The sequence below is a fragment of the Pseudomonas sp. B16120 genome (assembly GCF_044218845.1).
In the GTDB taxonomy this organism is placed as follows: Bacteria; Pseudomonadota; Gammaproteobacteria; order Pseudomonadales; family Pseudomonadaceae; genus Aquipseudomonas; species Aquipseudomonas paracarnis.
The window spans coordinates 3,475,865-3,591,207 of record NZ_CP162588.1; the positions used below are offsets into that span (position 1 = coordinate 3,475,865).

General features: G+C 60.3%; 96 protein-coding genes and 3 pseudogenes (2 of these 99 running past the window's edge). 54 read left to right on the forward strand and 45 right to left on the reverse strand.

Annotated features, from left to right (window positions below):
• The 3 genes from AB4P90_RS16155 to tpx form a co-directional block, all read right to left on the reverse strand.
• Positions 1-1,277, reverse strand: the 5' portion of a protein-coding gene (locus AB4P90_RS16155; protein ID WP_073453633.1) for an MdtB/MuxB family multidrug efflux RND transporter permease subunit. 1,825 nt of this gene lie to the left of the window's left edge; the window shows 1,277 of its 3,102 coding nt (coding positions 1-1,277); its start codon is at positions 1,275-1,277; the stop codon falls past the left edge of the window.
• On the reverse strand, positions 1,274-2,572 hold the full coding sequence (locus AB4P90_RS16160) for an MdtA/MuxA family multidrug efflux RND transporter periplasmic adaptor subunit (RefSeq protein WP_014718695.1): 1,299 nt from the start codon (positions 2,570-2,572) through the stop codon (positions 1,274-1,276). The genes AB4P90_RS16155 and AB4P90_RS16160 overlap by 4 nt, the downstream gene beginning before the upstream one ends.
• Positions 2,573-2,804: 232 nt before the next feature.
• Entirely contained in the window at positions 2,805-3,305 is a 501-nt protein-coding gene (gene tpx / locus AB4P90_RS16165; RefSeq protein WP_014718696.1) for a thiol peroxidase, read from the reverse strand.
• Positions 3,306-3,463: 158 nt separating this feature from the next.
• Between tpx and AB4P90_RS16170 the strand changes: the two genes are divergently transcribed.
• From AB4P90_RS16170 to AB4P90_RS16215, 10 genes are all read left to right on the forward strand, one after another.
• Positions 3,464-4,753 carry a glycosyltransferase gene (locus AB4P90_RS16170; protein WP_395605143.1) on the forward strand — a complete coding sequence of 430 codons (1,290 nt, stop codon included), beginning with the start codon at positions 3,464-3,466 and terminating at the stop codon, positions 4,751-4,753.
• 72 nt (positions 4,754-4,825) lie between these two features.
• A complete protein-coding gene (locus AB4P90_RS16175) occupies positions 4,826-5,731 on the forward strand; it encodes an AraC family transcriptional regulator (protein WP_014718698.1) in 906 nt (301 codons plus the stop codon).
• A 924-nt stretch (positions 5,732-6,655) separates the two neighbouring features.
• Positions 6,656-7,966: a sugar ABC transporter substrate-binding protein gene (locus AB4P90_RS16180; protein WP_019816864.1), complete on the forward strand. Its 1,311-nt coding sequence runs from the start codon at positions 6,656-6,658 to the stop codon at positions 7,964-7,966.
• A gap of 176 nt (positions 7,967-8,142) precedes the next feature.
• Complete coding sequence (locus tag AB4P90_RS16185; RefSeq protein WP_014718700.1) at positions 8,143-9,033, forward strand: carbohydrate ABC transporter permease; 891 nt, start codon at positions 8,143-8,145, stop codon at positions 9,031-9,033.
• Between the two features lie 10 nt (positions 9,034-9,043).
• On the forward strand, positions 9,044-9,874 hold the full coding sequence (locus tag AB4P90_RS16190) for a carbohydrate ABC transporter permease (RefSeq protein ID WP_005788583.1): 831 nt from the start codon (positions 9,044-9,046) through the stop codon (positions 9,872-9,874).
• Between the two features lie 23 nt (positions 9,875-9,897).
• Complete coding sequence (locus AB4P90_RS16195; RefSeq protein ID WP_130175691.1) at positions 9,898-11,001, forward strand: ABC transporter ATP-binding protein; 1,104 nt, start codon at positions 9,898-9,900, stop codon at positions 10,999-11,001.
• An 18-nt stretch (positions 11,002-11,019) separates the two neighbouring features.
• Entirely contained in the window at positions 11,020-12,501 is a 1,482-nt protein-coding gene (locus tag AB4P90_RS16200) for a mannitol dehydrogenase family protein (RefSeq protein ID WP_060767705.1), read from the forward strand.
• Between the two features lie 135 nt (positions 12,502-12,636).
• The gene (gene xylB / locus AB4P90_RS16205; protein WP_014718703.1) at positions 12,637-14,118 is read left to right on the forward strand and encodes a xylulokinase; all 1,482 of its coding nucleotides are present in this window, start codon (positions 12,637-12,639) and stop codon (positions 14,116-14,118) included.
• Positions 14,119-14,130: 12 nt separating this feature from the next.
• The gene (locus AB4P90_RS16210) at positions 14,131-15,069 is read left to right on the forward strand and encodes a carbohydrate kinase (protein ID WP_019816861.1); all 939 of its coding nucleotides are present in this window, start codon (positions 14,131-14,133) and stop codon (positions 15,067-15,069) included.
• Positions 15,070-15,213: 144 nt separating this feature from the next.
• The gene (locus tag AB4P90_RS16215; RefSeq protein ID WP_395605144.1) at positions 15,214-17,808 is read left to right on the forward strand and encodes an autotransporter outer membrane beta-barrel domain-containing protein; all 2,595 of its coding nucleotides are present in this window, start codon (positions 15,214-15,216) and stop codon (positions 17,806-17,808) included.
• Between the two features lie 70 nt (positions 17,809-17,878).
• Here AB4P90_RS16215 and AB4P90_RS16220 read toward each other — a convergent pair whose 3' ends face one another.
• Positions 17,879-18,148, reverse strand: a complete 270-nt coding sequence (locus AB4P90_RS16220; protein WP_014718706.1) for a DUF1652 domain-containing protein — start codon at positions 18,146-18,148, stop codon at positions 17,879-17,881.
• A 369-nt stretch (positions 18,149-18,517) separates the two neighbouring features.
• Here AB4P90_RS16220 and AB4P90_RS16225 point away from each other — a divergent pair, with 369 nt between their 5' ends.
• Positions 18,518-18,718, forward strand: coding sequence for a ParD-like family protein (locus AB4P90_RS16225; protein ID WP_003190946.1), 201 nt, complete (start codon positions 18,518-18,520; stop codon positions 18,716-18,718).
• Positions 18,718-19,473: a type I methionyl aminopeptidase gene (gene map / locus AB4P90_RS16230; RefSeq protein ID WP_032901630.1), complete on the forward strand. Its 756-nt coding sequence runs from the start codon at positions 18,718-18,720 to the stop codon at positions 19,471-19,473. Before AB4P90_RS16225 ends, map begins: the two co-directional genes overlap by 1 nt.
• A gap of 13 nt (positions 19,474-19,486) precedes the next feature.
• Here the strand turns inward: map and AB4P90_RS16235 are convergent, their stop codons facing one another.
• Entirely contained in the window at positions 19,487-21,073 is a 1,587-nt protein-coding gene (locus AB4P90_RS16235; protein WP_395605145.1) for a RimK family protein, read from the reverse strand.
• Positions 21,074-21,167: 94 nt separating this feature from the next.
• Here AB4P90_RS16235 and AB4P90_RS16240 point away from each other — a divergent pair.
• A pseudogene (locus AB4P90_RS16240) lies at positions 21,168-21,611 on the forward strand (GNAT family N-acetyltransferase); the annotation flags it as partial.
• A gap of 47 nt (positions 21,612-21,658) precedes the next feature.
• On the opposite strand, the gene sfnG reads toward AB4P90_RS16240, so the two are convergent.
• Positions 21,659-22,783 (reverse strand): dimethylsulfone monooxygenase SfnG, encoded by a 1,125-nt coding sequence (sfnG, locus tag AB4P90_RS16245; RefSeq protein WP_020301111.1) that lies wholly within the window; start codon positions 22,781-22,783, stop codon positions 21,659-21,661.
• A 380-nt stretch (positions 22,784-23,163) separates the two neighbouring features.
• A complete protein-coding gene (locus tag AB4P90_RS16250) occupies positions 23,164-23,949 on the reverse strand; it encodes a sulfite exporter TauE/SafE family protein (protein ID WP_014718709.1) in 786 nt (261 codons plus the stop codon).
• A gap of 192 nt (positions 23,950-24,141) precedes the next feature.
• Here AB4P90_RS16250 and AB4P90_RS16255 point away from each other — a divergent pair, with 192 nt between their 5' ends.
• From AB4P90_RS16255 to AB4P90_RS16265, 3 genes are all read left to right on the forward strand, one after another.
• Positions 24,142-24,663, forward strand: a complete 522-nt coding sequence (locus tag AB4P90_RS16255) for a DUF3455 domain-containing protein (RefSeq protein ID WP_014718710.1) — start codon at positions 24,142-24,144, stop codon at positions 24,661-24,663.
• Between the two features lie 86 nt (positions 24,664-24,749).
• Positions 24,750-25,280 (forward strand): sigma-70 family RNA polymerase sigma factor, encoded by a 531-nt coding sequence (locus AB4P90_RS16260; RefSeq protein WP_014718711.1) that lies wholly within the window; start codon positions 24,750-24,752, stop codon positions 25,278-25,280.
• Positions 25,277-25,951, forward strand: coding sequence for an anti-sigma factor domain-containing protein (locus AB4P90_RS16265; RefSeq protein ID WP_102666979.1), 675 nt, complete (start codon positions 25,277-25,279; stop codon positions 25,949-25,951). The genes AB4P90_RS16260 and AB4P90_RS16265 overlap by 4 nt, the downstream gene beginning before the upstream one ends.
• Here AB4P90_RS16265 and AB4P90_RS16270 read toward each other — a convergent pair whose 3' ends face one another.
• Positions 25,952-27,253 carry an ATP-binding protein gene (locus AB4P90_RS16270; RefSeq protein WP_019816856.1) on the reverse strand — a complete coding sequence of 434 codons (1,302 nt, stop codon included), beginning with the start codon at positions 27,251-27,253 and terminating at the stop codon, positions 25,952-25,954.
• A 3-nt stretch (positions 27,254-27,256) separates the two neighbouring features.
• On the reverse strand, positions 27,257-27,958 hold the full coding sequence (locus AB4P90_RS16275; protein WP_003190934.1) for a response regulator transcription factor: 702 nt from the start codon (positions 27,956-27,958) through the stop codon (positions 27,257-27,259).
• 171 nt (positions 27,959-28,129) lie between these two features.
• Between AB4P90_RS16275 and AB4P90_RS16280 the strand changes: the two genes are divergently transcribed.
• The 5 genes from AB4P90_RS16280 (at position 28,130) to AB4P90_RS16300 (ending at position 34,700) form a co-directional block, all read left to right on the forward strand.
• Positions 28,130-29,272: an efflux RND transporter periplasmic adaptor subunit gene (locus AB4P90_RS16280; RefSeq protein ID WP_395605146.1), complete on the forward strand. Its 1,143-nt coding sequence runs from the start codon at positions 28,130-28,132 to the stop codon at positions 29,270-29,272.
• Positions 29,273-29,278: 6 nt separating this feature from the next.
• Complete coding sequence (locus tag AB4P90_RS16285; RefSeq protein WP_020301110.1) at positions 29,279-32,377, forward strand: efflux RND transporter permease subunit; 3,099 nt, start codon at positions 29,279-29,281, stop codon at positions 32,375-32,377.
• 121 nt (positions 32,378-32,498) lie between these two features.
• Positions 32,499-33,140, forward strand: coding sequence for a DUF1345 domain-containing protein (locus AB4P90_RS16290; RefSeq protein ID WP_060767814.1), 642 nt, complete (start codon positions 32,499-32,501; stop codon positions 33,138-33,140).
• Between the two features lie 72 nt (positions 33,141-33,212).
• Complete coding sequence (locus AB4P90_RS16295; RefSeq protein WP_014718717.1) at positions 33,213-34,052, forward strand: AraC family transcriptional regulator; 840 nt, start codon at positions 33,213-33,215, stop codon at positions 34,050-34,052.
• Between the two features lie 54 nt (positions 34,053-34,106).
• Positions 34,107-34,700, forward strand: coding sequence for a LysE family translocator (locus tag AB4P90_RS16300; RefSeq protein ID WP_014718718.1), 594 nt, complete (start codon positions 34,107-34,109; stop codon positions 34,698-34,700).
• Between the two features lie 52 nt (positions 34,701-34,752).
• On the opposite strand, the gene AB4P90_RS16305 is transcribed toward AB4P90_RS16300, so the two are convergent.
• Together AB4P90_RS16305 and AB4P90_RS16310 are read right to left on the reverse strand one after the other, a co-directional pair.
• Entirely contained in the window at positions 34,753-37,017 is a 2,265-nt protein-coding gene (locus tag AB4P90_RS16305) for an autotransporter outer membrane beta-barrel domain-containing protein (protein ID WP_073453622.1), read from the reverse strand.
• Positions 37,018-37,249: 232 nt separating this feature from the next.
• Positions 37,250-39,322, reverse strand: a complete 2,073-nt coding sequence (locus AB4P90_RS16310) for a hypothetical protein (protein WP_259639091.1) — start codon at positions 39,320-39,322, stop codon at positions 37,250-37,252.
• Positions 39,323-39,478: 156 nt separating this feature from the next.
• On the opposite strand from AB4P90_RS16310, the gene AB4P90_RS16315 reads away from it, so the two are divergent.
• Positions 39,479-40,441, forward strand: coding sequence for an IS30-like element ISPpu17 family transposase (locus AB4P90_RS16315; protein WP_004577240.1), 963 nt, complete (start codon positions 39,479-39,481; stop codon positions 40,439-40,441).
• Between the two features lie 90 nt (positions 40,442-40,531).
• Here the strand turns inward: AB4P90_RS16315 and AB4P90_RS16320 are convergent, their stop codons facing one another.
• Positions 40,532-42,508, reverse strand: coding sequence for a hypothetical protein (locus tag AB4P90_RS16320; protein ID WP_073453618.1), 1,977 nt, complete (start codon positions 42,506-42,508; stop codon positions 40,532-40,534).
• A 248-nt stretch (positions 42,509-42,756) separates the two neighbouring features.
• Between AB4P90_RS16320 and AB4P90_RS16325 the strand changes: the two genes are divergently transcribed.
• The 5 genes from AB4P90_RS16325 to AB4P90_RS16345 all read left to right on the forward strand — a co-directional run bounded on the left by AB4P90_RS16325 (position 42,757) and on the right by AB4P90_RS16345 (position 47,931).
• Complete coding sequence (locus AB4P90_RS16325) at positions 42,757-43,818, forward strand: LacI family DNA-binding transcriptional regulator (protein ID WP_019816850.1); 1,062 nt, start codon at positions 42,757-42,759, stop codon at positions 43,816-43,818.
• A gap of 84 nt (positions 43,819-43,902) precedes the next feature.
• Positions 43,903-44,685, forward strand: coding sequence for a sugar phosphate isomerase/epimerase (locus tag AB4P90_RS16330; RefSeq protein WP_072434070.1), 783 nt, complete (start codon positions 43,903-43,905; stop codon positions 44,683-44,685).
• Positions 44,678-45,619: a sugar kinase gene (locus AB4P90_RS16335; RefSeq protein ID WP_014718724.1), complete on the forward strand. Its 942-nt coding sequence runs from the start codon at positions 44,678-44,680 to the stop codon at positions 45,617-45,619. The genes AB4P90_RS16330 and AB4P90_RS16335 overlap by 8 nt, the downstream gene beginning before the upstream one ends.
• 45 nt (positions 45,620-45,664) lie before the next feature.
• A complete protein-coding gene (locus AB4P90_RS16340) occupies positions 45,665-46,957 on the forward strand; it encodes an MFS transporter (protein WP_014718725.1) in 1,293 nt (430 codons plus the stop codon).
• Positions 46,954-47,931, forward strand: a complete 978-nt coding sequence (locus AB4P90_RS16345; RefSeq protein ID WP_020301100.1) for a bifunctional glyoxylate/hydroxypyruvate reductase B — start codon at positions 46,954-46,956, stop codon at positions 47,929-47,931. Before AB4P90_RS16340 ends, AB4P90_RS16345 begins: the two co-directional genes overlap by 4 nt.
• A 651-nt stretch (positions 47,932-48,582) precedes the next feature.
• On the opposite strand, the gene AB4P90_RS16350 is transcribed toward AB4P90_RS16345, so the two are convergent.
• Positions 48,583-50,208 carry a methyl-accepting chemotaxis protein gene (locus tag AB4P90_RS16350; protein ID WP_014718728.1) on the reverse strand — a complete coding sequence of 542 codons (1,626 nt, stop codon included), beginning with the start codon at positions 50,206-50,208 and terminating at the stop codon, positions 48,583-48,585.
• A 233-nt stretch (positions 50,209-50,441) separates the two neighbouring features.
• Between AB4P90_RS16350 and AB4P90_RS16355 the strand changes: the two genes are divergently transcribed.
• On the forward strand, positions 50,442-51,872 hold the full coding sequence (locus tag AB4P90_RS16355) for a nucleobase:cation symporter-2 family protein (RefSeq protein ID WP_003190912.1): 1,431 nt from the start codon (positions 50,442-50,444) through the stop codon (positions 51,870-51,872).
• Positions 51,873-51,884: 12 nt separating this feature from the next.
• Positions 51,885-52,346: an LEA type 2 family protein gene (locus AB4P90_RS16360; RefSeq protein ID WP_014718730.1), complete on the forward strand. Its 462-nt coding sequence runs from the start codon at positions 51,885-51,887 to the stop codon at positions 52,344-52,346.
• Between the two features lie 56 nt (positions 52,347-52,402).
• Here the strand turns inward: AB4P90_RS16360 and AB4P90_RS16365 are convergent, their stop codons facing one another.
• Positions 52,403-53,329: a carbon-nitrogen hydrolase family protein gene (locus tag AB4P90_RS16365; RefSeq protein ID WP_019817808.1), complete on the reverse strand. Its 927-nt coding sequence runs from the start codon at positions 53,327-53,329 to the stop codon at positions 52,403-52,405.
• Between the two features lie 91 nt (positions 53,330-53,420).
• Here AB4P90_RS16365 and AB4P90_RS16370 point away from each other — a divergent pair, with 91 nt between their 5' ends.
• Complete coding sequence (locus tag AB4P90_RS16370; RefSeq protein WP_395605147.1) at positions 53,421-54,341, forward strand: LysR family transcriptional regulator; 921 nt, start codon at positions 53,421-53,423, stop codon at positions 54,339-54,341.
• Here AB4P90_RS16370 and AB4P90_RS16375 read toward each other — a convergent pair.
• Positions 54,313-54,567 carry a hypothetical protein gene (locus AB4P90_RS16375; protein ID WP_003190904.1) on the reverse strand — a complete coding sequence of 85 codons (255 nt, stop codon included), beginning with the start codon at positions 54,565-54,567 and terminating at the stop codon, positions 54,313-54,315. The genes AB4P90_RS16370 and AB4P90_RS16375 overlap by 29 nt on opposite strands.
• 164 nt (positions 54,568-54,731) lie before the next feature.
• Here AB4P90_RS16375 and AB4P90_RS16380 point away from each other — a divergent pair, with 164 nt between their 5' ends.
• A complete protein-coding gene (locus AB4P90_RS16380) occupies positions 54,732-55,052 on the forward strand; it encodes a YqjD family protein (protein ID WP_019817806.1) in 321 nt (106 codons plus the stop codon).
• A gap of 33 nt (positions 55,053-55,085) precedes the next feature.
• Here the strand turns inward: AB4P90_RS16380 and AB4P90_RS16385 are convergent, their stop codons facing one another.
• Positions 55,086-56,123: an Ldh family oxidoreductase gene (locus AB4P90_RS16385; protein WP_020301093.1), complete on the reverse strand. Its 1,038-nt coding sequence runs from the start codon at positions 56,121-56,123 to the stop codon at positions 55,086-55,088.
• A gap of 170 nt (positions 56,124-56,293) precedes the next feature.
• Here AB4P90_RS16385 and AB4P90_RS16390 point away from each other — a divergent pair, with 170 nt between their 5' ends.
• Positions 56,294-61,435 carry a dermonecrotic toxin domain-containing protein gene (locus tag AB4P90_RS16390; RefSeq protein ID WP_395605148.1) on the forward strand — a complete coding sequence of 1,714 codons (5,142 nt, stop codon included), beginning with the start codon at positions 56,294-56,296 and terminating at the stop codon, positions 61,433-61,435.
• A gap of 19 nt (positions 61,436-61,454) precedes the next feature.
• On the opposite strand, the gene AB4P90_RS16395 is transcribed toward AB4P90_RS16390, so the two are convergent.
• On the reverse strand, positions 61,455-61,724 hold the full coding sequence (locus tag AB4P90_RS16395; RefSeq protein ID WP_014718736.1) for a PepSY domain-containing protein: 270 nt from the start codon (positions 61,722-61,724) through the stop codon (positions 61,455-61,457).
• A gap of 148 nt (positions 61,725-61,872) precedes the next feature.
• Between AB4P90_RS16395 and AB4P90_RS16400 the strand changes: the two genes are divergently transcribed.
• From AB4P90_RS16400 to AB4P90_RS16430, 7 genes are all read left to right on the forward strand, one after another.
• Complete coding sequence (locus tag AB4P90_RS16400; protein WP_014718737.1) at positions 61,873-62,871, forward strand: FecR family protein; 999 nt, start codon at positions 61,873-61,875, stop codon at positions 62,869-62,871.
• Between the two features lie 314 nt (positions 62,872-63,185).
• The gene (locus tag AB4P90_RS16405; RefSeq protein ID WP_019817803.1) at positions 63,186-63,644 is read left to right on the forward strand and encodes a hypothetical protein; all 459 of its coding nucleotides are present in this window, start codon (positions 63,186-63,188) and stop codon (positions 63,642-63,644) included.
• Positions 63,644-64,195 (forward strand): hypothetical protein, encoded by a 552-nt coding sequence (locus AB4P90_RS16410; RefSeq protein WP_020301092.1) that lies wholly within the window; start codon positions 63,644-63,646, stop codon positions 64,193-64,195. Before AB4P90_RS16405 ends, AB4P90_RS16410 begins: the two co-directional genes overlap by 1 nt.
• A 68-nt stretch (positions 64,196-64,263) precedes the next feature.
• The gene (locus AB4P90_RS16415; protein ID WP_003190893.1) at positions 64,264-64,998 is read left to right on the forward strand and encodes a hypothetical protein; all 735 of its coding nucleotides are present in this window, start codon (positions 64,264-64,266) and stop codon (positions 64,996-64,998) included.
• Positions 64,999-65,059: 61 nt separating this feature from the next.
• Positions 65,060-65,740, forward strand: a complete 681-nt coding sequence (locus AB4P90_RS16420; protein WP_020301091.1) for a C39 family peptidase — start codon at positions 65,060-65,062, stop codon at positions 65,738-65,740.
• A gap of 37 nt (positions 65,741-65,777) precedes the next feature.
• Positions 65,778-66,521: a hypothetical protein gene (locus AB4P90_RS16425; protein ID WP_014718741.1), complete on the forward strand. Its 744-nt coding sequence runs from the start codon at positions 65,778-65,780 to the stop codon at positions 66,519-66,521.
• Between the two features lie 49 nt (positions 66,522-66,570).
• Complete coding sequence (locus AB4P90_RS16430; protein WP_032901659.1) at positions 66,571-67,878, forward strand: hypothetical protein; 1,308 nt, start codon at positions 66,571-66,573, stop codon at positions 67,876-67,878.
• A 1,031-nt stretch (positions 67,879-68,909) separates the two neighbouring features.
• Here the strand turns inward: AB4P90_RS16430 and AB4P90_RS16435 are convergent.
• Positions 68,910-70,232, reverse strand: coding sequence for a sigma-54 dependent transcriptional regulator (locus AB4P90_RS16435; protein WP_014718743.1), 1,323 nt, complete (start codon positions 70,230-70,232; stop codon positions 68,910-68,912).
• Between the two features lie 344 nt (positions 70,233-70,576).
• On the opposite strand from AB4P90_RS16435, the gene AB4P90_RS16440 reads away from it, so the two are divergent.
• On the forward strand, positions 70,577-70,837 hold the full coding sequence (locus AB4P90_RS16440; protein WP_014718744.1) for a hypothetical protein: 261 nt from the start codon (positions 70,577-70,579) through the stop codon (positions 70,835-70,837).
• 67 nt (positions 70,838-70,904) lie between these two features.
• Here AB4P90_RS16440 and AB4P90_RS16445 read toward each other — a convergent pair whose 3' ends face one another.
• Genes AB4P90_RS16445 through gnd form a run of 3 tightly spaced genes read right to left on the reverse strand, consistent with a single transcriptional unit; the run spans position 70,905 to position 74,229 of the window.
• On the reverse strand, positions 70,905-71,729 hold the full coding sequence (locus AB4P90_RS16445) for a Cof-type HAD-IIB family hydrolase (protein WP_395605149.1): 825 nt from the start codon (positions 71,727-71,729) through the stop codon (positions 70,905-70,907).
• Entirely contained in the window at positions 71,726-73,249 is a 1,524-nt protein-coding gene (gene zwf, locus AB4P90_RS16450) for a glucose-6-phosphate dehydrogenase (protein WP_019817572.1), read from the reverse strand. Before zwf ends, AB4P90_RS16445 begins: the two co-directional genes overlap by 4 nt.
• Positions 73,246-74,229, reverse strand: coding sequence for a phosphogluconate dehydrogenase (NAD(+)-dependent, decarboxylating) (gnd, locus tag AB4P90_RS16455; protein ID WP_019817573.1), 984 nt, complete (start codon positions 74,227-74,229; stop codon positions 73,246-73,248). The genes zwf and gnd overlap by 4 nt, the downstream gene beginning before the upstream one ends.
• Before the next feature lie 274 nt (positions 74,230-74,503).
• On the opposite strand from gnd, the gene AB4P90_RS16460 reads away from it, so the two are divergent.
• The 4 genes from AB4P90_RS16460 (at position 74,504) to AB4P90_RS16475 (ending at position 79,285) form a co-directional block, all read left to right on the forward strand.
• Positions 74,504-74,665, forward strand: a complete 162-nt coding sequence (locus AB4P90_RS16460) for a DUF6026 family protein (RefSeq protein WP_014718748.1) — start codon at positions 74,504-74,506, stop codon at positions 74,663-74,665.
• Between the two features lie 157 nt (positions 74,666-74,822).
• A complete protein-coding gene (locus AB4P90_RS16465) occupies positions 74,823-76,565 on the forward strand; it encodes a phosphoethanolamine transferase CptA (RefSeq protein ID WP_020302095.1) in 1,743 nt (580 codons plus the stop codon).
• Positions 76,566-76,693: 128 nt separating this feature from the next.
• Complete coding sequence (locus AB4P90_RS16470; RefSeq protein WP_395605150.1) at positions 76,694-78,931, forward strand: TonB-dependent siderophore receptor; 2,238 nt, start codon at positions 76,694-76,696, stop codon at positions 78,929-78,931.
• 141 nt (positions 78,932-79,072) lie between these two features.
• Positions 79,073-79,285 (forward strand): hypothetical protein, encoded by a 213-nt coding sequence (locus tag AB4P90_RS16475; protein ID WP_014718750.1) that lies wholly within the window; start codon positions 79,073-79,075, stop codon positions 79,283-79,285.
• A gap of 101 nt (positions 79,286-79,386) precedes the next feature.
• Here the strand turns inward: AB4P90_RS16475 and AB4P90_RS16480 are convergent, their stop codons facing one another.
• Both AB4P90_RS16480 and zapE read right to left on the reverse strand, forming a co-directional pair.
• On the reverse strand, positions 79,387-79,878 hold the full coding sequence (locus AB4P90_RS16480; protein WP_014718751.1) for a GNAT family N-acetyltransferase: 492 nt from the start codon (positions 79,876-79,878) through the stop codon (positions 79,387-79,389).
• Positions 79,879-80,043: 165 nt separating this feature from the next.
• Positions 80,044-81,150 carry a cell division protein ZapE gene (gene zapE / locus AB4P90_RS16485; protein ID WP_058410957.1) on the reverse strand — a complete coding sequence of 369 codons (1,107 nt, stop codon included), beginning with the start codon at positions 81,148-81,150 and terminating at the stop codon, positions 80,044-80,046.
• 473 nt (positions 81,151-81,623) lie between these two features.
• Here zapE and AB4P90_RS16490 point away from each other — a divergent pair.
• A pseudogene (locus tag AB4P90_RS16490) lies at positions 81,624-82,493 on the forward strand (IS4 family transposase); the annotation flags it as partial.
• 36 nt (positions 82,494-82,529) lie between these two features.
• On the opposite strand, the gene AB4P90_RS16495 reads toward AB4P90_RS16490, so the two are convergent.
• Positions 82,530-83,393 (reverse strand): IS3 family transposase, encoded by an 864-nt coding sequence (locus AB4P90_RS16495; RefSeq protein ID WP_020300743.1) that lies wholly within the window; start codon positions 83,391-83,393, stop codon positions 82,530-82,532.
• On the reverse strand, positions 83,390-83,683 hold the full coding sequence (locus AB4P90_RS16500) for a transposase (RefSeq protein WP_020300742.1): 294 nt from the start codon (positions 83,681-83,683) through the stop codon (positions 83,390-83,392). The genes AB4P90_RS16495 and AB4P90_RS16500 overlap by 4 nt, the downstream gene beginning before the upstream one ends.
• Before the next feature lie 56 nt (positions 83,684-83,739).
• On the opposite strand from AB4P90_RS16500, the pseudogene AB4P90_RS16505 reads away from it, so the two are divergent.
• Positions 83,740-84,183, forward strand: a pseudogene (locus AB4P90_RS16505) (IS4 family transposase); the annotation flags it as partial.
• A 195-nt stretch (positions 84,184-84,378) separates the two neighbouring features.
• Here the strand turns inward: AB4P90_RS16505 and AB4P90_RS16510 are convergent.
• The 4 genes from AB4P90_RS16510 to AB4P90_RS16525 all read right to left on the reverse strand — a co-directional run bounded on the left by AB4P90_RS16510 (position 84,379) and on the right by AB4P90_RS16525 (position 90,918).
• A complete protein-coding gene (locus tag AB4P90_RS16510; RefSeq protein ID WP_395605151.1) occupies positions 84,379-85,830 on the reverse strand; it encodes an efflux transporter outer membrane subunit in 1,452 nt (483 codons plus the stop codon).
• Entirely contained in the window at positions 85,827-89,003 is a 3,177-nt protein-coding gene (locus tag AB4P90_RS16515; RefSeq protein WP_019817196.1) for an efflux RND transporter permease subunit, read from the reverse strand. Before AB4P90_RS16515 ends, AB4P90_RS16510 begins: the two co-directional genes overlap by 4 nt.
• Positions 89,000-90,166, reverse strand: coding sequence for an efflux RND transporter periplasmic adaptor subunit (locus AB4P90_RS16520; protein ID WP_014718755.1), 1,167 nt, complete (start codon positions 90,164-90,166; stop codon positions 89,000-89,002). Before AB4P90_RS16520 ends, AB4P90_RS16515 begins: the two co-directional genes overlap by 4 nt.
• A 314-nt stretch (positions 90,167-90,480) precedes the next feature.
• Positions 90,481-90,918, reverse strand: a complete 438-nt coding sequence (locus AB4P90_RS16525) for a DUF3995 domain-containing protein (protein ID WP_014718756.1) — start codon at positions 90,916-90,918, stop codon at positions 90,481-90,483.
• A gap of 93 nt (positions 90,919-91,011) precedes the next feature.
• Between AB4P90_RS16525 and AB4P90_RS16530 the strand changes: the two genes are divergently transcribed.
• Positions 91,012-91,401: a DUF2946 domain-containing protein gene (locus AB4P90_RS16530; protein WP_014718757.1), complete on the forward strand. Its 390-nt coding sequence runs from the start codon at positions 91,012-91,014 to the stop codon at positions 91,399-91,401.
• 92 nt (positions 91,402-91,493) lie between these two features.
• On the forward strand, positions 91,494-93,620 hold the full coding sequence (locus AB4P90_RS16535; RefSeq protein ID WP_395605152.1) for a TonB-dependent receptor: 2,127 nt from the start codon (positions 91,494-91,496) through the stop codon (positions 93,618-93,620).
• A 157-nt stretch (positions 93,621-93,777) separates the two neighbouring features.
• Here the strand turns inward: AB4P90_RS16535 and AB4P90_RS16540 are convergent, their stop codons facing one another.
• Together AB4P90_RS16540 and AB4P90_RS16545 are read right to left on the reverse strand one after the other, a co-directional pair.
• The gene (locus AB4P90_RS16540; protein WP_395605153.1) at positions 93,778-94,785 is read right to left on the reverse strand and encodes an ABC transporter substrate-binding protein; all 1,008 of its coding nucleotides are present in this window, start codon (positions 94,783-94,785) and stop codon (positions 93,778-93,780) included.
• Between the two features lie 131 nt (positions 94,786-94,916).
• Complete coding sequence (locus tag AB4P90_RS16545; protein WP_052199932.1) at positions 94,917-95,366, reverse strand: hypothetical protein; 450 nt, start codon at positions 95,364-95,366, stop codon at positions 94,917-94,919.
• A gap of 394 nt (positions 95,367-95,760) precedes the next feature.
• Here AB4P90_RS16545 and AB4P90_RS16550 point away from each other — a divergent pair, with 394 nt between their 5' ends.
• The 3 genes from AB4P90_RS16550 (at position 95,761) to AB4P90_RS16560 (ending at position 96,688) form a co-directional block, all read left to right on the forward strand.
• Positions 95,761-96,036 (forward strand): hypothetical protein, encoded by a 276-nt coding sequence (locus tag AB4P90_RS16550; protein ID WP_032872432.1) that lies wholly within the window; start codon positions 95,761-95,763, stop codon positions 96,034-96,036.
• 110 nt (positions 96,037-96,146) lie between these two features.
• Positions 96,147-96,377 (forward strand): hypothetical protein, encoded by a 231-nt coding sequence (locus AB4P90_RS16555; protein ID WP_034125688.1) that lies wholly within the window; start codon positions 96,147-96,149, stop codon positions 96,375-96,377.
• Positions 96,378-96,445: 68 nt separating this feature from the next.
• A complete protein-coding gene (locus AB4P90_RS16560) occupies positions 96,446-96,688 on the forward strand; it encodes a DUF2789 domain-containing protein (RefSeq protein WP_034125689.1) in 243 nt (80 codons plus the stop codon).
• Here AB4P90_RS16560 and AB4P90_RS16565 read toward each other — a convergent pair whose 3' ends face one another.
• The 13 genes from AB4P90_RS16565 to iolC form a co-directional block, all read right to left on the reverse strand.
• The gene (locus AB4P90_RS16565) at positions 96,689-96,892 is read right to left on the reverse strand and encodes a hypothetical protein (RefSeq protein ID WP_034125690.1); all 204 of its coding nucleotides are present in this window, start codon (positions 96,890-96,892) and stop codon (positions 96,689-96,691) included.
• Positions 96,893-97,049: 157 nt separating this feature from the next.
• Positions 97,050-97,454, reverse strand: coding sequence for a TraR/DksA C4-type zinc finger protein (locus AB4P90_RS16570; RefSeq protein ID WP_003191666.1), 405 nt, complete (start codon positions 97,452-97,454; stop codon positions 97,050-97,052).
• A gap of 414 nt (positions 97,455-97,868) precedes the next feature.
• Positions 97,869-98,891, reverse strand: a complete 1,023-nt coding sequence (locus AB4P90_RS16575; protein WP_003191668.1) for an ABC transporter permease — start codon at positions 98,889-98,891, stop codon at positions 97,869-97,871.
• Positions 98,892-98,917: 26 nt separating this feature from the next.
• Positions 98,918-100,471, reverse strand: a complete 1,554-nt coding sequence (locus AB4P90_RS16580) for a sugar ABC transporter ATP-binding protein (protein WP_034125691.1) — start codon at positions 100,469-100,471, stop codon at positions 98,918-98,920.
• 64 nt (positions 100,472-100,535) lie between these two features.
• Complete coding sequence (locus AB4P90_RS16585; protein WP_197883295.1) at positions 100,536-101,471, reverse strand: sugar ABC transporter substrate-binding protein; 936 nt, start codon at positions 101,469-101,471, stop codon at positions 100,536-100,538.
• 49 nt (positions 101,472-101,520) lie between these two features.
• Complete coding sequence (locus tag AB4P90_RS16590; RefSeq protein WP_003191673.1) at positions 101,521-101,697, reverse strand: hypothetical protein; 177 nt, start codon at positions 101,695-101,697, stop codon at positions 101,521-101,523.
• Between the two features lie 126 nt (positions 101,698-101,823).
• Positions 101,824-102,852, reverse strand: coding sequence for a Gfo/Idh/MocA family oxidoreductase (locus AB4P90_RS16595; protein WP_395605154.1), 1,029 nt, complete (start codon positions 102,850-102,852; stop codon positions 101,824-101,826).
• 150 nt (positions 102,853-103,002) lie between these two features.
• Positions 103,003-104,013, reverse strand: coding sequence for a Gfo/Idh/MocA family protein (locus AB4P90_RS16600; RefSeq protein ID WP_014718768.1), 1,011 nt, complete (start codon positions 104,011-104,013; stop codon positions 103,003-103,005).
• A gap of 19 nt (positions 104,014-104,032) precedes the next feature.
• Positions 104,033-105,964, reverse strand: coding sequence for a 3D-(3,5/4)-trihydroxycyclohexane-1,2-dione acylhydrolase (decyclizing) (iolD, locus tag AB4P90_RS16605; RefSeq protein WP_395605155.1), 1,932 nt, complete (start codon positions 105,962-105,964; stop codon positions 104,033-104,035).
• Between the two features lie 149 nt (positions 105,965-106,113).
• A complete protein-coding gene (locus tag AB4P90_RS16610) occupies positions 106,114-106,935 on the reverse strand; it encodes a TIM barrel protein (RefSeq protein ID WP_014718770.1) in 822 nt (273 codons plus the stop codon).
• A 23-nt stretch (positions 106,936-106,958) separates the two neighbouring features.
• The gene (gene iolB / locus AB4P90_RS16615) at positions 106,959-107,747 is read right to left on the reverse strand and encodes a 5-deoxy-glucuronate isomerase (RefSeq protein ID WP_395605156.1); all 789 of its coding nucleotides are present in this window, start codon (positions 107,745-107,747) and stop codon (positions 106,959-106,961) included.
• Positions 107,748-107,750: 3 nt separating this feature from the next.
• Positions 107,751-108,638, reverse strand: coding sequence for a myo-inosose-2 dehydratase (gene iolE / locus AB4P90_RS16620; protein WP_395605157.1), 888 nt, complete (start codon positions 108,636-108,638; stop codon positions 107,751-107,753).
• A gap of 148 nt (positions 108,639-108,786) precedes the next feature.
• On the reverse strand, positions 108,787-110,724 hold the full coding sequence (iolC, locus tag AB4P90_RS16625) for a 5-dehydro-2-deoxygluconokinase (protein ID WP_395605158.1): 1,938 nt from the start codon (positions 110,722-110,724) through the stop codon (positions 108,787-108,789).
• 284 nt (positions 110,725-111,008) lie between these two features.
• Between iolC and AB4P90_RS16630 the strand changes: the two genes are divergently transcribed.
• A complete protein-coding gene (locus AB4P90_RS16630; protein ID WP_005787722.1) occupies positions 111,009-111,917 on the forward strand; it encodes a MurR/RpiR family transcriptional regulator in 909 nt (302 codons plus the stop codon).
• Between the two features lie 199 nt (positions 111,918-112,116).
• Here AB4P90_RS16630 and AB4P90_RS16635 read toward each other — a convergent pair whose 3' ends face one another.
• On the reverse strand, positions 112,117-113,022 hold the full coding sequence (locus AB4P90_RS16635) for a hypothetical protein (protein WP_395605159.1): 906 nt from the start codon (positions 113,020-113,022) through the stop codon (positions 112,117-112,119).
• Between the two features lie 375 nt (positions 113,023-113,397).
• Between AB4P90_RS16635 and AB4P90_RS16640 the strand changes: the two genes are divergently transcribed.
• Positions 113,398-114,081, forward strand: coding sequence for a response regulator transcription factor (locus tag AB4P90_RS16640; protein WP_003191687.1), 684 nt, complete (start codon positions 113,398-113,400; stop codon positions 114,079-114,081).
• On the forward strand, positions 114,059-115,343 hold the 5' portion of the coding sequence (locus AB4P90_RS16645; RefSeq protein ID WP_014718775.1) for a HAMP domain-containing sensor histidine kinase. 107 nt of this gene lie beyond the right edge of the window; 1,285 of the gene's 1,392 nt are visible here — the first part of the coding sequence; the start codon lies at positions 114,059-114,061; its stop codon lies off the right edge, out of view. The genes AB4P90_RS16640 and AB4P90_RS16645 overlap by 23 nt, the downstream gene beginning before the upstream one ends.

A 115,343-nucleotide genomic window follows, 5' to 3' on the forward strand; every position in this document is an offset into this window, starting at 1 on the left:
TTGAGCGCGGCCGCCATCGGCGTCTGGCCTTCCTCGATATAGCGCGAGATGTTCTCCAGCATCACGATCGCGTCGTCCACCACAAACCCGGTGGCGATGGTCAGGGCCATCAGCGTCAGGTTATTGATGGAGAATCCGGCCAGGTACATCACACCAAAGGTGCCCACCAGGGACAGCGGCACGGCGATGGACGGAATGATCGTGGCGCTGACCCGGCGCAGGAACAGGAACGTCACCATGACCACCAGGGCAATGGCGATCAGAAGCTCGTGCTGTACGTCTTTGACTGAGGCGCGGATGGTCTGGGTGCGGTCGGTGAGCACCGTCACGTCCAGGCCGGCCGGCAGGTTGTCGGTGATGCTCGGCAGCAGGGCCTTGATGCGGTCCACCACCTCGATCACGTTGGCGCCCGGCTGGCGCTGGATATTGAGCAACACGGCCTGGTTCTCATTGGCCCAGGCGGCGAGGCGTTCGTTTTCGGCACCGTCGACAATCTGCGCGACATCCTTGAGCCGCAGCGGGGCGCCGTTGTTGTAGGCCAGGATCAGTTCGGCATATTGCTCGGGCGAGACCAACTGGTCGTTGGCGTCGAGCATCGACACGCGGGTGGGGCCGTCGAAGTTGCCCTTGGGCTGGTTGACGTTGGAGGCGGCGATCAGGGCGCGCACGTCCGAGAGGTTCAAGCCATTGGCCGCCAGGGCCTCGGGGTTGACCTTGATGCGCACGGCCTGGCGCTGGCCACCGGCGATGCTGACCATGCCGACGCCGCTGATCTGCGCGATTTTCTGCGCCATGCGCGTGTCGACCAAATCATTGAGCTTGGGCAGCAACATGGTCTTGGAGGTAATTGCCAGGGTCAGCACCGGGGTGTCCGCCGGGTTGACCTTGTTGTATACCGGCGGCGCCGGCAAATCCTTGGGCAACAGGTTGGTGGCGGCGTTGATCGCGGCCTGCACCTGTTGCTCGGCGACATCCATATTGATGTCGAGGTTGAAACGCAGGGTCAGCACCGAGGCACCGCCCGAGCTGGTGGACGCCATCTGGGTCAGCCCGGGCATCTGCCCGAACTGACGCTCCAGCGGTGCGGTGACCGCACTGGTCATCACGTCGGGGCTGGCGCCGGGGTACAGGGTCATCACCCGGATAGTCGGGTAATCCACCTGGGGCAACGCCGATACCGGCAGCAGGCGGTACGAAATGATGCCGGCCAGGACAATGGCCAGCATGCTCAGCGTGGTGGCGACCGGGCGAAGGATGAACAGGCGCGACAGGTTCATGAACCGACCTTTTGCGCCTTGCCGGCGTCTGCCCCGGTCTCCCCTTTAGCTGCGGGCTTGCCTTGCAGGTGTTCGGTCGGCGTGGTCGGCACCTCGCTGCTGGCGTTGACCACTTCGATCTCGCTACCGTCCTTGAGGCGGTCGGTGCCTTCCAGCACCACGCGGTCGCCAGCGACCAGGCCCTCTTTGATCACGGTATTTTCGCCATCGGTATCCCCCACCACCAGCGGCTGGACCTTGACCTTCTTGTCACCGTCGAGCTTATAGACAAAGGTGCCATTGTTGCCGAACTGGATCGCCGCAGAGGGTGCCAGCACCACGTTCTTCAAGGTATCGGCCAGCAGGTGCACATTGACGAACTGGTTGGGGAACAGCGCCTGGTCCTTGTTATCGAACCGCGCCTTGAACTTCAGGGTGCCGGTGGTGACATCGATCTGGTTGTCCAGGCTTTGCAGTACACCGACCGCCTGTTTTTTCACGTCGCTACGGTCCCAGGCTTCCACGGGCAACTTGTTACCGGCGTGGTAACGGGCCAGCACGGTTTCCAGGGTATTTTCCGGCAGGGTGAAGGCGACGCTGATTGGCTGGGTCTGGGTGATCACCGCGAGGGCGGTAGTGTCGTTGGCCGCAACCAGGTTGCCGACGTCAAGCTGGCGCAAACCGACGCGGCCGCTGATGGGCGCACGGATCTTGGTGAATTCCAGGTTGAGCTTGGCATCGTCCACCGCGCCCTGGTTGGTCTTGACCGTGCCCTGGTACTGCAACACCAGCGCTTCGGCGGTGTCCAGGGTTTGCTTGGCGATACTGTCCTGGGCATACAGGTCGCGATAACGCTGTACATCGACCTGGGCGTTCTTCAACTGGGCCTGGTTTTGCAGCAAGGTGCCCTGGGCCTGGAGCAAGGCGTTCTGGTAGCTGCGCGGGTCGATTTCTGCCAGCAGGTCGCCGGCCTTGACCATCTGCCCTTCCTCGAAGGCGATCTTGACCAGCTCGCCGCCCACCCGGCTGCGCACATTAATGGTGTTCAGTGCAGTGACCGTCCCCAGGGCCTTGTAGTACACAGGAAACTCCCCCAGCACCGCCGGCGCCACACGCACCGGTACCGGCCCGGTGGAACCACCGAAGCCTGGGCGCGCCATGCCGGTCTTGCCCGTGTGTCCCGCCGGAGCATCTTTATGGGCCGCGCCACTGGGCCAGAATTTCCAGCACAGGCCGGCGATAACCAGCAGCACGAGCAGGCCAAACAGCCAGCGGCGGGAGTTGCGGGAGGAGGATTGCATGGAGTGATCAACCATTGGGGGTGAGAGCTTCTTCTTCGGGAGGCTGAAAGATAAGCACTGGGGTGCGTTTAAAAAAGCACCTTTACCGGCTATTTACCTTAGGCTTACAACGTTTAACTTTTTGATCTTAGTCCACCGGCTATTTCGCTAAGCCGCTGACGCTCAAATAAAAACGGCCTGGACTAGGCCAGGCCGCAATCATGCATCATACGTGTTACTGCCAAACGACAGTCATACGTAGAAACAGTTACTTCAACACAGCCAGGGCGGCGTCGTAGTTTGGCTCTTCAGCGATTTCCTTGACCAACTCGCTGTGCAGCACGTTGTCGTTTTCATCCAGCACCACGACAGCGCGAGCGGTCAGGCCCTGCAGCGGGCCGTCAGCGATGGAAACACCATAGTCGACGGCGAAGTCGGCATTGCGGAAATCCGACAGGTTCTTAACGTTTTCCAGGCCTTCGGAACCACAGAAACGCGCTTGGGCGAATGGCAGGTCGGAGGAGATGCACAGCACCACGGTGTTGGCCACATCGTTGGCCTGGGCGTTGAACTTGCGCACCGAAGTGGCGCAGGTTGGGGTGTCAACGCTTGGGAAGATGTTCAGCACTTTGCGCTTGCCGGCAAAGGTAGCCAGGGTGGCGTTGGACAGATCGCCGGCGGTCAGGGTGAAGTCTGCAGCTTTGGCGCCGACTTTCGGCAATTGGCCTTCAACCTGGACCGGGTTGCCTTTAAGGGTGACTTGAGCCATGAACGGAATCCTTATGCTGGGTTTGGTTAAACGAATTCGAGAGGCGGAAGTTAACCACAAAGTGCCGAAGCTACCTACCGCCAGACACAAATTGTCATGTCCTGAGGTTGTGGTTTAATTGCGCGCTTTGCGCTTGCCCTTCAAGGAAACCTTCGTCGATGAATCAGCCCGCCACCAAAGTCCTGGTCATTGGCTACGTCTGGCCCGAGCCCCGCTCCTCGGCAGCGGGCGGGCATATGATGCAAATCCTTGAGAGCTTTCTTACGCAAGGTTGGGACATTACCTTCAGCAGCCCGGCCACCATTGGCGAGCACAAGGCCGACTTGCCGGCACTCGGGATCGCCGAACGCGCCATCGAACTGAATAACAGCAGTTTCGACGACTTTATTCGCGAACTGGCCCCGGATATCGTGCTGTTCGACCGTTTCATGATGGAGGAGCAATTCGGCTGGCGCGTAGAACAATGCTGCCCCGACGCCCTGCGCGTGCTGGAAACCTCCGACCTGCAAAGCCTGCGCGACGCCCGCCACCAGCGTTTCAAAGAACAAGTAAAAGCCAACCCCGACAGCGACGACTTCAGCGCCCTGTTCGCGCCGGCGCTGGAGGACGAATTCCAGCGCATGGCCGATACCGACCTGGCCAAGCGCGAAATCGCCGCGATTTACCGCTGCGACATCAGCCTGATGATCTCCGACGTGGAAATCCGCCTGCTCACCGAACAGTTCAAGGTGCCTGCCGCCCTGCTCCACTGGTGCCCCTTGATGCTGCAACCGCCCACTGCAGCCTTTGCGCCCTTTGAAGACCGTGCGCATTTCCTCAGCATCGGCAACTTCCGCCACGCGCCAAATTGGGACGCAGTGCTGTGGATGAAGCACAGCCTGTGGCCGCTGATCCGCCAACAGTTGCCGGGCGCGCAGTTGCACATCTACGGCGCCTACACCCCGCCCAAAGCCACCGCCCTGCACAACCCGGCACAGGGTTTTCATGTGATGAACTGGGCCGAAGATGCCTTGCAAGTCATGACGGCGGCGCGTATTTGCCTGGCGCCACTGCGCTTTGGCGCCGGCATCAAGGGCAAGTTAGTCGACGCCATGCTGTGCGGCACACCCAATGTCACCACCCCGATCGGCGCCGAAGCCATGGGCGATGACCAGCCCTGGCCCGGCGAGATCGCACAGGACGCCCCGGCCCTGGCCGCCGCTGCCGTGGCCCTTTACCAGGACCGCGAGCGCTGGACTCAAGCCCAGGAGCATGGGCGCCAACTGCTGGCCCGACGCTATGACCAGGACGTGCACGGGTCCGCCTTGGTGGAATGCCTGGAACGTTGCCGCAGCAACCTCGCGGCCCATCGCCAGGACAACTTCACCGGCAGCATGCTGCGCCATCACGCGCATAAAAGTACCCAATACATGTCCCAGTGGATCGAGGCCAAAAACCGCACCCTATAAACACTGCTGCTGGCGAGGTCGCGCGCGACGGGGCATTATCCTACGCAGCGACCACAATAAAGCGACGGCAGCATGACCCGAGCAACGCGCATCACCGACCCTTCCTACGAACTGATGGACGACCACAACGGCCTGTCCATCATCTATCGTCAGCATGGCTTCCCCTGCCCGTTGGTGCGCTGGCACTTCCACAAGGAATACGAACTGCACCTGATCGTCGCCAGCTCCGGCAAGGTGTTTATCGGCGACTACATCGGCAACTTCTACCCGGAAAGCCTGTTCCTCACCGGCCCCAACCTGCCCCATAACTGGATCAGCCAGGTGGAGGAAGATGAAGTGGTGCCCAAGCGTGACATGCTGGTGAACTTCACCGATGAGTTGTTCGAACACGGCAGCCACATCTTCACCGAACTCAAAAGCCTGGCGCCGCTGCTTGAACGTGCGCAATACGGCATCGAATTTCGCTGCAAAAAAACCATCGCCAACGCCATGACCCTGATGCAACGCATCGAAGACGCCCAAGGCATGGCACGCCTGGGGCACTTCTTTATCTTGCTGGAGGTGTTGAGCGCCTGTGAGGACTACCAGTTACTGTCCGGCGTCACCACGCCACAGCAAGCCGACGAACACAGCATCGACCGCACCAACCGCGCAGTGGACTACATCTTTGCCCACTACGCCCGAGAGCTGCCGTTGGAAGAAGTGGCGGAGTACCTGGGGATGAAGCCGACGTATTTTTCCAGGGTGTTCAAACAGGCGACCGGGCGGACTTTTATTGAATTCGTCAATCGGCTGCGCATCAGCAAATCCTGTGAATTACTGGCCGATGGGGACAAGGCCGTGACTGATGTGTGTTTTGAGTCGGGGTTTAATAATATTTCCAACTTTAATCGGCGGTTTCAACAGCTTAAGGGGATGACGCCGTCTCACTATCGGCGGTTGGCGGTGCAGCGGCTGACTGAGCAGAATTTGGCTTGAGGTTGATCGTTCATCTAGGTGGTGCGAAACAGAAACGTCTTACAAGGCTTTGAGGTTGCCCCTAGGACACTCGATCTCTAGTCTCCGTACACCGCTGCACAGGCAGCGTCGGGCGTCGCGGCCCGGTTTAATCAGATGCAAAGTGCCATTTCCGCTTTTAGTCGGCGTTTTTTTATCGTCTACTGTGCGGCTTCATGGTGGCTGTGCGCGGGATACCTTCGGGTATGCCGGTTTCCTGATTCCGGTCCGCGAACCTGCGTACGGCTACCACCCCATAGCGTCGCGGCGAAAGGGTGGCAGCTCCACTTAAATCAGGAGTTTCACCATGATCAAACCCACCCCAAATCCCCCAATCGATCCAGCACCCAGCGTGCTATTCACCGTTAAAGACGGCATCGATCGTTCCCGCGCTCCGCGTGGGCATGCATTCCGTGACGCTCTGCATCACTCGGGGACGCAGAGCGTCCCAAGCGGCGTTACCACGCGGAGCGTGGGAACGATCAAGCGTTAAGCACTGCACTGAGGATCGTTCCCGCGCTTTGCGTGGGCATGCATTCCGTGACGCTCTGCGTCACCCCGGGACGCAGAGCGTCCCAAGCGGCGTTACCACGCGGAGCGTGGGAACGATCAAGCGTTAAGCACTGCACTGAGGATCGTTCCCGCGCTCTGCGTGGGAATGCATACCGTGACGCTCTGCGTCACCCCGGGACGCAGAGCGTCCCTAGCGACGTTGCCACGCGGAGCGTGGGAACGATCAGGTGGTCGATGAGTGCAAAAAAGTATCAGTGAGCGTGCGCCCAAGGATTTGTCACCGCCGCTTTTGAAGGCTGTAATCAACGCACACTCTTCCTGACTTCTCGTAGGAAGACACAACAACAATAACCGTCCTTCTGTAGCCCTCTGGGCGCGGAAATGGAGTGCGCGATGAAGTTCACAGCAAAAGCATTGCTTGCCTGCACCTGCATGACCCTCAGCGCCGTCAGCCTTGGCGCGCAAACCCTGACCATTGCCACCGTCAACAACAGCGACATGATCCGCATGCAGAAGCTCTCGAAAACCTTCGAGACCGAGCACCCGGAGATCAAGTTGAACTGGGTGGTGCTCGAAGAAAACGTGCTGCGCCAACGCCTGACCACCGACATCGCCACCCAGGGCGGGCAGTTCGATGTGTTGACCATCGGCATGTACGAAGCCGCACTCTGGGGCGCCAAGGGGTGGCTGGAGCCGATGAAGGACTTGCCGGCTTCCTACGACCTCGACGATGTGTTCCCTTCGGTGCGTGACGGTTTGTCGGTCAAGGGCTCGTTGTACGCCCTGCCGTTCTATGCCGAAAGCTCGATCACCTATTACCGCACCGACCTGTTCAAGGACGCCGGGCTGAGCATGCCTGAGCACCCGACCTGGAGCCAGATCGGCGAATTCGCCGTTAAACTCACCGACAAATCCAAAGAGCAATACGGCCTGTGCCTGCGCGGCAAAGCCGGTTGGGGTGAGAACATGGCGCTGATCACCACCCTGGCCAACGGCTTCGGCGCGCGCTGGTTCGATGAGAAGTGGCAGCCAGAGTTCAACGGCCCCGAGTGGAAGAACGCGCTGAACTTCTACGTCGACAACATGAAGAAATCCGGCCCGCCGGGCGCCTCCAGCAACGGTTTCAACGAAAACCTGGCGCTGTTCAACAGCGGCAAATGCGCGATCTGGGTGGATGCCAGCGTGGCCGGCTCGTTTGTTACCGACAAGAGCCAGAGCAAGGTCGCAGACCATGTCGGCTTTACCTTCGCGCCCCATGAGAAAACCGACAAGGGCACGTCGTGGCTGTACTCCTGGAGCCTGGCGATCCCCACCAGTTCCAAGGCCAAGGACGCCGCCAAGGTGTTCACCAGTTGGGCCACCTCCAAGGAATACGGCCAGCTCGTGGCCAAGACCGATGGCATCGCCAACGTGCCGCCGGGTACCCGCCAATCCACCTATAGCGACGAGTACATGAAGGCCGCGCCGTTCGCCAAGGTGACGCTGGAATCGCTGAAAGTGGCCGACCCGACCAAGCCGACCGAGAAGCCGGTGCCGTATATCGGTATCCAGTTGGTGACCATTCCTGAATTCCAGGCGATTGGTACCCAGGTGGGCAAGTTCTTCTCGGGTGCGCTGACCGGTCAGCAAACCGTCGATGCTGCGTTGACCTCCGCGCAGAACACCACCGAGCGGGAAATGAAGCGGGCTGGTTACCCCAAGTAAACCAGCCTCACCACCGCAAATACAGGAGCAGAGCTTTTGTGGGAGCTGGCTTGCCTGCGATGCAAACGACTCGGTCTATCCGTAACACCGAGGCGATACCATCGCAGGCAAGCCAGCTCCCACAGTGACCGCGCTCCGACGCAGATTCTGTAGGCATCTGACTGGTTCTGATCACCATGAATACACCCACCAAAAACCGCCTGGCCAACCCCGGCTGGTTTCTCGTCAGCCCCTCGGTGGCCTTGTTGCTGCTGTGGATGATCGTGCCGCTGGGCATGACCCTGTACTTTTCGCTGATCCGCTACAACCTGCTCTACCCCGGCGAAAACCAATTCGTGGGGCTGGAAAACTTCAGCTACTTCATCACCGATTCGGGGTTCCTGCCCGGCGCCACCAATACCCTGTTGCTGGTGGGCAGCGTCTTGCTGATCAGCGTGGTGTTCGGCGTGTTGATCAGTGCGCTGCTGGAGGCCAGTGAGTTCCTGGGGCGCGGCATCGTCAGGGTGATGCTGATTTCGCCGTTCTTCATCATGCCCACGGTGGGCGCGCTGATCTGGAAGAACCTGATTTTTCACCCGGTGTCGGGGATTCTCGCCGCCGTGTGGAAGTTCTTCGGCGCCGAGCCGGTGGACTGGCTGGCGCATTACCCGCTGCTGTCGATCATCATCATTGTGTCGTGGCAATGGCTGCCCTTCGCGATCCTGCTGCTGATGACCGCCATGCAGTCCCTGGACCAGGAGCAGAAGGAAGCCGCACGCCTGGACGGTGCCGGCGCCATTGCGATCTTCTGGCACCTGACCTTGCCCCACCTGGCCCGCCCGATTGCCGTGGTGGTGATGATCGAAACCATCTTCCTGCTCTCGGTATTCGCCGAAATCTTCACCACCACCAACGGCGGCCCGGGCTACGCCTCGACCAACCTCGCCTACCTGATCTACAACCAGGCACTGGTGCAGTTCGATGTGGGCATGGCCTCGGCCGGCGGCTTGATTGCCGTGGTCATCGCCAATATCGCGGCGATCATCCTGGTGCGGATGATCGGCAAAAACCTGACTGACAAGCCTTGAGGGCCGCGCCATGACGCTTCAACAATCCCGCCGCCTGCAAAGCCTGCTGCTCGGCACATTGGCCTGGGCCATCGCGATCCTGATTTTCTTTCCGATCTTCTGGATGGTGCTGACCAGCTTCAAGACCGAAATCGACGCGTTCGCCACGCCGCCGCAGTTCATCTTCACGCCGACGCTGGAGAACTACCTGCACATCAACGAGCGCAGCAATTACTTCGCCTACGCCTGGAACTCGGTGGTGATTTCCTTCAGCGCCACCGCCCTGTGCCTGCTCATTTCGGTACCGGCCGCCTATTCCATGGCGTTCTACGAAACCCAGCGCACCAAGGGCACGCTGCTGTGGATGCTGTCGACCAAGATGCTGCCGCCGGTGGGCGTGCTGATGCCGATCTACCTGTTGGCCAAGAGCTTTGGCCTGTTGGACACGCGCATTGCGCTGATCATCATCTACACCCTGATCAACCTGCCGATTGTGGTGTGGATGGTGTACACCTACTTCAAGGACATCCCCAAGGACATCCTCGAAGCCGCCCGCCTGGACGGCGCCACCCTGTGGCAGGAAATGGTGCGCGTGCTGCTGCCCATCGCCAAGGGTGGCCTGGCCTCCACGGTACTGCTGTCGTTGATCCTGTGCTGGAACGAGGCCTTCTGGTCGCTGAACCTGACCTCCTCCAGCGCCGCGCCGCTGACCGCCTTGATCGCCTCTTACTCCAGCCCCGAAGGCTTGTTCTGGGCCAAGCTGTCCGCCGTCTCGACCCTCGCCTGCGCGCCGATCCTGATCTTTGGCTGGATCAGCCAGAAGCAGTTGGTACGCGGTTTGTCCTTTGGCGCCGTCAAATAATAATTCCCAGCGGAGGGCCCATCATGGCCAACCTGAAAATCAAGAATCTGCAAAAAGGCTTTGAAGGTTTTTCCATCATCAAGGGCATCGACCTGGAAGTGAACGACAAGGAATTCGTGGTGTTCGTCGGCCCGTCGGGCTGTGGCAAGTCCACCTTACTGCGCCTGATCGCCGGCCTGGAAGAAGTCAGCGACGGCACCATCGAACTCGATGGCCGCGACATTACCGAAGTCACCCCGGCCAAGCGCGACCTGGCCATGGTGTTCCAGACCTATGCGCTGTACCCGCACATGAGCGTGCGCAAGAACATGTCGTTTGCCCTGGACCTGGCGGGCGTCGACAAGAAGCTGGTCGAGAGCAAAGTCAGCGAAGCGGCGCGCATCCTTGAGCTGGGGCCTTTGCTGGAGCGCAAGCCCAAGCAACTTTCGGGTGGCCAGCGCCAGCGCGTGGCGATTGGCCGAGCGATTGTGCGCAACCCGAAGATCTTCCTGTTCGACGAACCGCTGTCCAACCTCGACGCCGCCCTGCGCGTGCAGATGCGCCTGGAGCTGGCGCGCCTGCATAAAGAACTGCAAGCGACCATGATCTACGTGACCCACGACCAGGTCGAAGCCATGACCCTGGCCGACAAGGTGGTGGTGCTCAACAGCGGGCGCATCGAACAGGTCGGTTCGCCGCTGGAGCTGTACCACCAGCCGGCCAACCTGTTTGTGGCAGGCTTTCTCGGCACGCCGAAGATGGGCTTCCTCAAGGGCCAGGTCACCCGCGTCGACAGCCAAGGCTGCGAGGTGCAACTGGACGCCGGCACTCTGATCAGCCTGCCGTTGAGCGGCGCCACCCTGAGCGTGGGCAGCGCGGTGACCCTGGGCATTCGTCCCGAGCACCTGGAAATGGCCACACCCGGGCAAACCACCCTGACCGTCACCGCCGACGTCGGCGAGCGCCTGGGCAGCGACACCTTCTGCCACGTCATCACCCGCAACGGCGAACCGCTGACCATGCGTATCCGTGGCGACATGGCCAGCCAGTACGGCGAGACGCTGCAGCTGCACCTGGACCCGGCGCACTGCCATCTGTTCGACACCGATGGCGTCGCCGTGGCCCGCCCACTGCGCGCTGCCGCCTGATTTCGCGAGTATTTCCAGATGAAATTGAATAAAGCCAACCTGACCCAACTGGCGCCCCAAGTGCAGTTGCCTGCGTATGCGATTGCCGACACCCGCCAGGGCATCGCGCACATTGGCGTCGGCGGTTTCCACCGTGCGCACCAGGCGTTTTACACCGATGCCCTGATGAACACTGGCGAAGGCCTGGACTGGGGCATCTGCGGCGTGGGCCTGCGCAGTGAAGACCGCAAGGCCCGCGACGACCTGGCCGGCCAGGATTACCTGTTCACCCTGTATGAACTGGGCGACACCGACGACACGCAAGTGCGCGTGATCGGCTCGATCAGCGACATGCTGCTGGCCGAAGACGGCGCCCAGGCGCTGATCGATAAGCTCGCCAGCCCACAGATCCGCATCGTCTCGCTGACCATCACCGAGGGCGGCTACTGCATCGACGACAGCAACGGCGAGTTCATGGCCCACCTGCCGCAGATCCAGCATGACCTGGCGCACCCGAGAGCGCCGAAAACCGTGTTCGGCTTTATCTGCGCCGCGCTGACCCAGCGCCGCGCCGCTGGCACCCCGGCCTTCACGGTGATGTCCTGCGATAACCTGCCCCACAACGGCGCCGTCACCCGCAAGGCCCTGCTGGCCTTCGCCGCCCTGCACGACGCGGGCCTGCATGACTGGATCAAGGCCAACGTGAGCTTCCCGAACGCCATGGTTGACCGCATCACGCCCATGACCAGCACCGCCCACCGCCTGCAACTGCATGACCAGCACGGGATCGACGATGCCTGGCCGGTGGTGTGCGAGCCGTTTGTGCAGTGGGTGCTGGAAGACAAATTTGTCAACGGGCGCCCGGCCTGGGAAAAGGTCGGCGTGCAGTTCACCGATGACGTCACGCCTTACGAAGAAATGAAGATCGGCCTGCTCAACGGCAGCCACCTGGCCCTCACGTACCTGGGGTTCCTCAAGGGCTACCGGTTCGTTCACGAGACCATGAACGACCCTGTGTTCGTGGCGTATATGCGCGCCTACATGGACCTGGACGTCACGCCGAACCTGGCGCCGGTACCCGGTATCGACCTGACCGAATACAAGCAGACCCTGGTGCAACGCTTTTCCAACCAGGCGATTGCCGACCAGTTGGAGCGCGTATGCTCCGACGGTTCATCGAAGTTTCCCAAGTTCACCGTGCCGACCATCAACCGCCTGATTGCCGACGGCCGCGAGACGGACCGTGCCGCCCTTGTGGTGGCGGCCTGGGCGCTGTACTTGAAAGGTGTGGATGAAAACGGCGCGCGCTACAGCATCCCGGATCCGCGGGCAGCGTTCTGCCAGGACCTGGTGAGCGATGACGCGCTGATCAGCCAGCGGTTGCTGGGGGTGGAAGAGATTTTTGGCACAGCTATTCCCAAGTCGGCGGCGTTTGTGGCAGCGTTCGAGCGGTGTTATGCAAGCCTGCGCGACAAAGGCGTCACCACCACACTACAAAACCTGCTGAACAAACCGGATTAAACAGGTGGGAGCTGGCTTGCCTGCGATAGCGGTGGTCCAGTAAACCCTGTGATGACTGCCGGACCGCTATCGCAGGCAAGCCAGCTCCCACATCGACCGTATTTTCAACCCAATAATAATGCTGAGCACTCCATCATGACCCAGCAAAACCTGTTCCTCGGAATCGACTGCGGTACCCAAGGCACCAAGGCCATCGTCCTCGACGCCTCCAGCGGCAAGGTGCTGGGCCTGGGCGCCGCCGCGCACACCTTGATCAGCGGCGCCAACGGCCGGCGTGAACAACACACCCAGGAATGGCTGGACGCCTTCACCGAAGCCACCCACCGCGCCCTGCAACAAGCCGGGGTGGACGGCCAGGACATCCTCGGCATCGGCGTATCCGGCCAGCAACATGGCCTGGTGCTGCTGGACGAACAAGGTGAAGTGCTGCGCCCGGCCAAGTTGTGGTGCGACACCGAAACCGCGCCGGAAAACGACCGGCTGCTGCAGCATCTGGGTGGCGAACGCGGGTCCCTAGAGCGCCTGGGCGTGGCCATCGCCCCGGGCTACACCGTGTCCAAGCTGCTCTGGACCCGAGAACAGCACCCCGACGTCTTCGCACGCATTGCCCATATCCTGCTGCCCCACGACTACCTCAACTACTGGCTCACCGGCCGCGCCTGCGCCGAGTACGGCGATGCGTCGGGCACCGGTTACTTCAACGTGCGCCGCCGCGAATGGGATGTGGCGTTGCTCCAGCACATCGACCCCAGCGGCCGCCTGCAAGCCGCGTTGCCGACACTGATCGAAGCCGACCAAGCGGTGGGCACGATCCTGCCGGCCATTGCCGAGCGCCTGGGCATCAACCCCAACGCGGTGGTGTCCAGTGGTGGCGGCGACAATATGATGGGCGCCATTGGCACCGGCAATATCGCCCCCGGCGTGATCACCATGAGCCTGGGTTCATCGGGCACCGTGTATGCCTTTGCCGACCAGCCCAACGTCAGCCCCCAGGCCTCGGTGGCGACCTTCTGCTCCTCTAGCGGCGGCTGGCTGCCGCTGATCTGCACCATGAACCTGACCAACGCCACCGGGGTGATTCGCGAGCTGTTCGACCTGGACCTCGATGCCTTCAACGCGCTGGTCGAACAGGCATCCATCGGGGCCGATGGGGTGAGCATGCTGCCGTTCCTCAACGGCGAACGCGTGCCCGCCCTGCCCCACGCCACCGGCAGCCTGCAGGGCCTGACCATGACCAACCTGACCCGTGCCAACCTGTGCCGCGCGGTGGTCGAAGGCACCACCTTCGGCCTGCGTTATGGCCTCGACCTGCTGCGCCAGACCGGCCTGCAAAGCCAGAGCATCCGTCTGATCGGCGGCGGCTCGAAAAGCCCGCTGTGGCGGCAGATGGTCGCCGATATCATGCACACCGAAGTGGTGTGTACCGAACAGAGCGAGGCGGCCGCCCTGGGCGCGGCGATCCAGGCGGCGTGGTGCCAGAGCGGCGAACCGCTGGCCAGCCTGTGCGACAAATGCGTGAGCATTGACCCGGCCAGCCGCACCTTACCCGTGGCGGCCAATGTCAGCGCTTATCAACAGGCGTATGAGCGTTATCAACAGCACGTGGCAACCCTTTGAGAGCGAGCAACTATGTATCTGGTGTGTGGTGAAGCGCTGTTTGATTTCTTCAGCGAGGAGGATGCCAGCGGGCAGGCCGCCAAGCTCAACTACAAGGCGATTGCCGGTGGCTCGCCGTTCAACGTGGCGGTGGGTTTGCGCCGCCTGGGGATCGAGTCGGGGCTCTTCGCCGGCCTGTCCACCGATTACCTTGGACGGCGCTTGCAGCAGGTCCTGAATGACGAAGGTATCTGCGAACGCTTTCTGGTGGCGTTCGACGCGCCGACCACCCTGGCGATGGTGGCCGTGGGCGCCAATGGCTCGCCGCAGTACAGCTTTCGCGGCGAAGGCTGCGCCGACCGGCAATTGCAACTGACGCACCTGCCGCCCCTGGGCGATGAAATTCGCGGGCTGCATGTGGGCTCGTTTTCGCTGGTGGTGCAACCGATTGGAGACACCCTGCTCAACCTGGTCAAGCGTGAAAGCGGCAAGCGTCTGATCAGCCTCGACCCCAACGTGCGCCTTAACCCGCAGCCCGATATCCACCTGTGGCGCGCCCGTGTCGCAGAGCTGGTGCAACACGCCGACCTGATCAAGGTCAGCGACGAAGACCTGCACCTGCTCTACCCCGACCAGACACCGGAAAGCGTGCTGCAAGGCTGGCTGCAACACCGCTGCCAACTGGTGTTCCTCACCCGTGGTGGCGACGGTGCGTCGGTGTTCAGCCGCCAGCATGGCAGCTGGTCGCAGCCTGCGGTCAAGGTGGTGATGGCCGATACGGTGGGCGCTGGTGATACCTTCCAGGCGGCGTTGATTGCGTGGCTGACGGAACAGCAGTTGGATTCGGTTGACGGGCTGCAACGACTGAGCCGCGAGCAGATCGACGCCATGCTGGGCTTCGCGATTCGGGCTGCCGCCCTGACCTGCGGCAAGACCGGCCCAGACCTGCCCTATCGTCAACAACTGGCTTGAGCTGAGCGGGCAAAAACCCAAAGTGCCATCACGCAGGCCACGTATTCCGTGGCCTGCGCGCCATGCATAAAAAATTGCGCTACTGGAAAACTGTGCTAAACCCAAAAACAGGAGCAGTTATTACAACAAACCTAGGACACACCCATGCAAAAGCCCAGTGGTTTCTCGACCCGGGCCGTTTTAGCTGTCGGCCTCATCTCATTGCAGTACATGAACCCTCAACCCTCCCACGCCGCCTGCGTTCTCACCCCGGGAACCGGCAACGATACCTATACGTGTAACAACGGCAGCAGTGCCGGCCTGACCGATCTTTCCGGGGATAACAGCCTGACGCTCTCCACAGGCGGCGCCATCAATGGCGATGTGACCTTTGGCCCTGGAATAGATACGGTGGAAATCCGCGACGGCCGGGTCACCGGGATCGTGCAGCAAGGCGACGGTGTTGATCGTGTCGTCATGATGGGTGGGCGAATAGGCGGCCTGTTCCAGGGCGACGGCCGCGACGTGCTTGAAATGTATGACGGCATAATCGACGAGGCTTTTGAAGACGGCGATGTGGCCTACCAGCGCGGTGGCAAAATTGGCCGGGTCAATATGAAGTTGGACAAGAACTTCTATGAAATGACCGGGGGGGAAATCCGGGAGAACCTGGTCACCGGTTTCGACACCGACACCATCATCATTTCCGGCGGCACCATCGGCGGCAATATCAGCACCAGCGGCGGCGATGACAGCATCACCGTCAGCGGCGGCGTGATTAATGGTGAGATCCGTGCCAGCGTCGGCAACGATACGTTCAAATGGCTGGGTGAAGGCAGGATCAACTCCCGGGTATTGATGGGTGATGGCGACGACACGGTCCTGCTGCAAGGCTTGAATGAAAGCAAACTGAACCACACGCCCTTTATCGATGGCGGCCTGGGCAACGATCAGCTGATCTTCGACGCGACAACATCCAGCACCGCGGCCCGCTACATCGGCTTGGAGCGCGTCAGCCTCACCAAAAACTCGCGCCTGGACCTGGCCGGGGATTTTTTCCTCGGTGACAGTGGCAGCAATACCGGCATGTTCAACATCGACGGCAGCAGTACCCTAGCCGTGGCGCAAGGCGGCATCCGCCCCTACACCGCCGGGCAACTGGCGACGCTCAATAACGCCGGCACTGTCGACATGACCACCGACAACAGCGCTACCAGCGTGTTGACGGTGCATGGTAACTACGTGGGCAACAACGGCCAGCTGCACCTGCAAACCGTACTCGGCGACGAAAACTCTGCCACCGACAAGCTGGTAGTGTCCGACGGCAACATCAGCGGTCACACCCAACTGAGTGTCAGCAACCTCGGCGGTATCGGCGGGCTGACCCAGAACAACGGCATCGAAGTGGTCCAGGCACTCAACGGCGCCGTCAGCAGCAACGATGCGTTTGCCTTGAAGGGCTCGGTCTCCGCCGGGGCGTATGAATACCTGCTGTTCAAGGGCGGCACCCTTGCCAATACGAAAAACAGCTGGTTCCTTCGCTCCTCAGTGGTGGCCGTGCAACCGCCGGCGGTCCCACCCGTACCGCCGACACCGGCCGTGGTGGTGCCGGTGCCGCCGATCCCCGCCACTCCCCCTGTAGTGGACTCGGATGAACCTTCCGTGGAACCGCCCACTGCGCAACCGCAACCCCCAATCGAGCCTGCCGCGCCACCGCCCAGCCAAGTCGCTGCAGCCACGTCGCCGCAATCGGCGGCGAGTAACCCTGTACTTCCCACCGCCGTGGCGGGTGCCGCGCCGATTCCACTGTATCGCCTGGAAGTTCCGGTCTACTCCGTAGACATCCCCGCTGCGCAACTGATGACGTTGCAGGCGCTGGGCACCTTCCATGAACGCCAGGGCGAGCAAAGCCTGCTGACCGAGACCGGTGCAGTGCCGGCAGGTTGGGGCCGCGCCTATGGCAGTGATTTCAACAAAAGCTGGTCGGGCACCGTGGCGCCGAGTTTTGACGGCACGGTCAAGGGCTATCAGGTTGGCCATGACCTTTACGCCGCCGAAACCAGCGGCGGGCAGACGCAACGCCTTGGCCTCTTTATCGGCCAGAGCCGCCTGCGCGGCGACGTGAAGGGCTTTGCAATGGGCTGGCAGAACCATCGCTCCGGGCGGGTCAAACTCGACGGCGACAACTTCGGCGCCTACTGGACACTCACCGATCCGACCGGCTGGTACGTCGACCTGGTGGCCATGGGTACCCGCCTGGATGGCGACAACAAGTCCGACCGAGGGGTGAAGATGGATACCAAGGGCCACGCCCTGGCGTTATCCGCCGAGGCCGGCTACCCGTTCAGGCTGTCCGAGCATTGGGAGATGGAACCTCAGGCCCAGGTCATCGGCCAGAAGATCGATCTGGATAGTCAGCAAGACGGCATTTCCAAGGTCTCATTCGACTCCCAGGAGTATTGGACCGGCCGCATCGGCGCACGGCTCAAGGGTCGCTATCTGATCAGCAACACACCCGTGGAGCCGTACCTACGGGCGAATGTCTGGCACACCTTCGGCGGTAGCGACACGGTGACGTTCGACGGGGTGGACCGGATCAAGAGCGATCACAAGTCCTCCACGGCTGATATGGGCATCGGTGTTGTGGCTCAATTGTCATCCACGGTCAGTGTTTATATGGAGGGTAACTATGGCACCCAACTGGACGACAACAACTTTGAGGGTGTCAGTGGCAATTTCGGCGTAAGAGCGCGCTGGTAAACAGGAAGGACGTCAACATTGGGCCTGGCAACTACCAGGCCCACGGGGTCAACTTATACTCAAGCATCCGCTAGTGATAACCGCGAGCACCGGCTCGTTGCAGTACCGGTGCGTGGCTTTGCTTGAGGTCTTCACGCAACCCGGTGATCAGGTTGCAAATCGCTCGGCTGCTGTCGAGCTTGTCAGGGTGGATACCTTTGACTTCCAAATCCACCCGATCCCGGTCGCGATCGTCGTAGACCCTGATCGTCAACGAGGCATCTTCGGCTTTGGTGCATTCGCACCGTTTAGGCAGGAAACTTCCTTCAATAATGCTGCGAAGCTCTAGTTCTGAAAGCATGGCTAACCTCTCCTTTTTTGAGACTGCCAACAGTTATATGTATCCGACAGGCACTTGCCTGCCACGTCTTGCCAACCCTGGAAGACGCTTTCAATCAGTAAGCCTACTCGGCAAAAACCGGGGTGGTTGTAACCTTTCCTCATAAGCAAACCGCTTGTTCATATTAAAGAAAACGGCTTGTTTGGCATCCTCGTCGAACTACATCGATTAAACGTTTAACCCGCAGCGTGGGGACCGGCGTTTAGGTGGGAATCCTTTTTTCGGCAACCTATCGCAGCCCATCAACCCATCACCGTTCAGCCGAAGAAGGTTTGCGATCGACATACGAACCATATATGATTCGTATATCAATTAAACACAGTGAACCTTATGGGCATCGTCAAGATCACCGATCAGCTGCACGAACAACTGCGCCTGGCCAGCGCCGCCATGGACCGCTCCATCAACGCCCAAGCCGAGTTCTGGATCAAGATCGGCCTGCTCGCCGAACTCAACCCGCACCTGCCCTACAACGAGCTGATCAACAAGCTGTTGCTGGACAAACCCGACCTGATCCGGGGGCGCAGTTGATGATCAAGACTCCCGCACAGTTGGCCGTGATGCGTGAAGCCGGGCGTCTGTTGGCGCAAGTCTTCGACATGCTCGACGGCTTCGTCGCCGCCGGCCGCTCTACCCTGGAGCTGGACAGCGCCGTCGAAGCCTTCATCCGCAATGACCTCAAGGCCCGCCCTGCCAGCCTGGGGCAGTACGACTACCCCTTCTGCATCAACACCTCGATCAACGAAGTGGTGTGCCACGGCATGCCCAGCGCCAAGCAAATACTCAAGGACGGCGACATCATCAACATCGACATCACCCTGGAAAAAGGCGGCTTCATTGCCGACGCCAGCAAGATGTACATGATCGGCAACGTGACGCCCAAGGCCAGGCGCCTGGTGGACATGACCTTCGAGGCGATGTGGGCCGGCATCCGCCAGGTCAAGCCCGGCGCGCGCCTGGGCGATATCGGCCATGCCATCCAGAGCCACGCGCAAGCCAACGGCTACAGCGTGGTGCGCGAATACTGCGGCCACGGCATCGGCCGGCAAATGCACGAAGAACCGCAAATTCTGCACTTCGGCCGGCCTGGCACCGGCCTGGAACTGCGCGAAGGTATGGTGTTTACCATCGAACCGATGCTTAACCAGGGCAGCGCCAAAACCCGCAGCCTGAAAGACGGCTGGACGGTGGTCACCAAGGACAACAGCCTCTCGGCGCAATGGGAACATACCGTGGCGGTGACGGCGGACGGGTTTGAGGTGTTGACCTTACAAGCCACTGCTTGAGTGGCAGCACGCTCTACCACACCTGACCCCGGCGCTTGAGCTCCAGGCGCCGCACGAACTCCTCCAGCACCAGGCCATACAGGTCGTCCTGCAAGTAGGCATCTTCGATCCCAGCATCCAGGTTGGGGTTGTCGTTGACCTCGATCACCACAACCCTGTCGCCGGACTGTTTGAGGTCCACGCCATAAAGCCCATCACCGATCAGGTTGGCGGTTTTCACCGCCAGCTCCACCACCGCCTTGGGTGCCTCATGGACTGCCAGAGTGCGGCATTCGCCATTGATAGCCTGACCGATGGCCTTGTGGTTGTAGATCTGCCAATGGCCCTTGGACATGAAGTACTGGCAGGCAAAAATCGGCTTGCGATTGAGCACGCCGATGCGCCAGTCGTAGTCGGTGTAGAGGAATTCCTGGGCCAACAACAGCACCGAGTGCTCGAACAACTCAGCCGTGGCCTTGAGCAACGCCGCCTGGCTTTCCACCTTGATCACCCCACGGGAGAAACAGCCGTCGGGGATCTTCAACACCAGCGGGAAGCCCAGGCGTTCGCCGATGCGTTCAAAGTCTTGCGGTCGTTCCTTGTAGAGAATCTCGGTGGCCGGCATGCCCAATTGGCGGCTGTTGAGCAGATCGGTGAGGTATACCTTGTTGGTACAGCGCAGGATCGATGCCGGGTCGTCCATCACCACCAATCCTTCGCTTTCGGCTTTCTTGGCAAAGCGATAGGTATGGTTGTCGAGGCTGGTGGTTTCGCGGATCAACAAGGCATCATATTCGGCCAGACGGTCGTAATCCTTGCGTTCGATCAAGTCCACATCAATGCCCAGGCCCTTGCCGACCCGCACGAAATTTTCCAGTGCGCGAGGATTGGAGGGCGGTAATTGTTCGTGAGGATCGTGCAGGATCGCCAAGTCATAACGGGCCAGACGACGCAAGCGTGGCTGACGCCAGATCTTGCGGCTGAAGTTATCGAGGGCGTGGGCGAATTGATCTTCCTGATCGTCGCGCAACTTGTGCAATACACCACACTTGACCCCGCCGATATGCCAGCCGTTATGGTGACGAAACTCAACTAACAAGATCGGACTGGGAAAGGTTTCAAACAACTGCCGAGCCAATTCCTGCAAGAGCTCTATATCCGTTCGACCGAAATAAAGTGTCAGAGTAAAGCCTTCGGTACTGCGATAGAGTTGATGGTTCAGGGCTTTTTCCAGGGTTTTATCCAAGTCATCCAGGGCCAACCCATACAGGGCTTTTTTGGTCAGCTCGCTGATGGTGCGTACCGAGGGAATCACCTTGTGCCCGCGTGCCTCGGCCAGCAAGGAGCAATAGTACCCGTGCCCCAGGTACTTGTAGCTGCGGCACAGGTTGATCACCTGGACACGCTTGCCCGTGTCGCTATCCCGCGTGTGCTCCAAGTACTCCTGGGCGGTGACGATGTGTTCACAGGGAAAGTAAGAGGCCCAATCTTCCTTGCGTTCGACAATAATGACAACGTGGCTCGAACTTTGAGCCGCAGCAGAAAAATAACCGTTGGATGTTATTGTCGCCGCAACGGTTTGCTCGGATACTTGACGCCAATGACTTTGTACCGCCGACATAATAATTGATCCGTTTTAGAGAACTTGACCTTTTCTATTAAGCACGATCATTTAGAGAAGTCCCGTTTCCTTACGCAACTTTTACGGCGGTCTTATGGCTCTTTTCTTTCGCGTTGCAACCCTTGACGATATGTCCGACTTGGTGGCGTTGGAGCAGCAATGTTTCAGCAGCGACCGGCTGTCACCGCGCAGTGTGCGCTGGATGATAAGCCGGGCCAACGGCCAATTGTGGGTGGCACAACAGCACGGCCAACTGCTTGGCTACGCGCTGGTGCTATTTCGGCGCGGCACCCGGTTTGCGCGCTTGTATTCCCTGGCCATTGCCGAACACGCCCGCGGCCTTGGCCTGGGCAAACAGTTGCTGGCGCATATCGAAACCCGCGCGCTGGAGAAAGGTTGCGCGTACCTGCGCCTGGAAGTGCGCACCGACAACCCCGGCGCCCTCGCCCTGTATGAGCGCAACGGCTATCGACGCTTTGCCGTAGTCGACGATTACTACCAAGACCACAGTGACGCCCTGCGCCTGGAAAAAACCCTGCCCCCTGTGGGAGCGAGCTTGCTCGCGAAGAATGCCCAGGCACAGCGTTAAACCAGGCTACCCACTTTCTCGTTGAGATTATTTACGCGCAAGCCCACGCCGACATCAGCCTTGGCTTCCAACTCACGCACCAGCGGCAATACACGTTTGCCGAAATACTGCACTTCTTCCTGGAAGTGCAGAAAGCCTGCCAGCACCAAGTCCACACCCACGGCCTTGAGTGCCACGATGCGCTCGGCGATCTGCTGCGGCGTGCCGATCAGGTTGGTCTTGAAGCCATCGTTGTATTGCACCAGGTCCTCAAAGCTGGACTTGGCCCAGTTCCCCTCGCCCTCCGGCGACGCCTTGCCCGCTTGCCTGGCTGCGTCACCAAAGGCGTTGACCGCCTCCGGGTCGGCTTGGTCGATGATCTGCGCCAGCACCGCCCGAGCCTCCTCTTCCGTGTCGCGGGCGATCACAAAGGCGTTCACGCCCACCTTCACCGAATGGTGGTTGGCAGCGGCCTTGGCACGAATATCATCGACCTGGGCCTTGACGCCTTCAGGCGTGTTGCCATTGGTGAAATACCAATCAGACACCCGCGCCGCCATGTCCCGAGCCGCCCGCGAACTGCCGCCCTGGAAGATCTCCGGCTGGCCCAGGGGCTTGGGCTTGAGGGTGTATTGGTTGAAACGATAGAAATCGCCCTTGAAGGTGAAATCGTCCTGGGTCCAGATGCCTTTGAGGGCGCGGATAAACTCTTCGGAACGCCGATAGCGCTCATCATGCTCCAACCAATGCTCGCCAATGGCCTGGAACTCGCCCTTGAACCAACCACTGACGATATTCACCGCGATACGGCCATTGGTCAGTTGGTCGATGGTCGCCAATTGCTTGGCCGCCAACGCCGGTTGCCACGGCCCGGGCAGGATCGCCGCGATGACCTTGAGGGTGGTAGTCGCCGCGAGTAACGCATGGCTGAACGCCACGGACTCATGCTGGTTCTCGGCACCGTAACCTGCGGTGAAGCGAATCTGGGTCAAGCCATACTCAAAACCCGCCGCCTCCGCCAGTTGCGCCAGCTTGCGGTTGTACTCGATGCCCCAGTGGGTGCGTTGTTCAATCTTGCTGACGACCAACCCACCGCTGACGTTGGGTACCCAATAGGCAAATTTCACGGCTTGCTGACTCATCGGACGGTACCTCGCACAGGGGATTTACCAGTGCTTAGGCAGCAAGCGTGCCAGGGGCAGGCAAATGCCCGTAGCCTGGGGGCTGCGGAAAAAAAGGGGGATTGAAGCGATGGCTTGCCAGTGTCTGGGATCGCAGCAGTTTGTGGATCTGCTGTTGCTGGAGCAACAGTTGCGACCAGCACCAAGCGTACCCACGATGCGAAGCGAGTAGCTCTTGATCTTGATCTGCTTTTGATCTTGATCTTAGGCGCCCCGTTAAACCACGCTGGCCGGAATCGACAGGGATGGATATGTACTCGGTATAACGGTGTCGACTGTGAGGCCGCCTTCGCAGGCAAGCCGGCTCCCACATTTGGAGCGTGGGGTGTCAGGCCACGTGCTCAGAACGCCAACTTGTACCCCACCGCCATCAACATCACCGCCAGGCACGGCCGCAGTACCCCGTCGGGAATCCTGCCAGTCATATGGCTGCCCATGTAGATCCCCGGCAGCGACCCCATCAGCAAAAAGCCCAGCAGATGCCAGTCCATGTTCCCCATGCTGGCATGGCCCAGGCCCGCCACCAATGTCAGGGGCACGGCATGGGCGATCTCGGTGCCAACCAGGCGCCGCGTGGCCAGGAACGGGTACAGGATAAACAGCGCCACCGTGCCCAGAGCGCCTGCGCCGATCGAGGTCAGGGCCACCATGGTGCCAAGGATCGCACCTGTCACAACAGTGAGCGCATTCAGATTGCGCGGGCGCAGATGGTAGGAATCGCCAGCATGACGCTGGGCAAAGGCCAACAGGCTTTTCTTGAACAGGATCGCCAGGGCCGTCAGCAGCAATACCACGCCAAGGGCCTGCTTGATCACCGCGTTCATCGCACTGGGGTCGGTGTGCAAGCTGGCCAGGAACCATAACGTCAGCAACACTGCCGGCACGCTGCCCAGGGTGAGCCAGCCAGTGATGGTCCAGTCGATGTTCTTGTTCTTGCTGTGCACCAGCACGCCACCGGACTTGGTAATGGCAGCGTACAGCAGGTCGGTGCCCACCGCGGTGGCCGGGTTGATGCCAAACCACAGCAGGATCGGGGTCATCAGCGAACCGCCGCCCACCCCCGTCATGCCCACGATAAACCCCACGATCAAGCCGGCAACCACGAAACCAATATTACCTACATCCATTCCAGCTACCCGCGGCCTTATAAATTTCTGGCCGCAGGATAGCGATTTTTCTTATAACCACTTATACCGATGCGATCTGAGTTTATGCCTTTTTGGAAACTCCAATTTTTTTGCACAAAACTGCATCCAATGGTCGGGCCTGGGCCGTAGTCATCAACGTAACCCTGCTGTTCTACCCAATGGAGAAACACCATGAACGCTAAAACACTGCTGTGCCTGTCCAGCTTGCTCCTCGCCGCACCGTCGGCGTTTGCCCAGGCGGGCCTGCCGGACAGCATCAAGGTGCCCGATGGCCACAAGGTAGCGATGCACACCACCGGGGTCGGCGAAATCACCTATGAATGCCGCGACAAGGCCAACGCTGCCGGCCAGACCGAGTGGACCTTCGTCGGCCCTAAAGCCGTGTTGAACGACCGTAATGGCCAGCAGGTCGGCACCTACTTCGGCCCACCCGCCACGTGGCAGGCCAAGGACGGCTCGACCATCACCGGCACGCAATTGGCCGTGGCGCCGTCGAGCCCCGGCAACCTGCCCTATCAACTGGTCAAGGCCAATCCAGCCGAGGGCAAAGGTGCAATGAGTGGCGTGGTGTATATCCAGCGGGTTGCGCTCAAAGGCGGGGTCGCTCCGGCTGCGCCCTGCACCACGGCGAACAAAGGCGCCAAGGAAATGGTGAAATACCAGGCGGACTACCTCTTCTGGGCCGCCAACTGAGCAAACTCAGCTACGCTGGCCAGGTAGGCGCGAGCAACCTCGCGCCTACCACGCGTAGACGTCTCCTCAGTGGCAGGAATTCTGGTTTGGCTGAACTCATCTTTGATTATCAAGTGTGCCTGTTAGCCTGCGCCCGCGGCGATCATCGCGCCCTGCACCAGCTCTATGAGCAGGACAGCAGCCGCTTGCTCGGTGTGGCGCTGCGCATTACCCGCAACAAGGCACTGGCCGAGGACATCGTGCATGACGCCTTTATCAAGATCTGGCACGGCGCACACAGTTTCGACCCCCTGCGAGGCTCCGCACGGGGTTGGGTGTTCAGCGTGACCCGCCACCTGGCCCTGGACGTGGTACGCAGCGCCGGGCGTGACGTGCCATTGGACGATCAGTACGAGCCGCTGGCAGAGCCGGCCCAGTCCATCGAGTTTGCCGCACGCTCCGGGCAGATCCACCAGTGCCTGGAACGGCTCGACCCGACGCGTCGCACCTGCATTCTGCACGCGTATGTGGACGGTTACTCCCACAGCGAAATCGCGCAAAAACTCAGTACCCCGCTGGGCACGGTCAAAGCCTGGATCAAACGCAGCCTCGCCGCCTTGCGCGAGTGCATGGCATGAACGACAGCCTGGATGAACTGGCCAGTGAATACGTGCTGGGGACCCTGCCCGCCGAACAGCGCGCTGAGGTACAACAACGCCTGGCCCATGATGCGGCACTGCGCGCAGCGGTGGATGCCTGGGAGCAGCGTCTGTTGCCTCTGGTGGCGCTGGCGCAACCGGTGCCGCCTTCGGCACAGCTGTGGCGGCGCATTGAACGCCGCATCAAAATCGCCGAAACGGGCGTGGCGTGGTGGAACCTGCTGGCGTTCTGGCGCGGGCTTTCTGCCGTCGGCCTGATGGCAAGCGTGGTGCTGGCGGCTTTATTACTGGCGCGCCCGCCCATGACCGCACCCAGCTTCGTGGTGGTGCTGATGGCGCCACAAAGCCAGGCACCGGGCTGGGTGGTGCAGGCCAGTGATAATCGGCAGATCCAGTTGATCCCATTGGGGGTGATGGAGATTCCCGCTGACAAAGCCCTGGAGTTCTGGACCAAGGCCGATGGCTGGCAGGGTCCCGTATCCCTGGGCCTGGTCAAGCCTGGGCAGACCTTATCGGTGCCCCTGGACAAGCTGCCGCCGCTGGCGCCGAACCAGTTGTTTGAACTGACGCTGGAAGGGCCCAATGGCTCGCCTACCGGCAAACCCACCGGGCCGATTCACGGGATCGGCCGAGCAGTCAAAGTACTTTGATCACGAAAGGTTAGGCAGCCACACACGAAACCGCGCCCCACCCAGGGGCGACGCCAAGGCCGTCAAGGTGCCCCCTTGGGCCTCCAGGGCGCGCCGGCTGATCGCCAGGCCCAGGCCAAAGCCGCCGGTTGCGCGGTCGCGGCTGCGGTCGAGGCGGTAGAACGGCTCGAAGATGCGCTCGCGCTGGTCAGCCGGTATGCCGATGCCATCGTCGTCCACCCAGATTTCACAGCCTTTGGGGCATACGCGCACGCCCACCTGGATGCGCTTGTCGCAGTAGCGCGTCGCATTGCGCAGCAGGTTCTGCAAGGCTCGGGCAGTCAGACGCGGGTCGAGGCTGAAGCGCTCAACGGCACAATCAAGCGCCACATCGATGACGATCTCGGGGTTTTCCAACTCATCGTCGACGCTGCCCAACACGCTGTCGATAAACTCGTCGAGCGCTACCTCTACCCGCTCGGGCAATTGCGCCGGGTTTTGCAGGCGGCTGTAAGACAGCAATTCCAGCACCAATTCATCCAACTCCCGAATATGCGCCACCAGGCTTTGCAGACGCTCGCGGCTGGCCAGGGGCAAGTCTTCGGAAAGCGCCAGGGCCAGCCCGAAATCCAGGCGGGTAAGCGGCGTGCGCAGTTCATGGGAGACCGCATTGAGCAAGTCGCGCTGCTGGTTCAAGAGATGCTCGATATCGTCGGCCATGGTGTCGAACACCGCCGCCAGGCCGCCGATGCTGGAGCTGGGTGCAAGCCCCGTACGGGCCTCCAAGTGGCCCTTACCCAATAGCGCGGCGGTACTTTTCAGACGTTCCAGGTCACGCCAGTGCGGACGCAGCCACACCAGCAGGCACGCCAACAAGGCTGCGCCGACCAGCACGTTCATCGACCAGTACAGCAGGTTCATGTCCAACGGGTCTGGCGGTACGGTCAGCTTGACCGCGAACTGCTGGTTGATCGGCGAACTGATTTCCTCCATCCAGCCCCACTCGCCCAGGCGGATCACCGGTTTGCCTTGCTCCAGTAACTGTTCTTCCTCAGGGGTGTAGCGGGCGTCCTGGCGCAGCAACAGTTGCACTTTCAACGGTGCAAAATCGCGGCTCAACTGGTCGGTCACCTGGGACCAGCGCTCCACCGGTGCGCGCTGGTACTGCTTGACCATGAGTTTTTGCAGGCCGCGGGACTGTTCGATGTTGTAGTTCATGTAGCGGTGTTCGAACAGCTGGATCACCAGCTTGGGAATCAGGTAAATCGCCGCACTGTAGGTGACGATGGTGATCAGGTAGAGGCGCAGCAGTACGCGAAACATGGTTCAGCATTCCCACTCGGAACGGCTGAACAGATACCCCTTGCCCCACACCGTCTTGATCTTGCGCGCCTCGCCCGCATGGTCGTCGAACTTGCGCCGCAGCTTGGAGATGGCCACGTCCACCGAACGGTCGGTACCGTTGAACTCGATACCGCGCAGGCGTTGCAGGATCTGATCGCGGCTGAGCACTTCGCCGGCATGCCGGGCCAGCACCACCAACAGGTTGTATTCTCCGCTGGACAGCTCCACCGCCTGTTCGCGCCAGGTCACGGTGCGCTCGGACAAGTCGATGCACAGGTTGCCCATGACGATCTGGTCGCTGGCCACCTGGGGTTCGGACAGGCTGCTGCGCCGCAGCAATGTGCGCACCCGGGCCAGCAATACGCGCGGCTCGCAGGGTTTGGTCACGTAGTCGTCGGCGCCCATCTCAAGGCCCAGAACCTGGTCGTGGCTGTCATCGCGGGCGGTCAGCATCAGGATCGGCAGGCCCGCAGAATCGGCGCGCAGCAAGCGGCACACCTGCAGGCCGTCGAGGCCCGGCAGCATCAGGTCGAGGATCACAAGGTCCGGCGGGTTCAGGCGTGCACGTTCGCGTACATGATCGCCACGGCTGAGCACGCTGACGTGGTAGCCATTGCGTTCCAGGTAGCTGGCAATCAGCTCGGAGAGTGCGGCGTCGTCTTCCACCAGGAGGATGTTGGGCATGGTGTTTCCAAATAATGCTGTTTGTTGGTGTGTTGCAGGATTGTGCAAGGATATACGCCCCCGACGCCACGTGCGCCGTACCTTACACTTCTTCACAGACCCGCTACACAGCTTCACAGCACCACGGCGCAGGTGCCTCTAGGATGCGCCAGTCAATATTGGGATAAGAGCATGTCGAAGAATCTATTTGCGCCGTTTTGCCTGTTGGCCCTCACACTGGCGCTGAGCGCGTGTGGTCAGTCGGCAGACGAGGCGCCACAAATGCCCCTGGCCAAAGTGCGGATCGAAACCCTGCAGGCCAAGCCCCTCTCTATTACCAGCGAACTGAGCGGGCGCATCGCCGCACCGCGTATCGCCGAAGTACGCGCCCGGGTCGCCGGGGTGGTCATGCAGCGGGTGTTTAACGAAGGCCACGACGTCAAGCAAGGCGACGTATTGTTCCGTATTGACCCGGCGCCGTTCAAGGCCGACCTGGACAGTGCCCTGGCCAACCTGAGCAAGGCCGAGGCCAATGCGTTCCAGGCGCGCCTGCAAGAGCAGCGCTACAGCCAATTGGTCGAAGGCAACGCCATCAGCGGCCAGGAGTACGACAACGCCCGCGCCGCCCTGCGCCAGACCAACGCCGAAGTGGCCGCCAACAAGGCCGCCGTCGAGCGTGCCCGGCTGAACCTGGGCTATGCCACCGTGACCGCACCGATTTCCGGGCGCATTGGTCGCGCCCTGGTGACCGAAGGCGCGCTGGTCGGCCAGAACGAAGCCACGCCGCTGGCGATTATCCAGCAACTGGACCCGATCCACGCCGACCTCACTCAGTCCACCCGTGAGCTGAACGACCTGCGCCGCGCCTTTCGTGCCGGCAGCTTGAAGCAGGTCGGCCAGGACCAGGCCAAGGCCACCTTGATCCAGGACGACGGTAGCCTGTACCCCTTGCCGGGTAAATTGCTCTTCGCCGATATCAGCGTCGATCCGGGCACCGGGCAGATCATCCTGCGCAGCGAGTTCCCCAACCCGGACCTCGACCTGTTGCCCGGCAGCTTTGTGCGGGTGCGCGTGGAACAGGCCGTCGACAAGCAAGGCCTCAGCGTGCCGCAACGCGCCATCACCCGTGACAGCGCCGGTATCCCGATGGTGTTGCTGCTGGACGCCGAGCAGACCGTCAGCCAGCAGCCGGTGGAGTTGGGTGCAGTGGTCGACAATCGCTGGATCGTCACCAGTGGCCTCAAACCCGGCGACCGCATCATCGTCGAGGGCGTGCAACACGCACGCCCCGGTGAAAAAATTGAAGTGGACGACAGCCCGCTCGTAAAGGAATAACCCGTCATGCCGCAGTTCTTTATTGACCGCCCGATCTTCGCCTGGGTGGTGGCCCTGTTTATCCTGCTGGCGGGCTTCCTGGCGATCCCGCAATTGCCGGTGGCGCAGTACCCCAACGTCGCGCCACCCAAGGTGGAAATCTACGCGGTGTACCCCGGCGCCTCGGCCCAGACCCTGGATGAGAGCGTGGTCAGCCTGATCGAGCAAGAGCTCAACGGCGCCGATCACCTGCTGTATTTCGAATCCCAGAGCAGCCTGGGCTCGGCGACCATTACCGCCACGTTCCAGCCGGGCACCGACCCGGAAATGGCCCAGGTGGATGTGCAGAACCGCCTCAAGGTGGTCGAGCCGCGCCTGCCCCAGGCCGTGACTCAGCAAGGCTTGCAAGTGGAAAAAGTCTCCGCTGGCTTCCTGCTGCTGGTCACATTGACCTCCAATGACGGCAAGCTCGATGACGTCGCGCTCAGTGATTACCTGGCGCGCAACGTGATGAACGAGCTCAAGCGCCTGGACGGGGTCGGCAAGGCCCAGTTGTATGGCGCCGAGCGAGCGATGCGTATCTGGATCGACCCGCAGAAGCTGATCGGTTTCAACCTCACGCCGGCCGACGTCAACGCCGCGATCAGCGCCCAGAACGCCCAGGTCTCAGCGGGCAGCATCGGTGACTTGCCGGGCACCCACACCCAGGAGATCACCGCGGCGGTGCTGGTCAAGGGGCAACTGTCCACCCCGGCGGAGTTTGCCGACATCGTACTCAAGGCCAACCCCGACGGCTCCACCGTGCGCATCGGCGATGTGGCACGGGTGGAGGTCGGCAGCCAGGAATACCAGTTTTCCACGCGCCTGAACGGCAAGCCGTCTACCGCCGTCAGCGTGCAACTGTCGCCCGGCGCTAATGCATTGAGTACCGCAACGCTGGTGCGGGCGAAAATGGACGAGTTGTCACGCTACTTCCCTGCCAATGTGGAATACAAGATTCCCTACGACACCTCGCCCTTTGTCAAAGTCTCGATCACCAAGGTGGTCTACACCTTGCTGGAGGCGATGGCGCTGGTGTTCGCGGTGATGTTTCTGTTCCTGCAGAACGTGCGCTACACCTTGATTCCCACGCTGGTAGTGCCAATTGCGCTGATGGGCACCTTCGCCACCATGTTGCTGCTGGGCTTCTCGATCAACGTATTGACGATGTTCGGCATGGTATTGGCCATCGGTATCCTGGTGGACGATGCCATCGTGGTGGTGGAGAACGTCGAGCGCATCATGGCCACCGAGGGCCTGTCGCCCAAGGAAGCGACGAAGAAAGCCATGGGCCAGATCACCGGCGCCATCATCGGTATCACCCTGGTGCTGGTGGCGGTGTTTCTGCCGATGGCCTTCATGCCGGGTTCGGTGGGGGTGATCTACCAGCAGTTCTCGCTGTCGATGGCCACCTCGATTCTGTTCTCGGCGTTCCTGGCCCTGACCTTGACCCCGGCGCTGTGCGCCACGCTGCTCAAGCCGATTGCCAAGGGCGAACACCATGCCAAGGTTGGTTTCTTCGGCTGGTTCAACCAGCGCTTTGAGCACCTCACCAACCGCTATGAAGGTTGGGTGGCCTATGCCCTCAAGCGCAGCGGCCGCTATTTGCTGATCTACCTGGTCTTGCTGGTGGGCATGGGGCTGTTGTTCAGCCGTTTGCCCTCATCGTTCCTGCCGGTGGAAGACCAGGGCTACACCATCACCGATATCCAGTTGCCACCGGGCGCCAGCAAAAACCGTACGGTGCAGGTGGCCGAGCAGATCGAGGCGCATAACGCCGGCGAGCCTGGGGTGGGTGATACCACCATGATCATGGGCTTCAGTTTCTCCGGTTCCGGGCAGAACGCGGCGCTGGCGTTTACCACGCTCAAGGATTGGTCAGAGCGTGGCAGTGATGACTCCGCTTCCTCGATTGCCGATCGCGCCAACATGGCCTTCAGCGAACTCAAGGACGCGATTGCCTACGCGGTTCTGCCGCCGCCGGTAGACGGCCTGGGCACTTCCAGCGGTTTTGAGTTCCGTTTGCAGGACCGTGGTGGCGTTGGCCATGCGGGGTTGATGGCTGCGCGTACTGAACTGCTGGACGCTGCAGCGAAAAGCCCGATCCTGGCCAACGTGCGTGAAAGCGCCCTGGCCGAAGCACCGCAAGTGCAGCTGGAAGTGGACCGCAAGCAGGCCAACGCCTTGGGCGTTTCGTTTGCCGACGTGGGCAACGTGCTGTCCTCCGCGATTGGTTCGGCGTATATCAACGACTTCCCCAACCAGGGCCGCATGCAGCGCGTGGTGGTACAGGCCGAAGGCGACCAGCGCAGCCAGGTGGCCGACCTGATGAAGATCCACGTGCGCAACAACGCTGGGAAAATGGTGCCGCTGTCAGCCTTTGTCGAAGCCAAGTGGACCCAGGGCCCAACGCAGTTGACCCGTTACAACGGCTACCCGGCCATCGCCATCAGCGGCGAAGCGGCGCCGGGGCACAGCACGGGCGAGGCCATGAACGAAATCCAGCGCCTGGTCAGCCAGTTGCCTGCCGGGCTGGGCCAGGAATGGACGGGCTTGTCGTTGCAGGAGCGCTTGTCCGGCTCCCAGGCACCGTTGCTGTTGGGCCTGTCGCTGCTGATCGTGTTCCTGTGCCTGGCCGCGCTGTATGAAAGCTGGTCGATCCCCACCTCGGTGTTGCTGGTGGTGCCGCTTGGGGTGCTGGGCGCGGTGTTAGCCGTGTCGCTACGCGGGATGCCTAACGATGTGTTCTTCAAGGTCGGCCTGATCACCATCATCGGCCTGTCGGCGAAGAACGCGATCCTGATCATCGAGTTCGCCAAGGACCTGTATGACCAGGGCGAGGATTTGATCGACGCCACCTTGAAGGCGGCGCGGTTGCGCCTGCGACCAATCATCATGACCTCGATGGCGTTTATCCTCGGCGTGGTGCCATTGGCAATTGCCACCGGGGCCAGTTCTGCCAGCCAGCAGGCGATTGGTACCGGTGTGATTGGCGGGATGATCACAGCGACATTAGCGGTGGTGTTTGTGCCGGTGTTCTTCGTGGTGGTGATGAAGCTGGTGCGCAAGCGCCATAAAGCAAACTGATCAACGCCGCAGCCAAATGTGGGAGCTGGCTTGCCAACTCCCACAGGGTTATTGATTGCATTCATGATCAGGTACATCCGAATAAGCTATGGTGCTCACACATAGTTCTTTGTGAGCCACCATGCCCTTCCTCGCCCGCACCCACCCTCGCCTCTCATCCGCCGCCTTACTCGGCCTTGCCGTCGGCCTCCTGGTGCCGGCCGACACCCTCGCCAGTAAAATCCTGATCGGCTGGAACGCCGGGGTCTGGACCTACCTGATACTGATGCTGTGGCTGACCATTCGCGCCAAGGCCGAGGACGTCAAGCGCATCGCCGAAATCGAAGACGAGAACGCCGGCCTCGTGCTGTTCATGGTATGTATCGCCGCCATCGCTAGCTTGGCGACCATTACGTTCGAACTGGTCGGCAGCAAGGACCTGGCCACCTCCGAGCGCCTGCTGCACTACGGTTTCACCGGGCTGACGGTGATCGGCTCCTGGCTATTGATCGGGGTGATTTTCAGCGTGCACTACGCCAGGCTCTATTACACCTGGCCAGGCAAGGAGCCCGCCTTGCGTTTTGCCGAAGGCTTGCTCACGCCCAACTACTGGGATTTCCTGTACTTTTCCTTCACCATCGGCGTAGCGGTACAAACCTCGGATGTGGGCGTCGCCACCCGTAGCCTGCGCAAGGTGGTACTGGGGCAGTCGTTGATCGGTTTTTTGTTCAACACCGCCATTCTGGGCTTTTCGATCAACATCGCCGCCGGGTTGTTTGGCTAGACTGCACAAACCTTCTAGACGCCCACTGAGGCGTCGCCGCTAATAACCCTTCACTTTCCGCCTCGGTGTTGTATGCCTGCGCACAATTGGATCGACTTGTCCCAGGACGCCGACACCGGCATCGAGACCCTGCGCGCGCATTTCGAAGGCCATGCGTATGACCCCCATTGGCACGACAGCTACCTGGTGGGCGTCACCGAACAAGGCGTACAGCAATTCAACTGTCGGCGCATGCGCCATGACAGCGTGCCGGGGCAGGTATTCCTGCTGGAGCCAGGGGAGCTCCACGACGGCAATGCTCCGACGGTCGACGGCTTCACTTACCGCATGCTCTACCTCGACCCGCAGTGGCTGGAACGGGAAATCGCCAGTGTCTTCGAGGAAGCACCCGCCCATCATCAGCTGAGTTTCGCCCGCACCTTGGCCAGCGATCCACGCCTGGCCCTGGCCACCAGCCAGGCGTTTGAGAGTTTGCACCACGGCGAACTGCGGATCGTGCGGCAAAGCGCTCTGGATCAGTTATTGGAACGCCTCACAGGCCAGCTTTACTGGCGCATGCGCTACCGCGATGACCCGCGCTTGCCGCAGGTGGCGCACAAGGCGCGGGAATACCTGCACGCCCATCTGCATCAGGACGTCGGCATGGATGAACTCGCCCTGACCTGCGGCGTCGACCGCTTTCGCCTGAGCCGCGCGTTCAAGAGTGCCTTCGGCCTGCCGCCCCACGCTTATCTGGTGCAACTGCGCCTGGCCCGTGCCCGGTATCTATTGGCCAAGGGCGATCAACCGGCAGACGTGGCGATGGCCCTGGGTTTCGCCGATCAAAGTCATTTGGGCCGCTGGTTCATGCGGGCTTATGGGCTGACACCGGCCGCGTACCGCAAGCGCTGCACAAATCTTCCAGACCGGTAACGCCCGGGCTTGTGAAGATGGTCGCTCTAAATGAGCCCGCCGGAGTCACCCGCCATGCTGTCCACCTTCGTGCCTTTCATGCTGTTCGCCTTTGTCGCCTCCATCACCCCCGGCCCGACCAATATCCTGGTGCTCAGCAACAGCGCCCGTTACGGTTTCAAGGCTGCGCTGCCAATCATCATTGGGGCTTGCGTGGGGGCATCGGGGATTGTGCTGCTGGTGGGTTGCGGTGTGGGTCAGTCATTGGTGCAACTGCCCAACGTGCAAACGGCGATGCAGTGGGCCGGTGTGGCTTGGCTGAGTTACCTGGCCTGGCAGATCTTCAGGGCGCCAGCCCAGGCCATCAATGCCGATGACACGCAAAAACCCTTGGGCCTGTTGGGCGCCGCGGCCCTGCAATTGATCAACCCCAAAACCTGGATGATGGCACTGGCGGTGGTCAGTGTGTTCGCTGGCCAGGGTGGGCAGCGCCAGGTGGTGTACCTGTCCCTGATGTTTTTCCTGATCGCCTTGCCCTGCCTCGGCGCCTGGGCTTTATTGGGTGCCGGGTCTAGCCGCCTGTTGCGCTCCCCCAGGACCGTAGGCGCATTCAACCGAGTCATGGCCTTGCTGCTGTTGGGCTCAGCCTGGCTGAGTGTGCTGATCTGAAGGCGAAAAAAAGGGGAAGCCTAAGCCTCCCCTGTTCGGGTGGATGGATGAATTAAAAGTCGTAACGCACGCCGAAGTTGACACCCCATGGCTGGTCGACGGTTTTACCACGTGTATGCTCGAGGTCCGCATGCAGCTTGACGTTCTGAGTCACCGACATCGCCACACCACCGGCCATTTCAATGCGCGAACCGAATACATCGTTGTTGAAGCGCTCGCCGTTTACCGTGACCTTATTGTTGTGGTTGAACTCATGGGCCAACGCAGTACGCAAGTACGGTTGCAACACACCACCGCTGTCCAACTGGATATTCTTGCCCACCGTGACGCCAGCCTTGCCCACGACCGAGGCCGAACGGTCACCTTTGGCGTGCAGGCCATTGTCCAGGTCATAACTCTGGGCCTGGGTGATCGCAGCGTTGAGTTGCCCGTAGGGTTCTACGAAGTAGCCGTCATCCAGTTTGATATGCCGACCCACTTCCACCGAAGCCCCCACCGCGTTCTGGGTGTAGTTGCCCTTGGCTTTTTTGCCGTCGCTCATGCTCACGTTGACTTCGTTGTGCAAGCGGTTGAGCTTGACCACACCGTCGAAATACAGGCCGCTCTCGTCATCGAGCCACGTGGCATAACCGCCCAGGTAGTAGCTGTCGACTGTACCGCCACCGGAGCGGTTGAGGTCGATATCGGAGGTGCTGTGACCGGCCATCACACCGGCCACCCACTGCCCATCGCCGCCGTACAGCGGTGTGTCGATACCCAAGGTAAAGCCGCGCTGGTTCTGCGTGTAGCCGCCACCATCCTGATTGCCGCTGACCTCGTACTTGTTGCCGTAGCCGCGCATCCAGAAACCTTCGTTGTTGCCCTGGCTGAAGCGCAGCTCACCCATGCGGGTACGCAACAAAGTCATCTCGCCGTACAACACTGTGGGCGAGGTGTTGAACAACGCCATCACCGCTTTGGTGCTGTTGCTGGTGCCGCGCCGGTTAGGGTCCAGGTACCAATCGGTGTCTTCCTGCTTGAGCCCGTAACTGTAGGCACCTGCGTCAACCGTTCCGCCGACCAGGGCGAACTGTGCATCACCGCCCTCGGTGCTCACCACGCGAATCGGCTCGGCCGTGGCCAACTCCGACCCCGTGGCCGCCAGCAACAGGCTGTGGTTACCTTCGGCGATGCCATTAACGGCGAGCAAGTCGGTCTGGCCGCTGCCAAAGTCGGTATGCATCACGAACGTGCCTTCGCCCGACAGGCTGTCGACATCCAACCGGTAGAACTCATCAGGCCCACCAAAATGCACGCTGCCGCCCGCCATTTTCAGGTCACCGACTTCGCTGTCACCCACCAGCGCCCAGTGGGAGGCGTTGTTCACGCTTAACTCAGCTACGTTTTTCAACTGGCCGGTCAACCACGAGCCGTTGTTGAGCTGCAACTTCGCGGTGCTGCCCTCCTCGACCACGACGTCACCGAACAAGGTACTGCCGTCGACATTCATGTTGGCGAAGGAGCCACCGGTGACTTCGAGGATATTGCCGTTGCCGCCCTTGAGGGTCGCACCGTTGCGCACATCTATAGTTGCATTAGCCGGTGTACCCGCCTTCGAGCTTTCGACCAGAATGGCTGCGCCCGCTTTTCCTTCCACGTATGAGCCATCAAGGATCAATGCAGCTGGCACGTCGGGGCTGCGGTCCATATCCAGCCGCACGCCATTGAGCTCACCGGTGATGGAGCTATCGATCGCAATGGCTTGACCGAACAGATACAGACCCACGCCATTTTCGCCAGTGCCTGCAACGTCGGTTTGGTAGAGGGCCAACGCGCTGTTACCACCCACACTGACGCCACGCGTGGTGCCGGTGATGCTGCTGTTGAATACAGAGGCAATTGCCCCCTCGTCACTGCCGATCGGACGAGAAACGACCAGGCCAACGCCATTGCTGTGGGTAAGTGTGCTGTTCTTGAGCGACAGCGTCCCGCCACTCATGAACACTGCTGCCGGCTGTGTCGCCCGCGCAGTGATCTCGGCGCCATCAATATTCACGTTCGAATTGAATGCCGTGATGTCTTGAGTTTTGCTGCCCGGATTAACGGTCAAGTTGGCAGACTGGGCACGGATTTGTTTGGTAGTGGCCCCTTCCACGGTGAGACCCGAGCCGGGCCTGAGCTCGAAACTGTCAGGTGGAGGGCCTGGCCGAACTGTTTCATTCGGGCCCGTAACCACGCGGGCTTCGGCCACACTTGACATAAGAACTGCTAATGAAACCGCGTTGGCCTTCAAGGCAAAACTCAACGGCTTGAGCTTAAAATTAAACATTGACGACATCGAAAAACCCTCTGGGTTTGGCATTCCTATTGAAGAAATTGGCCGGTACCTAAGAGCGTGGAACCCTGCCAATCAAGCGGTGCCAAAGTTATCCAGAGTTGTTCCCTATTTATGTAGGATTAATCTTAATACCCCCGAATCAATCTCGATGCGCACGGTGAGAACAAATAAGTTGTCCCTCTATGAACCCTGGGAGCAGCGTGGCTGCTCCCAGGCTGTTTTCGCAACCACGTCAAATCGCTGCGGGTACCGGCGTGTCGTCGCAGTAGGTGGGGGAGGAGCCGGTTTTGACCGAGCGTGCCCGATGCAAAGCGTCGCTCGATGTTAAAGGCCCTGTTGGCAGTTGGATGGTGTAGTTGATCCTTGCTGCCCCCTGGAGCCGTAGGCCTACGTGTGTATGAATCGTCTTCATGAGGGTGGAGAAAGGCGCGTCTAGGGTCACCAAAAACCCCTGCGCGATCATGGAGGCGGTCAACGGAGGGGAGTCTTTGAACCCTACGGATGCAAGCACTGGGTTCGTGCCATCATTATCACTGTAGCCTTGCCAGTTCACCCGGACCACCATGGTCGGCTCAAACAAGTCCGACGGAGGAATACGAACAGTGATACGTCCGTCCATATTCAAAGGCCTGAAGGTAGTACAGTTGATCACGCCTGGATCACCGCCAATTAAATCCAGGTCCTGGACCTCGGGCATGACAAGGGCCTGGACATTGGCCTGTACGTCCACCGAGGTCACCTCAGACTGCTGCCGATTCGTACCGAGGCCCGCGTCGATTGTGTAATGCACCTGTTTCATAGGCGGTGCATTACCGTGCTTGGCGATCAGCGCCCACGGAATCTGCAGCGGCGGGGTGACCGGGGCGCCGGCAACCCCGCCCGTTATCTGGCGAGTGGCGGCGAGTTCACCCTCGTACCACAGCCGGATGAAAAAATCCTCGGCGTCAGGGGTTGGGGCCTCATCCCACAACGTGATATGGGCATTGGCGGGCCGATTGGCGTGCTCCGGCAATAGCTCGTTGTCAGCGCCCTCCACGCCAGCGGCATTTACCCCCTTGATCACCACCGGATCCAGATCGGTGTTCGTCAGGTCCGGAGGATCGGTAGGAGTCGGTCCGACCACGTGCAGATTCAAATTGATGATCGTCGACGGCGCAGCAGGATACGTGACGGATCGACGGCGGATGACGTAAGTGACCGTCAACAGCTCGTCACCTGTCAACGCGCCATAGAGAATTTGCAAAATATGAAGTGGAACAACAATGGGCACTGGAAAGCTCGTACCGTTGCCCAATGCCGTACCCTCGATGGTTTCGGTACGGACGCTGGTCGACAGTATGACGTCAATGACATCACCGTCATTGCCCCGCTGCGGATGGTCATAAGCGGGAATTCTTACAATCATTCCCAGGTCAATGGAGGCGTCAATCCGGTCGAAGCGGTTATCTCCCGGAAACGCCCTGCCGATCAAGGGCTGCTTCAGATTAGCCGGTGCAGGTTGCAAGGCCACATCCAACCGCAAGGAGGAGGAAAGCTGGCTGGGATTGCCCGCGGCGTCCAGTAACTGATATCGAAGCGTGTTAAACGCGTCCGGTCCAGCCGAAACAACACCCTTGGGCAACGGGAACCTAAGGTCCGTCACCGGCCAATCCACCTCGGTAGAGGGAGGATCAGGAGCATATGGGGTATCGGAACCGCCGTAGAACGCCCTCAGCCTGTCACCCGGCGCACGCCCGTGGAGAACATAATCTGGAATTGAAAAAAACAACCGATCATTGGGAGCAGCTGGAAAATCGGCCTCGTCAATGGGCAGTGTCAAGCCTGCCGGTAGGGTAGGCGCTGGCGGAAGACTCGGAGATGATGCGTACGGTGCATCAGTATCGACAATCAAACGCATCTCGGTCGATTCGCTCAAGTTATCCGCACGTCTGATATACACCTCGTACTTGATATCCCAGTGACCTGGCGGACGCCTGCCTCGGGCGATATTTGCAGTTGCATAGGCTTGTGGCAGTGTTGCATCGAAATTAAAAGTGAACGTTAGGAACGGTTCTCCATACTCCGCATCATCTACCGGCTTTATAAACACTCTCACGATATCCTGATCGCCACCACTGTCGCTGTAGTCTTGCCATCGTGGCATTCGCAGTTCCAAATATTCGGACAACGCCTGTTCCCGAGAAAGCAATCCTGGAAAACCTGGAACAAAATCAACTTCTGGCGGATCCAACTGTGAGAAAACAACTGTCGACGGGCTAACAGCAGAGTTTAATCTGGCAAAATAATCACGCGTTTTTTTATTCATCATCGTTCTCCATTAGTGACAATATGGGCGACGAACAACTGCGAAAAATATTCGTTTAACCCTGAATTCATAGAATAAGCGCAACGCTTGAAACGAGAGGCAGAGAGCCAGCCACCGGTAGAATCCAGGCTCTCACACCGAAGGATTCAAGCGCAGATGACTACGCATTACCGGCAGCTGACTCAGGGACAACGTTACCAGATTGAGGCTGGCTTGAGCGCCGCAGAGAGCCAGGCGAGCATTGCAAAGCGGGTCGGCGTGCATCCCTCGACGATCAGTCGCGAGGTTCGCCGCAACAGCACCCAGAATATCTACAAGGCTGTTTCTGCGGCCCATGAAAGTGATGCTCGTCGAGCGGGTGCGCGCAAGTTTTGCAAGCCGGCGACATGGCTCAGCCATCATCTCCCGGTGTGGCTCAAGCATGGCATGAGTCCGGAGCAGATCGCCCAGCGGTTGAAGCAGGAGCAGCCAAGCCGGGCGGTCAGCCATGAGTGGATTTATCGGTTCATTGCCGCCGAACAGCGCGCCGGTGGTGAGCTTTATACCTATCTGCGACATCGCCGAAAGCGCTACCGGAAACGCTATGGAAGCCACGATCGGCGCGGGCAGCTGCGTAATCGCGTGTCAATCAGTGAACGCCCAGCCGAGGTCGAAAGCCGCGAGCGCCTGGGGGACTGGGAGGGCGATACGGTACATGGACTGGGCGGTAACCTGGTGACCCTGGTTGATCGCAAAAGCGGCTATCTGAGCGCCTATCCGGTCAAGCGCAGAACGCGCCGGCAGGTAACGCGGGCGATCAATCTGATGCTTCAGGGCCATGCCGCTCACACGCTGACGCTGGATAACGGAAGGGAGTTTGCCGGGCATGAACGCATCGCGCTACGGAGCCAGTGCCAGGTCTTTTTTGCAGACCCCTATTCATCCTGGCAACGTGGCACCAATGAAAACACCAACGGTCTGCTCCGCCAGTATTTCCCCAAGGGCAGCGACTTCAGCAAGCTGACCGTCGAAGCCGTCAATCGGACAGTAGCGAGGATCAATCTACGCCCGCGCAAGCGCTTGGGCTGGAAGACGCCGTACGAAGTGCATACAGGGGTGAGCGTTGCACTTATGTGTTGAATTCAGGAACCCTATTCGTTTAGTACAGCCATTTGCCGGCTAGAAGCACCTGTGCCCGCCGCTCATTTCAGACGCCCTGCACCGATGTCATCAACTTTTCTTTATCAGGGTGGGCACGCCGTCACTTGAACACTGAATAATGTCGCCTGCCTGGCAGTAACCACCTGCGGGATAAGCCAGGTCAACTCTGAAGCGCCGCAGGATGGATTCGCCGATTTTGCGCCCACCACGCCACACCTCATACCACGCGACAGCAGTACTCTCCTGGCGCAGCGAATACACCACTGGATCGAAAGGCGTCACTGTAAAGTCCAACCCATTGACCAAGTCCGCCGGCGTATCAAATGTCTTGCCTTGAGTAAATCGACTGTCCTCCACCACGGGGTCATCCCAGCCGTTATTGTTATAGCCATGGGTAAAAAATCGAACTTCATCGTTCAAATCAAAATCGCCATGAGCGACAACTTTCCAACTCACGCCGGCGAATATCTCTGGGGATGAGCAACAGGTGAGAAACGTACCCGTGCTACCCACCAGCGTGTGCTGAATAATCGGAGTAGGAAAGCTGAGCAGCGGCCCGGTATGAACATCGACTTCAGTATGTCGGGACTGTTGCTGGTTAATCCCATTATCGGTGGTGTAATGCACAGGCAACGAAGCGTTAATAGTGCCCTCCATCACCGCCCATGGAATAACACTGGAGAATACTAATTGGCCGGCGACTTCCCCGACTTGAACTGTCTTGGTAGCCACAGGCCCTATACCATTCCAAAAGAATCTCAATACCTGGCCTGGCTGTGGGTCGTCATAGAGAAACACCCGGGCACGGGCGCCTACATCCTTGTCGCGAAGGTCAACCAGATTGGCCTCATCTGACACCAGGCCACGTACTTCAGCCAACGGTAGATCGGGGTTTAGCAGTGCGGGCGCACCCGCATGGTCTTGCCCGGCAACCGTGAAATCCTGGCTGATACGACGCCGGTATGACGGGTAGATCGTCAGACCGCGGATGATTTCGTAACGTATCCGGATCTCTTCTGCCACCAGGACTGGGGATGGCCCCCGCATAGTGGCCCAGGGAACCGGTACCTGTGTTACGACGCCGTCGAACACCGGCACATCTGCGAGCGGCCGCTCGTCCCAAAAAGCCCGGGCGTGATCTCCGGCGGCCCAATTGATATAGGGGTCAATCAGCAGCACCACCGCGGCCCGGGCGTCGTCGCGCTTGATGATATTGTCATCGTAGGCCGGCGGCATGATAGTGGGTGCAGGCAGCGGTACATCTGGACCTGCTATCAGATCGAGTGAAAACGGTAAACCGGCACTACGCGTACTGAAATTCCCGGCCTCGTCGAACACTTGATAAAAGATATAGGCTGGGCCGTTATTCAGGCGACGAAACGCAGCCGCTGGCAACTCACAGACCAGCGGGTCTGAAACATCTACCAGTACATAGTCGCCGTCCGGCGCAGCAGCAGCTGGGTTCGGACTATTGGATAGCACCATTTCGATACGATCATTTCGCTCACGCCCCCGATAAGGCGGAATATTGAAGCGCACCGGGTCATTGCTCGCCAAATAGGCTTCATCAACACCTGTGACGGGTGGATTCACGAAGCTGAGTTGGTCATCAGGCCGGAGCAATTCCGGGGATTCCAAATCAATGGTCAACGTGACCTTTGGATCAAGCTCGCTGCGTTGTCCCTCGGAATCGATCACGCGATAAAACAGTTTCACAGTGCCTGAACGCTCTCTGAGCATGGCTAATGGCACGTGCATTGGCACAAACGCAGGCAGAGGTGGAGGTGGGGCATCGATAAGCTTCAGATCAGCCTGCCTTTCAATACCGTCTCGCTCCCAGAGAAGTTGCACCCGGTGGGGTGTATCCAATGGTTCAGGCGCCGGGAGCCACATAGGTATCCTGACCAACAGAGGCGCAAGAGTCAGTGAGACCGGTACGAGACCGTTTGGGTCAAGAGGATCGACACCTGGGATGTCCATCGGGTCTAGCGCAAGTACACCGCCACTGGTCGCTTCAGGAAGGTGACTCACTTTTGAGATGGACATGTTCTTTCCTCTTTTAATTTTAACGGCGGGTTCACAGAACCGTCCTCCCCCGTCAAGTTATGGAAAAGTAAACGCCAAACCGTCCTTTCTGGGTACTGTCAGATCTAACAGGTTGCGAGTGCCATTCGTCAGTTGTCTCGAGCTTGCCGCGTCTGAATGTCGAAGATTAACTTGACGGTTTCTTATACTTGGTGTTTTCTGAAACCGGTTTCAGCGTCTCTCCCAACTCCAATAAGAAAGGCTTTAGCGTGACTCCATTCTCCGCCGCCCAGCGCAGCCGCGTGACCATGCAGGACGTCGCCCAGCGCGCCGGAGTATCCAAAGCCAGCGTGTCGCGCTTTATCGGCGATGACCGCGCCCTGCTCTCCGATGCCATCGCCCTGCGCATCGAACAGGCCATCGACGAACTCGGTTATCGCCCCAACCAGATGGCCCGCGGTCTCAAACGTGGACGCACGCGCCTGATCGGTATGCTGGTGGCTGATATCCGCAACCCTTATTCCATCGCGGTGATGCACGGCGTCGAAACCGCCTGCCGCCAGCACGGTTACAGCCTGGTAGTGTGCAACACCGACCGCGATGACGAGCAGGAGCGCCAACATCTGGCCGCGTTGCGCTCGTACAACATCGAAGGCTTGATCGTGAATACCCTGGGCCATCACCTCGACCAACTGCTCGAACTGCAACGGGAAATGCCCCTGGTGCTGGTGGACCGCAAGGTCGAACCGCTGCACAGCGACCTGGTCGGCCTGGATAACCCGGCGGCGGTGCGCATGGCGGTGGAACACCTGGAGCAACAGGGTTACCGCGACGTGCTGCTGGTAAGCGAGACCACCGATGGCACCAGTTCACGTTTGGAGCGTCTGGAAAGTTTCAACACCGAAATTGCCAAGCGCCCGGCGTTGAAAGGTGCCGTGGTTGAACTGGACGGTGAACTGGAAAACCGTCTGCAAGCCTTTCTCGCCAAACCCGGCCCCAAGGCATTGTTTTGCGCCAACGGCGTGGCAGCACTGGCCTGCACCCGTGCACTCAAGGCCCTGGGTTGCGAGCTGTTCGGCGACGTGGGCTTGATCGCCCTGGATGACCTGGACTGGTACCCGCTGGTAGGTAGCGGCATCACCGCCCTCGCCCAACCGACGCAAGCAATTGGCGCCAGCGCCTTTGACTGTTTGCTCAAGCGCCTGCGCGGCGATACCGCCCCCACGCGCACCCTGGATTTTTTACCGGAGCTGATTATCCGTGGCTCGACACACTCCCCTGTGGGAGCGGGCTTGCTCGCGAACGCGATAGATCAGCCACTCTTGCGCTGACTGACACACCGCCTTCGCGAGCAAGCCCGCTCCCACATTTTGTTTTGCGTATAAAAATGAAACCGGTTTCAGAGGTAAACAACAATGCATAAATACCCCGTCTCCATCAGCCTTTCCAGCTACGGCGCCGACCTGGTTCGCCAGCAGGGCCAATTGAGTTTTGTCGCGCTGCTGAGCGCCGCTGGTGCCCAGCGCATTGAATGGCGCGAAGAATTGCTCACCACCGAGCAACCGGCCGAGCTGGCCCTGGCCGCTGCAGAACAAGGCCTGGAATCAGTATTTTCCTCGCCCTTGGAGCTGTGGGTCGCCGGCCGTGCCCAGCCCAATGCCGAGCTGGCCGCCACGCTGGACCGCGCCCAGGCCTTTGGCTCGGGCTGGCTGAAGGTCTCGCTCGGTTACTTCACCGACACAAACGACCTGGAAAGCCTGCACGCCCTGCTCAACCGCCACCCGGTCAAGCTGCTGGTGGAAAACGACCAGACCCTGCACGGTGGGCGCATTGAACCGATGCAACGGTTTTTCACTGAAGTCGAACGTCTCGGCCTGCCGGTGAAAATGACCTTCGACATCGGCAACTGGCAGTGGCAAGACCAATCCGCGCTCACCGCCGCGCGGTTGCTGGGTCGGCATGTGGATTACCTGCACTGCAAGGCCGTGGCCCGCCGCGCCGATGGCAGGCTCGTCGCCTTGCCGCCGGGCGCCACCGACGTGCATCTGTGGGAACAACTGCTCAAACACATGACTCAAGGTATTACCCGCGCGGTGGAATTTCCGTTGCAGGGCGATGACCTGATCGAGGTTACCGCACAACAGGTCGCGACCCTGGCCCGCCTTGGCCAACCCCATGTGGAGAACGCCCATGTCTGAGATCGATATCCTCTCGTTTGGCGAAACCATGGCGATGTTTGTCGCCGAACAGACCGGCGACCTGGCCCAGGTCGGGCAGTTTCACAAACGCATTGCCGGCGCCGACAGCAACGTCGCCATCGGCCTGTCGCGCCTGGGGTTCAACGTGGCCTGGCTGAGCCGCGTGGGCAACGATTCCCTCGGACGTTTTGTGGTCGATACCCTGACCAAAGAGGGGCTCGATTGCCGCCATGTGGCCGTCGACCCGCTGCACCCTACCGGCTTTCAACTCAAATCCCGGGAAGAGGCCGGCGCAGATCCTCAAGTGGAGTACTTTCGCAGAGGCTCGGCGGCCAGCCACTTGTCCATCGAGGCCATCCACCCAACGCTGCTGCAAGCCCGCCATCTACACGCCACCGGCATTCCACCAGCACTGTCCGATGCCACTCGCGCACTGTCGTTCGAGCTGATGGCGCAAATGCGCAAGGCCGGGCGCAGTGTGTCGTTCGACCCGAACCTGCGCCCGTCCCTGTGGGCCAGCCAGGCGCAGATGATCCGCGAGATCAATGCGCTTGCCGCTTTGGCCGACTGGGTCCTGCCGGGCCTGGGCGAAGGTCGCCTGCTCACTGGTTTCGACGACCCGCAAGACATCGCCGCGTTCTATCTCGACCAGGGCGCCGAAGCCGTGGCGATCAAACTCGGTTCGGAGGGCGCCTATTACCGCACTCATATGGACCAGGGTTTTGTCGCCGCCGTACCGGTAGCCAAGGTGGTGGATACCGTGGGTGCCGGCGATGGCTTTGCCGTGGGCATGATCAGCGCCCTGCTGGAAAACTCAAGCTTCCCCGAGGCGGTCCAGCGCGCTAACTGGATCGGCAGCCGCGCTGTGCAGAGCCGTGGCGACATGGAGGGTTTGCCGACCCGCGCCGAATTACCCACTCGATCCGTTGCGTGACCCATTACCTGTTGCCACAACTACAACAAGCTCAGGAGCAACCCCATGGAAACCGTGAAACTCGCCACCCGTCGCTGGTGGTACATCATGCCTATCGTGTTTATCACCTACAGCCTGGCCTATCTGGACCGCGCCAACTACGGCTTCGCCGCCGCCTCCGGGATGGCCGAGGACCTGATGATCACGCCGGGCATGTCCTCCCTGCTCGGCGCGCTGTTTTTCCTCGGCTACTTTTTCTTCCAGGTGCCGGGGGCGATCTATGCGCAAAAGCGCAGCGTCAAGAAACTGATCTTCGTCAGCCTGATTCTGTGGGGCGGCTTGGCGACGCTGACCGGCGTGGTGTCCAACGCCTACATGCTGATCGTCATCCGCTTCATGCTCGGGGTGGTCGAGGCGGCCGTGATGCCGGCCATGCTGGTGTACCTGTGCCACTGGTTCACCCGTGCCGAACGCTCGCGGGCCAACACTTTCCTGATCCTTGGCAACCCGGTGACCATGCTGTGGATGTCGGTGGTGTCGGGCTACCTGGTGCAGCATTTCAGTTGGCGCTGGATGTTCATCATCGAGGGCCTGCCGGCGGTGTTGTGGGCGTTTATCTGGTGGAAGCTGGCCGATGAGCGTCCCAAGGATGCCAAGTGGCTGAGCGATGCCGAAAAGCACAGCCTGGAAACCGCCCTCGCCGCCGAGCAGGTGGGGATCAAGGCCGTGAAGAACTACGCCGAGGCGTTCCGTTCGCCCAAGGTGATCATTCTCGCCCTGCAGTTTTTTTGCTGGAGCATTGGCGTGTATGGCTTCGTACTGTGGCTGCCATCGATCCTCAAGGCCGGTTTGCAGATGGACATGGTCGAAGCCGGCTGGCTCTCGGCCCTGCCCTACCTGGCGGCGGTGATTGGCATGCTCGTGGTGTCCTGGGGTTCGGACAAGCTGCAGAAACGTAAGCGTTTTGTCTGGCCGCCGCTATTGATTGCGTCGATTGCTTTCTACGCGTCCTACGTGCTGGGCGCCGAACACTTCTGGTGGTCCTACACCCTGCTGGTGATCGCCGGGGCCTGCATGTATGCACCCTACGGCCCGTTTTTCGCCATCGTCCCGGAAATCCTGCCGGCCAACGTCGCCGGTGGCGCCATGGCACTGATCAACAGCATGGGCGCCTTGGGCTCGTTCGGTGGCTCGTATCTGGTGGGTTACCTCAACAGCAGCACCGGCTCGCCCGGCGCTTCGTACCTGCTGATGAGCGGCGCGCTGCTGCTTTCGGTGGTGCTGACGATTTTCCTCAAGCCCGGCGCCAGTGACCGCTCGCCGGCGCCAACCCTGGAGTTGAAGGTAAAGACCTCATGAAAAAGTCCGTTGTGTTGTACAAGAAACTGTCCGCGCCGCTGATGGCCCGCCTGCATGAGCAGGCCGAGGTCACGCTGATTGATGCACTGGATGAGACCGGCCTGGCCAAACTGCGCGATGCACTGCCCACTGCCCATGGCCTGTTGGGTGCAAGCCTGCGCCTGGACGCCCGATTGCTCGACCTGGCACCCAAGCTGGAAGCAGTAGCCAGCGTCTCGGTGGGCGTCGACAACTACGATATCGATTACCTGACCCAACGCGGCATCCTGCTCAGCAACACCCCGGATGTGCTCACCGAAACCACCGCCGACACCGGCTTTGCGCTGATCCTGGCTACCGCCCGGCGCGTGGTGGAACTGGCCGACATGGTACGCGCCGGGCAATGGAACAAAAACATCGGCCCGGCGCATTTTGGCAGTGATGTACATGGCAAGACCCTCGGCATCATCGGCATGGGCCGCATCGGCGAAGCCCTGGCCCAGCGCGGGCATTTTGGCTTCGGCATGCCGGTGATCTACCACAGCCATTCGCCCAAGCCGGCGGTTGAAGCGCGCTTTGGCGCGCAGTACCGAAGCCTCAAGGACTTGCTCAAAGAAGCGGATTTTGTCTGCCTGACGTTGCCGTTGACCGCTGAGACCGAGAAGTTGATTGGCGCCGAGGAGTTTGCGCTGATGGGGCCAGAGACGATCTTTATCAATATCTCCCGAGGCAAGGTGGTGGATGAGGCAGCACTGGTGCAAGCATTGCAGCAACGCACTATCCGCGCGGCGGGGTTGGATGTGTTTGAGAAGGAGCCGCTGGATCACGCGTCGCCGTTGTTGCGGTTGAACAATGTGGTGGCTACGCCGCATATCGGCTCGGCCACCCATGAGACGCGGGAGGCGATGGCCAAGTGTGCGGTGGAGAATCTGTTGGCGGCACTGGCTGGCGAAAAGCCGGTAAACCTGGTGAATCCAGGGGCATGGCGGCACTGACACAACACAAGAGCAAAGGTGGAAGCTGGCTTGCCTGCGATAGCCATAGGTATCTACACAACTCTGAAGCGATCGACGGTAACCACGATGCTAAGCGAGCCGCTCTTGATCTTGATCTGGCTTTTGATCTGAAGCGCCCCGTCAAACCATGCTGGCCGAACGCAGGCTTGAAGTCGTGGGCAACCCGGCAGGACGCCGGGTTAGCCGCCCCGCGCCATGGATGGCGCGTGGCGGCGGCCCACGACTTCAAGCCTGCGTTCGGGCACACCGAGCCTAGGCGAGGTGCCGAGTGGTGGGGCGAAGGCCTTTTGGTTACTTTTGGGCCTTTCCAAAAGTGACCCGCTGTATGAGCGGAACCATAGGTGGCCGTTACCGCAGGAACGGATATGTACGCGGTCAGATCCAACATCCTGGTCGGCTGTAAGGCCGCCATCGCAGGCAAGCCAGCTCCCACATTTGGATTGCGGCGCGTCAGTTAGATCAGCGTCGGCTGTCAGTCCGTCACGGGAGCAAGCGCCCTCGCCACAGGTCAGCACCGGCCCAAGTTGTGTAGATCCCTATGCTGCGATAGCGGTAAGCCAACCCATGATGTGCTGACTGTAAGATTGCTATCGCAGGCAAGCCAGCTCCCACAGGGTTTTGTGGCGGCTGTTAGACGACGAACCTGGCCACCATCCCATTCAAATCCACCGCCAACCTCGACAGCTCATGGCTGGCCGCGCTGGTCTGGTTGGCGCCCGCCGCCGACTGGGTGGCCAAGTCACGGATGTTGACCAGGTTGCGGTCCACCTCGCGGGAGACCTGGGCCTGTTCTTCCGACGCGCTGGCAATCACCAGGTTGCGTTCGTTGATCAGGCTGATAGACGCCGTGATCTGCTCCAGTGAGGCGCCGGCTGCGCGTGCCATTTCCAGGGTGGTCTGGCTGCGCTGGTTGCTCTGTTGCATGGACTGCACCGCCTCACCGGTACCGTTCTGGATGCCGGCGACCATTTTCTCGATTTCCTGGGTCGACTGCGCGGTGCGATGGGCCAGGGCGCGCACTTCATCGGCGACCACCGCAAAGCCACGTCCGGCCTCGCCGGCACGGGCGGCTTCAATCGCCGCGTTGAGCGCCAGCAGGTTGGTTTGCTCGGCAATCGCACGGATCACATCCAGCACCTTGCCGATATCCCGGCCCTGAGCGGCCAGGCCTTCAATCATCGCGGAGGTATTCTGTACGTCCTGGGTCATGGTCTGGATCGCGCCGACGGTTTCCATTACCCGATCACGGCCTTCCCGCGCGGCCTGGTTGGACTGCCCGGACGCCTCGGAGGTGGAAACCGCGTTACGCGCCACCTCCTCCACTGCCGCCGTCATCTCATTGACGGCCGTGGCGGCCTGGTCAATTTCATTGTTCTGCTGTTGCAGGCCACGGGAGGCTTCCTCGGTGACCGCGCTCAACTCTTCCGCCGCCGAAGCGAGCTGCGTGGCCGAACCGGCGATGTGCTGGATGGTCTGGCGCAGGCTGGCTTGCATGGTCGACAGCGCACTGAGCAACCGTGCCGGTTCGTCCTTGCCATCGTCCTCGATGGTTTTGCTCAGGTTGCCGGCGGCAATGGTTTCAGCCACTTCCACAGCCTTGCGCAACGGGGTCACGATACTGCGGGTCAGCAACCAGGCCAGCAGCACGGTGAGCAATGCCGCCACCACGGAGACTGCCACCACACCGGTGATCGCGCCTTCGTAGCTTTGCCCGGCATCCTCGTCGGCCTGCTTGGCGTCGGCCGCATTGATGGCAATCAGCTTGTTCAGTTGCTCGCCCATCTGGTCAGTGCCGTCCTTGATACGGCTGTTGATCAGGGCGCGCATCTCATCGACCTTGCCCTGTTTGGACAATGCCACCATCTCGGCCTGGGCCTTGAGGTAATTGTCCAGGGTCACGCCAAAGGTCTTGTACAGCGCTGCCTCCTCCGGGCCGGCAGGCAGCGTGGCGTATTTGGCCTGGGCGGTCTTGACCTTGTCAGCCAACACACCGATGCGGGTCTCGGCTTCCTGCAAGGCGGCAGGCTCGCGGTTGACCAGCACACGAAACGACAGAATGCGCATGCGCAGCACGTTTTCGGTGATGGTGCCCAGGTGGGTCATGCTGGGCAGTTGGTTGGCGCTCATGTCCTGGGAGGATTGGCGCATTTGCGTCATGCGGTTGACCGCAAACACGCCCAGCAGCACCACCAGAACCGCAATGAAGGCAAAACCGATAAACGCGCGAGGGGCAATATTCAGGTGACGGAGGGACATAGGGCTGCTCTCAGAAGTAGTGTTTGCGAGCGTCCTTGCCGCGAAACGATCCGTCAGCGTCAACGCGCTGCCCAGACCTTGGTCACCACTGTTGTCGTTGTAGTGTGGGCCTATGCTTGATATCGGCTGGGCCACGGCTTTAGCGCAGGGTTTTTATAAATATTTTTTTACACTTCAGGCGCCTGGCACTTTCTGGCATCCTGCGCCTCCATTTTCTGACCCGAGCCATCATTTTGTCTGACGCTCAAGCCCCCCGCCCGCGCTATAAATCCGACCTCATGTACGGCCTCGAAGATCGCCCGCACTTCACCGCCGCGATTTTTGCCGCGTTGCAGCATGTGTTGGCGAGTTTTGTCGGAATCATCACGCCCACCCTGATCGTCGGCGGCGTACTCGGGCTGGAAAGCGAAGTGCCGTACCTGGTGAGCATGGCGCTGTTTGTCTCGGGGCTCGGCACCTTTGTGCAGGCGCGCACCTTCGGGCCAGTGGGTTCGGGGCTGTTGTGCCTGCAAGGCACCAGTTTTTCTTTTATCAGTGTGATTTTGAGCGCCGGGTTTATGGTCAAGGCCCGGGGCGGCGGCACCGATGAGATCCTCTCGACGATCTTTGGCATCTGCTTTTTCGCGGCGTTTATCGAAGTGGTGCTCAGCCAATTCATCGGCAAACTGCGCAAACTGATCACCCCGGTGGTCACCGGCACCATCATTACCTTGATGGGCTTGTCGCTGATCAAGGTGGCGGTCACCGACATGGCCGGCGGCTATGGTGCCAGCGACCTCGGCGCCGCAGGCAACATGGGCCTGGCGGCGTTGGTGCTGCTGACCATCGTGGTGCTCAACCGCTTCAACAACCCGTTCCTGCGCCTGGGTTCGATCGTGATCGGTTTGACCCTGGGCTTTGTAGTAGCGTGGCTGCTGGGCCGCGTCGACATGGCCGCCCTACCCCAGGTGCCGCTGATCAGCGTGCCGGTGCCGTTCAAATATGGTTTCTCGTTCGACTGGGTGGCGTTTATCCCGGTGGCGGTGATCTTCCTGATTTCGCCCCTGGAAGCCGCCGGTGACCTGACCGCCAACTCGATGATTTCCCAGCAACCGGTCAAGGGCCCGCTGTACATCAAGCGCATCAAGTCCGGCCTGCTGGCCGACGGTCTCAACTCGGCGATGGCCGCCACCTTCAACAGCCTGCCGATGGTGACCTTTGCCCAGAACAACGGCGTGATCCAATTGACCGGCGTAGCCAGCCGCTACGTGGCGTACTTCATTGCTGGCCTGCTGGTGCTGCTGGGGCTGTTTCCGATGATCGGCGCGGTACTGCAACTGATGCCCAAGCCCGTATTGGGTGGCGCGACTCTGATCATGTTCGGCACCGTGGCCGTGGCCGGCATCAAGATCCTCGCTGAAGCGGGCCTGCATCGACGTAATGTGCTGATCGTGGCGATTTCCCTAGGCATGGGCCTGGGCGTCGCCGCCGTGCCGGAAGTGCTGCGCGAGCTGCCCAAGGCGCTGCACAACATCTTCGAATCGCCGATCACCGTGGGCGCATTCTGTGCAATCCTGCTGAACATTTTCCTGCCCGAAGAGTTCATAGAGCTGGAAGAAGATGAATTCGAGCCGGAGTCCTCTACCCTCAAGGTCATGCAGGACCCGGACGTTACCCCAAAGTAGGAGCATTTCTTTATGCGCAAGCTCATGGTTGTATCGCTGTTGCTGCTGACCTTGAGCGCCTGCGCACTGTTCCCCAACCGCGACCCGGTGAACATCAATGTGGTGGGCATCGAGCCGCTGCAAAGCCAGGACCTGGAAGTGCGCTTTGCGGTGAAGCTGCGGGTGCAAAACCCCAATGAAGCGGCAATCGACTACAACGGCGTGGCGCTGGATCTGGAGGTCAATGGCCGGCCACTCGCTTCTGGCGTCAGCGATCAGGCTGGGAGCATCCCACGCTTTTCTGAAACCGTACTGATGGTGCCGGTCAGCGTTTCGGCGTTTTCGGTGTTGCGCCAGACCCTGGGCCTTAGCCAGACCCAAAGCCTGAACAACCTGCCCTACGTGCTGCGCGGCAAATTGGCGGGTGGCCTGTTTGGCACCATGCGTTTTGTGGAGCGTGGCACCCTGGACTTACCGAACACTGCCACCTGGTAAGTGGCTGAAAACCACATGTGGGAGCTGACTTGCCTGCTCCCACAGGTTGATTGCGTTCAGTCAGTGATATAGCGAACGCCTGGCTTGGCGCGCTCGTCGACCACCAATTCAAAAATATCCGGCCTGGCGTAATGCCCCACTACGTCGTAGTCGTAGCGGGCCCGCACCAACTGATCAGTATCGATCTGCGCCGTCAACAAACCCGCTTCGCCCACCAACGGCCCCGCCAGAATATCGCCCATGGGTCCAACGATCACGCTGCCGCCGGCAATCAACGGACGGTCCACCGGCCAGTTGGCAACCTCCACACCCAAGGCTTCAGGCGATGCCTGCACCTGGCAGGCGCTGACCACAAAGCAACGCCCTTCATGGGCAATATGGCGCATGCTCACCTGCCACATGTCGCGCTCGTCCACGGTGGGTGCACACCACACCTGGACGCCCTTGGCGTACATCGCGGTGCGCAGCAACGGCATCATGTTTTCCCAGCACACCGCGCCGCCGATACGCCCAACCGCGGTGTCAATCACCGGCAGGGTCGAGCCGTCGCCCTTGCCCCAGATCAGCCGCTCGGTGCCGGTCGGCATCAGCTTGCGATGCTTGGCCACCAGGCCGCCCGAGGGTTCGAAATACAACACGCTGCAATACAGCGTACTGCCACTGCGTTCAATCACGCCCAGCACCAGGCTGGCACCGGTACGCGCCGACATCCCGGCCAGCGCCTCGGTTTCTGGCCCCGGCACGTCAATGGCATTGGCAAAATACCGTGCAAAGGCTTCCCGGCCCTCGGGCAGGCGATAACCCAATTGCGTGCCAAAGCTTTCGCCCTTGGGATAGCCGCCCAGCAACGCCTCGGGCATGACCACCAAGTGCGCGCCACTGCGCTGGATTTGATCCTCATAGGCCAGGATCTGCGCCAGGGTGTCAGCCTTGCCGCCAGGCAAGGCGCCGATTTGCAGGGCTGCGACAGTCGATACGGGCATCAGGCTTACTCCGATAGATAGGGGTTGCCCATTCTCTGGCCAGACTCGATCATGAATAAAGCCCACCTCAGTGCTAAATGATATGAGCCAAATGAATATCGCCCAGGTTGACCTCAACCTGCTCAAAACCTTCGAAGCCCTGCACGACGAGTCCAGTGCCAGCCGTGCGGCGCTGCGACTGGGTGTGACGCAGTCGGCGATCAGCGCGGGCCTACGGCGCTTGCGTGAGCTGTACGGCGACCCTTTGTTCGTGCGCACCGGACGCGGCCTGGCGCCCACATTGCGAGCCAATCAGTTGAAACCGGTGATCAGTGAGGCATTGGATCGCTGCCGCCAGAGCCTGGCGATGATCAGCCCGCAAAACTCGCACTACGAGGGCCGCTCGGTGGTGCTGGGGCTGTCGGATGACTTCGAGATTGCTTATGGCCGAAGCCTGATGGAGGCCATCGCACTGCGCCTGCCCAAACTACGGGTGATCTTTCGCCAGACCTACAGCCAGATCGTCGCCGCCGCCCTGCTCGACCGCACGCTGGACCTGGCCATTACCGCCGGCGGTTTTACCGAGCGCAGGCTGAGCCGACAGGTGCTGGGGGAAGGTGACTATCGTTGCCTGGTAGACCCCCATAGCCTGGCGCCGGGCCAGGAGGCTATCGACCTGCAGGGGTTTGTCACACGGGAACATGTATTGGTGTCGTCAGGCGGGTTTATCGGCATTACCGATGAAGGTTTGGCCGCCCAAGGGCTGCGCCGCCACGTGTGCGCGTCCACCAGCCACTTTGCCGCGCTGCCGTATCTGCTCCAAGGCAGCACCGCCGTGGCAACCATTCCCGGGCATGCAGCCCACGCCATTGCGCAAATGACCGGCCTGCGCGTGCTGCCCTGCCCGCTGGCGCTACCGCATTACCCGGTGGAGTTGGGCTGGCGCACCCAGGCTCAGTTGGACCCGCTGTTGCTCAAGGTACGCGAAGCGATTGTGGCGTGCTTTACTTCGCCGCCGCCATCAGCTTGTTGACTTCACTGCGCACCATGTTGGAAAACTCCGGCGGCGACATGCCGTCGAGTTCGGCACGCACCCATTCGGCCCACTTGCCCTTGCGCTTGGCGCGCTCACCGAACAAGCGCGCGGCTTCGCCCTTGGCCTTGCCCAGGTTGGTTTGCCACAGGTCGTAGAGGCGCGACTTTTCATCTTCCAGCTCGGCGCGTTCGGCGAGGGTCTTGTTGGCGAGATTGAAGCTCATGTTGAATTACCTGCTGCACAAATAGGTGACATCTTACACTGTAGGCCCAAAGTTCCCGATCCGGATTTTGCCTCGGATGAGCGCATGGGGAAAAAAACTGCAACTTTTGCCTCCCCCCGATACTCCATTGTTCACTGCCACATCCACCTGCAAGGAGTCACTCAATGGCCCGCAAAACCGCCGCCCAAGCTGTCGAAGATCAAATCAAGGACCAAGCGTTCAGCGAACTGAGCGCGTTGATCGAAGAGTCGGACAAACTGCTCAAAAGCAGCGCATCCCTGGTGGGCGAGGAAGGTGAAACCCTGCGCGAGCAGGTTGCCATCAAACTCAAGCAAGCCCTGGAATCGGTGTCCAATGTGCGTGAACGCAGCAAGCCGGTCGTGGATGCCACCGAGACTTACATCGGCGGGCACCCATGGCAGACCGTGGCCATTTCCGCAGGCTTTGGCCTGGTGGTCGGCCTGTTGCTGGGTCGCCGTAACTGATCCATTCAGGCTGCGCCCCCCGCGCAGCCTGTTTCACCCCGCCGCCAACGCCCTCAACTCGCGCAACGCCTGCGCGTCCAGTTCGATCCCGGTTTCCTGCGACTTCGCCCGCGTACGATGGCGTCGGTCCCCCGGCAATCGACGCAACCCCGCCGCATGCATCTGCCGCACCAGCTCCTGGCTGCGTTGGGCGAAGCTTTGCCCAGCGGTTTTACTCGGGTCGATCACGATCAGAAGCTGGCCTGTCCACGGCGTGCGCGCGCCTGGGTGGTCCGTCCAATCGAATTCAAAAGAGAAGTTGCCGCCCGTCAACGCTGCCGCCAGCAACTCCACCATCATCGACAGTGCCGAACCCTTGTGCCCGCCAAATGGCAACAGTGCGCCGCCTTCCAGAATGGCTTTAGGGTCCTGGGTCGGCTGCCCGAGGCTATCGACGCCCATGCCCGGTGGCAACCGCTCGCCTTTGCGCGCGGCGATTTGCACGTCGCCATGGGCGATGGCGCTGGTGGCCAGGTCAAACACAATCGGCGCACCGTCGGCCCGGGGCGCCGCAAACGCGATGGGGTTGGTGCCGAACAACGGACGATCCGCGCCGTGGGGCACCACGCAGGTCATGCTGTTGACCACGCTGAGTGCCACCAGCCCCTCCTCGGCAAACGGCTCGACGTCCGGCCACAGGGCAGCAAAGTGATGGGAGTTATGGATTGCCAGCAACGCGATGCCGGCGCTGCGTGCCTTCTCCACCAGCAACGGGCGCGCCGCCGCCAGGGCCGGCTGCGCAAAACCATTGCCCGCATCGACGCGCACAAAGCCTGAGGCCACATCGGTCACGCTGGGGACGGCGGTGCCGTTGACCCATCCACTGGCCAGCGTCGAAAGGTAACCGGGGATGCGAAAAATACCGTGACTGTGGGCACCGTCACGCTCGGCACTTGCGCAGTTGTGCGCAAGAATCGCAGCAACCTGCGCCGATGTGCCGTGCCGAACGAACACCTGATGAAGTAACTCCTCCAGTTCAGCGAAGCGGATCGAGGCACAAGCGGTGGCAACTGTCGGGGACTGCGCAGACATTTGAAGCTCCGTTTTTATGATTGGAAGGGGCAACGAATGGGACATCCAGACCCTCGATTAAACACCACGCACGCTCTGCGTTGTCAACGTGCGCAGCGCTGAATATTTACCGCCTTGCACCACGGACGCCTGCCTACCCTGTGCTTTTCCTGGCACGCCGGAGACAGGCTGTGGTTCGCTTAACGCCCCCGTATTTCTTCCCTGAGTTTCTCAAACCCCAAGGCAAAGCCTCGCCCACCGTTCGTGAACGTACGCTGGGGCTCACCGCCAAAGACCTTGATTGGCTGTACAACCTTTACCTGGCTACCGACGAGTCTCGGCAGGACACAAGCCGGCATGATCACCCCATGCGTGTTGAAAAGGTCCTGATCAACATTTCCGGCAAGCCCCCCATTCCCCTTGCCGGCGCGTTCGCGATCAGCCCGACACCCGACGCCGCCAAGGCATTGCTCTACACCCCGGATAACGGCATACAGGTCTATGACAGCCACGCTGCCCTGCTGAGCGAATTGATCGAGCAATTGGAAGACCCACTGCAGAGCGCCCCTTTGCTGAGCTACCTGTCGATGGACCAACGCAATGCGCTGGGCGCTGACACGCCCATGGTGTTGACCACTCAGCTCATCGAGGGTGAAGTCATGCCGGAGCAAGCCCGCATGCTCCAGGCCTGCCAGCTGGATAACGTCAAGGCCATGCTCGACCACCTGCAAAAAACCCCGACCTTGCCTGACATGCTCGACACGCTGCTGAGCGTCATGGCCCGCCCCCATTTCAAACACCTGGATCAACGGGACACACGGGTCAATGTCTTAACCCGCGAAGCTGAGCAAGCAACGCCACGTTGGGTCAACTCGCAGACCTTGAGCGAAGCGCTGCTGCAATTTTATGTGCGCCACAGGTGGCCCAAAGGGCAGACACGCGAATACTCGAACCCAAAACATGACACCACTGGTTTCACTGCCTCCGAACGGGAAGAAGATCACCGGCGTTGGGAGGCCTTGATCGAACAAAGCTCCAGTACTTTCTCGAAGCTGTTGGAAAGCCTGTTGCAGACCTACTGGAATGAAGATATCGACAGCGGCACCTCGCGCGTGGATTTTTTTGCTCAAGGCGTGGCGCAGAAGTTTCGCCTCGATGTGTTGCTCAAGCGCCAGGGCGAGATTATTACCGCCGAGGAAAGCCACGCACTTCAGGCCCTGTTCCTCAGCGACCAAAGCGCCCGCAGCGCCCATGCCGAAAACCTCAGCGTGGAAAAGGTGCGCCTTTATGCCCCTCATCAACATTACGTTGAACCAGCGAGCACCTTGATGATCACCGAGCACCACGCGTACCTCTACACCCAATCGCGCGGGTTACAGGTGCTGGAAAACCTCGACGACCTCAAAGACCGGTTACTGAGCATGCTCAAGGCCGAAGGCTACGAGGACGAATGGCTCAACTTCCTCTCATTGGATGAGCGCGACACGCTGCTCGGCCTGGACCCGATCACCATCGCGGCAAGGCCGATACCCGGCAATGTGTTCGTGACCTTGGTACAAGACATTGCGCGCAAGCAAACGGACAACCTTAACCACGCCCTGGAAATCTACCGGCGCAGCGATGGCCAAGTGGACCTCACAGCCCTGCTCGACAGTGCCCTGGACGTACGTGCCTTGCTGGACAATCAACTGGCCACACTAGAGACCAACGGGCGCTGGACGTTGCATCCGGTCACCCGTGGTAATGGCCGCCCTACGACCGTCAAGGCCGAGCGCGCCCGGCTGCAGCTTCAGAACCTGCGGGCGATTGAGCGTGCGCTGGCGATGGAGCGCGCGCACCACCCGACCTTACGTAGCATCGTCGCTGACACGCTCAACGCTGAACTGCAACTGCAGCAACAGTCAGTCAAAGCCGAAGAGGTGTTTATCAATACCTACGCCACGCGTGCCCAGGAGCGTGAAGAGCGTGCGCCAGTGCAGTCATTGAGCATGCTTGAGCACTTCATTGAACGTCTGGCCCAAGAGGCGCCTGCGGTGCCCTTCTCGTCCAGGACGAAGTTCTATACGCGGGGCGAAGGCAATGTCTTCGTGCAATTGCCAAGCATGACGCTCAAGACGTTCAACACCGTCATCGAGCGCGTCCTGCTGCTGTTTTCCAAGCACGCCATGCGCCAGCAACCCCATGAGTTTCTGGTCAAGACTCACGCCAAACACGCCCACTCGATGCTGGTGGGGTTACGCAGCGAAGCCGAGCTGAGGTCGCTGGATAAAACCCTGGCGCCCACAAGCCAGGCCATTCTCGACACGCTACTTCAGCCCGACAGTCTGTCGCGCTTGACACGCCATGGCCTTAACGGATTTTTGCCGGATGCCTATGGGTTGACGTTGGACTTGAACGCCGTCGATACGCCACAACCGCTGGCCAATACGTTCGTGATTACTGAGCGCGGCGGTATCGACCCGCAGCGCTCGGGCCAGGCGCTGCTCTGGACCCCGCGCCTGGGCTACGAAGTCTTTGCCTCGATCAACGCCCTGCGCGATGAAATCACCCAGCGCCTGGCGCACCCGATCAACAGCTTGAGCCTGCTGGAAAATCTGCCGTTCAGCTTGCGCGAGCCCCATCAGGCATTTCGCCAGGGCCCGCTGCAACGTATTGATCAGGACCTGTTGAATGACCGAGTAGACAGCTACAACGACGCGGTCATGGAAGGCGTGGATCACCTGCAATCCATGGGCCTGCGCGCCCGTGCCTTGCAGGATCGGTTGGACGCCGTCATCGAACAGCCTCCGCCCACCAACCTTGGCAGGGCAATCACACTGGCCGATGCCATGGTCAACCAGCAGGCACTGCCGGTGTGGCTGGGTATGGCGCCGGCCCAGGACCAAATCCACCAGGCTGAACTTCTGGAGCAGTACTGCAACAACGCCGACGAGGAACATGACTACCTGCATGACATCCAACCCCTGCGTGCTTATGCCTTCACCACGCTGATGACGCTGCTTGAGGCGCGCTTTCCCGGCCAGGCGCTCAACCCCGATCACATCCTGATCCCCACCGATGCAGTGCTCGATGTGAATGTCGACAACCTGACCGACTTTGCGTTGCGGCACTGGCCAAATCTGACGGTTCAACACATCCGCCCACGTTCACGCACGGCAAAGCCATTACCGCAAGCCCTGGACGCAAGTGCCGTAATACAAATGGTGCGACAGCTGGATCTCAAAAGCGCTTATCAGCAACAGGTGCGAAGCCACCTTGAGGCGCAAACCGATGATGCACGCCAACGCAGGCGTCTGTTTTGCCGTCAGTTGCCGTGGCAAGCGCTGCAACACGCCGACGAGCAACGGTTGCAGGAGCGGCTTTCCACCCGAGCCTTGAGCCTGGTCCAGCAGATTTTCGATATGCCGGACACCGTGGCCCGAGCTTCACTCAGCGGGACCACGGCGATGATTCGACCGCTGGAACTGATCGCCACCGAAGGCGCCAGTACCGCCAAGGTGCTGGGTGTGTACCTGATCGGCCCGCAGTTTCCTGGCGAGGGTCCATGGGTGCTCTACGCGCCGTACAGCGAACAGCATGTGTTCAAGGAATACGCGGATGAAACGGCCTTGCTGGATGAGATACAAAGGCCCGGCATCCTGCAGGACTGGGTGCTTATGCACCTGGAAGATCCGCACCAGGCCACTTACCGCCATTTGCTGAAAAACAACCAGCATAGCCCGTCCGATATCCGCCTGGCCGCTTCGGCAGTGACGGGCAATGTGCTGCATTACCTGTTCAGCGAGAACACATTGATGTTGCTCAAGGTACTGGGCAGCCAATTCGAAGAAGGCACCAAGACCTTGTGGGATCATGCGACCCGCTTGTTCGGCACGCAAATCCCGACGGCGGTGCAGTTCATGGCCGGCAAACTCGCCTACCCGCTGGTGGTATGGCGTAGCTACACCTTGTTCAAGCGCTCGGCCGAAGCCTTGCAGCTACACCAGTGGCAGGCTGCATTCAAGGATTTCGTCAGGGGCGTGGCGCAAATGGCCGCCCTGCGCAGTGCGCTGGACGGCACCGCCCTTGCCCCACCCACTGAAAAGGAGCGCTCGCTGGCCGAGCTGACAGATGAGTCACTGCCCGCAGCCACCACCCTCGCCACCTGGCATGTCACCTGCCCTTCGCGCACCCGGCTGCAACCGTTCGAGGCACAGGACGTGGCGTTGCAAGACCTGAAAAAGAGCACGCTCAGCCAGGTGTATGAAGACCAGAAAAACGCGAAATACTACGTGCCGCTGGCCGGCAAGGTGTATAGCGTCAAGAAAGCCGCACAACATTGGCGCCTCGCCAACGACGAGCAGGTGGGGCCGTACATCGGCCGTAATGCGCAGGGCATATGGGTACTGAAGCTGGACGGCCAGGAGCCGCGCTTCGGCAGGGCCCAGTCGTACCTCAAGACGTGGCGCAATGAGGTACGGGACATCAACATTGAAGCGGTCGGTATCCGCGATATTGGCGCGTTGACCTATTGGAAAGCCCAGGCCATCACCGAAGCGTTGAACTTTGCGACTTATTACGCGCTGAACTGCCGCCGCAACGTTGCGCAATTTGCTGTACAACGCGACCCTGACAGCCGGGTTGGGCGATTTTTAGGGGAAATGTTTGGTGTCGTCACACTGACCCCGGACCAGGTCTTGAGAGTCACAAAAATAATCGACGAGATCATCGATGAACTCACCGACCCCAGCTTGACCGGTCCGAACTCCATGCGTTTTGTCGCGGGCACCAGCCGACAGGACCCGGCGTCGGATTATGCATTCATGATTCCCGCTGACACAGAACGCAAGCTGTATCTTCTGAGCCGATTCTTCGACCCTAATCTGGACGTCTACCAGAACCGTCTGCTGGAGAATGTGGCGTTCAACATATCGACGCACGCCAGGGCCAGCACGCTGATTCACGAATTATCGCACTTGAAGCTCGACACCGTGGACATTGCCTACCTGGACAGCATGCGACCCTTCCCAGACTTGATCAATATCGAAAGGCCCGGCGCCGAAGTGCTTAAAACCACCCTGGAGGATCTGCGCAGCACCGCGTTATCGACGATGACGCCTGCAACGATGCTGTTCAAGACTCAAGACACCCTCACCGAACTGTGGGAAGACTTCAAACCAGGTTCTGCAATTGAAAAGAAAATTTTCAAGGCCACCGGTGCCAAGACCTTGCAGGACGCGAGGATCATTTTCATGTCAGTCCCTGATAAACGGATTGACACCATTCTGGCCAACGCCGACTCGGTGACGTACCTGATCACCCATCTTGGCCGCCAGGTGGAGCCGGGCGCCTGAACGGCCCCCGGCGAGTGCATCAGTCTTTCTGGTCACGCAGCACGTTACCGGAAGCGCCATCGATGCGCGCCTCATACACGATGCCATCGGACTTGCGACCTTTGACTTCCCAATAGCCATTGTCATCCGCTTCAGCGGCGTAGACCTCAATGTAGCCGGCCTTGGTTTTCGCCACCTCGATGGCTTTCTCAATGGTGATCCAGCCTGCACCCGGCTTGTCGGCCATGGCGGCGCCAGCGCTCAACAGCGCGGAAGTAGCACACAGGGCGATCAAGGTTTTCTTCAACATTTTCGTACTCCATAGTGGACGACAGGTTAATTCCTGAATTTTTAGGCGCACACAAACAAGAATAAGTTCCAATTGATGTGCAATCGCCATGATGCGGTTCTCGCCGTCCACCTTGGGAGGTTAGAATGTGGGAAATCAGGATGAGTTAATGAGCGAAAAGCCCCTTTCAGAAACCGAATATGACGCCATCACCGACGCCGCCGCGCATTGGTGCATGCGCCTGCATGCTGCAGATTGCACGGCGGGCGAACGTCAGGCTTTTACCCAGTGGCACGATGCCCATCCGCTGCACGCCTTCGAATATGCAGCCATGCTCGAGATCTGGGACGTGGCCGACCACCTGCCCCGCGACAAGCCTGAGGCGGTGGTGGTCCCAATCAAGAAGCCAGCCAGCCGCTTGCGCACCTACGCGGTGGCCGCAGCGGTGTGCCTGGCGGCATTGCCGCTTGCCGCCTTCACCGGCTGGGAAGCGGGCTGGTTGCCCAGCTCCTATGAACGGTTCGAAGCAGCCAATGGCTTGAAAAAAGTCACCCTGGGCGATGGCAGCCAAGTGGAGTTGAACCTGGGCACCGAGTTGGTCTACAGCCATTACAAGGACCAGCGCCGTGTCACCCTGAAAAAGGGCGAAGCGTTCTTCAACGTCACGCACGACAGCCACCACCCGTTTATCGTGCGGGCCGGCGAAGGCCAGGTGCGAGTGACCGGCACGCAATTCAATGTCTGGGAATATGAAAATCAGGTGCGGGTGATGTTACTGGAGGGCTCGGTGCAGATCTCCAGCGACGGCGAGCATGCCAGTGTGCCGCTTAGCCCAGGCATGCAAGCCAGTTTCCATCAGGGTGACGCGACCCCGCAGGTCGCCGCTATCAATCCCGATGACACCGCGCTGGCATGGCGCCAGGGCAAGCTGGTGCTCGACAACCTGACCCTCACGGACGCCTTGCCCCTGATCAACCGCTACCTGAAAAAGCCGGTGATGCTCGCAGACGCCAGTACCGGCGCGATTCGCGTCGGCGGTATCTACAACATCAATGAGGTCAACAACCTCGTGCCCTCCCTGCCCAAGGTGTTGCCGGTGTACCTGACCCAAAACCAGGACGGCAACCCCGTGCTCAACTCCATTCCCCGTAAAGCCCCCAAGGGCTGAGCCCGCTCGCACGAAGCGGGACGTTTGGGCCGCAGGTGTCCATTTTTGAAACACCTCCCTCACCTGCATCGCCCGCCGTATGCGGATTCATGGTTCTGTCACAGGCAGTGTTACATGGCTGAGACAGCGTGAGATGAGCATGGGCCTATCTCACGCCTTTGAGACTGTTTCAACCCTGAAACAGGGTTGCCATCACTTTGCCTCGACTTTCTCCCAACCCCTTGAATAACCACATCTAATAAAAAGCGGCACGCCTTCTGCTCTTTCCCTGACAACGCTGTTTAGGGTCAGCGTTAAGAATAAGGACTGCCGCCGTGAACACACTCACACACGCCTCGTCGATAAACGTACTGCTGATCAGTTGCGTGCTCAGTGCAGGTGTCAGCCTGACGAGCCAGGCGGGTGACGGTGTGATCGTGACCGGGCGTACGGTGCAGGGCCACATGTACGGGCGCACCTCGCTGCCCGACCCCTACCCCAACACCGCCAATGCCAACCCCAGCAAAGAGATCAACAACGCTTTGACCGGCGAACTCAGCGACAGGGATATCGGCGGCATCAGCAGTGGCTCCAGCCTCGCCCGCTCCCTGCAGCCCAACGGCAGCCTGTCAGGCCTGGGCGCCACCCAAAACAGCATGTCGACACTCGGCGCTGGCGCAGCGGCAGGCCATGGTGCGGGCAGCGGCAGCAGCATGGGCGGGCAGATCAGCGACTCGATCCAGCGTGGCATGGCGCCGCTCAACAACCTCGGCAGCATGATGGGGGGCAAGTGATGAAGCGCGCCCTGTTGGTGCTTGCCCTGCTGGGCAGCGCCTCGGCCATGGCCGACAACACCGCCGTGATCAACCACAGCGGCCAGCAATACGACGGCGTGCTGTCGATCAACCAGGCCGCCGGCACGGGGCAACAAATGTCCAACAGCCGCGCCATCGCGCTCGGTGGCCAGGCCACCAACGTCGACATCCAGCGTGTCGACGGCAAGGTCGACCCGTCCCTGAACGCCAAGGCCGCGATCCAGGGCAACTCATTCAGCAGTGGCAACGGCGTACTGGGCATCAACCAGTCTGCCGGGGCTAATAACCAATCCATCAACGCTGTGCGGATCAGCCTCAACCCTGGCCCGCAGAGCATCGATGACAGCGTCCTGTTGCAACAGAACACGACGACGCTGGCAACCGACTCAGGGCTCACCCCCACCACTGGCAGCCGCCAGGTCGTGACCAGCGACCAGGCCTTCACCGGCAGCCGAGGAGTGACACAGGTGAACCAGAGTGCCGGGGTGGGGAACCGAGTGGCTAACACCCTGGGCATCACTATCAAGTAACCGCTTGGTAGACGTTCGTTAGACCGTACCAACACTTAACCAACTAATTAGAAGCAAGGAGAAACACCATGAAACCTCAAATGGCTCTGAAACCAATGGTTTTCGCTCTCGCCGCACTCATGGCTGCTGCTGCTCAAGCGGGTGGCTGGCATCCAACCCCACAACCCACCGGTACTGTGGCCGCTGTGGTCACTGACGTACAGAAAAGCGAACACAACAAATTCGACGACACCAACACCGAGAACAACGCATCAGCCGACAACTCGGTAAATAGCAACAGCGGTAATGTCGGGGTCAACGCACAATCAGGTTCCGGCAACCAGGCTGACAACGCCGGCGCCATTTCCAGTGCCAAAGGCGACTTCGCCACCGTGTTTGCCGTGATCGATGTCGACCAAGGCAGCTCGCATAACAACTTCGTCAACAAAGGCACGCAAAACAACGCCTCCCTGGACGGTTCCATCACCGGCAACTCCGGCAACGTGGGTTACAACGGCCAGGCCGGCCAGGGGAACCAGGGTAAAAACAACCTGGCCATCACCACCGCTGACGGCAAGAACATCGCAGCAGCGTCCAACACCGAGCAGAACTCGCTCAACAACAGCTACCTGAACACGGCCGCCAGCAGCCATGGTTATGGCAAGCCTCAATACGTGTCCAACAACGCAAGCCTCGACAACTCGGTTAACCGCAACTCCGGCAACGTAGGTGTCAACCTGCAATCGGGTGCGGGCAACCAAGGCAGCAACAGCCTGTCGATCGGCCAAGGTTGCAGCGTCTGCGCCAGCGGCGTGCGCTTCTGATCCAACGGGGCCTTGGCGACAAGGCCCTTTTTTATTCCAGTGTCCAACAGGTCATTCGATCATGCGTATCGCGACCCTCACCCTCCTGATGTTACTCACCGGCACGACCTGGGCAGGCACCATGGCGATTTCCGCCATGCCCGGCGGTGCGGTGATTTTCAAGAAGGTCGAGAGCATTCGCGAGCGCCGGTTCGCCAACCTGGTGGAACAGAAAACCGACTTCAGCTGCGGTGCCGCAGCACTCGCCACCATCCTGCGCCAGGCCTATTGGCTGGACGTCGACGAAGCACACATCATCAAAGGCATGCTGGTCACCGCCGACCAGGACCTGGTGCGAACCCAGGGCTTTTCCATGCTGGACATGAAGCGCTACCTCGAGAGCATCGGCATGCGTGCCCGGGGCTACAAGATCGCGCCTGAGACCCTGCTGACCGTGAAAATCCCCGTGGTGGTGCTGCTGGAAATTCGCGGCTACAAGCACTTCGTGGTGTTGCAACGGGCCGACAAGGACTGGGTGTACATCGGCGACCCCGTATTGGGCCACAAGCGCTATTCCCGTGACGATTTCGTCAAAGGCTGGAATGGCATTGTCTTCGCCGTACTGGGTGAGGGTTACGACAAGGCCAACGTCTTGCTCGACCCGCCCCTGCCGCTGACCGCCAAGAGCCAGATGAATGAGTTCAGGCCTGTGGGCGATGCCGAGCTGATGGATTTCGGTTTTATCCAGAGCGACTTCTTCTAGAAGCGCAATAAGGGGCAGGACGCCCCAGGAGCAGCAGATGAACACTTCCCGTTGGCTGACGGTCTTGTGTCTGGCCGCCTCAATGCCTGCTTATGCGTCCTCGGGGTTCAAGCCCATCGAACTCAAGGACGCCGAAATGGCCGAGCTGCGCGGCCGTTATGTGATGCCGGGACGCATCATCAGCTTTGGCATTGTCATGAGCAGCACCTGGACCAATGCCGAAGGTAGCAACATCACCGGCACGGCCAACATGCAGATCGACAAGACCACCATTACCCCACAGTTCTACGTGCAAACCACCGGCTCGACCGGTACCGGCACGCGCCCCAACACGGGCACCGGCAATGTGGTCGGTGGTGCCGGCCTCGGCAGCGGCCAGGGCGTGACTCAAAGTGTACGCACCGCCGGCGATGGCAACGCCGCCTACAACAATGTGGGCATCAACGTCGAAAATGGGGTCACCCCCGCCAATAACCTGCAGTCCGGCCAGGTGCTGGTGGCGGGCGGCACAGTGACCGGGGACAGCGCCGCGGGCCGTGTCAGCGTATCGGCCAACAGTGGCGGCGTGCAGATGGCCATCCAGGCCAATCACAACCAGGGCAACAGCCTGCAGCAGATCGGCGCGGGGAACGTGCTGCAGGGCACGGTATTGACCGGCGATAGCAACCTTGTCAGAAACATCACCCAGATCAACGTGGTGATGAACAATAACGGGCTGAACAACGCCGCGTTGAACTGCAACCTGGATCAACTCAAAGGCCTACGCACGCTCGGTTATTGAACTACGCTGACCCTCGACACTTACGCATTAGAAAAGGACGGCTTATTTCATGCATCGATCGTTATCGCTACGTGCGGTGGTTTGTTTGAGTACGCTCTTGCCCGCATCCGTGCTGTATGCCGCGCCAGACGCTGACATCGAAACCCTGAAGAAGGAACTGCTGGAACTCAAGCAACGCTACGACGTGCAGCAAAAAGCCTTGGCCGTGCTGGAGCAACGTGTGCGCCAGGTCGAGGACCAACCGGCAACGCCCGCCCCCAGGCGCCTGGCCAAATCACCGGCCGACTTCAAGAACGGCGCTAACACTGTCGCGGCTAGCGGTACGGGCGCAGCCGCGGCATCCGGTGGCGCTGGCGGGGGTGGCAGCTCCTACGGCCAGGCCCTCAAGGAGGACTCGGCCCCTGCGCAAAGTGTGAGCAACCTGTACAACGAGGCCAGCGGCTTTTTCGGCAATGGCAAGTTCAGCGTGGAAACCGGCATCACCTATGCCCGTTATGACGCGCGCCAGTTGACGCTCAATGGTTTCCTGGCGCTGGACTCGATTTTCCTGGGCAACATCAACCTGGACCGGATCAAGTCCGACAGCTGGACCCTGGACCTCACCGGGCGCTACAACGTCGACAACCGCTGGCAGTTCGACCTGAACGTACCGGTGGTGTACCGCGAGTCCACCTACCAGTCGGGCGGCGCCGGCAACGACGCCACGGCCACCTCCGAAGGTTCCGTGACCCGTGACCCGACCATCGGCGATGTCAACTTTGGCGTGGCCTACAAGTTCCTCGACGAAACCCCGACCTTGCCCGATGCGGTGGTGTCGGTGCGCGTCAAGGCCCCGACGGGCAAAGAGCCCTTCGGCATCAAACTGGTCAAGCAACCTAACAACGATAACCTCTACGTGCCCGAAAGCCTGCCCACGGGTAACGGGGTCTGGTCGGTCACGCCGGGCATCTCCCTGGTCAAGACCTTCGACCCGGCCGTGCTGTTCGGTTCGTTGTCGTACACCCACAACTTTGAAGATTCTTTCGATGACATCAGCAGCGAAGTCAATCAGAAGGTAGGAGGCAAGGTACGCCTGGGCGACAGCTTCCAATTCGGGGTCGGCGTCGCCTTTGCCTTGAACGAGAAGATGAGCATGTCGTTCTCGGTTTCCGACCTGGTGCAGCGCAAGAGCAAGCTCAAGCCCGATGGCGGCGACTGGCAATCAGTGGTGTCCAGCGATGCCAACGCCGGCTATTTCAACGTGGGCATGACGATTGCCGCCTCGGATAACCTGACCATCGTGCCGAACCTGGCGATTGGGATGACCGATGATGCGCCGGACTTTACGTTCAGCCTGAAATTCCCGTATTACTTCTGATTGGTTTGCCTGCGGGCGGTGTGTCAGTTACTGCATCTGTGACTGCACTCCCGCTTTCGCAGGCAAGCCAGCTCCCACATGGGCCCTGTATTGCCCACAGAATCAGCGCCTGACACAAATCCCCTGTGGGAGCGGGCTTGCCCGCGAAGGCGGAGTGTCAGTCACTGCATCTGTGACTGCACTACCGCTTTCGCAGGCAAGCCAGCTCCCACATTGGCCCTGTATTGCCCACAGAATCAGCGCCTGAAGCAAATCCCCTGTGGAGCGGGCTTGCCCGCGATGGCGGTGTGTCAGTTGCTGCATCTGTGACTGCACTACCGCTTTCGCAGGCAAGCCAGCTCCCACATTGGCCCTGTATTGCCCACAGAATCAGCGCCTGACATAAATCCCCTGTGAGAGCGGGCTTGCCCGCGATGGCGGTGTGTCAGTTGCTGCATCTGTGACTGCACTACCGCTTTCGCAGGCAAGCCAGCTCCCACATTGGCCCTGTATTGCCCACAGAATCAGCGCCTGCCACAAATCCCCTGTGGGAGCGGGCTTGCCCGCGAAGGCGGAGTGTCAGTTGCTGAATCTCTAACTGAACCACCGCTATCGCAGGCAAGCCAGCTCCCACATTGGCCATGCATTGCCCACAAAATCAGCGCCTGCCACAAATCCCCTGTGGGAGCGGGCTTGCCCGCGATGGCGGTGTGTCAGTTGCTGCATCTGTGACTGCACTACCGCTTTCGCAGGCAAGCCAGTTCCCACATTGGCCATGCATTGCCCACAAAATCAGCGCCTGACACAAATCCCCTGTGGGAGCGGGCTTGCCCGCGAAGGCGGAGTGTCAGTCACTGAATCTCTAACTGAACCACCGCTATCGCAGGCAAGCCAGCTCCCACATTGGCCCTGTATTGCCCACAGAATCAGCGCCTGACACAAATCCCCTGTGGGAGCGGGCTTGCCCGCGAAAGCGGTGTGTCAGTCACTGAATCTTTAACTGAACCACCGCTATCGCAGGCAAGCCAGCTCCCACTTTGGGTTTACCCGCCCTAGCGGATCTGGTGTTTATGCAGCAACCGGTAGAACGTCGGCCGGGAAATCCCCAGTACACGGGCCGCGACACTGAGGTTGTCGCTGTGCCGGTTGAGCACATCGCACAACGCCTGACGTTCGGCACGGTGTTTGTAGTCTTCCAATGTCGCCATCGGCGCCGACATGGCTTGCTGGCCTTGCAGCCCCAGGTCAGCCGCTTCGATCTGCCGCCCTTCGGCCAGTACCAGGCCACGCCGCACGCGGTTGGCCAGTTCACGCACATTGCCCGGCCACGGGTGTTGCCCCATCGCCACCAAGGCCTCTTCGCTGAAACTGCGCGGGCGCCGTCCGGTTTCCTGGCTGTAAAAACGTGAAAAGTGGTTGGCCAGCATCGCCACGTCACCATGGCGTTCGCGCAACGGCGCGGTGACCACTTGCAGCACATTCAGGCGGTAATACAAGTCTTCGCGAAAGGCGCCCTTCTCTACCGCAGCCTCAAGGTTGACGTGAGTGGCGGCCAACACCCGTACATCCACCGGGATCGGCTGGCTGCCGCCAACGCGTTCGATGTGTTTTTCCTGAAGAAAGCGCAACAAGTTGGCTTGCAGCTCCATCGGCAGATCGCCGATTTCATCGAGGAACAGGGTGCCGCCGTTGGCCGCTTCAATACGCCCGATCTTGCGCTGATGGGCGCCGGTAAACGCGCCTTTTTCGTGACCGAACAGCTCGGACTGGATCAGGTGTTCAGGAATAGCGCCACAATTGATCGCGACAAACGGCTTGGCATGCCGCTGGGATTGGCGGTGCAGGGTCTTGGCCACCAACTCTTTGCCCGTGCCACTGTCACCGCGGATCAACACCGGGGATTCAGTCGGCGCCAACTTGGACAACAATTTGCGCAGCTCACGAATGGGGCGGCTCTCGCCCAGCAATTCATGGGGCTCATCCACCGGCGCGTAGCCCTTGCCACGCAGGCGCGCCATGCCGAACGCGCGACCCAGGGTCACCTGTACCCGGGACACATCGAAGGGTAAGGTATGGAAGTCGAAAAACCATTCGCAGACAAAATCGCCTACGTTCTGCAAACGCAGTACATCCTGGCTGAGCACGGCGATCCACTCGGTGCCGCTGCGACCAATCAACTCCTTGACCGCTTCGGGGCGCTCCAGGTGATCCCGCTGCAAGCGCAGCAGGCCCACATCGCAGGAGCGCTCCCCCACCGCCTCCAAGGCACAGCTGTCTACTTCCCAGCCGGCGGTGCGTAAACCGGGTAATAACCCGTGGCAATCGTCACAGGGGTCGACCACCAATAAGCGGCGTTGGGCGGGTGTCGCAATCATGACTATTCCTTGGCGCCAAGATTGTTAAAGTTATTTAGAAACAACAGTTTGTGGCGACCGTTGGTAACCCTAGCAAGATCTTGACGCTTTCCTTGTACCCTTTCGCTATAAGTGCGGGCAAAAAGCCATGCTTGTTTCGTAGCACGCTGAAAGTTGCTCGTCAGTGAAACGCTTATGGCGCTTTCAAAACAGCCGCTTACATGACGTCAATCAGGAAAAGTTAAATTTTCTTGCCCTAGCATGTGACCCGCACGCCACCATCGTGCATCAGTACAAGTAACCCACCGCACGGTCAGCCCAACCGCCGGTACTCACTTGAATGGGCATACAGAGAGAAGACCCAAATGAACGCTCCGCTGCGCATCAACGAAGCTCTTTTGATTGCAGACCGTGCTTTCCAGCCCTTTCAGTGCGTGGCCTGGCACGATGGCGTCGGCGCCCTCAGCCTGAGCGTCATCGACCGTACCAACACCCGCATCGGCAGCAAACAGCTGTCCTGCACTGCGTATACCGACCCGGCTCAACTTGAAAACCTGTTGTTACAGGCCCGCGCCGAGCTCGATAAAGATGGCCACCAGTTGCAGTCCTGGGCAATGCCGAAGTAATGCAATGCGGCAACTTCCAGCCAACGCCAAACATCGGCTGGAAGTTGCGCACTAAAACGTCAGTTACTTAGCGTGCCGCGAGAATAAACCGTTCGAACGCCTCGGCAGCGCCGTCCTCGACATTGCTGCCGGTCACCACATTGGCCTGGCGCTTGACGGTTTCTTCGGCCTGGCCCATGGCAATCGACAATCCCGCCACATGAAACATCGCCGGGTCATTGCCACCGTCACCAATTGCAGCCGTTTGCGCAAGCGGCACGCCCAGGTGCTCGGCCAGGCTTTTCAAGGCTTCGCCTTTGTTGGCCAGCATCGCGGTCACATCCAGATACACCGGCTGCGAACGCGATACCTGGGCCGACCCCTGCACTTTCGGCTGCAATTGCGCCTCCAGCTCCACCAGCAACTGGGTGTTGTTGCTGGCGGCGACGATCTTGTCGACCCGGTCCAGGTAAGGCTCGAAACTCTCCACCACCACCGGCCCATAGCCCAAGCCGTCGGCTTCGCGCTGCACCATGGGCCCGGGCGGATCACGGCGCAGCCAGTCGCCATCGGCAAACACCCAGACTTCCACGTCCGGCTCGGCCGAAAACAGCGCCAGGGTGATCAGCGCCGCTTCCGCCGGCAGATGGTGAGCAACCAGGATGCTGCCATCCGGGTTGACCAACGTACCGCCATTAAAGCCAGCCACCGGCACATCGATGCCAAAGGTCTCGATCAAATGCCGCATGGCTTTGGGCGGACGCCCGCTGGCCAGGCTGAAAAGCACCCCGGCCTCGCGCATGGCGCGAATGGCATCGGCGGTGCGTTGGCTGAGGCTGTGGTCGGGATGCAATAGCGTCCCGTCCACATCACTGAGGACAAACCGGATGGGATGAATCGTCGCGTCACTCATCCGAGGCTATGCCAAGCGCGGCCATCGCGGGCCAGCAAGGCATCGGCCGCTGCTGGGCCATCCTCACCAGCCTTGTAAGCCTGGATACCGTCATCTTCCTTCCATGCATCCAGGAACGGCTGCACCGCACGCCAGCCGTTCTCGATGTTGTCGGCACGCTGGAACAAGGTCTGGTCGCCGGTCATGCAGTCGTAGATCAGGGTTTCGTAACCCGTCGACGGTTGCATCTCGAAGAAGTCCTTGTAGTCAAAGCCCAATTCGATATTGGCCATTTCCAGGGTCGGCCCAGGCTGCTTGGCCAGCAGGTCGAACCACATGCCTTCGTTCGGCTGGATCTGGATCTTAAGGTAAGTGGGCTTGAGCTCATCGACTTCGGTATCGCGAAATTGCGCATAAGGCGCCTGCTTGAAGCAGATCACGATCTCGGTGTCACGGATGCTCATGCGCTTGCCGGTACGCAGGTAAAACGGCACACCGACCCAACGCCAGTTATCAATCATCACTTTGAGCGCGACGAACGTCTCAGTGCTGCTGTCCGGCGCGACGTTGGCTTCTTCGCGATAGCCGGGTAACGGCTTGCCGGCGATTTCGCCGGCGGTGTATTGGCCGCGCACGGAGTTGGCCCGCGCATCTTCCAGCGACCAGGGGCGGATGGCACCGACCACTTTGGCCTTCTCACCCCGCACCGCGTCGGCACCAAAGGCTGCCGGCGGTTCCATGGCGACCATTGCCAGCAACTGGAATAGGTGGTTGGGCACCATGTCCCGCAGTGTGCCGGTCTTCTCGAAGAAGTTGCCCCGGGTTTCAACGCCGACGGTTTCAGCGGCAGTGATTTGCACGTGATCGATGTAGTGGTTGTTCCAGAACGCTTCGAACAGCACGTTGGAGAAACGGCTGACCAGGATGTTCTGCACCGTCTCCTTGCCCAGGTAATGGTCGATGCGGTAGATCTGCTTCTCGCTCATCACCTTGAGCAGGCAGGCGTTGAGCGCCTCGGCGGTGGCCAGGTCGGAGCCGAACGGCTTCTCGATCACCACGCGCCGAAAGCCATCGTCCGTTTCATTCAACAAGCCAGCGCTGCCCAGGCGCTGCACCACTTCACTGAAAAAGCGCGGAGCGGTGGCCAGGTAGAACACCGCATTGGCGGTGCCGCTGTCAGCGATCTTGCTGGCGATATCGGCATAGGTGCTGTCGTCGAGGAAATCGCCCTCGACGTAGCTGATGCCCTTGGCCAATTGTGCCCACAACGCGGGATCGAGGGCGTTCTCGGCATTGCCCCTGACCTTGCTGGAGGCTTCGGTACGAATGAAGTCCTCAAGTTTCTTGGCAAAGTCCGCGTCGCTGATGGCGTTGTGATCAACGCCGACAATACGCAGGCCATCGCCCAGCAACCCATCGCGGCTCAGGTTGTACAGCGCCGGCATGAGCAGGCGCTTGACCAGGTCGCCATGGGCGCCAAACAGAAACAATGTGGTGGGTGGAGCAGGTTCGGCCTTGGGTTTCTTGCCGTTGACGGTCATTTTTTGGAAGTCTCCACATGGCCACCAAAGCCGAAGCGCATGGCAGACAGCATTTTGTCACCGTAGGTGCTCTGCTGGCGGGAACGGAAACGCGCGAACAGCGAGGTCGACAACACCGGAACCGGCACCGCCTGCTCCATGGCTGCTTCGATGGTCCAACGACCTTCACCGCTGTCGGCCACAGAGCCCGAGTAGCCGTCAAGTTTGGGGTCGGTGGCCAGGGCATCGGCGGTCAGGTCCAACAACCAGGACGACACCACGCTGCCACGACGCCAGACTTCGGCGATGTCGCCGACGTTGAGGTCAAAGCGCTGGTCTTCCGGCAGGTTTTCCGAGTTCTTGGTCTTGAGGATGTCAAAACCTTCGGCAAACGCCTGCATCATCCCGTACTCGATGCCGTTGTGGATCATCTTGACGAAGTGCCCCGAACCCGCTGGGCCGGCGTGAATGTAGCCCTGCTCGGCACGTGGGTCGGCAGAGGCCGAACGGTCCTTGGTGCGCGGGATGTTACCCAGGCCCGGCGCCAGGCTTTTGAAGATCGGGTCGAGGCGATTCACGGTCTCGGTGTCACCACCGATCATCATGCAGTAGCCACGTTCCAGGCCCCAGACGCCGCCCGAGGTGCCCACGTCTACATAGTGCAGGCCCTTTTCAGCCAGGGCTTTGCCGCGACGCACGTCGTCCTTGTAGTTGGTGTTGCCGCCGTCGATGATCACATCGCCGTCTTCCAGCAGTTCGCTCAGTGCGTTGATGGTGTCTTCGGTGGGCGCGCCCGCCGGCAACATGACCCAGACAGCACGGGGCTTTTGCAGGCCGGCCACCAGTGCTTTCAAGTCGGCGACGCCGGTGGCGCCCTCCTCGCTCAAGGCTTTGACGAAGGCTTCGTTACGGTCGTATACAACGGTGGTATGCCCATTGAGCATCAGGCGCCGCGCAATGTTACCGCCCATGCGGCCTAGTCCGATAATCCCCAGTTGCATGTGCTGATGCTCCTAACTTCTAAAAAATGTGTGACATAGTTTATAGCGCAATGAGGCTAATGAGGGTTAGTCCAGAGCGGATCCGTGTAGTTTCATGACAAAAAAGTGGCCATCGTTTCACCATCACCCCGGCAAAAGTCACACGACCGCCAAAAATAAAAAAGTTCCCTTGCTGCGAAAAAGAATTCAAACTTGCTTCCGACTGTTGCCAAAAACCTGTTTTGGCACCGCGATCTACCGGCTATTTGCGAGGTAAGCAATGAGCACAGCACAGATGACCCGTCCGCCACAGACCCTCTACGTCACCCTCCGTCGCGATGAACTGCGCCAGTTGAAAGACGAGCGCGATCAGTTGCAACAGGAAGTCCTGCGCCTGCGCTTGCACCTTCAAGCCCAGCTCGATCAACCGTCGGATGCCAAGCCAGCCCTGTGCTGAAAGCCGGGCCGAACGCGTTGTAAGGCAATACCTACAGAAAACTCACAAAGTTTTCACATTCCCCTCTTGATACTCCCGTTCCGCGATGCCGCTCACTTCCTGGGCGGCCCGATGTTGCGCGCCTGTGCGCGACAATCTTTCTCTGATGGGGCGCTGGATGGCGATGTTCAAACGCAGCACGACGACTGCGAAAGGCTTTGATTGGGCCGGCCTTGGCTGGTTATTCCTGTTTTTCTGGTATTTCTCGGGTATTACCCAACTTCTTATCCAACTGACCGGCACCTCCGGCTTCAGTGGCTTCCGCCAGGCCTTCTTCATGAGTGCGCTGTGGCTGGCGCCGATGTTGCTGTTCCCGCGTCGTACACGCCTGCTCGCCGCCTTGATCGGCGTGGTGCTGTGGGCTTGCTCCATGGCGAGCCTGGGTTATTTCTTCATTTATCAGCAGGAATTTTCCCAGAGCGTCATCTTCATCATGTTCGAGTCGAACATCTCTGAAGCCGGCGAATACGCCACCCAATACTTTGCCTGGTGGATCGTGCTGGCGTTCATTGCCCACACCGCCTTCGCCATCTTCCTGTGGACGCGCTTGCGCCCGGTGTACCTGCCGCGCGGTCAGTCGATCGTGGCAGCCATTGCCATCGTCCTGGCGGTGGTGGGCTACCCACTGGTCAAGCAGATCGCCACCAGCGAAACCATGGAATTGGCCATCGACCGTTTCGAAACCCGCATCGAGCCTGCCGTGCCTTGGCAGATGATCGTCGCCTACCGTCGCTACACCGAGCAGCTGGATAACATGCAAGGCATGCTCACCAGTGCAAGCAAGATCCCGCCCTTGAACAACCTCAAGGACAGCATGGCCGGCCAGCCGTCCACACTTGTCTTGGTCATCGGCGAGTCGACCAACCGCCAGCGCATGAGCCTCTACGGCTACCCGCGCAACACCACGCCGGAACTGGACAAGCTGCGCGACCAACTGGCCGTGTTCGATAACGTCATCACCCCGCGCCCCTACACCATTGAAGCGCTGCAACAGGTGCTGACCTTCGCTGACGAAGAAAACCCAGACCTGTACCTCAAGACACCGTCGATTGTCAGCGTGATGAAACAGGCCGGCTACAAGACCTTCTGGATCACCAATCAGCAGACCATGACCAAACGCAACACCATGCTCACGACCTTTTCCGAACAGGCCGACGAGCAGGTGTACCTCAACAACAACCGCAACCAGAACGCCCGTCAGTACGACGGCGATGTACTGGCGCCGTTTTCCAAGGCCCTGGCCGATACCGCCGAACGCAAATTCATCGTGGTGCACCTGCTGGGCACCCACATGAGCTACCAGTACCGCTACCCGCCGACCTTCGACAAGTTCACCGACCGCCAGGGCGTGCCAGCGGGTGTCAGCGATGCGCAGTTGCCGACCTACAACAGCTATGACAACGCGGTGCTGTACAACGATTTCGTGGTCTCCAGCCTGATCAAGGACTACGCCAAGACCGACCCCAACGGCTTTTTGCTGTACCTGTCGGATCACGGCGAAGACGTGTTCGACTCCGCCGGCCACGACACCTTGGGCCGTAACGAAGGCAAGCCGACCGCGCCGATGTACACCATCCCGTTCATGGCCTACGCCTCGCCAAAATGGCGCGAAAGCCACGACTGGAGCTTCGCCAGCGACTTGCAACGGCCTTACAGCAGTTCGCAGTTGATCCACACCTGGGCCGACATGGCAGGCTTGAGTTTCGATGAGCTGGACCACAGCAAGAGCCTGGTAAGCGACAGCTTCAAGCCACGCCCCCTGTTGATCGGCAACCCTTACGAGACCAAGCAGAAGGCGCTGATCGACTTCAGCCTGATCAAGCCCAAGAAGGCCGACGGCGCCGAAGTGGTGGCCAAATAAGCCAGGGGCTTGTAACAGAAAGATAATAATCATTCTCGTTTAACCCTAAAGTTCCGCAGCTCCTTTCGTCTTTGAACCAAGCCCTCCCTGCCTGGGGAGGTATCCAAGACGACAAGGAGTCTGCAGTGATGTTCGCGCCCTTCACCCGTTCCATGACCTTCACCCTCGGCCTGTTCAGCCTGGCGCTGAGCCCGGATTCGCTGGCCGACACCGACCCCGATACAGCCCCCGCCAAAGCCCTGGAACTGGGCGCGACCACCATCAGCGCCGACAGCCTGGGCGCCACCACCGAGCACACCGGCGCCTACACTACTGGCTCGATGAGCACCGCCACGCGGCTGAACCTCTCCGTCAAGGAAACCCCGCAATCGATCTCGGTGGTCACACGCCAGCAGATGGACGACTTCAATCTCAACACCCTGACGGATGTGTTGCGCCAGACCACGGGCGTCAACGTTCAGCATTACGACTCCGATCGTGTCTACTACTCCGCCCGAGGCTATGGCATCAGCAACTTCCAGGTTGACGGGATGCTCAACACTTTCGGCTACATGAAGACCGACGCCGACACCATCATCTACGACCGCATCGAAGTAGTGCGCGGCGCGACGGGCCTGACCACGGGCGCAGGCGACCCTTCGGCCACCGTAAACATGGTGCGCAAGCGCCCTACCGCCCACTGGCAGGCCAAGACCGGCATCAGTGGCGCCAGCCATGACAACTACTACAGCTACGTCGACGTCGGCGGCCCGCTGGCGTTCGACGGCAAACTGCGCGGGCGTAGCGTGCTGGCTTACCGTGACAGCCAGTCCTTTCGTGACAACTATGGGCTGCAGCGGGCAGTGGGCTACGGCATTCTCGAGGGCGATCTTTCCGACGATACCGTGCTGGCCGTCGGCTTTGATTACCAGGACAAACAGGTACAAGGCACCTCCTGGGGCACCGTGCCCTACTGGAACAGCCAGGGCGGCAAGGCCAGGCTGCCCCGCTCCACCAACATGGCGGCGCACTGGAGTTCCTGGCCGCTGACCGACAAGACCACCTTCGCCACCCTCGACCATCGGCTCGGCGGCGACTGGCACCTGAAGGCCGCCTATACCCATCGCCAGAGCGACACCGATGGCAAGGTGTATTACGGCGGCGCCGGTTTCCCCAACCCCGACCGCAGCGGCATGACGGCCTGGGCCAGCCATATGCGCGGCACCTCGCGCATGGAGGCCATCGACCTCAACCTGGCCGGCAGCTACACGCTGCTGGGCCGCGAACACGCGCTGATGATGGGCTATGGCGAAGCCGCCCAACGGGATGTCTCGCCCTTCATGCGCAGCGACCTGCCAGCCAGCTACTACCCCATCCAGGACTGGAAGCACATGGGCGGCATCGGCAAGTTCACCGACCAGGTGACCGACCTGAAGGGTGAGCACAGCAAGAAACAACAGAAAGCCGGTTACCTGGCCACAAGGCTGAGCCTCACAGACCGCTTGCACGCCGTACTGGGCAGCCGTTACGGCAGTTGGGAGCTGGAAAGCGCAGAGCCCAAATACGATGCCAACGACCAACTGACCGCTTCGGGCAAAACCAGTCAGACCCACAATGATATGTGGACGCCTTACGCCGGCCTGCTCTACGACATCACGCCGCAGTACACCGTCTACGCCAGCTATACCGACATCTTCAAACCCCAGGACTACCGTGATGCCAACAAGAAGTACCTGGAGCCCGTGGTCGGCAGTAACTACGAAGTGGGCCTCAAGGGCAGCGTGCTGAACGAGCGCTTGAACCTGGCCGCCGCGTACTTCTGGAGTACCCAGGACAACGTCGCCGAGCGGGATGACTCAGTCCCGCCCAACCCGGTCACGGGCGAGGAGTACTACAGATCCGGCGGCAAAGGTAACAAGGTCAACGGCTTCGAGCTGGAAGCCGCCGGTGAAATCACGCCGGACTGGAACCTGACCGCCGGCTACACCTACACCCATTCAGTCAATGGCTCGGACAAACGCAATAACACCAGCCAACCCTTGAACCTGGTGAAGATCTCCAGCGCCTATCGCCTGCCGGGCGCCTGGCGCAACCTGACGGTGGGCGGCGCAGTGAACTGGCAGAGCGAAACCTACGACTTCAGCAACCGCCCGACCGGGCAGCGCAACAGCGAAGGCCGGCCGATAACCACCCGGGCGAAGATCACGCAACAGGGCTATACCGTGGTCAACCTGATGTCGCGCTACCAGTTCGACGAACAGGTTTGGGCGTCGGTCAATGTGAATAACCTCTTTGATAAGAAATACTACGAGCGCGTTGGTTTTTATAACGGCGTGTATTGGGGTGAGCCGCGTTCCGTCACGCTGGCATTGGATTGGAAGTTATAGCCCCGCCCGTTGAAGTTAACAAAACTGTTAACTTCAACGGCATCTCCCGTTAATTCCCACTTAATAAGATAGCGCCATAGTCGCTCCATGATCTGATCACGGAGCGACCGGACACCTATCACTTTTAATGGGAATACCGCGATGAAAATGTCGACCTTGATACTGGCCAGCCTGATGACCCTGACCTCCGCCGCCGCCTTTGCAGAGGGCGGCGCAGAGCGCTCCAAGGAGTTCTACAACAACTTCAGCTTCATTCAGGAAAAAACCCACGGCAAGGCTGAGCAACAAGTTGCCAGCGCCGATGGCAAATCGGTTAAGTCTGAGACTGTTGATCAGGCACAACCGAACAGCTGAGTTAATGCTTACTTAATCCGTAGCACCCTGCGCCATTCTGCTCCGTTGGCAAAGGTTTATTGGGCGCCCTTTAATGGCGCCCTTTTTTTGCCGGTTATTTATTACAACGGCTTATGCCAGAACAGCATTCGCCCATGGGCGGGATCAAACACTGAGTCGTCAAACCCGAACTTGCGGTATGCCGACTGCGCCAGGGCATTACCTTCCAGCACTTCGAGGGTGATCTTGCAGCAACCGCGCTGCCGGGCGATTTCCTCGACCTTTTGCAGCATCTTCTGACTCAACCCCAAACCCCGAAATTGCTCCTTCACCATCACGTCGTGGACGTTGACCAAGGGCCGGCAGGCGAAGGTCGAAAAGCCTTCGAAGCAATTGACCAACCCCGCTGGCTCCCCCCCGACGAACGCCAGCACACTGAACGCGTGTGGGCGCTTGGCCAGTTCGGCTGGCAGCTGCTGCAAGAGATCGGCTGGCAGGCTGTGGCCGCCGCCCATCGGGTCTTCAGCGTAAGAGTTGAGCAGCAGGCCAATGGCGTCGGCGTGCACGGCGTTGGTATAGCTGGCTTGCAGCACCAGGATGTCTGGGGTGTCCATGTCCTTCCTCGATAGCGACAACCAGGGAATCGGTTCCCTTTGAGAGGTGCGATTGTAAGCGTGGAGTCGGCAGTAGATGAAGGAGATAAGCGACAAATAGCTGACAGAAAGTGCGAAGGTTGCGCGCATCAAAGCGTGCAATGAGCTTTGGTACAGCGATTTTTCCTATGTGGCGAAGCGTTGCAGCTGCATCTCTTGCAGACGGCTCAGGGTGCGGCGGAAAGGAAACTCCAGGTAGCCTTCGGTGTACAGGCTGTGCAACGGCACCGCGGCGTCGATAAAGAGTGGCACTTTGCGGTCGTAGCATTCGTCCACTAACGCGATAAAACGTCGCACGCTGTCATCGTGCACCGACAACTGCGGCAACTCTCGATCCCCGGCCACCACGCGCTCGGCGCCATCTTCGGTGCCACGGGCAATTCGACCCGGGCGTATTTGTGCACTGAGGTTAGGGACGTCTCCCAGCAGAATGGCGTGGAAGCGATCACACACCAGCATGAAATCCATGGCGGCCAGGGGTTGCTCACACAGGTCGGCATAGCGACACCAAAGCACGGTATCACTGGCCTGCACCGTCATGATGGTGCGGTGCCCTACGCTTACCGCCACACTGTTCACGGCTTGGCCTTGGCTCAATTGTCGGAACACCGCCGCCAGTGCCTCGGGTTGATTCACCCAATAACGCTGCATGCCCACGCCGGGATGCAAGCGATGATCCTCGCCACCGTCCACGGCCACCACCTGCATATGCTGCTTGAGCGCATCGATGCCCGGCAGGAAACGCTCACGGTTGAAGCCATCGGCATACAGCTGGTCGGGCGGCTGGTTGGACGTGCACACCATCACCACACCCTCCTCGAACATCACCTGGAACAGGCGACCGAGAATGATCGCGTCCCCGATGTCATTCACAAACAGCTCATCGAAGCACAGCACACGCACCGCCTGGCTCAGCTCCCTGGCCAACGCCTGCAAGGGGTCCTGGGTGCCCGTAAGCTGGAATAAACGCTGGTGGACCCAGGCCATGAAGTGGTGAAAATGCTGACGCCGCGCAGGCACGCGCAGGCTTTGGTAGAACTGGTCCATCAACCAGGTCTTGCCACGCCCCACCGGCCCCCAGAGGTAAACGCCGGCAATCGACGAACGCCCTTGATGCAAGGCCTCGTGACAGGCTTGCAAGGCTTGTACCGCCCGGCGCTGGGCATCGTCGGCGACGAAACCTGGTTGGGCGATTGCATGTTGATAAGCGGCGAGAGGCGAGTCGAAAGTCATGCTTGCCAGTATGACGGACGCAGAGCTGTCGAGGCGCGAAATCTTGGCCTGTTTGCCTGAGGCGAGGATGAGTATTTGCACAACGCTGTAACGGTAGACGGTAACCACGATGCGAAGCGAGCCGCTCTTGATCTTGATCTTAGGCGCCCCGTTAAACCACGCTGGCCGGAATTCGACAGGGATTTGGGGGGTAAACCGGCAGGGATGCCGGTTTAGCCGCCCCGCGCCATGGATGGCGCGTGGCGGCGGCCCCCCAAATCACTGGCGGATTACGGGCACACCGAGCCTGGGCGAGGTGCCGAGTGGTGGGGCAAGAGCGTTTTTTTACTTTTGCGCTTTTCAAAAGTGAGCCGCTGTAAAAGCCAGCCCTTTCAAGGTCTTCTGTAAAATCCCCTGAAATTCATTCAGGGGGTACCTAAACGATGTGGGCGGAAGTTCTAGCGCGTTTCGAAAAAAAAGCACCTGCCAGTGTCATGGCCAAACTGGCGCTGCAGCAGGCTATTGCCCCCGAGTGGATTGATCAGGTTTTCGAAGAACACCGGCAACGGCAGTATTCTCGTGAGCTACTGTTCTCGACCATCATCAAGCTAATGTCCCTTGTTTCATTGGGCTTGAAGCCATCTCTGCACGCCGCCGCGCGACAACTGGAGGACCTTCCGGTCAGCCTGGCGGCTCTCTACGACAAGATCAGTCGTACCGAGCCTGCTCTGTTGCGCGCCCTGATTACGGGCTGTGCACAGCGCCTGGCTCCAACCATCCGGGAGCTGGGCTGCACGGCGATGCTGCCGGGTTGGCAGGTTCGGGTAGTGGACGGTAATCACCTGGCATCCACTGAAAAACGTCTGGGAGCTTTACGCAACGAGCGCGGCGCCGCTCGTCCCGGTTTTTCGGTTGTTGCATACGATCCCGATCTGGATCAGGTCGTCGACCTTCAGGCGTGTGAGGATGCCTACGCAAGCGAGCGCGTTTGTGTGCTGCCTTTATTGGCCAATGCCGAGCCAGGCCAAGTGTGGCTGGCTGACCGGCTTTATTGCACGCTCCCGGTTATGGAGGCTTGTGAGCAAGTCCAAACTTGCTTTGTCATTCGTCAGCAAGCCAAGCATCCACGCTTGATTCAAGAGGGTGAGTGGCAAGAGCCAGTACCTGTGGAAACTGGCACTGTGCGTGAGCAGATCATCCAGGTCAAAGGCGGTTACCAATGTCGGCGTGTCGAACTGACGCTTCATTCGCCAACGGACTCCGGCGACAGCAGCTTGATGTTCTGGAGCAACCTGCCTGAGAGCGTCAGTGCGCAACAGATCGCCGAACTGTATCGCCGCCGCTGGAGCATTGAAGGTATGTTTGGGCCTGTCCCCCGGCAGCGTACGCCATGAAGCTGGTTATCCAGTCTTCTGCCTCAAGCTCTTTGCATATTCGTTCGGAGACCGATACCCCAGAGCTGAGTGCAGTCGACTGCTGTTGTAAAACCCATGCACATAGCTGGCGATCGATAGCTGTGCCTGTTTTTTGGTGGGGTAGACCCCAAAAGCCTCCTCTCTTTTCAGCGTAGCGAAAAAACTCTCCGCCACTGCGTTATCCCAGCAATTTCCCTTTCGACTCATGCTCTGTTTGAAGTCCTTCTTAGCTAACGCTAGACGGAACTTACTGCTTGCGTACTGACGGCCCTGATCGGAGTGAAATACTGCTCCGCTAGTGCCAGAACAGGCGCTCCAGGCATTCAGAAACGCACTTTCCACCAGGCCATCTGGCATGCGGTCTGACAAGCTGTAGCCCAAGATCTGGCGGGTCTGGATGCTCAACACTACGGCCAGATACAGCCAACCCTCTCTGGTTGGGAGATAGGTGATATCACTGACCCAAGTCGGAGTGGGGTTATCGATGGCAAACTGCCGCGCCACCACATTGTTCGCGACCGGCAAGTAATGGTTGCTGTCAGTGGTACAGGGCCTGAAACCGCGTTTGGACTTGCCGTGAATACCCTCCTCCTGCATCAACCGGCTGACTCGCTTGTGGCCCACTGCATACGATTTCTGGCGTAAGGCTGCGACCAACCGTGGCCGACCGTAGGTGTGTCGACTGGCCGCATAGACGCTGCGCAACTCAATGCGAATCTGAGCGTCAGGATCAGGGCGAGGCTGCCTGTGCGTGTAATCGTAGAAACCTGAAGTTGAGACTTCCATCACCCGGCACAACATACGTACCGGGTATTGAGTCCGTTCAGCAGCGACGAAGGCGTATCTCACCTGGACTCTCTGGCGAAGAATACCGCCGCCTTTTTTAGGATTTCACGCTCCATTTTTAGCTCGGCAACCTCGGCTCGCAGGCGGGCAAGCTCGCTGTCCTCCTTAGTGATGGGCTTGCGCTCGGGCGAGCTCAACGGTTGACCCTTGCGCGTGGCGTTCACCCAGTTATCGAGCGTTTTGACGGACATCTCTAGCTGGCGGGCAGCTTCGGTTCTGCCAACGCTTTCAGCTAACGCAACCGCTTGAGTCTTGAACTCATCGGTGTAGTTACGGCGAGTGGATGGATACATGGCAACCTCCAAGAGAACGATTTAAGTATCGCTTCTTGGCGTCCGTTGTCACGGGACAGGCCCAGTTCCAGCGACTGGAAGCGATCCTGGAAAGTGAGATCGAAACCCTTGGCAGCCCAAAGGCTGCCTTACTGGGGTTCGCAACGGCGGTATTGGCTTACAACGTCCTGGCTGTTCTCAAACGCAGTGTTGAACAAGCTCATCGGGATACCCAGCCTGAAGGATGGGAAGCCTCGATTTACCATTTAGCGGTTCAGGTCAGGAGTGGATATGAGGGAATGCAGATTGCGCTGCCCTCGGAACATTTTCCTGTCATTCCGTTGGAAAAACTGGCTCAGCACTTATTGGCGCTTGCCAGAAATATCCAACCTAAACAAGTTGCGAAAAGCCCCCGTGGCCCCAAGGTACCCAAGCCCAAAACATGGGTTAAAGGCACCGCGGTGAATGCGCATGTTTCAACGGACCGGATAATCAAGGCTGCCAAGACGAAAAGACCTTGAAAGGGCTGGCTGTAAAAGCGGAACCCTAAGTGGCCGTTACCGCAGGAATGGATATGTACTCGGTATAACTGTATCGACTGTCAGGCCGCTATCGCAGGCAAGCCAGCTCCCACAGTTGGATCGTTGGGGTGTCGGGTAGATAGGCGTCGGCTGGCGGGCCGCCTTCGCAGGCAAGCCAGCGCCCACAGGTCCACGTTAGCGCAACACCGTGGCCCCCTGGCACGCCTGCCCCGCCCTCTCACAGATCTCCCACCCACCACCCAGCGCCTTATAGATCCCCACCACCGCCAAGCGCTGTTCCGTGCGCGCCGCCGTCAACGCCCGGCGGCTGGTGAAGTCCGCGCGTTCGGCCTCAAGCACATCCAGGTACACCCCTTCACCTTGCGCAAACCGCTCACGCGCAAAGCCGGCTGCCTCACGATTGGCCGCCGCTTCCAGCAGCCGCAGGCCCAGGGCATTACCGGCCGTACGGTTGGCCTGGAACGCATCATCAGTTTCCTGCAGGGCTCGCAACACGGTCTGGTCATAAGCGATCAATGCCGCCTGGGTGCGTGCCTCGCTGGCGGCAATCCGCGCTCGTACGCGCCCGGTGTCCAGCAGTGACCAGCGAATCACCGGCGCGATAAAGTTCGACTGCATGCCCGCATCGCCCAGGGCGCTGAGACTTCCGGCCAGTAAACCGATAGAGCCCTGCACCTGGATGTCCGGATACAAGCCAGCGGTTTCCACGCCAATCTGCGCGGTCGCAGCCGCCAGCGTGCGTTCGGCCGTGGCAATATCGGCGCGGCGCGCCAACAAGCCGGCCGGGTCTCCCACCTGCAACGTGCGCAGGTTCAAGGTTTCACGCCCAGGCCGGGCCAGCGGTGGCTTGAACCCCTGGGGCGCTTGCCCCAGCAGCACCGCCAGCGCGTTGGTTGACTTGGCGCGACGTCGCTCCAGGTCAGGCGCTACCGCCTCGACATTGCGCAACAAGGCCTCGGCCCGCAGCCGGTCGAATTCGGTGGCGGCGCCGACGCTGACCATCTGCCCCACCAGGCCCAGGCTGTCGCGCTGGCTCTGACTGATATCCGCGACCACCGCCTGTTCGGCTTCGATCCCTTGTAACTCGAACCAGGTTGCCGCGACCGTCGCCGCGACGCTCGCTTGCACGCTGCGCAGCAATGCCTGACGCGACCCCGCCTGGGCCTGGGCCGCCTCCACCGAGCGACGCACGCGGCCAAACAAGTCGATTTCCCAGGCTGCATCCACCGCCGCGCGGGTAGTTTCAATAGAGCGCTGCTCGCCGAAGGGAGTCTCGACCTCGCTACGCTGGCGGTGCTCGTAGCCCAGGGCAGCGCCGCCGCTGGGCAGGAAGCCTTGGCGGCTTTCGCGCAGCAACGCCTTGGCTTCGTCCAGGCGCGCGGCAGCGATGCCGATGTCGTGGTTGGCCGCCAGTGCCTGTTGGATCAATTGGCTCAGTGCCGGCTCGTCGAACACTTGCCACCACTGCACCTCTACCTCGCCCGGACCAAGCCCGGCGATGGGCGCGCCGAAGCTCGTCGCCCGCTGCGCAGCAGGCAGCACCGGCGCGGAGTAATCAGGCCCAACCGAGCCGCAACCGGCCAGCAGGGTCAACGACAACAGAAAAGCTGGATACGCCTGTTTCATGATGCGCTCTCCTTTAGCTGCACCTTCGGACTCGCCCCCTGGCGCTGCACGCGCAGCGCCAGGCTGCGCATCACCACATAGAACACGGGCGTCAGGAACAGGCCGAACAGCGTCACGCCCAACATCCCGGCAAACACCGCAACCCCCATGGCATGGCGCATCTCGGCGCCGGCGCCACTGGCAAATACCAGCGGGACTACGCCGGCGATAAACGCCAGGGACGTCATCAGGATCGGGCGCAGGCGCAATTGACAGGCGTGGATCACCGCTTCCAATGGGCTGGCGCCTTCGGCTTCGAGGCTGCGGGCAAACTCGACGATCAGGATGGCGTTTTTCGCCGCCAAGCCCACCAGCACCACCAACCCGATCTGCACGAACACGTTGTTGTCGCCCTCCACCAGCCACACGCCGAGGATTGCGCTGAGCAGGCACATGGGCACGATCAGCAACACCGCCAACGGCAGCAGCCAACTGTTGTACTGCGCGGCAAGGATCAGATAAGCCAGCAGCACACACAGCGGGAAAATAAACAGGGCCGATGAGCCGGCGAGCTTTTGCTGGTAGGTCAGGTCTGTCCATTCATAGGTCACGCCCTCGGGCAGTACCTCCTGGGCCAGGCGCTCCATGAGCGCAACCGCCTGCCCGGAGCTGACCCCTGGCATCGCGCCGCCAGAGATATCCGCCGAGGGATAGCCGTTGTAGTGAATCACCCGGTCAGGCCCGGAGCTCGGCGTGACCGTGACAAACGCTGATAACGGCAGCATGTCCCCGGCGGCATTGCGCACCTGCAGGCGGCCAATGGCTTCGGCCTGCATGCGGTGGTCCGCATCGGCCTGGGCCGTGACTTTGTAGGTGCGGCCAAACCGGTTGAAGTCGTTGACGTACAGCGACCCCAGATAGACCTGCAGCGACTCGAACACATCCGCCAGGCGCACGCCCTGGCTCTTGACCTGGGTGCGGTCGATGTCGACATTCAGTTGCGGCGCATTGACGTCCAGGCTGGTCATCAGCCCGGCCACTTGGCCTGACTCAGTGGCTTTGGTCATCAGGACCTGGGTCTGCTGCACCAGCGCCTCAAGCCCGACGCCGCCACGGTCCTCGACCTGCAGCTTGAAGCCCCCGGTCACCCCGAGCCCCGGCACCGGTGGCGGCGGGAACACGCCGAGGAAGCCGTCGGGGATGCTCGCAAACTTGGCTTGCAGACGCCCGGCGATGGCGACCGCCGCCATATCCGGCGAGGTGCGCTCTTTGAACGGATCAAGCATCACAAACATCACCGCCGCATTCGGGACGTTGACGAAGCCGTTGACCGACAGCCCCGGGAACGCCACGACGCTCTCGACACCCGGCTCATCCAGGGCGATTTTCGACATTTGCCGCACCACCGCATCGGTACGCTCCAACGAGGCCGCGTTCGGCAGTTGGGCGATGCCGACCAGGTAGTATTTGTCTTGCATCGGCACGAAGCCGGCCGGTACCGCGTTGAAGCCGAACCAGGTCAACGCGAGCAAACCGCCGTAAGCCAACAGCGCCACGCCGCGACGGCCGACGACCTTGCGCACGGTATTGCCATAGGCTTGTGGCGCTCGCTGAAACGGCCGGCCCAGCACCTCAAGCAGCCGCGTGGCGCGACCACGCAGGCTGCGCGGGTCATGCACCAAGGCCGCATGCCGTGGCCGCAGCAACAGGCCGGCCAGCGCCGGGCTGAGGGTCAACGAGTTGACCGCCGAGAGGATGGTGGAAATCGCGATGGTCAGCGCAAATTGCCGATAGAACTCGCCTTGCAGGCCACTGAGAAACGCGGTGGGAATGAACACGGCCGCCAGCACCGAGGTGATCGCAATGATAGGGCCGGTGACCTCGCCCATCGCCCGTCGCGCAGCCTGCATCGGCTCCTCGCCGTTCTCGATATGCCGCTCGACGTTCTCCACCACCACGATGGCATCGTCGACCACGATGCCAATCGACAGCACCAGGCCAAACAGCGATAAGGTATTGAGGGAGAAGCCCATCAGGTGCATGACCGCAAAGGTGCCAATGATCGACACCGGCACGGCCATCAAAGGAATCAGCGACGCACGCCAGTTGCGCAGGAACACCACCACCACGATCACCACCAGCAGGATCGCTTCCATCAGCGTGATGGCCACCGACTCCAGCGAAGCGCGCACAAACACGGTGGGGTCATAGGCAATCCGCGACACCAGCCCCTCGGGGAAGTTGGTTTGCAGACGCTGCATGGTCTCGCGCACCGACTGCGCCACATCGAGGGCATTGGCCCCTGGGCTCTGGATGATCTGCAAGGCCACCGCCGGCTCGCCGTCCAACAGGCTGCGCAGCGCGTAGGCATCGGCACCCATCTCGATACGGGCCACATCACGCAGGCGCGTGACCTGGCCGTTATCGCCGGTGCGGATGATGATATCGCCGAACTGCTCTTCGTCCGTCAGGCGCCCGAGGGTATTAACCGTGACCTGGAACGCCGCAGTAGAGTCCGGCGCCTGGCCGACCGAGCCGGCGGCCACTTGCACGTTCTGCTCGCGCACGGCAGCAATCACATCACCGGCGGTCAAGCCTCGGGCGGCGATCAGGTCCGGGTCGAGCCACAGGCGCATGCTGTATTCACCCGCGCCCCACACCAGTACATCGTTGATCCCCGGAAGGCGTGACAGCTCATCGCGCACCTGGAGGTAGGCATAGTTGGAGATATAGAGCGGATCATAACGTTGGTCGGGGGACAGCAGGTGGACCACCATGAGGATGTCCGGCGAGGTCTTCTGCGTGACCACGCCCAGGCGCTGCACCTCTTCGGGCAAGCGCGGCAAAGCTCGCGAAACACGGTTCTGCACCTGGATCTGCGCCATGTCCGCGTTGGTGCCCTGGGCGAAGGTCGCGGTCAGGATCATGCGGCCATCGGTGGCCGACTGCGAGGTCATGTAAAGCATGCCCTCGACCCCGGTGATCACCTGTTCCAGCGGCGCGGCCACCGTCTCGGCAATCACCTGCGGGTTGGCCCCCGGATACGACGCGGTCACTTGCACCGTGGGCGGCGTGACGGCCGGGTATTCGCTCAACGGCAAATGGAAGAAGGCCACGATGCCGCCGATCATCATCAACACCGAGAGGACAATGGCGAAGATCGGTCGGTCAATGAAAAAGCGTGGGAAGCTCATTGCACGCCCCCCACCGCCAGCGGCGCCTCAAGCGGCTTGCCCTCGATGCTGGCGGCCAGCGGTGTCACCTGCATGCCGGGGCGCACCAGCCCTTTGACGACAATGCGCTCGCCCGGTTGCAGCCCCTGTTCGATGACCCGCAGGCCGTCGACCACTGGGCCCAGTTCCACCGGGCGGTATTCGGTTTTATCACCTTCACCGACTACCAGCACATAGCGACGGCCCTGGTCGGTGCCGATGGAATGGTCGGCAATCAACACCCGGGGTTGCGCCGCGCCGGTGTCCAGCTTGACCTTGGCGAACAGCCCCGGCGTCAAGCGCCCATCCGGGTTTTCCACCACCGCACGCACGCGCACCGTGCCGGTCTTGCGGTCAGCCGAGTTGGCCAGAAAATCCACGCGACCGGCCCGTGCATAGGTGGTGTCGTTGAGCATCGCCACCATGACCTTGGCGGCTTGTTCGCCCTTGGCCCCGGCGTGTTGCCGCGTCGCTGCCAACGAATGCAGGTAGGTGCGTTCATCCACATCGAAATACACATGCAAGGGGTCGATGGAAACAATCGTGGTCAGCGCTGTTTCCCCACGGGTGACATAGTTGCCTTCCGTCACCAGGGCGCGGTCGATACGCCCGCTGATAGGTGCGGTGACGCGGGTGTAACTCAGGTCCAGTTGGGCCGTATCCAGCGCAGCCCTGGCGGCCTCCACCTGCGCTCTGCCGGCGTTCAACGAAGCAACGGCGGTGTCGAGACGATCACGTGCCACCACCTTCTTGGCATATAACTGCTCGGCACGGCCATGCTCGGCCTGGGCCAGCAACGCATTGGCCTCGGCCTCGCGCAGACGTGCCTTGGCTGCGTTCACTGCCGCCTGGAACATACGCGGATCGATCACAAACAATGGACTGCCCTTGGCCACGAACTGCCCTTCAGGCACGCTGACACTTTGCAGATAGCCACTGACTCGCGGGCGCAATTGAACCTGGTCGATGGCGGTCAACGAACCGGTGTACTCCACAAACGGCGTCACCGCACGCGCCACCACCTGGGCTACCGGCACGCCAGGGGGCTTGGCGGCCGCGGCTGGCGGTGAATTGTCTGAGCATCCGCCCAGCGTCAACGCTACGGCCAACACCCCGGTGATCAGGCTGACTGGTTTGGTGTACATCGTTCACCCTCCTTGGAATTTTCAAGACAAACCGACACGTGGGTTTTTATCCGGCTTGCCATACTGGGAAGGTCAAGCGCTATAAAACCGGGGGTGTGTTTTGTCTGGGAAATACTTGGAGGTGAATCAAATGGCGGCCAGCGTGGCTTGGTGGCGCTCGGGGTTACCTGTCGAACGCGGCTGAAGGTGGGAGCTGGCTTGCCTGCGAAGGGATCGACCCGGTTTGGTTGATAGACCGAGGTGCCTGCATCGCAGGCAAGCCAGCTCCCACCTTTGGATTGCGCGGTGTCAGCCTGGTATCTGTGGGCTCAGGCTCAGGTCCAGGCGACTACCAGCAAGCCGGCGCCCAACACCAGGCACAACGGCGAATAGAAGTAGGTGTCCAGACGAGCGAACCGCGACCCGCCGACCTTCTTGAAGAACCCCACCAGCTCCGAATCCCCTATCGCTCGGGCAAACATCAGCACGGCAATCGCGCTGATGCCCCACTGCAACGCCCCATGGGACACCGGCGAGAAATACAGCCCGGCGCGCAGGCACACAAGCAAGGCAATCGCCACCAGCCCCATCGCCACCAGAAAAGTGCCCAGCGCCGACGGTTTGAACGCCGGCCTGGGCCCGCTGGCAAACTCTCCGGGCAGTTGCGGGATAGCGGCCAGGCTGCCGAGCTTGCCACCCGCAGCCCAATACAGATGCACCATGCTGATGAAGGTAAATACCCCGACGATCCACCGCGCAATCACAAAGCTCATGGTCGGCGCTCCACAAAAATGTGCGAATGAGGATAGCCGCCCTGAGTTTTTTTGCAGGCATTTCGTCGGTCGCTGATGATAAAGTGCCGCCCCATGAAACTTGCCCGTGCCGACCGTTCACTCATTGCCTGGATGCTCTACTGCTGCGTCCTGTTCAATGTGTTCGCCTGCAGTATTGGTCATGGGCAAAGGGTGGGGATGCAGCTCAACGGCATCAGCGGCCAGTTCTGTACGGTCGACCCACGTACCCAGGCGCCGCTGCCCAGCAACTCGACGGACGAGAACCTGCCAACGCTGTCGAAGGCGTTTGGTTGCCCGCTGTGTTCTACCGGCGGCATGGGCCCGGCGCTCAACTCCCACCTGAATGTGGCGGTCCTGCCGCAACCCCATGCACCGCCTGCTGCGGTGGTGCTTGCCGCTGACATCCCTGCCCGCTTCACCTGGCCTGCGGCTAATCCGCGCGCGCCACCTGCCCTTGCCTGATCCCTGCGCTTACTGATCTGCATCGCCCCGTTTCCGTCAGGAGTACGGGTAGCAGTGCGTTGTTTTCGAGCCAAGTTTTCAGGATTCCAACCATGAAACATTTACCCCTGCTGGCGGGCCTGTTCGGCTGCCTGCCTGTTTGCGCCTCGGCCCTTGAGTTGGCCCCGACCACCATTGACGGCGAGCAAAGTGCCGAGCCTGGGCTGGCCCTGGACCAATCCAGCGGCATGGCCTCGCGCCTGGGCCTGAGCGTGCGGGAAACCCCGGCGTCAGTGGCCATCGCCAACCGCAACGATATCGAGCGCCACGGCGCCAAGACCTTCCGCGATGCGGCCAATACCCTGCCCGGTGTCAACGCCAGCGCCCCGCCCGGTTTTGGCGGCTTTGTCTCGTACCGAGGGTTTACCAGTAGCCAGATCACCCAGATGTTCAACGGCATCAATGTCGCCACGGGCCTGGCGCGGCCGGTGGATGCGTGGATCTATGACCGCGTCGAACTGGTAGGCGGCCCCTCCTCCTTGATCAACGGCGCAGGCTCAGTGGGTGGCTCGCTGAACTACGTGACCAAGCTGGCAAACCGCGAGGAACAGGCCATCGAAGGCCAACTGAGCTATGGCAGCTACGACACCGCCGGTCTGGCGTTCGGCCTCAACCATGCGCTGACCGAACCCGGTGCCGAGGTGCAGCATTACGCCCGCCTGGATGTGAGCCGCAACACCAACCACAGCTACATCGACCGCGACCAGCGCGATGCCTGGAGCGTGGCGTTTTCCCTGCTCAGCGACCTCACCCCGAACCTGTCCCACACCCTGGCCCTGGAATATCAGGACGAACATGAAGACAGCCCGTATTGGGGTACGCCGGTGCTCAACCCCAAGGCCGGTGAACTGAAGATCGACAAGCACAACCGCTTCAATAACTACAACGTTGCCGACGGCCGTTATGAGCAACGCACGATCTGGGCACGTTCAATCATCGACTACCGGATCAACGACAGCACCACACTGAAAAATACCCTCTATCACCTCGACAGCCAGCGCGACTATCGCAACCTGGAGACCTACCAGTACAACGCCGACAACAGCGCGGTGAACCGCTCAACGGCCTATCAGGTGCGGCATCAGGGCGAGCAGAACGGCAACCAGTTCGAACTGCGCCATGACACGAGGGTGTTCGGCCTTGCTACCACCTGGTCCGGTGGTTTTGAGTACAAGGTCAACAGCACCACCAGCCATCCACTTATCAAGCCGGGTAACAGTACGGTTGACCCGAACAACTACAACCCGGGGCACTTCTATGACATCCCCGACATCAAGCCGGGTTTTGCCAAAGGCACGACTAACCAAGTGACCACCAAGGCACTTTTCGTGGAAAACCGTCTGGGACTGACGGATAAGCTCTCGCTGCTGACCGGCCTGCGCTATGACGCCATCGACCTGGACGTGACCAACCACCGCACCATCACCGCCACCAACCCGCGGCACTTCAAGCGCAGTTGGGAACCGGTAACGGGCCGGGTGGGCCTGACCTATCAGTTCATCCCGTCCGCCAACGTCTATGTGCAATACAGCACCGCCGTCGAACAGCCCAATACCACCACCCAGGTGTTCGACGTGTCCACGGGCAAGCAATGGGAAATCGGCAGCAAGTTCGATTACCTGGAAGGTCGGGGCTCCGCCACGGTCGCCGCCTACAAGATCGAACGCAAGGACTTTGCCGTCACCGACCCGCTGGACCCGACCAACAGCATCCCGGTGGGCGCGCAGTCGTCCAAGGGCATCGAACTGGCCAGCTCGTTGCGCATCACGCCGAGGCTATTGGCCGAAGGCAACTTCGCCTGGGTGGACGCGCAGTACGATGAGTTCAACGAGAAAATCGCCAGCGGCTCGGTGGTGTCACGTAAGGGCAATACGCCGACCAACGTGCCCAAGCGCGTGGGTAACCTATGGCTGACCTACGATTTTGCCGAGGATTGGCAAGGTGGGGTGGATGCGCGGTATGTCGCCCAGGTGTACGCGGACAATGCCAATACCCAGACCGTACCGGCCTATACGCTGTTCGGCACCTTCCTGCGTTATAAGCTGGATGCGCATACCACGGTAACCGGGCGCGTGCGTAACCTGACTAACGAGGTGTACGCAGAGTTTGCCCATGTGTCGCCGGCGTATTATCTGGGGTCACCGAGGACCTTTGAGCTGGCCGTACACACCAAGTTCTAACGCTGCAACGACCGTTGACTTGAAATGCAATTGAATGTGGGAGCTGGCTTGCCTGCGATAGCGGTGGGTCAGCATAAAAATATGTTGTCTGACACTCAGTCATCGCAGGCAAGCCAGCTCCCACATCTTGATCTTCGCTCGATACAAAGACCTCCGGTTACTTGAGGCTCGCCTCGACCTTCTGCGCCACATCGTCCGTCAACCAGGCCTTCCACACTTGCGGATGTTCCTTGAGGAACGCCTGGGCGACCTCCCGAGGCGGCGTGTGGTGTTCGCTCATCGTCGCCAAGGCTTTGTTAAGCGGCTCGATGGGGAACTCGACCTTCTCGAAGAACTGGGCAATCTGTGGGTGTTCCTGCTGGAACGGCGTCGACACGCCAATGCTCAGCTTGGAAGCCAATGAGCGTGTCGGCTTCGGGTTCGGGTTGTCGGCGTCAGTCAGGGTCTTCCACGCGTCTGCATCAAACGGTGGTTCTTCCAGCTGGATCAATTTGTAGCGGCCCATCAACGGGGTCGGCGACCAGTAATAGAACAGCACGGGCTTGCCCCGACGAATCGACGAAGCAATCTCCGCATCCAGCGCCGCGCCCGACCCGCTGCGGAAGTTCACGTAGCTGTCGTCCAGACCATAAGCCTTGAGCTTCTGTTTGTTGACCACCTCGGAGGTCCAGCCGATGGGGCTGTTGAGAAAGCGCCCCTTGCCTGGGGACTCCGGGTCTTTGAACACGTCCTTGTAGCGCGCCAGGTCCTGTACGCTTTTCAAATCTGGTGCCAGGGGCTTGAGTCCTTTAGAGGGGTCACCCTTGACCACGTATTCCGGCACCCACCAGCCTTCGGTAGCGCCTTTGACGATATCGCCCAGGCCCGCCACCTTGCCTTCGGCTTGCGCCTTGACCCACACAGGGCTGCGGCCTGCCCACTCCTCGCCGATCACCTGGATATCATTCTTGGCCAGGGCGGTTTCCAGGGTAATGGTGGTACCAGGCAAGGTGTCGGTGGGCAGGTCATAGCCCTTCTCGACGATAAAACGCAATACTTCAGTGATCAGGCTGCCGCTTTCCCAGTTCAGGTCGGCAAAATGCACCGGTGCCTGGGCAGCCGATACCGGCAATGACAGACTCAGGGTCGTCAGGCCCGCCGCCAGCAGTGACTTCAATCCTTTCATGCCTGTGCACCTCGCGTTTTCGCAGTCATGGCGAACGGCTTTGCTGCGAATGCGCGAAGCCTCTGAATAGTTAAGTCAACTCAACTGTAGTAGAGGTTCCAAAAGACAAAGATGCACAGCGTATTTATCGCCTACTCGCTGGCCTTGAAGGTCACCAGTTCACCCTTGCGCCATTTGGCGGCTTTGCCAGTCACGGCCTTCAGGGTCTTGGTCAACCCTTCCTGCAATTGCTCATGGGCGGCGAATACCAGCATCACGCTGTGGCCTTCCTTGAACACAATACCCTGGCCTTCGTTCGACGACACAAAGGCATAGTCGCCGAGGCCGTAGACGGTCAACTTGATATCGCGAAACCTCAATTCGAACTTGCCACCTTCGCGGCTGGGCAATACCGCTGCGCGAAAATGGTCACCTACTTTGAGTTCCAGACGTGGCTTGTCATCCACGACCAGCGCCGTTTCGGTATCGATTTCGGCGATATAAATACCTTCCGGCGTCTGTTCAGTGACGTAGACAAACCGAGATTGAAACTGCTTGACCAACTTTGCGCGCAAATCACCCAGCACGAATAACGCGTGCATATCCAGATTACTGACTGCCAAGGAAACGCCCCCACATCAAAAAAGTACTGGCCGCCAAAGCGAACAGCACAAAAAATGGCCGTTACGACACGATACAGAGTCATTAAAAAACTGAAGAGAACTCGTAAGGCTAGTACAAACCTCAACGGCGGACCTCATGGGAAGTCAACCGCGATACAGCAAATCACAGGTTCAACGACCCGAGAATACGGGTCTGCCGACTTCAGAGAATAACCCAATTAAAAATGCAGTTTTCCGACACCCCAACACAAAAAAACATCTGGGCATGGAACCAGTCACGAACTACCGACGACAATACTAGAACAGCAACCAGGGTGAAAACCACCCGAAACAACGCAGACAAGCTAACCGGATCGATCGACAGGAGCTGAGCATGCAACGACGTCAACACGACGCTACGTCTTTCCACACTCGTTCACCATGTCCCGACGAACAGCAATACTACTGCCTGCTGAACCTGAATGGGTACTCCAATTCGGTGCTTTACCAAGTTGTACCCGCAGGAAAGAACTTTTTTCATATTCTTGAAGTGCCCAGCGGCAAGATCAAGGGGTTTCGCAGCGATCACATCAAAGCCTGCGAACTGGCCAAGTCCCTTGAAGCCAAGCTATACGCCTCAGGCGGCGGAATCGTTTCGTCGCCTGGATGACTTTACCGCGCCACTGCCCCTCAACAACTGCCATACTGGCCTGTCCATGGAAGTTTGCCCCCCGCGGGTCAGGTTTCATCAACGCAGTTACCTTGAAGGGAAAGCCATACGTGACGGAATTTGATATTGGCGAATTTATTATCCACGGCGATGCGAGGGAAGTAGACGGTGAGTTTCAAGCGGTCATCATCATGCGAGCCAAACCACCGCTGAACAAGGTCACCGCGCACCAGGTGGAGAAAGACCGCTGGTTCAAAACCGCCGACGCAGCGGCCGTGGCTGGCAAAGAGGCGGCCAAGGCACTGAAAACTGCCGTGGATTGCGGCGCGCTCAATACCTGACAATCCGATAGAACTCTGGCGTGCCCTGCCCCTCACATGCATGACGATAAGCCCGCATGGAGAACGCTATGGACACCACCACCCCAACCCTTGAAACCCTGTTCGAACAACTGGGGCTGGATTCCAGCCAGGAAGCCATCGAACGTTTTACCGCCGAACATCGACTGCCCGATGATGTAAAACTCATCGACGCGCCATTCTGGAGCGAACAGCAGGCGAACTTCCTCAGGGAACAATTGCAGGTCGACGCAGAATGGGCTCCCGCAGTGGATGACCTCAATGCGCTGCTGCATGAGCCTCCCCGCGCTTGATCAATGCAGGCTGTCTGACGCTTCCCTGCGCAATAGCGCTTGCCAGGCAGCCTGGCATTCCTGCGCCTCGTCCCGGCTGGCGAATGCAGTGCCGCGCTGCTCACCGTTGAGCAACACCACCCAGCAGGCTCGCTGGCCCAGGGCTCGCAGGGTTTGGGGTACGCCACTGCCGATCATTACGGCCACATCGACTTTGTTTTGCATGGAGCTTCTCCGCAGCATTAGTTAGCTGGCTAACAATGTTGGCCATGCTACGGCTTTATTCCAGTTGGAAAAAGCTATCCACGGAATAGCTTCATTGCATAAACAGCAACAATGCCGATCCAGGGCGGCCAGCTAGAGAGCCGCCCCCTTCACCGCATCAGGCTTGACGCTGGTGCTTGTCGATCTGCTCGTGGCGCTCTTGCGCTTCGATGCAGTACTTGGTGGTAGGACTGATCAGCAGGCGCTTGAGGCCGATAGGCTCGCCGCTGTCGTCACACCAGCCAAAGGAATCTTCCTTGATGCGTTCCAGAGCACGCTCAAGTTGCGGCAGCATGCGCTGGTCGCGGTCAATGGCGTTTACCAGCCAGGTGCGCTCTTCTTCGACAGAAGCCGCGTCAGCCGGGTCGGCCGGGGTATCCAGGCTCTCAATGGCGATACGGTTCTGCTCAATGCGCTCGTGGTGCTCCACCTTCATGTCTTGCAGCAACTTCTCGAAAAAAGCGTGCTGTTCGGCATTCATGTAGTCATCCGCCGGCATGGCCAGCAACTTTTCCTTTGTCATTGATTTCTCTATAAAAAATACGTGCATTAAGGCGAATTAGGGAGCGTTCCGGCCGACCTGTGCAGGTCTCGGAAGGGCGCCATCCATTCCAAGCGCCACCCGGCACTCAATTTACGAGGGGCGGCAGTCTAAGGCCGACTTGAGGGCGCAGCAACTGAAAAGACAGGCATTTTTTCCCGATCAACCCCCAAAAGCACCAGGACGGGCTTGGCGAACGGTCATCGGAGTGCGTTTATAGCAAGAAATTCAGTGTTGTGGAGCTATATAGGAGACAAACGGTTGAAAGTGCCTGATCCCCTGTAGGCGCGAGCTTGCTGTGGCGAGGGAGCTTGCTCCCGCCGACTGCGCAGCAGTCTCCGGCTTTTATTGGGGGTGCTTCGCCCCACGCAAGCTCGCTCCTACAAGGGCAGGTACTCAGCGCTTGAGCTTGCGCTTGTTGCGGTATTGATCGATCACCACCGCCACCACGATGATCAGGCCCTTGATGATGTCCTGGATATACGCATCCACCCCGACAAAGGTAAACCCGCTGGCCATGACGCCGAGGATCAGCGCGCCGATCACCGTGCCGGTGATGCGCCCTACTCCACCGGCCAGGCTGGTACCGCCGATCACTGCGGCGGCAATCGCGTCCAGCTCGTAAGACATGCCCATGCCGGCCTGCCCCGTCGCTGCACGTGCCGAGGCCACCACGCCGGCCAGGCCCGCCAGGAGACCGGCGATGCTATAGACGATGATCAAGTGACGCTTGACGTTGATCCCCGAAGTGCGCGCCGCTTGCATGTTGCCGCCGATGGCATAGGTGTACTTGCCATACTTGGTGTAACGCAGGGCAATGTGGAAGATCACCGCCACCACCAGGAAGATAATCACCGGCATCGCGCCATGGCCAATCGCTGTATAGGAGTCCGAGAGCATGCTCACCGGCTGGCCTTCGGTGTAGTAGCGCGCCAGGCCACGGGCCGAGACCATCATGCCCAGGGTTGCGATAAATGGCGGGATGCCGGTGACCGCGATGATGCTGCCGTTGATCGCCCCCGCCAGCAGCCCCACGCCCAAACCCATCGCCACCGGGATCCACACCGGCAAGTCGGTGAGGGACGGAAACACCGCCCGGGAAAAGTCGGAGGTCTGCGCCAGGCTGGCGGCGATCATCGCTGACAAGGCCAGCACCGAGCCGGACGACAAGTCGATGCCCGTGGTGATAATCACCTGGGTCACACCGATGGCCAGCAGGCCGATGATCGACACCTGCAGGATCATCAGCACCAGACGCTGGGAGTTCATTAGAAAGCTCTGGTCGCGCACGATCCAGCCAAACAGTTCAAACACCAGGCCGATACCGATCAGCACCAGGAAGATACTCAGCTCGGTGGGCATGCGTCGACGGTTCTTGACCGGTGCGGTTGCCGGCTTGTTGTCTGTTATTGCGTTCATAACCCATCACCTTCTTATTCTGTAGATCAGTGGACTGCGGTCATCCCGGAAGCCAACTGCATGACTTTTTCCTGGGTCGCCTCGGCGCGATCCAGGGTGCCCATCAGTTCACCTTCGTGCATTACCATCACCCGGTCGCTCATGCCGAGCACTTCGGGCAGTTCGGAAGAAATCATGATCACCGCCATGCCCTCGCTGGCGAGGAAGGCGATCAAGCGATAGATCTCAGCCTTGGCGCCCACATCGATACCACGCGTCGGCTCATCCAGGATCAGCAAGCGTGGGTTGGTCATCAGCCAGCGCGCCAGCAAGGCCTTTTGCTGGTTGCCACCGGACAAGGTGTCGATGCATTGCTCCAGGGACGGGGTTTTCACCCGCAGCTTCTTGCACATGTCTTCACACAGGGCACGCAAGGCCTTCTGCTGGATAAAACCGTTGCCCGAATAGTGCGGCAGCACCGCCATCTCCATGTTCTCCAGCACCGACAGGCACGGGAACAGGCCGCTGAGCTTGCGGTCCTCGGTCAACAGCGCAAAGCCTTTTTCGATGGCCATATGCGGGTCGGTAATGCGCACCGCCTTGCCGTCCAGGGTGATTTGCCCGCTGGAGCTTGGGGTGATGCCAAAAATAGTTTCCGCCACATTGGTGCGCCCGGAGCCCATCAGCCCGGCGATACCGAGGATCTCCCCGGCGTGCAGGTCGAACGATACGTCCTTGAACACGCCGTCCAGGCTCAGGTCGCGCACCGACAGCAGCAGCTCGCCAATAGGCGTTTCGCGCACCGGAAACAGCTGGCTCAGTTCACGCCCGACCATCATCGAGATGAGGCTGTCGCTGTTCATGCTGTCGGCCCGTTGCAAGCCGATGTATTGGCCGTCGCGAAACACCGCCACTTCATCGGCGATGGCGAACACTTCGTTCATCTTGTGGGTGATATAGACGATGCCTTTGCCCTGGGACTTGAGGTCGGCAATGATCGAAAACAGGTGGGCCACTTCCTTGTCGGTAATGGCCGAGGTGGGTTCATCCATGATCAGGATGTCGGAGTCGTAGGACACTGCCTTGGCAATCTCGACCATCTGCCGTTCGGCAATGCTCAGGTTGCCGACCTGTTCTTCGGGGTCGAGGTTGATGCGCAGGCGCGCCAGCAACTCGGCGGTGCAGCGGTGCATTTCGCGGTGGTTGACCATGTGCAGGCTATTGAGCTGTTCGCGGCCGATCCAGATGTTCTCGGCGATGCTCATATGGGGCATCAGGTTGAGCTCCTGGTGGATCATCGCGATCCCGGCCTTTTGCGCGGCCAGCGGCGTTTCAAAGGTGATCGGCTTGCCACGCAGGCGAATCTCGCCGGCGTCGGGCTGGTAGATGCCGGCGATGATCTTCATCAGCGTCGACTTGCCCGCACCGTTCTCGCCCATCAACGCCAGCACCGTGCCGGGGCGCACCCGCAGCTGCACATCGTCCAGGGCCACGACACCGGGAAAGCCTTTGCTGATGTTGAGGATTTCCAGCAGGTAGGGTTCGTCCAGCGCCAGCGCCGGGTGGGCGGCGGGCTGAGACGTGGCGGCTTGAGCAAGCATAGGGAGGTACTCCATCTGCAGGGCGGCCGTGACCGCCCTGCCAGCTTTTGTTGTTATGTCGGGGCTACTTGAAGTCTTTGACGTTGTCCGGGGTGATCAACTGGAACGGGATCACCACGTTCTGCTCGACCGGCTCCTTCTTGGCCATCTTGCGCGCTGCCTCTACCGAACCTACCGCCTGGCCCTTGGCGTCCTGGAAGGCCGACACGGTCATGTCGCCCTTGGTGATCGCGTTCAAGCCATCGGGCGTGCCGTCGACACCGGCAATCAATACGCTGCCTTTTTCCTTGCCGGCCGATCTCAGGGCCATGGATGCACCGATCGCCATCTCATCGTTGTTAGCCAGCACCGCATTGAACTCCCGGCCCTGGGTCAGCCAGTCGTTGACCAGGGTCATGCCCCTGTCACGCAACCAAATGCCGGTTTGCTCCTGCTCGATCTTGATGTCCGGGTACTTGGCCAGCACTTCCTTCACGCCCTTGGTGCGGTTGGTGGTGGAGTTGTTCGCCAGGTCGCCCAAAAGAATCACGATCTTGCCCTTGCCGCCGAGCTTTTCGGCGATGTACTGCATTTGCAGGCGGCCGGCCTCGACGTCATCGGAGGTCACGGCCACCACGTCCTTGGGCAAGTCTTTCTGGTCAGGACGGCGGTTGACGAACACCAGCGGGATACCCGCCTTGGTGGCGGCACTGATGATGTTCTTGGTCGACGCGGTATCGACCGGGTTGACGATAATCGCGTCGACCTTCTGGCTGATGAAGTTCTCGACCTGGCTCAACTGCTTGACCACATCGGCGCGGGCATCTTCGAACTGCAGTTGCACGCCATCGCCTTTTGGATAGGACTTGGCTTGCTTGTCCATGTCCTCGCGCAGGTAAGTGAGGAAGGTGTCATCGAACGCGGACATCGTCACGCCTACCTTGAGGTCGGCGGCGCCGGCAACGCCACTGGCCAGCAGCATGGACAGGGCCAGGGCGGTAAAACGGATCGGGGTCTTCATGAACGGTCTGTCTCCACTTTCTTGTTGGTTTTTTTCGACGTTGCGTTGATCAGGACTCGGCTGTCAGTCGCACCACCGGCGCGCCAGGAATGCAGCACACCAGCGCGCCCTGGTTTTCGACGCACAGCACATTCAGGAAGGAGAAGTAGAACGGCCGGGCGCGGGGCAGTCCGCGTGGCGCTTGGAGGGGGCGTAAAACTCGCAGTACAGCGTTGAAGATTTTCATCTGACGGTACCTGGTTGTTTTTGATCTTGTTTTTGTTGAGTCGCCCGTAGGTTCCGGGACGTACTTTATGCAACCTGGAAAAGACTGTATTAGAAAATAATTTCCATATCAACTTGTTTTAGAATTTTATTCTATTTTTGTCGAGACCACCTGCTGGCGCTCAGCGCTCAACCGTGCGGCATCCAATATACGGGTGGTTTCCAGGGCGTCATAGGCGTTGACCGGCAGCGGCCCCTGCCCCACCACGGCCGCTTGCAACTGCCGATAGAATTGGGGCCAGCAGCCCTTCTCCGACGGCACCCGCTCACGCTCCGACCCTTGTTCGAACCAGCCCCAGCGTCGGTGCTCCTCAGCGCCCCAGTGGTCACCTTCGGTTTTCGGCGACTTGCCGGCCAGCAGCACTTCTTCTTGGCCGTCCAGGCCGTCGATGGTGTAGCAACCCAGGCTGCCACTGACGCGAAATCGCGGCACCTGGCTGTTCTGCAACGCGTTGCCCCACAGGTGCGATATCACGCCGTTGGCATGAGTGAGGGAGACAAAGAAGCCGTGGTCCACGGTGGGATGTTCTGGTGTGTAGTGCAATTGGGCGAACACCCGCTCCACCGGTCCGAACAATTGCAACGCCTGGTCCACCAGATGGCTGCCCAGGTCGCGCAGCCATCCTCCACCGCTGGCATTGCCCACAGCTTGCGGGCTGTAGCGCTCCACGCGGGATTCAAAGCGGGTGATGGTGCCCAAGGCGCCAGCGTCGATCAGTTTGCGCAGGGTCAGGTAATCCGAATCCCAGCGCCGATTCTGATAAACACTGAGCAACGAGCCCTGACGCTCGGCAGCGGTAATCAGGGCCTGGGCTTGTTCGGCGTTGGCGGCAAAGGGCTTGTCGCTGACCACCGCCACCCCGTGCTCGATGGCTTCCAGCACCAAGGCCGGGCGACCTTTGAGGGTGGTGGAAATCACCAGGGCATCGACGCCGGCTTCGACGATCTGGCCGATGGAGTCGAAGGCTTTGACACCTGGAAGATCAGTACTCAATTGCTGGCGACGTTCGGGTGAACGCGTCACCACGCCGACAAAGGTGGCGCCAGGCAGGGTGGCGATCAGCGGCGCATGAAAAAAGCGCCCACCGTGGCCGTAGCCCACTAGTCCGATTCGCATGCTCAACTCCAGAATTGATTTGGGAACCCAAGCAACTGTGGGAGCTGGCTTGCCTGCGATAGCAGTGTGTCAGGCACTGAATCTGCCACTGATAGACCGCTATCGCAGGCAAGCCAGCTCCCACAGTGTTAACCACATTTCTTCAGTGAGTTAGCCGTAGAAGTGTGGGCGATCTGGCAGGCTGACTTTCACAATCTGCCCACTGCCCTGGGCTTCAATACACGCATCTGCCGCCACCGCCGCCGCAAACCCATCCCAGGCCGACGGCCCGCCGACCTGCCCGGCCAGCACGCTGTCGATAAATGCCTGCAACTCCACGTCATAGGCACCGATAAACCTATCCTTCCAATCCATCAGGATCGCGTTGGACAGCTTCGCGTCGCTGCGCAGTTGCACCTGAGATGGCTCCGGCAACTTGGCGATACCGCTCTCCCCCACCACCTCACACTGGATGTCGTAGCCGTATTGGCAGTTCACAAACACTTCCACGTCGATACGCGTGCCTTTGGCAGTTTCCAGCAGCACGATCTGTGGGTCGCGCAGGTGCGCCAACGCCTTGCTGGTCTTGCGCGGGAACACCACCTGCACGGACACGTAGTCGTCGTTGAGCAGCCAACGCAGCACGTCCAGCTCATGGATCAGGGTATCGGTGATCGCCATGCCGGTGTTGTAGTTCTCGCCCACCGTGGGGTTACGGTGCGCGCAGTGCAGCATTAACGGCTCGCCAATCTGGCCGCTGTCGATCACCGCCTTGAGGGCGCGGTAGCCTTGATCATAAGGGCGCATGAAGCCCACCTGGACCAGACGCTTACCGTGTGCCACTTCGGCCTCGACAATGTTGCGGCAGCCCTCGGCCGTCACCGCCAGGGGTTTCTCACAGAACACCGGTTTGCCGGCGGCGATGGCGGCCAGTACGAACTCTTCGTGGCTGGGGCCCCACGAGGTCACGAGGATCGCTTCGACCTCCGGCGAATTGATTAGCGTATGACCATCCGGATACACCTCGGCATCCAGTTTCAAGTCCGCCACCACCTGGGCCGCCTGCTCAAGGTTGATATCAGTGACCGCCACCACCTGGCTGTTGAGCAGGGTCTGGCTGCAACGACGAATATGGTCCCGGCCAATGGCGCCCGTACCAATCACTCCAAGCTTCAAAGACATGCAAACACTCCTCTTGTTGTTAGTACTGCCGGGCCTTGGCCAGGTGTTCATTGAGTTTTTTTGCCGCTGCATTCGTGCGTTCACTGGTGGACACTTGCGCCACACCCACCCGCCACCACGACAGGTAGCCGTGGATCATGGTCTTGGGCAGCACCTTGATATCGATCAGGGTCGAGACGGTTTGCGTGCGCGCATCGGCCAGGGCCGCTTCCAGCTGCTCTACCGTGCTGACCTTGTAGGTCTTGCAGCCATAGGCCGCCGCACTCATGGCGAAATCCACCGGCACTAGGCCGCCGTCGAGCTTGCCGCTCTCGGGGTTACGAAAGCGGAACTCCGTACCGAAGCTGTCCATGCCGTTGCCGATCTGCAGGTTGTTGATGCAACCGAACGCCATGTTGTCCAACAGCACCACGTTGATCTTGCGGCGCTCCTGGATCGAGGTGACCAGCTCCGAGTGCAGCATCATGTAGGAGCCATCGCCAACCAGGGCGTACACCTCCTTGCTTGGCTCGGCCAGCTTCACGCCCAGGGCAGCGTTGATCTCGTAGCCCATGCATGAATAGCCATATTCGACGTGGTAGGTGTTGACGCCCTTGCTGCGCCAGGCACGCTGCAAATCGCCGGGCAGGCTGCCGGCGGCAGCCACGATGATTGCGTCATCGGCCAGGCGTGCATTGAGCACGCCGAGCACCGCGCTTTGGGTCAGGCACGAACCGGTCAGCTCGATGAATTCCCGCAGGACGGCACGGTCCAGGTGGTCGTCGACTTCGGGGACAAACTCATCGCCCTGGTAGTGCACCTGATGCACGCGGTCCACTTCGGCGTCGAGTTGCGCCTTCGCGTCAGCGACCTGTCCGCCCCAGCCCGAACGGTAATCGCCCAGGGCATCGGCCAGTGCTTCAAGCGCAACTTTCGCATCGGCCAGCACTTGCACACCGTCCAGCTTCAACGCATCGCAGGGGCTGATATTGAGGTTGAGAAACTTCACCTCGGGGTGCTTGAACAGCGATTTTGACGAGGTGGTGAAGTCGGTATAACGAGTGCCGATGCCAATAATCAGGTCGGCCTCAGGCGCCAGCAGGTTAGCCGCCAGGCAGCCGGTTTCGCCGATGCCGCCGACGTTCAACGGATGGCTGGAAACCACGACGCTCTTGCCCGCCTGAGTTTCCGCGAAAGGAATATCGAAACGCTCGGCAAAGGCTTGCAGTGCCTGGTTGGCGCCGGAGTACTTGACCCCGCCGCCGCAAATGATCAGCGGCTTGCGCTTGCCGCGAAACGCAGCCAGCGCGTCACCGATCATGGCGCTGGTGGCTGGGCGTCGGTCGATGCGGTGCACGCGTTTTTGCAGGAAATAGTCGGGGTAGTCCCAGGCTTCGGCTTGTACATCCTGGGGCAAGGCCAGGGTCACCGCGCCGGTTTCAGCCGGGTCGGTCAGCACGCGCATGGCATGGATCGCCGCGGTCATCAGTTGCTCCGGGCGGTTGATGCGGTCCCAGTATTTGCTTACGGAGCGGAAGGCGTCGTTGGTACTGATGCTCAGGTCGTGGAATTGCTCGATCTGCTGCAACACCGGGTCGGGCTGGCGGCTGGCATAGACATCACCGGGCAGCAACAGCAACGGGATGCGGTTAGCGGTGGCGGTGGCTGCGGCGGTGAGCATATTGGCCGCGCCCGGCCCGACCGAGGCCGTGCATGCATAGATCTTGCGGCGCAGGTGCTGCTTGGCAAACCCGATGGCGGCATGGGCCATGCCTTGTTCGTTGCGGCCCTGGTGCACCACCAAGTCGCCGCTGTCCTGCTCCAGGGCCTGGCCGAGGCCCAACACATTGCCATGCCCGAAAATAGTGAATACCCCGGCGACGAACTTGCTCTGTACGCCATCGACCTCGATGTATTGATTATCCAGAAACTTCACCAGGGCCTGGGCCATGGTCAATCTTGTTGTGGTCATCACTTGCACCTTGTGTGACTGCAATTGAAGTGTTCAACACCGATCCACTGTGGGAGCTGGCTTGCCTGCGATAGCGGTCTATCAGTTGCACATGTATTGCCTGACACACCGCTATCGCAGGCAAGCCAGCTCCCATATTTTTGATCGCGTTATGGCAAGGGCTTTTGCAAATACGCCATGCTGCTGCCCAATGCCTGCCGGATATCCGCCAACCCATGCACGCTTTCGGCAAACGGCTCAAACGACAAATAGCCGCTGTAGCCAGTGCTGAGCAAGGTGTCGATCTGCGCCGCATTCCCGAGGATATCGTCCTCGCCCACCAGCACGCGGTGGCCGTCGCGGATCGAGTCGAGCGGCGCCTCGCGGTCTTCCACCCCGGAGATATGCACCAGCCCGGTCAGCTCCGGGAAGAACTCATGCTCGCCGGCCAGGTGATGGTGAAAGGTGTCGTGTACCACACGAAACACATCCAGGCCACCGATGGCCTTGATGGCATCCACTGCCACGCGCTTGCGGCGCAGGGCGGATACGGTGAAGCCCAGAGGCTCGATGAAACCCAGAATCCCGTACTCGCGCAGGATCAACGCCAGCTCGCTCAACGCCGTGCGCAAACCGGCGGCGCGCTGCGCGTCGTTGCGCGTATCACCAGGCTGATTGAACGGGCACATCACCAGGCCCTGGGCCCCGCACTCACGGGCGTAGGTGGCCAGTTCGATTGCCTGGGCACGGCGTTCGTCGTTCCACACATCAAAGGGGTACAGCGCGTTGATCGACAACACCTTGATGCCCTGCGCGGCGCACAACTCACGCACGCGGCTGGCGGACATGCCGTATTCGATCTCGCGGTTCTTGAGGTCGTTGCGGATCTCGATGGCATCGCACTGAAGGGCTTTGGCCAACTGGATAAAATCCGCCAGGGGCAAATCAGGCGCGACCATACGGTTAAGGGCAAAACGTAGCGGCGACTTCATTGTTGTTCTCCGTCCAAAACCGTTTAAAGGTCCAGCAGCCAGCTGTGCTGCGGGTCGTTATGGAAATGCCAGGCGCGCTTGGGGCCGGCCATGACGTTGAGGTAATAAGACTCGTAGCCATACGGCACGCTGACCGGGTGATACCCCTTGGGCACCACCACCAGGTCGCTGTTTTCCACGGCCATGGCCTGGTCGATGCTGCGATCATCCGTGTACACACGCTGGAACACGAAGCCCTGGGGCGGGTTGACCTGGTGGTAGTAGGTCTCTTCCAGAAAGCTCTGGTGCGGCAGGTCGTCAGTGTCGTGCTTGTGCGGCGGGTAGCTGGAGGAATGCCCGGACGGCGTGCGCACTTCCACCACCAGCAGCGAATGGGCCGGCTCGCTGTCAGGCAGGATATCGCACACGTAACGGGTATTGGCGCCTTTGCCGCGCACACTGCGCTTGCACTGCTCGGGGCGGATCAAGCGCGGGGCAAAACCCGTAGCACCCGGCGCTGCGCAGACGGCAATCTGCACATCGTTCAGGGCCGTGACTCGGGCGTCAGTGCCCGGCGGCAAATAGGCGGCGAACGGTGACTTGTCTTCGAACACCGACTGGCGATCCCCCAGGTTCTGCCAATTGAAGCCCTCGCCTTCAATATTCACCCGACCGCTGAGCAGCACCAGGCACAGTTCCTGATCGCCCGCACTGACCGGCAGGGTTTCGCCCTGGCTCAGGCGGTAGGCGGCAAAGCCCACGTATTCCAGGCGCCCGGCTTCCAGCGCCACCATGGTTTGCCCGCGTTTGCTGCTTTTGACCAACAAGCTCATCACTCAAGTCCTCTGGTTGAGAAGCGCACGCAGGGTGTCGTAACCCTTCTTGGCGTAGATATAGCTGGGCGCCACGGCCGGGTCCTGCTCGGCTTCCACCACCAGCCAGCCCTTGTAGTTCGCCGCGAGCAACACATCTAGCAACGGTGCGAAGTCGATATCACCATCGCCGGGCACGGTAAAAGTGCCGTTGACGATGCAGTCCGGGAAGCTCCACATCTGGTTACGCGCCAGTTGCACCACGGGTTTGCGTACATCCTTGAAATGCACATGGCATACGCGGTCGATATGCTTGCGCAGCACCTCGATGGGTTCGCCGCCGCCCATGTAGCAGTGGCCCGAATCGAACAGCAAGCCGACTTCCGGGCCCGTGCGTTTCATCAACTCGTCGATGTCCTCGGGGGATTCGACGTACGCGCCCATATGGTGGTGATAGGCCAGGCGCACGCCCTGGGACAGGGTGAAACGCGCCAGCTCGGTAAGCTTGTCGGCGTAAGCCTGCCAGGCCTGTTCACTGTGAAAACGCGGGCGCTCGATCAGGCGGATGCGCGAGCCCTGGATCGAGTCAGCCACTTCGCCGTATACCAGTACCGAGGCGCCGTTGTGTTTGAGTAGTTCGACATGGGCGGCAATCGCCTCGATTTCTTCAGCCACCGAACGGTGGGCCAGACGGCTGGAGTACCAACCGGACACCAGCGCCAGGTCATAAGGACGCAGCACGTCAGCGACGCCCTTGGCATCCTTGGGGAATTTGCCGTTGAGTTCAAAACCTTCGTAGCCGATGTCCTTGCCTTCGCTCAGGGCCGTGCTCAGCGGGGTCTCACCGCCGAGGGCCGGGAGGTCGTCGTTGCTCCAGGAGATCGGGTTGATGCCAATTCGGATTGCGGGCATGGCTGCACCTTTTGTTTTTATCTTCAGAATTCACTGGGATCTGCTTTGTGTGGGAGCTGGCTTGCCTGCGATAGCGGTGTGTCAGGCAGTACATTTGCAACGGATAGATTGCTATCGCAGGCAAGCCAGCTCCCACATTTGATCGTATTTACTGTCGGGCGCTGAGCCAGGCATTGATGAGCTGTTCGAAGGTCGCCTGCACGTGCTGGATCAGCGTTTCATCATCAATCTCCCCCGCCATCCACGCCCGGCTCGGCTCGTGGAAGATCGTGCGGCCCACGGCAAACCCACGGCAGGTGCTGCTCTGGCTGGCTTGCTTGAAGCCATCGGCGAGAAACTCGGGGGAAGCATTCAGGCCCAGCAACACCACGCCACGGCAGTAGGGGTCGCGCTCCTGGATCAGTTCGTCGAGCTTTTTCCAGTCTTCGGCCGATTGGGTTTCGATCTTCCACCAGGCCGGGTAAATGCCAAGGTTGTACAGGCGTTTGAGGCTGCGGTAGAGCACGTCCGGGTAGGTGGACGGGTGATCCTTGGGTGGGATGACTTCCAGCAGCAGTTCGTGACCACTGACCAGCGACGCCTCGTACACCGCCTTGAGTTGCGCTTCCTGTTCCAGGCGCAGCATCGGCTCGTCATCGGGGTGAAACTGCACCAGGCACTTGATGATGTGTTCCTGGGGCCAGGCAATCAGGTTGCTGCCGATCGAACGCCCGTGCTCGAACGCCAGGGGCCGCGAGTTCTGCACTTCCACCGGGCGAGCGATCCACCAGCCGCGACCGCTAGCGGCGTTGAGTGCATCCTGGCCGAAGCGTTGGTCGGCTAGCAGGCCCACATCCGCCTCGACGCCCTGCTCGCTGAGTTTGCGCTCCACGCGTTCGATGGCCTGGATAAACAACTGCTTGATGTCGCTGATACGCTCAGGGGCCTGGCCGCCTTTTTGCGCCAACTCCACCAATTGCCAGCGGTGGTCGAAGGCAAAGACGAACAGTTGCTTCCAGACTTTGCGCGGCACCGTGACACGGTGCAGGCGTTGCAGGGTCACGTCCTGGTCCGGCCGGGTGATGGGCACGGGGCTGTTGAACAGGTAATCGAGTTCGGCGGGGGTCGGCATCGCTGGCGCACAGGCGTGGCGCGATACCACCAGGCCGCCACAGGCATTGGCCAACTGGCTGCAACGCTCATCGCTGGCGTCATTGATCCAGCCGCTGAGAAAGCCCGACATAAAAGCATCGCCTGCGCCCAGCACGTTGAGCACTTCAACCCGCACGCCAGGATAGATGGCCCCGTCTTCCAGGCGCGCCGGGATTGCGCCGTGGATCACCGTGCAGCCCTGGGGGCCGAGCTTGACCACCAGGGTGGCCGGGGTCAGTTCCCGCACGGTGCGCAGGGCCGAGAGCAGGTCTTCACTGCCGCCGGCAATCAGGAATTCCTCTTCGGTGCCGACGATCAGGTCGAAACGCGGCAGGATCTTCTGCACATGCTGGCTGACATTCTGGTCGGCGACGAAACGGGTTTCGCCATCGGCCTTGCCGGCCAGGCCCCACAACACGGGGCGGTAGTCGATGTCCAGCACGCGCTTGACGTTGTGCCTGGCCGCGTAATCCAGGGCCTGGAGGCTGGCCTTGTACACGCCGTCGGTGGAGAAATGCGTACCGGTGATCAACAACGCTTTGCTGGAGGCGATAAAGGCTTCGCTGATGTCTTCGGCGCGCAAGGCCATGTCGGCGCAGTTTTCGCGGTAGAACACCAGGGGGAAGGTTTCGCGGTCCTTGAGGCCCAGCAGGACCAGGGCGGTGAGGCGCTCAGGGTCGACCTTGATGCCACTGACATCACAGCCTTCGCGGGCCAGGGATTCCACCAGGAAACGGCCCATGTGGTCATCGCCGACCCGGCTCAGCATCGCCGACTTCAGCCCCAGCCTGGCGGTGCCGAAAGCGATGTTGGCGGAAGATCCGCCCAGATACTTGGCGAAGCTGGACACATCCTCAAGCCGCGCACCGACTTGCTGCGCATAGAGATCGACGCCCAGGCGCCCGAGGCAAATCAGATCCAATTGACGCCCACTGGCAAAACGAGTCTGGCCCATGCTGGCTCCTGTTATTTTTATCAGCCTGCGCTGTGCCGCCGTGGCGACGGCAAACGCTCTTTGTGGGAGCAGACTAGAACGTCCGGTGGCAGCAATCAATATTTATTCCATAATTATTTTTAGTGGAATATTTTTTCCAATACCTCAGGATAGCGGCACGCCAGCGCCCATGCATCGTTTCAGCAGGCCACGCGGGCCGTGATGCCGGGGTATTTTTTTGCGCCTACCCTGTAGACTTGCGCCACCTATCAGCGCATCAGACGAACACGCCAGAAGGATTGCCCATGTCCCGCACCGATCCCGAGACCACCCTGGAAGAAACTGTCGCCAGCCCTCCGATCAATGCCGAACGCCTGTTGCAGCTGATCACCGACGAATACGAGAGCCTGCCGCGCCAGCTCAAGCGTATCGCCAGCTACATGAGCCAGCAGAGCGACCGGATCATGGTCGACCGCATCAGCGACATCGCCCGGGAATGCGAAGTGCACCCCTCGGCCATTGTGCGGTTTTCCCAGCGCTTCGGCTTCAGCGGGTTCAGTGAGATGCAGGCGCTGTTTCGCGAGGCGTATACCCACAAGACCACGCCGGTACAGAACTACCAGCAGCGCATCCGCAGCATGATCGCCAACAAGTCCCAGAAGGCCAGCGGCGGCGACCTGGCGCGCGAGTGCGTCAACGCCACCCTCTCGGGCATCGAACGCTTGGGGCTGGAGTTGGACGATGCGGCCTTCGAGAAAGCCGTGGACCTGGTGGTCAATGCCGACAACATCTACGTGGTCGGCGTGCGCCGCTCCTTTGCGGTGGCCGACTACCTGGTCTACAACCTGCAGCACACAAACAAGCGCATCCACCTGATCTCGGGGCTAGGCGGCAGTTATCGCGAGCAGATGCGCAGCGTGCGCGCCAATGACCTGGTGATAGCCATCAGCTTCACGCCCTACGGCAAAGAGACCCAGCACTGCCTGCGCATCGCGCAGCATCACCAGGCCAAGACTCTGATCATCACCGACAGCAACCTGTCGCCCCTGGCCAAGCGCGCGAATGCGGTGCTGTTGGTCAATGAAGGCTCCTCGTTTGCTTTCCGCTCGCTGAGCGCCACGCTGTGCCTGTGCCAGGCGTTGTTCATTGCGGTGGCGTATCGGTTGGAATTGAAGGTGGATGAGATTCATGAGCAGGTTGGGTTCGACGACTGACCCGCCACCTGTAGGAGCGAGCTTGCTCGCGCAAAACGCAAGAACGCCGCGGCCATTTTGAATGAACGCGGCGCCCGGCAGTTCTTCGCGAGCAAGCTCGCTCATACAATTAGTGCATGAAAATCGCGATCAGAATGATCACCGGAATCGGCACGCCGAGGAACCACAGCAGTAATGAGCGCATCATGTTCTCCTTGAATTAACGAACGTAGTTTTCGGTTTCGACGTACACCACGGCATCCCGGCGGCGACCGCCAAAGGTAGCGGCGAAGCTGGCGAAGAACGCACCGATGAGCAAGGCCACGAAGGTCCACAGGGATGTGTAGGCCGCCACTTTCGCTGCGGTTTCAGCAGCTTGCTTGGCTTTGAGCTTGGCGTCTTCGACGGCTTTGCGCGCATCGCCATACACCTTGTCGATACGGGCTTCGGCATCGGCCTGGCTCAGGTTGGTGCGCTGGCTGATCAGTTGGGCCAGGTAGGCGCGATCTTCCGCTGCCAGTTGGCCGTCGTTGCTCAACGTACGCGTCAGGATACGACCGACCACGGCGTGGGCTGCATCATCGCTGACCGCCGCTGGGCGATCATCGCGAAACAGGCTGTCGACGTAGTAACCGAAGTCACCACTGTCGGCACCCTTTGCCGCGCTGCCCGCAGCTTGGGTGAGGCCGCTGGCGGCGCCCGATGCCACGCTGGCGCCAGCTTTCACGCCGCCGCTGACCACACTGCTGACCGAGCCGACCACCAGCATCGCCGTGATCAATGTGGCCACTGCCCACGCCAGGAAGCCATGGGCGGTGTCGCGAAAGTACACCTCGTCGCCGTGCATATTGGCCCACTTCACCCGTAACCGACCGGCGATGTAACCGCACAGGCCCGACGCAACGATCTGGGTGAACGCCAGCCAGACAATTGTGGAAATGCCAAGGCCCTTGGCGCTGATACCGCTGTCAGCCCAAGGCGACACCGCCGAAAAGCCCAGGCCGAAGCCCAGCAACACCAGGATCAATGACAAGGCGGCCGCCGCAGCAGCACCGGCGAAAATCGCCCCCCAGGAAACCCCGGAGAGCGTGCTTGACTCTTGCAGCGTGGATGAGGATGTGATCATTGTTGTTTTGCTCCAGGCACGAAAAATGATGTTACAAGTCTCAAAACGGACAGTGCAGGCAGCGTGCCAGCTGCGATTAAATTTAAATTCCTTTAATTTCAATGATTTATTTAAATTGAACTTAGCCAGATCATGCAGGTTGCAATAAACGGCGATATTAGGCGGGCGTAATGCACTCCCCTGTGGGAGCTGGCTTGCCTGCGATAGCGGCATGGCAGCCAACGAATATGCCAGCAGGTAAGCCGCCATCGCAGGCAAGCCAGCTCCCACAGTGCGATGTCGGCTTGAAGAAGATGAAGTTTTATTTAGGAAACATTCAGCAACTTCTTGGCAAAATGTCGCCACTTCTAGTGTGAACGCTCACCAGGTAATCCTATGACCCGCATTTTGACCATCGAGGATGACGCCGTAACGGCCCGCGAGATTGTCGCCGAGCTGAGTAGCCATGGACTGGACGTAGATTGGGTGGACAACGGCCGCGAGGGCCTGGTCCGTGCCGTGAGTGGTGATTACGACCTGATCACCCTTGACCGCATGCTGCCCGAACTGGATGGCCTGGCCATCGTCACCACGTTACGCACTATTGGGGTGTCTACGCCGATCCTGATGATCAGCGCCCTCTCCGATGTCGACGAGCGCGTGCGCGGCCTGCGTGCCGGCGGCGACGATTACCTGACCAAGCCGTTCGCCTCGGATGAAATGGCCGCCCGTGTCGAAGTGCTGCTGCGGCGTAAAAGCACGGTCCAGGAATTCGAAACCGCCCTGCGCGTGGCCGACCTGGAACTGAACCTGATCAGCCGCGAAGCCAGCCGCGCCGATCAACCGCTGACGCTGCTGCCCACTGAATACAAACTGCTTGAATTCCTGATGCGCAACACCGGGCAGATTCTGTCGCGGATGATGATTTTCGAGGAAGTCTGGGGCTATCACTTCGACCCCGGCACCAACCTGATCGACGTGCACATCGGCCGTCTGCGCAAGAAAATCGACCCACCGGGCCTCACGCCGCTGATCCGCACGGTACGAGGCTCGGGTTATGTCATTGCTGAACCCCTCTAAAGGCTGGCGCTCTTCCAGCAGCCGTTTGCTGGCGCTGTACAGTTCGTTATTCGTGGCGTGGAGTTGCATCCTCATGGGGGTGCTGTACTACGAGGTCTCAGGCTACCTCAGCGACTTGTCGCGCCATTCCCTGTTGCAGCGCCAGCATCTTTTCCAGCGTTTCGACGGCGAAGAACTGGTGGAAGCGCTGACCACCAGCATGACCTTCGACATGAAGGGCGTGGACGCCTATGGCCTGTTCGATGAGCAATTTCGCCCCTTGAGCGGGCCGATCCGCGCCGTGCCACCCGACTTGCCGCTGGATGGCAAGATCTACGCCCTGACCAATTGCGTGCAATCCGATGATCCCAAGCTGCCCAAGGACAGCTGCGACGCCGTGGCCACCCACACCGAAGACGGCCGCTGGCTGGTGTTGGTGCGCGCCAACGGCTCGTTGTTCGGGGTAACGCGGATTATCTGGCACGCCCTACTGTGGGCGCTGTCCTTGACCATCATCCCCGGCGCTGCCGGCTGGCACCTGCTGCGCCGTCGCCCGCTGCGGCGTATTCGCGGGATCCAGGCCAGCGCCGAGGCCATTGTCGCCGGCGACCTCACGCACCGGTTGCCGCTGTCCAACCGGCGCGACGAGCTGGACATGCTTGCCGCCATCGTCAATGCCATGCTCGACCGCATCGAAAAACTGATGAACGAGGTCAAGGGCGTGTGCGACAACATCGCCCACGACCTGCGCACCCCGCTCACCCGCTTGCGCGCCCAGCTTTACCGCATCAAGCAACAAGCCGAGGAAGACTCGGCCCACGCGGTAAAGCTCGATGACGCCATCGCCGAGACCGATACGCTGATGGCACGTTTTCGCGGGCTGCTGCGCATCTCGGAACTGGAAGACCACCAGCGCCGCTCGGGCTTCCTGGTGCTGGACCCGCTGCCGTTGCTGCGCGAGCTGCATGACTTCTATCTGCCCCTGGCCGAAGAAGGCGAACTGGAGCTGGTGTTACAAGCGCCTGATTCACTGCCGTGGATTACCGGTGACCGTGCGCTGCTATTCGAAGCCCTGGCCAACCTGCTGAGTAACTCGATCAAGTTCACCCCGCCCAAGGGCAAGGTGATCCTGCGAGCAGTCAACGACCTGGGCAGTACGCGCATCGAAGTGCTCGACTCCGGGCCAGGCATTCCGGCTGCCGAGCGCGCGTCGGTGTTCCAGCGTTTCTATCGGGTCGATGAGAGTGATCAGCAAGGCGGCTTTGGGCTGGGCCTGTCGATTG

Bases quoted from the DNA above. Each gene is read 5' to 3' on its own strand.
- AB4P90_RS16470 (WP_395605150.1), top strand. From the start codon at position 76,694: ATGTTCGCGCCCTTCACCCGTTCCATGACCTTCACCCTCGGCCTGTTC.
- AB4P90_RS16335 (WP_014718724.1), top strand. From the start codon at position 44,678: ATGTCTGAGATCGATATCCTCTCGTTTGGCGAAACCATGGCGATGTTT.
- AB4P90_RS16305 (WP_073453622.1), bottom strand. From the start codon at position 37,017: ATGTCGTCAATGTTTAATTTTAAGCTCAAGCCGTTGAGTTTTGCCTTG.
- AB4P90_RS16345 (WP_020301100.1), top strand. From the start codon at position 46,954: ATGAAAAAGTCCGTTGTGTTGTACAAGAAACTGTCCGCGCCGCTGATG.
- gnd (WP_019817573.1), bottom strand. From the start codon at position 74,229: ATGCAACTGGGGATTATCGGACTAGGCCGCATGGGCGGTAACATTGCG.
- AB4P90_RS16180 (WP_019816864.1), top strand. From the start codon at position 6,656: ATGAAGTTCACAGCAAAAGCATTGCTTGCCTGCACCTGCATGACCCTC.
- AB4P90_RS16310 (WP_259639091.1), bottom strand. From the start codon at position 39,322: ATGAATAAAAAAACGCGTGATTATTTTGCCAGATTAAACTCTGCTGTT.
- AB4P90_RS16545 (WP_052199932.1), bottom strand. From the start codon at position 95,366: ATGCACGCGTTATTCGTGCTGGGTGATTTGCGCGCAAAGTTGGTCAAG.
- AB4P90_RS16215 (WP_395605144.1), top strand. From the start codon at position 15,214: ATGCAAAAGCCCAGTGGTTTCTCGACCCGGGCCGTTTTAGCTGTCGGC.
- AB4P90_RS16460 (WP_014718748.1), top strand. From the start codon at position 74,504: ATGACCCGTCCGCCACAGACCCTCTACGTCACCCTCCGTCGCGATGAA.
- AB4P90_RS16395 (WP_014718736.1), bottom strand. From the start codon at position 61,724: ATGTTGAAGAAAACCTTGATCGCCCTGTGTGCTACTTCCGCGCTGTTG.
- AB4P90_RS16370 (WP_395605147.1), top strand. From the start codon at position 53,421: ATGAATATCGCCCAGGTTGACCTCAACCTGCTCAAAACCTTCGAAGCC.
- AB4P90_RS16515 (WP_019817196.1), bottom strand. From the start codon at position 89,003: ATGAGCTTCCCACGCTTTTTCATTGACCGACCGATCTTCGCCATTGTC.
- AB4P90_RS16550 (WP_032872432.1), top strand. From the start codon at position 95,761: ATGCAACGACGTCAACACGACGCTACGTCTTTCCACACTCGTTCACCA.
- AB4P90_RS16465 (WP_020302095.1), top strand. From the start codon at position 74,823: ATGGCGATGTTCAAACGCAGCACGACGACTGCGAAAGGCTTTGATTGG.
- AB4P90_RS16375 (WP_003190904.1), bottom strand. From the start codon at position 54,567: ATGAGCTTCAATCTCGCCAACAAGACCCTCGCCGAACGCGCCGAGCTG.
- iolB (WP_395605156.1), bottom strand. From the start codon at position 107,747: ATGAGCTTGTTGGTCAAAAGCAGCAAACGCGGGCAAACCATGGTGGCG.
- AB4P90_RS16350 (WP_014718728.1), bottom strand. From the start codon at position 50,208: ATGTCCCTCCGTCACCTGAATATTGCCCCTCGCGCGTTTATCGGTTTT.
- AB4P90_RS16200 (WP_060767705.1), top strand. From the start codon at position 11,020: ATGAAATTGAATAAAGCCAACCTGACCCAACTGGCGCCCCAAGTGCAG.
- AB4P90_RS16560 (WP_034125689.1), top strand. From the start codon at position 96,446: ATGGACACCACCACCCCAACCCTTGAAACCCTGTTCGAACAACTGGGG.
- AB4P90_RS16300 (WP_014718718.1), top strand. From the start codon at position 34,107: ATGCTGTCCACCTTCGTGCCTTTCATGCTGTTCGCCTTTGTCGCCTCC.
- iolC (WP_395605158.1), bottom strand. From the start codon at position 110,724: ATGGGCCAGACTCGTTTTGCCAGTGGGCGTCAATTGGATCTGATTTGC.
- AB4P90_RS16580 (WP_034125691.1), bottom strand. From the start codon at position 100,471: ATGCTTGCTCAAGCCGCCACGTCTCAGCCCGCCGCCCACCCGGCGCTG.
- AB4P90_RS16630 (WP_005787722.1), top strand. From the start codon at position 111,009: ATGTCCCGCACCGATCCCGAGACCACCCTGGAAGAAACTGTCGCCAGC.
- AB4P90_RS16185 (WP_014718700.1), top strand. From the start codon at position 8,143: ATGAATACACCCACCAAAAACCGCCTGGCCAACCCCGGCTGGTTTCTC.
- tpx (WP_014718696.1), bottom strand. From the start codon at position 3,305: ATGGCTCAAGTCACCCTTAAAGGCAACCCGGTCCAGGTTGAAGGCCAA.
- AB4P90_RS16275 (WP_003190934.1), bottom strand. From the start codon at position 27,958: ATGCCCAACATCCTCCTGGTGGAAGACGACGCCGCACTCTCCGAGCTG.
- AB4P90_RS16440 (WP_014718744.1), top strand. From the start codon at position 70,577: ATGAACGCTCCGCTGCGCATCAACGAAGCTCTTTTGATTGCAGACCGT.
- AB4P90_RS16410 (WP_020301092.1), top strand. From the start codon at position 63,644: ATGAAGCGCGCCCTGTTGGTGCTTGCCCTGCTGGGCAGCGCCTCGGCC.
- AB4P90_RS16190 (WP_005788583.1), top strand. From the start codon at position 9,044: ATGACGCTTCAACAATCCCGCCGCCTGCAAAGCCTGCTGCTCGGCACA.
- AB4P90_RS16575 (WP_003191668.1), bottom strand. From the start codon at position 98,891: ATGAACGCAATAACAGACAACAAGCCGGCAACCGCACCGGTCAAGAAC.
- AB4P90_RS16365 (WP_019817808.1), bottom strand. From the start codon at position 53,329: ATGCCCGTATCGACTGTCGCAGCCCTGCAAATCGGCGCCTTGCCTGGC.
- AB4P90_RS16295 (WP_014718717.1), top strand. From the start codon at position 33,213: ATGCCTGCGCACAATTGGATCGACTTGTCCCAGGACGCCGACACCGGC.
- AB4P90_RS16315 (WP_004577240.1), top strand. From the start codon at position 39,479: ATGACTACGCATTACCGGCAGCTGACTCAGGGACAACGTTACCAGATT.
- AB4P90_RS16445 (WP_395605149.1), bottom strand. From the start codon at position 71,729: ATGAGTGACGCGACGATTCATCCCATCCGGTTTGTCCTCAGTGATGTG.
- AB4P90_RS16500 (WP_020300742.1), bottom strand. From the start codon at position 83,683: ATGTATCCATCCACTCGCCGTAACTACACCGATGAGTTCAAGACTCAA.
- AB4P90_RS16595 (WP_395605154.1), bottom strand. From the start codon at position 102,852: ATGCGAATCGGACTAGTGGGCTACGGCCACGGTGGGCGCTTTTTTCAT.
- AB4P90_RS16160 (WP_014718695.1), bottom strand. From the start codon at position 2,572: ATGGTTGATCACTCCATGCAATCCTCCTCCCGCAACTCCCGCCGCTGG.
- AB4P90_RS16225 (WP_003190946.1), top strand. From the start codon at position 18,518: ATGGGCATCGTCAAGATCACCGATCAGCTGCACGAACAACTGCGCCTG.
- AB4P90_RS16380 (WP_019817806.1), top strand. From the start codon at position 54,732: ATGGCCCGCAAAACCGCCGCCCAAGCTGTCGAAGATCAAATCAAGGAC.
- AB4P90_RS16475 (WP_014718750.1), top strand. From the start codon at position 79,073: ATGAAAATGTCGACCTTGATACTGGCCAGCCTGATGACCCTGACCTCC.
- AB4P90_RS16285 (WP_020301110.1), top strand. From the start codon at position 29,279: ATGCCGCAGTTCTTTATTGACCGCCCGATCTTCGCCTGGGTGGTGGCC.
- AB4P90_RS16420 (WP_020301091.1), top strand. From the start codon at position 65,060: ATGCGTATCGCGACCCTCACCCTCCTGATGTTACTCACCGGCACGACC.
- map (WP_032901630.1), top strand. From the start codon at position 18,718: ATGATCAAGACTCCCGCACAGTTGGCCGTGATGCGTGAAGCCGGGCGT.
- AB4P90_RS16220 (WP_014718706.1), bottom strand. From the start codon at position 18,148: ATGCTTTCAGAACTAGAGCTTCGCAGCATTATTGAAGGAAGTTTCCTG.
- AB4P90_RS16270 (WP_019816856.1), bottom strand. From the start codon at position 27,253: ATGTTTCGCGTACTGCTGCGCCTCTACCTGATCACCATCGTCACCTAC.
- AB4P90_RS16340 (WP_014718725.1), top strand. From the start codon at position 45,665: ATGGAAACCGTGAAACTCGCCACCCGTCGCTGGTGGTACATCATGCCT.
- AB4P90_RS16600 (WP_014718768.1), bottom strand. From the start codon at position 104,013: ATGTCTTTGAAGCTTGGAGTGATTGGTACGGGCGCCATTGGCCGGGAC.
- AB4P90_RS16570 (WP_003191666.1), bottom strand. From the start codon at position 97,454: ATGACAAAGGAAAAGTTGCTGGCCATGCCGGCGGATGACTACATGAAT.
- AB4P90_RS16320 (WP_073453618.1), bottom strand. From the start codon at position 42,508: ATGTCCATCTCAAAAGTGAGTCACCTTCCTGAAGCGACCAGTGGCGGT.
- AB4P90_RS16235 (WP_395605145.1), bottom strand. From the start codon at position 21,073: ATGTCGGCGGTACAAAGTCATTGGCGTCAAGTATCCGAGCAAACCGTT.
- AB4P90_RS16435 (WP_014718743.1), bottom strand. From the start codon at position 70,232: ATGATTGCGACACCCGCCCAACGCCGCTTATTGGTGGTCGACCCCTGT.
- AB4P90_RS16175 (WP_014718698.1), top strand. From the start codon at position 4,826: ATGACCCGAGCAACGCGCATCACCGACCCTTCCTACGAACTGATGGAC.
- AB4P90_RS16400 (WP_014718737.1), top strand. From the start codon at position 61,873: ATGAGCGAAAAGCCCCTTTCAGAAACCGAATATGACGCCATCACCGAC.
- AB4P90_RS16480 (WP_014718751.1), bottom strand. From the start codon at position 79,878: ATGGACACCCCAGACATCCTGGTGCTGCAAGCCAGCTATACCAACGCC.
- zapE (WP_058410957.1), bottom strand. From the start codon at position 81,150: ATGACTTTCGACTCGCCTCTCGCCGCTTATCAACATGCAATCGCCCAA.
- zwf (WP_019817572.1), bottom strand. From the start codon at position 73,249: ATGACCGTCAACGGCAAGAAACCCAAGGCCGAACCTGCTCCACCCACC.
- AB4P90_RS16585 (WP_197883295.1), bottom strand. From the start codon at position 101,471: ATGAAGACCCCGATCCGTTTTACCGCCCTGGCCCTGTCCATGCTGCTG.
- AB4P90_RS16530 (WP_014718757.1), top strand. From the start codon at position 91,012: ATGAAACTTGCCCGTGCCGACCGTTCACTCATTGCCTGGATGCTCTAC.
- AB4P90_RS16520 (WP_014718755.1), bottom strand. From the start codon at position 90,166: ATGTACACCAAACCAGTCAGCCTGATCACCGGGGTGTTGGCCGTAGCG.
- AB4P90_RS16525 (WP_014718756.1), bottom strand. From the start codon at position 90,918: ATGAGCTTTGTGATTGCGCGGTGGATCGTCGGGGTATTTACCTTCATC.
- AB4P90_RS16535 (WP_395605152.1), top strand. From the start codon at position 91,494: ATGAAACATTTACCCCTGCTGGCGGGCCTGTTCGGCTGCCTGCCTGTT.
- xylB (WP_014718703.1), top strand. From the start codon at position 12,637: ATGACCCAGCAAAACCTGTTCCTCGGAATCGACTGCGGTACCCAAGGC.
- AB4P90_RS16255 (WP_014718710.1), top strand. From the start codon at position 24,142: ATGAACGCTAAAACACTGCTGTGCCTGTCCAGCTTGCTCCTCGCCGCA.
- AB4P90_RS16565 (WP_034125690.1), bottom strand. From the start codon at position 96,892: ATGCAAAACAAAGTCGATGTGGCCGTAATGATCGGCAGTGGCGTACCC.
- AB4P90_RS16330 (WP_072434070.1), top strand. From the start codon at position 43,903: ATGCATAAATACCCCGTCTCCATCAGCCTTTCCAGCTACGGCGCCGAC.
- AB4P90_RS16540 (WP_395605153.1), bottom strand. From the start codon at position 94,785: ATGAAAGGATTGAAGTCACTGCTGGCGGCGGGCCTGACGACCCTGAGT.
- AB4P90_RS16360 (WP_014718730.1), top strand. From the start codon at position 51,885: ATGCGCAAGCTCATGGTTGTATCGCTGTTGCTGCTGACCTTGAGCGCC.
- AB4P90_RS16265 (WP_102666979.1), top strand. From the start codon at position 25,277: ATGAACGACAGCCTGGATGAACTGGCCAGTGAATACGTGCTGGGGACC.
- AB4P90_RS16510 (WP_395605151.1), bottom strand. From the start codon at position 85,830: ATGAAACAGGCGTATCCAGCTTTTCTGTTGTCGTTGACCCTGCTGGCC.
- iolD (WP_395605155.1), bottom strand. From the start codon at position 105,964: ATGACCACAACAAGATTGACCATGGCCCAGGCCCTGGTGAAGTTTCTG.
- AB4P90_RS16210 (WP_019816861.1), top strand. From the start codon at position 14,131: ATGTATCTGGTGTGTGGTGAAGCGCTGTTTGATTTCTTCAGCGAGGAG.
- AB4P90_RS16425 (WP_014718741.1), top strand. From the start codon at position 65,778: ATGAACACTTCCCGTTGGCTGACGGTCTTGTGTCTGGCCGCCTCAATG.
- AB4P90_RS16250 (WP_014718709.1), bottom strand. From the start codon at position 23,949: ATGGATGTAGGTAATATTGGTTTCGTGGTTGCCGGCTTGATCGTGGGG.
- AB4P90_RS16195 (WP_130175691.1), top strand. From the start codon at position 9,898: ATGGCCAACCTGAAAATCAAGAATCTGCAAAAAGGCTTTGAAGGTTTT.
- AB4P90_RS16385 (WP_020301093.1), bottom strand. From the start codon at position 56,123: ATGTCTGCGCAGTCCCCGACAGTTGCCACCGCTTGTGCCTCGATCCGC.
- AB4P90_RS16635 (WP_395605159.1), bottom strand. From the start codon at position 113,022: ATGATCACATCCTCATCCACGCTGCAAGAGTCAAGCACGCTCTCCGGG.
- iolE (WP_395605157.1), bottom strand. From the start codon at position 108,638: ATGCCCGCAATCCGAATTGGCATCAACCCGATCTCCTGGAGCAACGAC.
- AB4P90_RS16640 (WP_003191687.1), top strand. From the start codon at position 113,398: ATGACCCGCATTTTGACCATCGAGGATGACGCCGTAACGGCCCGCGAG.
- sfnG (WP_020301111.1), bottom strand. From the start codon at position 22,783: ATGAGTCAGCAAGCCGTGAAATTTGCCTATTGGGTACCCAACGTCAGC.
- AB4P90_RS16610 (WP_014718770.1), bottom strand. From the start codon at position 106,935: ATGAAGTCGCCGCTACGTTTTGCCCTTAACCGTATGGTCGCGCCTGAT.
- AB4P90_RS16430 (WP_032901659.1), top strand. From the start codon at position 66,571: ATGCATCGATCGTTATCGCTACGTGCGGTGGTTTGTTTGAGTACGCTC.
- AB4P90_RS16590 (WP_003191673.1), bottom strand. From the start codon at position 101,697: ATGAAAATCTTCAACGCTGTACTGCGAGTTTTACGCCCCCTCCAAGCG.
- AB4P90_RS16290 (WP_060767814.1), top strand. From the start codon at position 32,499: ATGCCCTTCCTCGCCCGCACCCACCCTCGCCTCTCATCCGCCGCCTTA.
- AB4P90_RS16170 (WP_395605143.1), top strand. From the start codon at position 3,464: ATGAATCAGCCCGCCACCAAAGTCCTGGTCATTGGCTACGTCTGGCCC.
- AB4P90_RS16415 (WP_003190893.1), top strand. From the start codon at position 64,264: ATGAAACCTCAAATGGCTCTGAAACCAATGGTTTTCGCTCTCGCCGCA.
- AB4P90_RS16280 (WP_395605146.1), top strand. From the start codon at position 28,130: ATGTCGAAGAATCTATTTGCGCCGTTTTGCCTGTTGGCCCTCACACTG.